Origin of the sequence: Halopseudomonas sabulinigri, from assembly GCF_900105255.1 — a bacterium.
Lineage (GTDB): Bacteria > Pseudomonadota > Gammaproteobacteria > Pseudomonadales > Pseudomonadaceae > Halopseudomonas > Halopseudomonas sabulinigri.
Genome location: NZ_LT629763.1, coordinates 3,811,441 through 3,926,783 on the forward strand (window position 1 = coordinate 3,811,441; position 115,343 = coordinate 3,926,783).

Sequence of the window (115,343 nt, forward strand, 5' to 3'; positions counted from 1 at the left end):
GCGGATGGCGTCGATCACCACGTGGGCCATGAAGCGGGTGCCGTCCTTGCGCACGCGCCAGCCTTCTTCTTCCAGTCTGCCTTCGCGGGCGGCGAGGGCCAGGTTGGTAATCGGGCGGTTGGCGGCCTGGTCTTCTTCGGTATAGAAGCGCGAGAAATGCTGGCCGACGATTTCACTCGGGGTGTAACCCTTGATGCGCTGTGCGCCGGCGTTCCAGTTGGTAACCAGACCTTCGGGGCTGAGCAGGTAAATGGCGTAGTCGGTCACGCCCTCGATCAACAGACGCAGCTGCTCTTCACTCTGGCGCAGCGATTCTTCGGCGGCACGTTTTTCGGTCAGATCGCGGGTGACCTTGGCAAAGCCGAGCAGCTCGCCGGTGCTGGTGCGGATCGGGTCAATGATGACATGCGCCCAGAAGCGGGTGCCGTCCTTGCGTACGCGCCAGCCCTCGGTTTCAAAACGGCCTTGTTCGGCGGCGCTGTTCAGGCCATGTTCCGGCAGCCCGGCCTCACGGTCTGCGGGGGTATAGAACTGGGCGAAGTTGCAGCCGACGATTTCGTCGGCGGTGTAGCCCTTGAAGCGCTGCGCGCCGGGGTTCCAGCTGACGACGGTGCCGTCCGGGGCGAGCATGTACACGGCGTAGTCGATAATCGCATCGACCAGCAGGCGGTAACGTTCTTCGGCTTGCAGCGCGCGGCCGGTGGCATCGTGTGTGGTCATGGTGTTCCTAGTGGAGGTGGCGCAGCCGGGCGCACAGCTGATGCGGCCATGCACGCTGCAGAATCCGTCAGCAGATGCAGCTATTTAGCGCAATGCGCGGCCGATTGGCAATCGGGTTTTGCGGCGGATGGCATATTGACGGGTGCCGGCAGGAGAGTGGCAGCGTTACCGAGCGTGCGCGAACCTGTGGGCGAGAAAAAGTGCAGAGGGGCAGGAGCCGTCCCACGGCAGCGCGCGGGACGGTGTGTGGCTGTGACTTACTGGCTGATTTCCGTTGTGGAGACCAGCTCGGCTTCTATCTGCTCCCGGGTGAATGGGAAGCGGTGCCACTGTTTGCCTGAATAGGCCTCGGTGTAGTCCGCGTAGTTCGGGCTGGCGGGATCGCTGGACTGGGAGTGTGAGAGCAGCGTGTAGGCGCTGACTGGTTCACCTTCCGGGAATTCCACCACGTGCATGTAGCTGTTGCGCAGCACGGTGAAATAGCCCTCTGAGCCTTCGCCGCCAAACTGCTCGATACTCTCGCCGGGTTTCAGGTATTTCTGCACATCACCCAGCGTGGCGTTCAAGGCGATGCCGTCGTTCTGCAACGCAGCGACGGCTTCGCTGAATGCCTCCTGTACGCGGGTGCGTACGGTGCCGTTTGAGCTCAGACCTCGGGGTGTGTTAATCGGATCCGCCGCGTCAAAGGGCGTGGCATACAAGCTCAGCGCTGGGGTCGTTGCGGCCAGCTTGTTCGACAGCGTTTCCCAGAACGCGGTCCAGACGTGGGCACCACGCGCGTCCAGGTTGCCCGTATTGTCCCAGGCGGTGAGTACCTGACAGGCCTCCAGCTCAGCGCCGAGGGGCGCCGGCACGCACACTTCGGCCAGCACTTCGGTCTTGAGCAGTTCGGCGCTGTAGTTACGGCTGTTGAGCGTGATCTGGCGGATGTTTTCACTGCTGGCCTGGAAGCCGTTCAGGCCGTCAGTGCCGTTTAGTCGCTCGCGCACCAGAGTGTGGCCCATGCGGGTGCGCAGGCTCTGGGCGTAGTCTTCACGGCCGATGATGCCGGCGTAACCGGTCAGTGGCTGTTCGGGATTGCTCAGCCAGTAGCTGTCATTCATGTTGGCGACGTAGGCGGTGCTCAGCAGGCTGGGCAGGTTGCCGGGCCCGAAGGTGCCGGGCTGGGCTGAGTCGGTGTCGGTTTTCCAGTCGCAGGCAGCGCGGCTGCCATCGAGCAGTGGCAAGCCGGGCACCAGGCCCAGTACCGCCTGACCCAGGCCAGGCACCAGACAGCCGGCAAGCATGCTGTCCGGTACGTTGGGGACCACGGTGATGTCGGAATACAGCGCGCGCGCGTCATCACGCCCGATGGCGGTGGTATTCACCCAGGGGATGCCGACGTACTCCTTGGCCTTGGCGTAGAAATCATCCAGCGACTCGGCTTGATCAAAGGCGAAGAAGTTCTGGAAGGCGCGAGTGTTCTCCAGGTTGGCGTCACGCAGGGTGTAAGCCGCTGCGCTGCTCCAGCCGGGCAAGCCCAGCCCACTGAGGTTGATCATGGGGCCGTATTCGGAGCTGTACAGGGTGCGGGTAACGTCACTCAGGTTGCTGTCGTCGCCCATGACCTGCACGGTGATCTCGTGGGCTGTGAGGGGTTGGTCCACGCCGTCTTTTACGTAGGTGGTGGGGTCGCCGGCTTTCAGCTGCAGTTGATACAGGGTGAAGCGGCGGGCGGTAGACACGGTGTGCGCCCAGGCGATGTTGTCGTTGAAGCCCATCAGCACCATGGGCGCGCCCATGATCGAGGCGCCGGAAATGTCCAGCTTGCCGGGCACCGTCATGTGCAATTGATAGAAACGGTCGACGCCCAGCAGGTACCAGTGCGGGTTGGCGAACAGCAGGCTGCGGCCGGTTTCGGTACTGTCGCCACCAAAGGCCAGGGTGTTGCTGCCGATGCCTTCTTCACGGCCAACGGCGGCGCGATCGGCAACCAGTGCCTGGCTGGCCTGTGCCACCGGGGCGCTGAGCGTGCGGGCTGCGGCAGCGGCTGGCGCGGGTGGCTGTGCGCTGGTGATTTCGGTCACCCAGTTGGCGCTGCTGGCGGCCAGGTTGAGGGCGATCAGGCGGCGCAGTACGTCGTCCTCATCAATGGTCTGCAACCACTCGGCGTTGCGGCAGTCGGCGTGACGGCCGGCGTGCTCGCCGTCCTGAATTTCCTCGACGTAGCGGCTGTAGCCGGCCGCAAAGCCGCGGGTCAGCTCCATCAGGTCGTCTGGCTGTTCCTGTTTGAAGGCGCTTACGGCCTCCTGATTGGTCAGCAGGCGGAAGAAGAAGTCGGCCTCCAGGTTGGGCGGGGTACCGAAGGTGCCCATGGTGGCCGCCTGGGCATCGGGGCCGAAGTAGCGGGAGCGTTCGCCATTGAAGGTGACGAAAGCATCGGCGAGTACACAGAGGTTATCTTCGGCGATGGCATAGCCGTGGCCGTAACCGGCGCCGCCCATGTCGTCTGCGGTGATGTGCGGAATGCCAAAGGTGGTGCGTTCGATGGTGGCCTTGTAGCTGGTTTGGGCGGGCGCGTCGTCGTTATCGCTGCTGCTACCGCCGATCTTGCAGGCGCTGAGGGTAACGGCGATGGCCAGCAAGCTCAGTTGGGTGAGCCTCCGGCGCTGAAATGGCAGGTGCATGCTAGGTTCCTTTTATTGTTGTATTGCCACCCATTTGGGTGATCAACGGCCAGCATAGGCCAACAATGCGAATGGGAATTGAACGTAGCGGCTACCGATGCACTTTTTTAGAGCATGTGCACTTGCATGTTCTTGATGATGAACGAGGGCGTGAGACCGAAGAACTGGCGGATGGTGCGCGTCAGGTGCGCTGAGTCTGAGAAGCCGGCGTCGTAGGCCACCGCGCTCAGCGGCTCGCCCTGGGCAATCAACTGCACGGCGCGGCGCATGCGCGACCACAGAATGTAGCTTTTGATGGGTATGCCCAACTTGGCGGAAAACAGGTGCGACAGCCGGTCGGCGGACAGCCCCACGTCGCTGGCCAGCTCGGCCACTGTGCTGGTCAGCGGCAGCTCCTTTTTCACCTTCTGGGCCACATGCAGGGCGCGCATATCGAGGTTGATGGTGACCGGCTGGTAGCCGCTGATCGCGCGCGGCAGGGTGGTGGTGAGCCGGAACAGGGCGGCGCTGTCGAGTTGGCCAGCGCCAAGTCGCTGCATGGTGCTGGCGTCAATCGCGCCCGGCTGCAGAATCACCGCGCGTACCTGATGTTCGCCCAGAAAATGGCTGAGCGCGTGGTGTTCATAGCTTTGCGGGTCAAAGTTGATCGACAGCAGGCGAGTCTGGCTGGCATCCAGCGAGCGGGCGCGATGACGGGCAATCAGCGCAGCTTGATAACGCTGCTGCTGGCCATCGGTATCACCCAGCACGAAGCCGGCGGGGTCCAGTGCTATCAGCAGGGTCACGGTGTGCCGCTGGGTGACCTCGGAGACCATGCCCGGGGTAACGTAGATAAAACGGTCGTCCCAGACGTACAAGTGATTACGGAAATGCATAGATCCGTTGCTCCTGCAGGCACTCGACGGCGGTGCCGATTCCTTTTTCCTGTTGATCCCTGTTGGCCGCTCTGTTGGCCGCACCGTGCAATCCAAACGCTTGAGTGCTGTCTGGCCGGTCTGAAAGCATACTCGCCGGTTGACGTATACGGCAATCTACAGGGCCCAGTCCAGGGATGTGAACCGGCGTGCCTGGCACGAGGCGACTGGCGCCTCGTTGTGTAAAAGTGAGCGGGTTACTGGTTCAGTTGTGCCAGCCCTTTCAGCAAGGCTGCATGAAACTGCTCTGGCGCCTCCACCTGCGGTGAATGCCCCAGTTCGGGGAACTCGACCAGGCTCGCATTGGGAATCGCCTCGGCGGTGGTGCGGCCCAGTTGCGGGTAGTGGCCCAGTTGCTCGGCGAGGGCTTCGGGCGCGCGGTTGGCACCGGGGGCGGTGCGGTCCTTGCCGCCAATCAGCAGCAGCGTGGGCGCCTGAATGTTCGGGAACTCATGCACCACCGGCTGGGTAAACAGCATCTCGGCAGTCTGCGCCTGATTCCAGGCGACGATCTCCTTGCCGGGGCCTGCGTACATGCCGTAGGCCATCTCGACCCAGCGGTCGTACTCGGGCTTCCATTCACCGTTGTAGTAGAACTTCAACTGGTAGTTCTTGATGCCTTCGTAGGTGGTCTTCAGTTGGGCGCGATAGAGCCGGTCGATGGTCGCGTAGGGCACGCCTTTCTGCTGCCAATCCTCCAGGCCAATCGGGTTGGCCAGCACCAGTTGCTCTGTATGTTCCGGGAACTGCAAGGCATAGCGCGCCGCCAGCATGCCGCCCATGGAATGGCCGATGACAGTGACCTTATGCGCGCCCAAGTGCTCCAGCAACTCACGGGTGTTCTCGGCCAGCTGCGCGAAGCTGAACTGATAACCACGTGGTTTGCTGGAGCTGCAAAAGCCAATCTGGTCCGGGGCGATAACCCGATAACCCGCCTCGCTCAGCACCTTGATGCTCTGCTCCCAGGTGGCACCGCAGAAGTTTTTGCCGTGCAGTAGCACCACCGTACGGTCATTGGCTTCACCCGTCGGTTTGACGTCCATGTAGGCCATTTCCAGCTCTTGCTGCTGGGAGGTAAAGGCAAATCGTTCGACGGGGTAGGGGTATTCAAAGCCCTGCAGCTGCGGCCCGTAGTTGACGGCTGCATTGGCTGGCAAGCTGGCAAAGGGCTGCAGCAGGCTGGCGCAGGCGGTAAGGATGACGGTTTTTTTCACGTGGCACTCCTGGCTTGATCAACGACGTCCCGATGCTACTTCAGCTGGTGCTAAGCCGCGAGGTAGAAGGGTCAAGGCTTAGGAGTATAGCAATGGGTCACGGCGCTGGCGGTGCCGGTAAGTGTCCGGATGTGACTTGGCAGGCAGAATGGTTTAACTGATCTGAGGCAAGTAGCGCCCGGTCTTTTCGAGGTGGCAGAGAGCTTGGCGCTGACGGCGTAGATACGCCGTCAGCGCTTGTGGGTTGCGCTTATTGAATAACCGCAGTCACTCGGTTGTTACTGTAGGTGACCTCTACCGCTACGTCAGAATCGACGCTGTCGAAGGTACCACTGAGGCTTCCGGCGGTCAGCAGCACGATCTCGCTGCCGCTGGCCGGGGTGTAGCCCTCGAAGCCGAGCTGCAGTTCGCCGCCGTCGATATACAAGGTGTCAGCCACGCTGACCTGCGGTGAGGCTTCTTCCACGGCGAGCTTGAGGGTGCCGCCTTCCAGGGTCAGGTTGCCCTGCAATGCCAGCGCGCCGTCCACATCAACCAATACGCTACCCTCTTCTATATACAGGTCACCGGTACCTAAGGCCGCCGCTGACGCCGCTTCCAGCACGCCGCCCTGTACCAGGGTGCCGCCGCTGTAAGTGTTGTCGCCGGTCAGGGTCAGGTGGCCAGTACCGGTTTTGGTCAGCAGGCCTTCACCGCTGATGTCGTTTCTCCACCAGTCCTGCGCATTAAAGCCGCCCTGGCTGGCATCCATCTCGACGGTCACATCACCGAGGAAGGCGCCATAACCATCAGCTGCGGTGACCAGATCAAGGCGGCCCCAACCATTGGTACCATCGAGCAGCGGGTAACCCGAATCGATGGAAGTGGTGTAGAGCACAGCGCGGCGCTGCTCGGCACTCAGGTAGGGCTGACGGCTGGCCAGCAGCGCCTCGGCAGCCTCCGGCACGATCGGGTCCTGCCCCGCCTTGGACTCGTCCTGCGGCAAACCGTAGGTCATGCGGAAGCGGTACTGCTCCTTGTTCAGCGCGTGATCATCGTACTGGCTGGTGTTATACACCTGGGTATTGATCATGCTGCCATCAATCAAACCCGCTTCATTCGTCACCGGCTGGTGGGCGAAGCTGTACAGGTCGGTACCTTGCTGCTCGGCCAGGCGGCCGAAGAAATCCTGCGCCTGGTTGTAGGCCGCCGTGGCCTCATCAAGCAGGGCAGGCTGGGCCAGGGCATAACTGGCGACCATCATCGCGTGGATGCGGCCACCGATCACATCGACCGGCGAGTGCATGCCCGCGACGATGCGGTTTTCACCGAGCTGCGAGCCGCGGGTGAGCATTTCCGAGTAGCGCTGTGGCAGCGCATAGGCGTAGGCCATGGCGGCAAGATAGCCGGCGTTGGTGTGACCGCTCGGGTAGCCGCCGTCCTTGCGGCGGTTTTCGCCGTTCTCGGTGTACAGGCCCTTGTCGTGATCACCGGTGCTATGCGGGCGCTGCGCGCAGGTCAGACCGGGTACCAGCTTCACGCTGGTGGTGTACTGGTCGGTCAGCTGGACCGTCAGGTTGCCATCGACGTCGTAGCAGTTGTGATTGGCGGTGCCGAGGAAGTCGATGGCGCCGGTATCGGTCATGCGCCAGGGGCGCGGGGTCGAGAAAATATACTTGGCGGCATTGGTGGAGGCGGGTGAGCGCTGGCGGAAGGCGTCCACCAGTGTAACCACGGCGCCCAGCTCGGAGGTCTTGCTGCCGGCCCAGGCGATGCCATCGTTGTTGCCGGAGCCGAAGTTCACGTCTTGCAGTACCTGATTTACCGTCGGCACCGGCACATCAACGTAGGCGCCAGAACTGGCCACATAGGCTTCGGTGAGCGGGCCATAGCCGTCGATCACGCTGTAGTTCTTGGAGCGCACATCATCCAGAAAGGCCTGAATGGCCTGTTCGTCGCTACGCTCGTTGGTAACGTCGATCACGTAGCCAATATTGGCCTGCCAAGCCTCGGCGTTGACGATGGGGTCGTCCAGATAATCGTCCGGGCCATTACCCGAGGCGCCTTGCTGGTAGCTGTCTGCGGTGCCTTTCCAGATCTGATTGATATCGCGCAGCAGGTAGGCGATGGGGTTATCGTTCAGCACCCAGCGCAGGGTGCCATCGGCGTTGTTTTCTGCGTTAACGATGACCGGCGCCGGGTAGGCCACTTCAGGCACAGCAACCGTTTGCGCGTTGCCAAGGCCAGCCGGTTTGGCCGGTTTTTCGATAACAGGATTGCCAGCGGAGTCGTCTTTATCGGAGCTGCCGTCGTTGCAGCCGGCCAGGGCCAGCGCAATGGCGGCTGCCAGCGCCAGGCGCATCGGCAGCGTGGTCGCTTGGGGATAAGAATTCATTCGGTTCTCGCTTCGTTGTGGGTAGTCAGAAAAGGGAACTACCGGGCGAGAAGGAACACTGTGGGGGAAAACCAGCCCGCCCGGCGCGAGTGAGGATAGTGGCGGGGTGTGACGTTCCTGTTGCAGCGAGTGATTTTCATTTGCGCTGTGTAGGGTTCTGCAGTGCCCGTTCTAGAGCTGTTGGTCGGGGTAGGGTAAGTAGTTGGAGGTGTACAGCGAGAACAGCATGAGTGCGTTGAGTAAGCCTGCTCATGGCGCTTGAGCGTCAGTGCGACTTCAGTATGTCTTGTTTCGGCCACAAGGTGGTTCGGGCCGAGTACACAGCCACAGCAACACCAGACACATGCCGCCGGGCACCAGCCATTGTATCCACGGGCTGTTCGCGGTTAAGCAAATGATCGGCATGCTGATGAACATGCTGATACCGGCTAACCACTTGGCGCGCCGCGGTATGGCCCGGTGTTGCTGCCAATGCTGGATAGGTGGACCAAAGCGCGGGTGGTTGATCAGCCAATCTGCCAACGGCGGCCAGCCTTTGCTGGCTGCCCAGACCGCCAGCAGCATGAACACTGTGGTGGGCATGCCGGGCAGGACCACGCCAAGCAAACCGAGCCCGACAAAACACAGCGCCAACAGCCGCCAGGCCAGCCGGATCAGCAGTTGCATCAGCTGGCGGCAGCCGGTTGCTTGCCAGCCATCAGTTCTTCTACCGAGGCACGTACAAAGGCAAAGGCGTCCCGCGCACCGACAACGGCGTGGTCGTGCTCAGCCGGGCTGAGTGTCAGAGCGTCCAGCGCTTGCTTGAATTGGCGCCAATGCAGCCCCCGGCCATCGCTGTGGCCGACCAGGTGGCGTGCGCCGAAGGTTTCGGATAGCCCCAGTTGCTCGCGGGCGTGTTTGAGCAGGAAGGCCGCTCCCAGGGTGGAGCCTTCGTGGGTGTATAGCCAACCAATAGCGCCAAGGGTGCCCGCATCCTGGGCCGCAGATCCGACGCGACGGTCGGCTTCTTGCTGCTCGGCGGTGATATTGAAGTCAGCGCAGTCAAGGATGATCGCCTGCAGGCGGCTGCGATCGGCCAAGCCCGGTAGCAGCGTTTGCAACGCCGGATTTTGGTATAGCGGGGCGGTGGCGTGGTGCAATCGCAACTGCATCCGCAGAAAGCAAGCGAAGCGCTCGCGGCTGGAAAACGGCGCCAGAGCCATGATCCGTCGATCCAGGCTTTCATGCGTGGAGGCGGTTTGCTCCTTGAGGTAACTGCTCAGCGGTAGTGGCGTGGTAACGGCCTGAGTCATGGCGAATCCTTGAGTACGGGTGTGGTCAGCAGACAGCTGTTCTACGCCTGTTTGCTGTTGATACCTACACAACGAATGAGCAGTGCTGATCCCGTAATCGATTAGTGTCTTTTTTTACGCGGAGATTCCCGCGCTTTGTTCGCAAGGGCGGCGTGTTGCTAGTTGCTTGACAACGACGGCCACGGCGAGCAAATAATGATAATAGTTATCGTTTGATATGTATTCTTGTTTCCGTGCGCAGCTGCTTATTGGTTGTGCGATGTCGGAGGTAGTTTTGGTCAGCCTTTCCCGCCTGCCCTTGGCAGATTTTTTGTGACAGAAGCCAGTAGATCCCAGGCAGGGCAGGACCTTGCCGGCCTGCGGATGGAGTTGCGGCGCTTCATGGGTAAGCGCATGAGCAATCCCGCCGATGCCGATGACCTGGCTCAGGATGTGTTTGTGCGCTGGCTGGACAGCGCGGCAACCCAGCCCTGGCAGCAAGCCCGCCCGTTGCTGTTTCGCATTGCCCGCAACCTTATGGTCGATCACTGGCGTCGCCAACAGATACGCGGCGGCACCGGTCTGGTCGAGCTGGATGAACATCAGGCCGAGCAGGATGACGCCTTGCAAACCGAGGGGCCGTTGGCGATGGTAGAGCAACAGCAACGCTTGCACCGGCTGGCCGAAGCATTGGAAGATCTGCCGCCTAAGCGCAAACAAGCCTTTGTGCTGCACAAGTTCGATGGCTTGTCGCAGGCAGCCGTAGCCCGGCAGATGGGGATATCCTTGAGCATGGTTGAAAAACACATCGCGTTGGCCATGTTGCACTGTCGGCGGCATGCCCAGGCCCGTCTCCCGGTGCAGGGGGAATAGGCATGTCGACAGCGGATGAACTGACCGTGCAGCCAGTAGATGAGCAAGCCGCAGACTGGTTTGCCCGTCGCCGTGGAGAGCGTTTCAGCGCGGCGGATGAACGCCAATTCCAGATATGGTTGCAGGCCAGCCGCTCCCACGCGCAGGCCTACGCCGACCTCGAACTGCTCTGGCACGACATGGACAGCATGACGCCGCCAACGCAGACCTGCGCCGAGGACACCTCCGCGAGCAACGTGGTGCGCCTGCCTCGTCGCTGGTCGCGGCGCTTGAGTGCGATTGCCGCCAGCGTGGTGTTGATCGCAGGCTTGTTGGCCATCTCTCCGCTGGTTGAGCGGCCTGAATATCAGCTCACAGCGCAGGCGGAAATGGGGAAACTGCGCAAGCTGCTGTTGGCTGACGGCAGCCAGATCACCCTCAACATGGGTTCCAGTGCGCAGGTGCGTTATTTCGATAACCGTCGAGAGGTCAGCCTGCAGGGCGAGGCGTTTTTTTCGGTTGTGCGCGATGAGAAGCGGCCTTTTGTTGTGCAGGCCGATAGGGCCGAAGTGCAGGTGCTGGGTACCCGGTTCAACGTGCGGCAGGGCGAGGACACGCTGGATGTTGCGGTAGAGCACGGCAAGGTGGCGGTCGACGCCGGCGCCCCGCGCCTGCCTGCAGTGTTGCTGTCGGTGGGCGAGGCGGTGCACGCCGACTACCGCCTGGATCAGCAGCAGATGAGGCCGGTGGCGGTCGATGCGGTAGCTAGCTGGCGCAGCGGGCAACTGGTGTTTCAACAGCGCCCGTTGGCGCATTTGCTGGATGAGTTGTCGCGCTATCTTGGCAAGCCAGTGCGGCTGAACGCCGAAGCGCTGGCTGATTATCCGCTGTCAGGCAGCCTGGATATCTACCGGCCGCAGGATTTTCTGGCCTCTTTGCCGTTGTTGTTACCGGTGCAGGTCAGCAGCGCTGCCGATGGCAGTGTGACGGTGGAAACGCGTTAGCACAGCTGCTTGCGGACAGCTCAATGCGCGTTTGGATGTCGCTCCTTGGTCTAAATGCAAATATTTTTCATTTGCAGGTGTGGGTTTTCTTCGCTGTTGCGTTCTCTGGATGAAAGCAATTGAGCATCACATCAGGAGAGTGCGATGAGCATCCGCAATACCCGCTTTGGATTATCCCCGCTGGCATTGGCTGGCCTGTTGATCAGTGGCACTCTGCACGCCGCTCCGATCACCTTTGACCTGCCTACGCAGCCGTTGGCTTCGTCGCTCACCGCACTGGCACGCCAAGGCGGCATACAACTGCTGTTTGACGAAACCCAGACCCGCCAGGTGCGGGCCCCAGCGCTAAAGGGTGCCTATGAGCCGGTTGTCGCTTTGCAGCAGCTATTGCAGGGCTCAGGCTTCGAGCTAGTACCGGCAGGCGAGGGTTACGTTGTCCGCCCGCTGAAGGAAACCAGTACCGGTATTACGCTGCAGGCGCTGACGGTCGTGGCTGATGGAGTGCAGGTTAATTCCAGTAATGTGGGGCGCTCCACCCTGACGCGGACCGACATCGAACGGCAACAGGCCAACAATGTGCCGGCGCTGCTGCAGACCTTGCCGGGCGTCAACATGGGCGGCTCGGTCAAGCCCGGCGGGCAGACGCTGAATATCTGGGGGCTGGGCGATGCCGAAGATGTGCCCTTCACCCTGGACGGCGCGCAGAAAAGCGGTTTTGAGCGCTACCAGCAGGGCACCATCTTCATCGAGCCGGAGCTGATCAAGAGTATTGAAGTCGAGAAGGGACCGCACTCGGTGTTCAGTGGTAACGGCGGTTTTGGCGGTACCGTGCACATGGAAACCCGCGATGCTACCGACATGCTCGAAGAGGGGCGTAACAGCGGCGCACTGGTCAAGTACGGTTATCAGAGCAACGACCAGCAGCAGACCTACAGCGGCGCGGTTTTCGGGCGCACCGACGACGGCCTGTTCGATGGCCTGTTTTATCTCAGCCACCGCGACAGCGACGACATCAAGCTGGCCGGGCACATCGACCAGGACGAAGGCTATCTCTACCCCAAACGCTACCCCTTTACCGCGCAGAACCAGGACTCGGTGCTGATCAAGGGTAATTTCAATCCGACCCTGGAACATAGCCTGGGTCTGACCTACAGCCGTACCAAAAGTGAGCTGCGCTCACCGTTCAGCGCGGTCACTTTCCTGGTGCCAAGCAAATGGTCGATTGACCGCTACGGCAGCCTTGAGGCGGCGATGAACCGGCTGATGTCCAACCGTGAGCTGGTGGACACCACCTGGTCCGGCAAATACCGGTATCAGCCGATCGACAACCCGCTGGTGGATCTCGAGGTGACTTACTCGCTGTCCAAGACCGAGCAGACCGATACACGCGATGACGATGCCAGCTACAGCTCCTCAACCGGCGGCAAGTACATCAACACTGCCTACCGCGACAAGGTGCTGGAAGCGCGCAATATCAGCCTGTTCGATACCGGCCCGCTGGAGCACGAGTTGACGGTGGGCACCCAGTGGCGCGAGCACACCCGCGATGTGCTCATGTATCTGCCTACCTACGACAGCAACCCGGACTACAACTACGGCTGGTACCAGCCGCAGTTCATGCCGCAAGGCCAACAGGATACCCGCAGCGCCTATCTGCAAGACGCCATCACCATCGGTGAGGTAACCATTACGCCGTCGCTGCGCTTTGATCATGTGCGTAATCAGGGCGAGCGCAACCTGGCTGAGCGCTACAACAACCCAGACATGAATCACGATTACCGCTCGCAAACCTATTCTGGCTGGTCGCCAAGGCTGGCGATCTTCTGGCGTGCCACCGACCAGCTGGGGTTGTTCTTCGATTACGCAAAAACCTGGCGAGCACCGGTGCTGGATGAACAGTACGAAGTGCAGAGCAGCTCGACCTTTGGTGGCACCAGCCGTGACCTGGATGCAGAGAAGATCCGTGGCCTGCGGGCTGGTGCGGTGGTTAGCCTGCCGGAGCTGATTGCCAGTGGCGACAATCTGCAGATTCGCGCCACCGCCTACCAGAACAAGATCGAAGACGAGATATTCAAATTTCGCTCGGTTGCCTGCGCCGCGCAGGCCGAAAACGGCGGCTCGATTGCCGACAACTGCGCCGATTTGCTGCCGCTGTCGAACTACCGCAACCTGGAAGGCGCGACCATTCGAGGCTTTGAGGTAGAGAGTTTCTACGACAGTAGCCGCATTTTCGCCAGCTTGTCCTACTCCTGGATGGAAGGTAAGCACAAGGGCGCGTACAGCAACCCCTGGGCGGCGGACGTATGGGCGCGGGACATTCAACCGGTCAAGTGGGTGGCGCTGCTAGGGGTGAAAATCCCGGAGATTGACGTGCATGCGGGCTGGCAGGGCGAGTTTGTGCGCAAGACCGATCGCCTGCCGAGTGATCTCTACAGCGAGACCGGCGAGCTGTACTGGAATCACTATGGCAACGACAGTTATGACGTACACCGCCTGTTTGCCGACTGGGCTCCGCAGCGCGGCGCGCTGAAGAACGTGAGCGTCAATCTGACCGTCGACAATGTGCTGGACCGCTTCTATCGTCCTGCGCTGTCGGGCGACAACGCCTATTCGCAAGGGCGCAACGCCAAACTCAGTCTGAGCTACCGCTTCTGAGCAGCCAGTCAGCTGCGCAGCCGGGCGAGCCCGGCTGCGCAGCTGACTATTGTTGTGACTGCTTACGCTGCGTTGCCGCGCGTACGCGAATATTGACCGCTTCCACCGCCAGCGAAAACGCCATGGCGAAGTAGATGTAGCCCTTGGGCACATGCACATCAAAGGCCTCGGCGATCAGCAGGGTGCCCACCACCATCAGGAACGACAGTGCCAGCACCTTGAGCGAGGGGTGCTTTTCAATGAAGTTGCTGATGCTGCCGGCCGCCAGCATCATCACCAGCACAGCAATGACGATAGCCGCCACCATGACGGCTACCTCGTCGACCAGGCCCACTGCGGTTATGACCGAATCCAGTGAAAAGACGATATCGATGAGCGCAATCTGCAGCACGATACTGACAAAACCAGCGCTCTTGGGCGCGGCCTCTGTGGCGCTGTGCTCGGGCCCCTCCATGCTGTGCCAGATTTCTGTGGTGCTCTTGAACAGCAGGAACAGGCCACCGAAAAACAGGATCAGGTCGCGGCCGGAGACGCCTTCGCCCAGCAGCTGAAACAGGTCTGCGGTCAGGCGCATGACCCAGGCGATGCTGAGCAGCAACAGAATGCGCGTACCCATGGCCAGCGCCAGGCCGATGAAGCGTGCTCTGGGTTGCTGCGCCTTGGGCAGGCGGCTGACGAGAATCGAGATGAAGATGATGTTGTCGATGCCGAGGACGATTTCCAGAGCAGTGAGGGTAAGAAAAGCCACCCAGATATCCGGGCTTGAAAGCCATTCCATGATGCGTGTTGTCTCGCGTGCGGTTAGGCCTGGGAGTCAGGCGTGCCAGTGTGGCATGACGGCAAGCGGCGGATAAGTGGGCGCTGAAAATAATCTTTTGTGAGGTGAGCAGGCAGTCAGCCGCGCAGCCTGGTCGCTGCGCGGCTGACTGTTAAAAGATCAATTGAATCTGACGATTTCCTGATCCAATACATCGGCCAGCAGCGGGCTGGCAGCGGCGCGAACAAAGGCATCATCAATGGCTTTGGCACGGGCCTGGCAACTGGGGCGGTAGTTGGGATGGGTGAAAATGTAGAGCTCTTTCATCTTCAGTGCCTCAACCACCCGCTCGCCGACGATCTCTACCGGCAGGCCGTTGTCGATGATCTTCTGCATGTGCGCGGCGATGGCGTCCTGCTGCGGGTTGGGCTCTTGGGCTTCGTCTGCGCTCTGATAATCGCTCTGCCGGTTGCGCGACGACAGGTTGATGCGGGTCTTCACGAAGGCGGGGCAGAGTACCGACACCTGAATCTTGTGCGGTTGCAGCTCGGCGTACCAGCTTTCTGACATGGCTACCACCGCCACCTTGCTGGCAGTGTAGGCGCCGCCATAGGGCACGCCGCCCATACCGGCCATGGAGGCTACATTCAGCAGCCAGCCGCCTTCGCCGTGCTGTTTGATCAGCGGCACCATGACCTGGGTACCATTGATTACGCCCATCAGGTTGACGTCCATTACCCAACGCCACTGGGTGTTGTCGGTCTGCTCGATGGTCCCGGTGCCGCCACCTACGCCTGCATTGTTAACCAGCATGTGAATCTTGCCGAAGCGTTCGATCGCCTTGTCGGCCAGCGCTTGCCACTGCTCAAGCTTGGTGACGTCCATCTGCGCGGTGAGTACGTCGATCCCGGCCTGTTGCAGCCGTTCTTCGGCGAGCTTCAGCTGGTTGCCGTCAATATCGCCCAACACCACCTTCATGCCCTGTTTACCCATGGCCATGGCAATGCTGAAACCTATGCCTTCGGCTCCGCCGCTGATGACGATGGTCTTGCCTGCAAACTCGCTCATGTCTGGTCCTTTTGATGGTCGCTGCCGTAGGAATTACTAATTATTGACAATCGTGATTGTCAGGTATGCGCGCCAATGTGCACGCATACCGCAGCACGGGTACAGCATTATCTGTTTGCATGATTCTGCGGCATAACTACCTGACAGGCCCGCGGTCAGTCTGGCTGAGCAAGCTGGATGATAATGCCTTCATCGGCTGCGATGCGGCCCTGGCAGACGTCGGGATAAATCTCCGCCAGCCCGCCAAGCCCTTGCCGGGTGTTGACCTTCAACCATTGGCGGCTCCAACTGGCGGCGTCGTGCATGAAGCGCTGACTGCGCTCGGCAAAGCCCTGCGGGCCCCAGTCTTTCATGCGTTGCTGAATGTGCCCCGGCGCGAAGAAGAATTCCCGGCGCTCTGCGGGGATGGCTGAGGCGGATTGGGTTTCGTCCCAATGGGTCAGGCCAACATTAATGCAGTAGGTCAGTTTCTCGCCCAGGTGTTCAGCCAGCGCATTGAGCACGGCGCTGTTGCCCGACATGTCGACGATGACGCTAGGCAGGCTGGTGTCGATCTGGCTCAGCTGCTCGTATTCCACGACGTGATCGTAGACCTGCAGGCTTTTGACCAGCGCGGTGTTGCGCGCGGAGGTGACGGCCACGGTCGCTGGCGCATCAGCATTCTGGGCCAAGGCGTAGGCTAAGCCGGCGCTGGTTTTGCTGGAGGCGCTGAGGATGATGATCTGCTTCGCGCCGCGCCAGTCCTTGTCTTTCAGCGCATCCCACAGACAGAACGAGGTGATGTGCAGCGGCCACAGCAGCATGCGCTCGGGTTCGGTGGCAGGCTCGTAATCGGCTTCATGCAACACTCTGCTGTAGCTGTTGTAACCCGGTGGCAGCTTGGCGCGGTGCGCGCTGCCATCGATCAGGCGGGTGTCAGACACGTGGGTGGGCAGCATGACCAATTGGCTGGCCGGCGGAAAATAGCCGAACAGGCGCTCGCCCACCGGTAGCTGCTCGCAGCGCGATTCGATCACATTGCCGAAACCCCACACGGGAATCACGCCCCAGCCCTGGCTGTGTTCGCCCACCGGAGGAAAGAACTGCCAGTAACCCAGCTGGTTGCCAGCTGCGGCATAGGTGATGTTGTTGGCGGTAAAGGCGAAGCTGTCGACTGCCAGCCTTACCTGGCCCTCTATCAGTTCGGGTTGCTCCTCAGCGGCGCTGAGGGTAACCAGTTGCTGGGCGAGAAAGTCGTCTTTGCGAATCTGAAATTGTTGCATGGTATTCCCCGGTTCGGTTAGTTGATTTCAGCCAGAAAGCGCTGGATTTTCATCATCGCCGGCGCTGAGTTGTCGCGCATGCGGGTCAGGATAGCCTGCTTTTCAGCGTCTTCCTTGCTGGCGCTGCGGACCAGCTTGCCCATGCCGTCCAGCCGATTGGCCAGCAGCCAGTTGCGCAGGTCTTCAATCTGCGACCACTGATACTGGTTCATCATCAGCGCCGCCATCATGCGAATCCAGTCGGTATCGTGGTTGGGCAGCGGCACTACCGAGCAGAGGCGGTTCTTTTCAGCCTCGTCGCTGTAGCAGGCTTCAACGTGCGCAATGAAGGCAGCGCTGAAAACCGGCTGATAGGAGCGCACGGTTTGCGGGGTGATCAAGTTGCCCTGAAACACCTTTTTGATCGCCAGATTGGTGATCGCACTGGCCGAGCAATCGATATGCAGGTTGTTGGACGAGGTCGCAATAGTGCCCTGTTCAAGAACGATGCGGTCTGCCTGCAGGTGAGTTACCCGGCCCATGCGGACCACGTTGGTGATGCGGCGCAGTTGCGCCAATTCCAACTGGCTGATGGTCGCGCCGTGGAACATTTTCGGTTTCACATTTTGGTCGATGCGCAGCAGCACGCCGGCCTGTTCCAGGCGGTCAAACAGATCGTCGACAGATTCGGCTTGGGCAATGGCTTCAAACTGGGCGGCGACCGCACCTATGGTGTTGTGGAAGAACTCCTCGCCCGGTTGGGTGTTGCGGCGGTCAAGCAGCCAGGCGTCGCGCGACACTATCCAGCAGATACGCTCCGGGTCTACCTGATGTTCCAGCAACCACAGGCAGGCGTCGATGCCGGTCTTGCCGCCGCCGATGACCACGTAGTTGTCGGCGGGTTGTTTGACCTTGGGCAGGTCGTTCAAGGGCATGAAAGCGACGCCGGGATCGATGCTGAAACTGGGCGTGTGGTTGGCCGGTACGCTGGTTTTCAGGTAGGTGGCATCCACTGTCTTGCGCGTATTGGCGCGAAACCGCTGGCCGGTCAGGCTGTGCTCGAACAGGCCGTCACCCAGGTAGTTGCACATCGGAAAGTACTGCACCCGGCCAGTGGGCAAAAACTGGTGGCGCATGACGTCGTCAAAGTAGGCGAGCACCTCGGCGCCGGAGGCCAGATCGCCCAGGCCCTTGTTCAGCCCCACCTCATCCTTGCGGCCCTTGCTCAGTTCACGCGAGCTGACGCCGTAGAACGCCGAGGGCTGGTGCAGGGTCACGAAGGGATAGGCAATGTTCCAGTGGCCGCCGGGCTGCTGGTGCTGGTCGACGATGATGATGCTGGCGTCGCTCTCGCTGAGCAGGGTGTCAGCGAAGGCCATGCCCACGGCGCCACTGCCAACGATCAGGTAATCCGCTTGAAGTTGTTGTTCGCTCACGGTCGGTACTCCGGTGGCTGACTTGAATGGTTGAGAAAAAGCGCTTCATAACAGTGTTATGCTGACAAAGAATATAACGCTGTTATGTAAAGTCAAGTACAATCGCCGGATGAACGAATCGAAACGTAAAATTCTCAATGCCGCCTCCGAGCTGTTTCTGCACGGCGGCACCGCAGCGCTGAGCGTGCGCGCGATTGCCGCGCAGGCCGGTGTCTCGACCATTGGCATCTATAGCCACTTCCAGGGTAAGCAGGGGATTCTGGATGCCTTGTTTATTGAAGGCTTCAGTGCCGTTATCGAGGCGCTGGCGGTCGATCAACTGAGCACGGATGCGCGTGAGCGCGTGCTCCTGGCCTCGCGACGCTATATGGAGACGGCCGAGGAATACGAGCCGCATTACGGGCTGATATTCGGCAAGCTGGATGACAGTTATCAGCCATCGGAAGAGGCGCGAGACCTGGCTGCCGCGGGCTTTGCCCGGCTCAGCGAGGTGGTCGGTGGCTTGCTGCCTGCCGCTGCGCCGGCGAGCGCCAAGCGTGATGTGGCGTTACAGACCTGGGCGTTGATCCACGGTTTTGTGGGCCTGAAAAATCATGCGGTAGGCGAGCTGGTGGACATGCGCTGTTGGAAGGAGCGCGCCATGGAGGCGGTGGAAATTCTGGTAGACGGTATCATCAGCCGAGGGCAGCAGGCCGCGCCAGCATCTCAGCGCGGCTGAGTGCAGGCAGCACTGGCGTGTTATGGCGCGCGATGCTGCCTGCACCGCGGGCTTACTGCGGCTGCGCGGGTGCACGCCCGGCCAGCTTCTGCGCTTGCTCAAGGTGCTCTTGCAGGGTGGGCAAGGTTGCTTCGGCAAAGCTGACAACCTGTTCGTTGTCGATCTGCGCGGCGCGGTTGTAGAGTGCAATGGCTTGCTGATGCGCGACTATCTGGTTGTCGAGATAGGCCTGATCAAAGTCGTCACCATCGCGTAGCTTCAGCAGCAACTGCTCTGCCTGGGCGCTGAGCGCCGGGTCGTCTTCTGTCTCTACCTGCAAGGTGGCTGCCAGTTCGCGGAGGTCGCGGTTGTTTTGCCGGTGCGCGTCATGCATCTGTTGCGCGTAGCTTTTTACGGCGTCTGAACCTTGCTCAAGGGCCAGTTCGGCCGCCTTTATGGCAGCGATGTTCTGGGCGCTTGCGTCACTGAAAAACTGTTCCACGCCAATGCCCATTTCTGCACCGGAATCGCTGAAAGTACCTTGGGTGTCGGCGCTACCGCCGCTGCCGGTGGTCGCTGGCATGCCGGTAGGGCCGCTTTGCTCAACCCGGTCGCCGCCGCCAACCATGGGCTGCGTATCAGCCTGGTCGGCCGCATGGGCGCTGCCTATCGCCGCGCTCAACAAGAGTGCGGTGGCGGGGGTGCGCAAAGTTCGTAGCATCGGTGGGCGCTTCATGGACGGTCTCCTTGTTCATGGTGGGTGGCAGTTGGCGGGGGTAGTGCGTGGTGTGCGTTGAAGCCAACCAAGCACGCTTGGCCTGCCTTGGTCGGCAGGCCAAGCGTGAGCATCTTATTGCGCTTTATTGCGCTGTGGCACCACCGCCAGTGGGGCCATCGGGGCCATCTGTAGTGGCGTCGGGACGCTTGTTGGCGCTGCCGATTTTGTCGCTACCCACGGTGCCGGCTTCGACCTCATCGCCGCCGTCGCGCTGATTGGGCAAACGCTCTTCGGTCTTGTCTTCACCTTGCTGTCCGGTGTTCACGCCATTTTCGTAGGTTTTGTCATGCTCGGTGGCGTGGTCGCCGGCAGAGGCCGGCATGGCGCCCAGCAGGGCAGCGGAAAACAGGGCAGTGCCGAGAAGTTTCAATTGCGTTTTCATATTGGTCTCTCCTTTATGAGGGTGCACTCTAATGGAGCGGCAAGCAGGCCGGTTAGTTCACTTTGGTTTCTGCCGCGCGGGGTAATGACAGCTCGAGCGCTTCGTCTGAAACAGGGCGATGCGTATCCGCTGGCGGTGCCTGGAGGGCGTCTGGCACGGAGGCCCGAGCCGGGCTGCAGTGGAAGGCTCAGAGGGTGCGCCAGCGGTTTTACGACAGACATATATTGTTACCAGACTTGCAATTTTTCGGTGCAGAAATTAGCTTCTGTATCCGAAGCTAATTTCTGCAGGGCGAACGCCGTGCGCTCTTACCACCCGATAGAGGCAGCATCACAGTGAAAAACCGCATAACAGAACTTTTTGGCATTCAGCATCCGATCATTCAGGGCGGCATGCACTTTGTCGGCTTTGCCGAGCTGGCTGCAGCCGTCTCCAATGCCGGCGGCCTGGGCACCATTACCGGTTTGACCCAACGCACGGCTGCTGATCTGGCCAACGAGATTGCCAAGTGCCGCGAGATGACCGACAAGCCGTTTGCGGTCAACCTGACCTTTCTGCCGACGGTCAACTCTCCCGACTACCCCGGTTACATCGACGCCATCATCAAGGGCGGCGTAAAGATCGTTGAGACCGCCGGTCGCAGCCCGCAGGAGTACATGCCGGCACTGAAAGAGGCGGGGATCAAGGTAATTCACAAGTGCACCTCGGTACGCCACGCGTTGAAAGCCCAGTCGATTGGTTGCGATGCTGTGTCGGTTGACGGCTTCGAGTGCGGCGGTCACCCGGGCGAAGACGATATCCCCAACATGATCCTGCTGCCGCGCGCCGCAGAAGAGCTGGAAATCCCCTTCGTGGCCTCCGGCGGCATGGCGGACGGTCGTTCACTGGTCGCGGCTATCGCGCTGGGCGCAGAAGGCATGAACATGGGGACGCGCTTTATCGCCACCCAGGAAGCACCGGTGCACGAAAACGTGAAACAGGCGATTGTTGCTGCCTCCGAGCTGGATACCCGTCTGGTCATGCGCCCGCTGCGCAATACCGAGCGCGTGCTGAATAACGCTGCGGTCGAACGCATCCTTGAGAAGGAAGCGCGTCTGGGCAAAGACCTCAAGTTCACCGACATCATCGATGAAGTTGCCGGCGTGTATCCGAAGATCATGAAAGACGGCGATATGGAGCTGGGCGCCTGGTCCTGCGGCATGGTCGCGGGCCTGATCCACGACGTACCGACCTGTCAGCAGTTGATCGACAACATCATGAATCAGGCTGAAGAGATCATCCGCGCGCGCCTGGCTGGCATGCTGTAACAGCCGCCTGGTAAACCGACCGATGGCGGGCTGCCCGCTCGCCATCGGTATTGGTGGAGAAACACATGTCCCGAACACCGCTTAATCATATGGACTGCAGCGTCGCCCAGACGCTGGATATTGTTGGCGAGTGGTGGTCGCTATTGATATTGCGCAATGCCTTTCACGGCATGCGTACCTTCGATGCCTTTCAAAAGCAGCTGGAGATTTCCAGCAGCGTTCTCAGTGCCCGGCTGAAAAAACTGACCGAGGCCGGGGTGCTGAAAAAGGTCCCCTGCAGTGAAGATAAACGCTCCTTTGAATACCGCCTGACACCCGCGGGCATGGACCTGTATCCGGTGCTGATCGGGCTGATGCAGTGGGGTGAGAAGTGGCGGCCCAATGACCGCGGCCAGCGCATGCTGTTGCTGGAAAAAGCCACCGGTGAGCCGATTCACGGCGCCGAGGTACTGGCCAATGATGGGCGCCCGCTGAAGGCCTGGGAAGTGCAGCCGGTAGCCGGGCCTGGCGCGGATGAGCACGTTTATGAGTTGATTGGCTGAGATGCTCGGCGTACCGACCCTGCTGTTGTGTGAGTACGCCGCGCAGACTGATCTGCAGCCCGCAGGCGGCTGGGAGTTGGGGGATGCGCAGGCACAGCAACGCCTGCAACAGTTTACCAATCCGGCCGCGCGCACCCGCTTTGCACTCAGCCGTTTGCTGCTGGCGCGCGCTATAGAGAGCCTGCTTGATGGTGCACTCAATTGGCAGTTGGCGTCGCGGGCCGGCGGGCAACCCCTGCTGTGCAGCCCACACGGGCAAATCAATCTGAGTATCAGCCACACGGATGGTCTGGTGGCGCTGGTCATGGCACCGGAAGAGCAGTCGATTGGGGTGGATGTGGAGGCGTGGGCGCGGCCGCTACGGCTGCAGAGCGTGCTCGCCGCCAGTATGAGCCCGCAGGATGCCCGCTGGTGTCAGGCGCAACCTTCGCCCGAGCAAGCGTTTCTGCGGCACTGGACGCTCAAGGAGGCCTACCTCAAGGCGTTGGGCTTAGGCCTCGCAGCGGACCTGCACGCGCTTTCGTTCGACCTCGCGGGGGAGGGGCCTCGGTTGCGTGAAACGCCCTATCCCGACGCGCTTTGCTGGTCGTTTGCGCAGCCCTCGGTGCTCACCAGACACTGTCTGTCGCTAGCCAGCGCGACACCCGCTGCGGTCGATGCAGTCTGGCAGCAGAAGCCGGCTGATCAGGCGCTGCAACTACCCGGCTGCCAGGTACGGCTGTTGCGCCTGCACTGAGCCGGTTGGCCGGTCAAGGCTTCAATCTGCTGCTCGCTGCGCTATCATCCCTGGGCGTTCTGCGCGGCTATGCGCCGGACGGTTACTGATTACGTCACAGGGATTTGCCTCTTATGAACACCACACCACTGTTTGCCGCCGCGCTATTGAGCTGTGCACTGAGCCTGCCTGCCCAGGCTGCAGAGCATGCCAAGAACCCTTCCAGCGGCGCGACCGCCGTTCAGTTGCAACCCAAGGCCGAGGCCGGCAATGCCGGTGCCCAGCGCGAACTGGCTGACCGTTATTACGATGGTGATGGCGTGGAGCAGTCCTACGCACTGGCGGCGCAGTGGTACGCCAAGGCGGCAGAGCAGGGTGATGCCGCCGCGCAGTTTGCATTGGGCTACATGTATGACGAAGGCCAGGGTGTGGCGCTGGATGATAGTCGTGCGATTGCGCTCTATACCCAGGCCGCTGAGCAGAATCATCCGGGCGCGCAGTACAACCTGGCGCTGATGTACGACGTCGGTGAGGGCGTTGCGGTCGATGACCTGAAGGCGATCGACTGGTACTGGCGCGCGGCGGAACAGGGGCATGCCGATGCCCAGTTCAACCTGGCGCTGATGTATGACGAAGGTGAAGGCGTTCCGGTCAATGATGAAAAGGCGCTGCAATGGTATCTGCGCGCGGCCGAACAGGGTCATGCCGACGCCCAGTTCAATCTGGCATTGATGTACGACATGGGAGAGGGTACCCCGGTAGACGACCGTGAGGCCGTGCGCTGGTATACCGCGGCTGCCGAACAAGGCGATGCCACCGCGCAGTACAACCTGGCACTGATGTACGACGAGGGTGAAGGCGTGCCAGTGAATGATCAGCTGGCAGTGCAATGGTATCGCCGCGCAGCGGAACAGGGCGATATGGACGCGCAATACAATCTGGCGCTGATGTACGACGAAGGCGAAGGCGTGGCGCTGGACGATGCCGAAGCGTTGAATTGGTACAGCTTTGCTGCCGAACAGGGCCATGCCTCGGCCCAGTACAACCTGGCCATCATGTATGACGAGGGTGAGGGTACCCGCGAAGATAACAAGGCGGCCATCAAGTGGTACACCGCAGCAGCCGAGCAGGGCAACAAGGATGCGCAATACAACCTGGCGGTGATGTTTGATGAGGGTGAGGGTACCCGTGAGGACAACAAGGCGGCGATCAAGTGGTACGGCGCGGCCGCGCAGCAGGGTGAGCCCAGTGCGATGTTCAATCTGGGCATCATGTACATGAACGGTGAGGGGATTCGAACCAACCCGCGTATGGCCTATCTGCTGTTTTCGCTCTGCGCCGCGCAGGGCCTGCCGGACGCCCGCGAGGCCCGCGATCTGATGGCAGAACGTTTGAGTCGGGATGAACTGGCGACGGCCCAGCGCGCGGCCGCGCAGTGGCAATTGGATACGCCGCTGCCGACGCTCTAACCGGGCTATTCTTTACCCCTGAGCTTATTCACCCTGTGAATGGTCTGTATCAGCGTATAGGGTTTTTAATCGGGCGATATTTTGCGTAATGTATCGCTCCTCGGAAAATAGACCCACGGGTCACTCTGGTTGGACCGCGTGGCGGTCATTCATTTCATTTTGGAGGTAGCTGCGATGGCTTCTTTTGAGGGTATCAAGCGGGTTGGCGTTATTGGTGCAGGCACCATGGGTCGCGGTATCGTGATGAACTTCGTGAACGCGGGTTACCCCGTTACCTGGCTCGACGTTAACGCCGAGATGCTGGAAAAGGGGCTGGTCGATATCGCCAGCGTGTACAAGCGCTCGGTTGCCCAGGAGCGTTTTGACGACGCCGAAGCGCAGGCCCGCATCGCGCGCATCAGCACTACCCAGGAATACGCCGATCTGGCCGAGATGGACCTGGTAGTTGAAGCGGTCTACGAAAACATGGATCTGAAGAAGAAGATCTTCGCCGAGCTGGACAAGGCGGTACAGCCCTCCGCCATTCTGGCCACCAATACGTCTTACCTGGATATCGACGAGATTGCCTCGGCAACCCAGCGCCCGACTCAGGTCCTGGGCCTGCACTTCTTCAGCCCGGCACACATCATGAAGCTGCTGGAAGTGGTCCGTGGCAAAGCCACGGCTCAGGACGTCATGGACGCCTGTCTCGCGGTCGGCAAGAAGATCGGCAAGGAAGCGGTTCTGGCCGGTAACTGCCACGGCTTTATCGGCAACCGCATGCTGGAGAAATACTCGCGCCAGTCGCGTGAAGTCGTGCTGGAAGGCTCCACCCCCTGGGAAGTTGATCAGGCGCTGCAGGGCTTTGGCATGGCGATGGGCCCTTATCGCATGTACGACGTAGTGGGTGTGGATCTGGGCTGGCGCTCACGTCAGCTGGCGGGCGTCGGCCGCGGCGAGCCGATTGTCTGGCTGGACAACAAGCTGTGTGAAATGGAGCGTTTCGGTCAGAAGAGCGGCCACGGCTTCTACAAGTACGAAGCGGGCAGCCGTCAGGCAATCCACGATCCGGAAACCGACATGATGGCGCGTGAAGTGGCCGAAGAAGCCGGTTACACCGCGCGTGATGTGTCTGCCGACGAGATCGTTACCCGCTGCATTCTGGCACTGGTAAACGAAGGGGCGCGCATTCTGGACGAAGGTTACGCCGAGTCTGCCGAGGATATCGACCGTGTTTACCGCTTCGGTTACGGCTTCCCGGCCGAGCGCGGTGGCCCGATGGCGTATGCCGACAGCCTAGGTCTGGACAAAGTGCTGGCCGACATTCGCGCGCTGGAAGCGGAGCGTGGCGAGTTCTGGAAGCCTGCTGCCGGCCTGGTCAAGCTCGCAGAAGCGGGTGGACGCTTCACCAAGGCCTGATTTCAGGTCTGAAAAAACCGCATCGGGTTAAATCCTGATGCGGTTTTTTTGTGCCTGCGGTTTGGGCGTCTGACGGCGGCGTGGCTAGTCAGTTTTGACCGGCGTGCCAACCACGTTCTGGCCGTCCACGGTGGCTTCCTTCAGCATGATCTGATAGTGCTGGCCGTCGGTTTCGATCTGGCTCAGACGCACCAGCAGGTAATTCCAGTCCTTGGCGAACCAGAGGGTGGTTTCGCGCTTGGCATCGGGCTCACGCACACGCTCCACTTCCACGGCATCAAACTGGCCGACACGGGTGGTCACCCGGTCTTCTCCCACTACGTGAAAGTGGTAGTCCTCGATCTCGTCACCATCGACCACGCGATAATGCATGTCTGTCTTGCCGGCCATCAGATCCTGCTGCAGGGCCAACTGGTAGGTGGTCTTGTCGAGCAGGTTTGGCTCGGTGGGCAGCTCAAAGGCTTCTTCCTTGTAGGTCCCGCTGACCAAGCCGTTATCCCAGTCAAAGCGCTGCTGGATTTCCTTGCCGCTGCCAAGGCCTTTGCGCTCGTAGTGGTAGCTCAGCGGTTGGATCACACCGTCCTGCTGGCGCAGTGTGCTCTGTTCAACCAGTTTGGCGACAAACATGCTGGCGGTGAAAGATAGGTTCCAGGTGCCGTCGGCGTTGGCCTCCAAACTGTGCAGTGCTTCGCCGTTGACCGGGATGCGCTTCATGTCGGCGGCGTAGCTGGCGCTGAAGGGAACCAGCGGTGCGGCGCTGGCAAAACTGGCGCTCAGGGTCAGCGCAAGGCCGAGCAGTGAGCGGGTGAGGCGGCGTGAAAAAGCGGGGCTCTGATGCATCAGTGTCGTCTCATATGCCGGATTCAAGGTCTTCCAGTCTTAGTCCACTGGGTGGAATTGGGCTGCCATCAAGGCACGCCCGGTCATTATCGAGTTGCAGACGACCGGCCGCGAACCAGCGGGCAGCCAGCGGAAACAGGCGGTATTCCAGTTGCTGCACCTGCGCGGCGAGGCTGGCAGCGTCGTCATCGGGTATGATTTTTACTCGTCCCTGCACGATCAGCGGCCCGCCATCCAGCTCTTCGGTAACAAAGTGCACGGTTGCACCGTGTTCCAGGTCACCCTCGTCCAGCGCGCGCTGGTGGGTCTGCAAACCTTTGTGCTTGGGCAACAGCGATGGATGAATGTTCAATAAGCGGCCGCGATAATGTTTGACGAAGTCAGCGGTCAGAATACGCATGAAACCGGCCAGCAGCACCAGGTCTGGCGAGAAGGTATCAATCGCACCCATCAGCGCCTGATCAAAGGATTCGCGGTCGGCAAAATCACGATGGCTCAGTACCCGCGTGGCAATGCCGGCGCTGGCCGCGCGTTGCAGCCCGTAGGCATCTGCCTTGTTGGCGACCACCCCGACGATGCTCGCCAGGGCGCTCTGTCCAGCCAGGTCGTCAATCAGTGCCTGCAGGTTGGTGCCCGATCCGGAGATCAGTACCACAATACGGCAGCTCACCGGTTCAGTTACCGCGCTGCAGTACGACGGCTTCGTCGCCCTCGTTACCGGCTTCGATGCGACCGATGATCCAGGGTTGCTCGCCAGCATCGCGCAGCACCTTGAGCGCCTCTTCAGCGGCCTCGGCGGCGACACAGATGACCATGCCTACGCCACAGTTGAGCACGCGGTGCATTTCGGTTTCGTCCACATTGCCTTGCTCCTGCAGCCAGTTGAACACGGCAGGGCGCTGCCAGCTGTCCAGATCAATGCAGGCGCGGCTATCGGCGGGCAGCACGCGAGGAATGTTTTCCAGCAGACCGCCGCCGGTAATGTGGGCCATGGCTTTGACGCTGCCGGTTTGCTTGATCAACTGCAGCAAGGCCTTGACGTAAATGCGGGTGGGCGCCATCAGCAACTCGCTCAGTGGCTTGCCGTCGAGGCTGGTGCTGTTGATGTCTACGCCGGCGACTTCAATGATCTTGCGGATCAGTGAATAACCGTTGGAGTGTGGGCCGGAGGAGGGCAGGGCGATCAGGGTATCGCCGGCGGCTACCTTGCTGCCGTCGATGATGTCAGCTTTTTCCACCACGCCGACGCAGAAGCCGGCGAGGTCGTAGTCTTCGCCTTCATACATGCCGGGCATTTCGGCGGTTTCGCCGCCAACCAGGGCACAGCCGGCCAGCTCGCAACCCGCGCCGATGCCGGTGACCACCTGGGCGGCGATGTCGATGTTCAGCTTGCCGGTGGCGTAGTAGTCGAGGAAGAACAGCGGTTCGGCGCCACAGACGATCAGGTCATTGACGCACATGGCGACCAAGTCGATGCCGATGCTGTCGTGAATGCCAAGGTCCATGGCGACCCGCAGCTTGGTGCCTACCCCGTCGGTGCCGGATACCAGAACCGGCTGCTTGTAACCCTCGGGAATCTCGCACAGGGCGCCAAAACCACCCAGGCCGCCCATGACTTCGGGGCGAGCAGTGCGCTTGGCCACGTGTTTGATGCGATCAACCAGCGCATTGCCGGCAGCGATATCTACGCCGGCATCTTTGTAGCTGATAGAGGGTTTGGACGGCGTCTGGCTGCTCATGGCGTGGTCTCAAGCTGTGCAAAAAAAAGTGGCCAAGGCGGGTGCTGCCGCCTTCTGGTCGGGATAGCGCGCTAGTTTAGCAATTCATGCTGATCAGAGCCATGCCGACGCAACTTTCTGCGCCGCGGTTGCCGCCTTCACAAGGCTTGTTTAATGTAGGTGCTTAATTCCTGCGGGCGCGTTGCTTGCCGGCACATTGTCACTCTGATTTGTCACCCTGATGGACGTCTACCCATGCCGCTGTTGCGACCGCTTCTGTTTGCCCTGTTGTTTGCCCTGCCACTGACCTCTCGCGCTGCGGTGCTGGAAGCGCTGTATCAGGTAAATGTGCCGCCGGCCGAGGGCGCGCAGCAGGCGGTACAGCTGGATACGGCCACCCGAATCATGTTGCAGCGCCTGGCCGGTAGCGAGGTGAAGCTGGATAAGGGGCCACTGGCTGCGGTAATGGCCGAACCCAGCAGCGTGACACGGCGCATCGGTGCGCTGGATGAGGCCGGCGGCATGCAGGTTGAGTTTGATCCGCTGTTGCTGCGCGATGCGCTCGCCAAGGCGGATGTGCCGATGCTGGGGCGTAATCGCCCGGGCATTCTGGTCTGGGCGGTTGAGTCGACCACGCTGGGTGATGACTTTCTGCTGCCCGGTAGCGAGCTGGGGCAGGCACTACGGGCAGCCGCGAACTACCGGGGGGTCGCATTGATGCAGCCCCTGGCCGATCTGCAGGATCGCACCAGCGTCGGCGAGTCGGACGTGCTGAAGGCGGATCAGGCGGTGTTGCAGCAGGCTGCTGAACGCTACGCCGCCGAGGGTATGCTGGCGCTGCAGGCGAGTCAGCAGGGCAGCGTTTGGGCGTTGCAGTGGACCTTTTGGCTGAATGACAAGCAGGCAACCGGCAAGGCGCAGTCGGATAATCCGCGCGAAGCGGCGGACCAATTGATGCAGGCGCTGGCCGATGCGGTGTTTGCCCAATACGCGGTGACCAGTGTGCCTGGCGATCAGGTAACCGGCTGGCGTCTGCATATCCGCGGTGTAAATGGTCTTGACCAGTTCTCGCGGTTGCAGCGCATGTTACAGCAGATGGGTACCCAGTCTGTGCCGCAGCTGGTCTCTATGCGCGGCGATGAGGTGATTTTTACCTTTGATTTTCCGGGTGATGAGGCGCAGTTGCAGCGCATGCTGATGCTCGATCAGCGCTTGGTTCCGGCCGAGCCTCCGGCAGAGCCGACACCCGCAGTGGCCGCGTCGGGAGCGGACACCGCCGTCGAGCCGGGCGGTACAGAGGACCCGGCGACCTCGGCGAACACCGCTGCAGATCCGGCCCCGGCGGCAGCGGAACCAATAGTGCCAGCTGCGCCGCAGGACAAGCGCAAGTCACTTTACTACCGCTGGCGATAGGTTATTCTGCCGGGCAAGAGGCTCGGCATTCGCCGCTCAGGCCTGTACCAGAGGGCCGAGATGCTGACCCTTCTGACAATGCTGTCTTCATGTGCCAGGCGCCCGCGCGGCTGAACGGGTGCGGCTACACGCTAAGGATGGATGCAAAATGACATCGGATTACCGCTGGTACTGGGCCGCTGGTTTCGTGCTGCTGATGACGCTGGTTTACTTCCTGCAGCCGATTCTGTCGCCGTTTCTCATTGGTATGCTGCTGGCTTATCTTGGTGATCCGCTGGTGGATCGCCTTGAGACTCACGGGCTGTCGCGCACCCTCGGGGTGGTGGTGGTGTTTGCGGTCGCCAGCAGTATTCTGGTGATCGCGCTGATTATTCTGATACCCATGCTGGGGCATCAGATCGAAACCCTGCGTGAAAATGTTCCCGCGATGATCGACTGGTTTCATAACCGAGCGCTGCCCTGGGTAGAGGCGAAACTGGGTATCGCGGTCAGCGAGTTCCGCCTTGATGCTGTACGTGAGGGCCTGAAAGAGCACCTGGGTCAGACCACCAGCGTGGTTGCGGCGGTGATCGCCAAGGCGACCAAATCCACTATGGCGCTAATGACACTGGCGGCCAACCTGGTGATGATCCCGGTCGTCAGTTTTTACCTGCTACGCGACTGGGACCTGATCGTTGCGCGCTGCCGCGACATGATTCCCCGCCACCATGAGCCTTTGGTCGCCAAGCTGATGCACGACTGCGATGAGGTGTTGGGTGCCTTCATCCGCGGGCAGCTGCTGGTCATGGGTTGCCTGGGCGTCATTTACTGGCTGGGGCTGTGGATGGTTGGGCTGGAATTGGCGTTGTTGATTGGTCTGCTGGCAGGGCTCGCCAGCATAGTGCCTTACCTGGGTTTCTTTGTGGGCATTGTTGCTGCTCTGTTGGCGGCCGTTTTTCAGTTCGGCGATCTGTTCCACTTGATTGCTGTGGTTGCCGTGTTCAGCGTTGGCCAAATGATAGAGGGTATGGTGCTGACGCCGCTGCTGGTGGGTGACCGCATTGGCTTGCACCCGGTGGCGGTAATCTTCGCCATCCTCGCCGGCGGGCAACTCTTTGGTTTTGTTGGTATCCTGCTGGCCTTGCCGCTGGCTGCCGTGATTATGGTGCTGCTGCGGTACTTTTATCAGCGCTATCGTGAGTCTGCTGCCTACGGCAAGCCCCTGGTGGCAGCGGATGTGAATGACGCAGTCGAGTCGAATGAGGTGGAAGAGAAGTAATGGCAGGCGGGCAACCGATACAGCTACCGCTGGGCATCAAGCTGCGCGACGAAGCGACATTCGCCAATTACTTTCACGGGCCGAATGATGCGGTGGTTGCCGCCGTGCGCGACTTTGCCGATTTGCAGCTCGCGCCGCAGGACAGTTGCCTATACCTCTGGGGCACTGAGGGTTCCGGCCGTTCACACTTGCTGCAGGCCGCCTGTCACGCAGTGGCCGATACTGGCGGGTTGGCCATGTACCTCCCGCTGGATGAGCTGGCGGAGGAGTCGCCGGCACTGCTCGATGGCATGGAGTCGGTCGAGCTGCTGTGCCTTGATCAGTTGGATGCCGTGGCGGGCGTGTCGGCCTGGGAAGAGGCGCTGTTTCATCTGTATAACCGCTTGCGTGAGCAGGGCGGGCGCCTGTTGATTGCGGCGGGTGCCGCGCCGCGCGCACTGGATATTGGCCTGCCTGATCTGGTCTCCCGCCTGGGTTGGGGCTTGGTTTTTCAGCTGCAAGCGCTGGATGATCAGGGTAAGCAGGAGGTGTTGAAGCTGCGCGCAGCGCAGCGCGGACTGCAACTCAGCGATGAGGTGGCGCGTTATATTCTCAGCCGTGGTGCACGGGGCATGGTTGAACTCTTTGCCGCGCTGGAGCGGCTGGATCAGGCTTCTTTGCAGGCCCAGCATCGTTTGACGATTCCTTTCGTCAAACGCGAGATGGGCTGGTAGGTCAGACGGTCTGTTCGCCCTGGCGCACCCGCTGGGCCTGAAAAGACCAGCGCACAAAGTAGAGCGCTGCAATAAAATAAAGCACGCTGAAACCGCTCATGAACAGGCCGTAGTTCAGTCGACCTGGCTGAAAACAGATCAATACTCCCTGAATAAAATACAGATTGATGGCGAAACACAGCCAGGCATGGGTACGCACGTGCCCGCTCAGCATGCCGGGCAGGAAGATCAGCAACGGCAGTAGCTGTACGCCGATGATGATGACCGGGTTGGCGCCATGCAGATCAGCGATGAACAGGTTGTAAGCCAGCATGCCGAGCATCAGCCCAAGGTAACCTGCCAATGAAATCCATCGGCTGATGGTGATGCGCGGCTGCAGGTAGCTCAGTTGCGGTAACAGCTTGGGCTTTTTAGACACGCGCAGCCCCCGCGTCCAACTGCCGGGTAATACTGCCCACGCGTTTGCCCAGTGCCAAACAGAGATCGGTTTCGTGCCTGTCGAGCTTGCGGTTACCCCGGCTGCCGGCATGATGGCTGGCGCCGTAGGGCGTACCGCCACCCTGGGTTTCAGTTAGCGCCGTTTCGGTGTAGGGCAGGCCGACCAGCAGCATGCCGTGGTGCATCAGGGGTAGTTGCATCGACAGCAGCGTGGCCTCCTGGCCGCCGTGCAAGCTGGCCGTGGAGGTAAACACCGCGCCGGGCTTGTTGCACAGGCTGCCGGCCAGCCACAGGTTGCTGGTGCCATCAATGAAATACTTCATCGGCGCGGCCATGTTGCCAAAGCGGGTAGGGCTGCCGAGGATCAGTGCGGCGCAGTGCTTCAGGTCTTCTTCGCTGCAGTACACGGCGCCCTCTGCCGGTACTGCCGGCAAGGTGCTCGCCGTTTCCGCTGAGACCGGAGGTACGGTACGTAGCCGGGCTTCCATGCCTGACTGTTCGACGCCCTGCGCGATGTGCCGCGCCATCTCTGCGGTCGCGCCGTGGCGGCTGTAGTACAAGATCAGTACATAGGGTGAGGCTGTACTCATGCGAACAGCTCCAGAACCTTTTCGGGTGGACGGCCAATCACTGCATTGCCGTCGCGGACCACGATGGGGCGTTCGATCAGGCGCGGATAATCGGCCAAGGCCTGCACCAGTTGCGCCTCGCTGAGCTCGGGGTTATCAAGATTGAGCTCCTTGTAGACGGCCTCGCCCTTGCGCATAAGCTCGCGCGCGCTCATGCCCAGCAACTGCAGAAGCTCACTGAGTTCAGCGTTATTCAACTGGTCATCGATGTAGCGAACGACCTCAATATCTGCACCCTGGTTTTCCAGTAGTTCAAGGGTTTGGCGCGATTTGGAACAGCGCGGATTATGGTAGATGGTGACCTGTGACATGCTTTTCTCCTTGGCGAGCGGGCCTGTTGCGTGAAGCTGGGTGGCCTAAGCGGATGATGGGGTTTATTCTAAGCGTTAATGTACCGGGCTGTCAGGGAGCTTGAATGCCGCGTCAACTGAATGTGTTCCTGCACTTTTGCCGCCATCTTTTGCGCCGCTTCAGTGAGGACCACTGTATCAAGAATGCGGCGGCGCTGACCTACACCACTCTGTTTGCCGTTGTACCGGTAATGACCGTGGCCTATGCCATGCTGGCTGCCATCCCGGCCTTCGATCAGGTGGGGGGTCAGGTGGAAGAGTTTATCTTCAATAACTTCGTCCCCTCCACTGGCGCGGCCCTGCGCGAATACCTCGGCGAATTCTCCAATCAGGCACGGCAACTGACCGGGGTCGGGGTGGCGCTACTGATGGTGACGGCGCTGATGATGCTGGTAAATATCGAGAAAGCCTTCAATGCCATCTGGCACATCCGCCAGCCCCGCCGTGGGTTGTCGAGCTTTCTGCTGTACTGGGCAGTGCTGAGTTTGGGGCCGTTGCTGTTGGGCGCGGGTTTTGTGGTGAGTACCTACCTGGCGTCTATCTCCTTTCTGCGTGAGGGTGTGGTCCTGGGGTATGCCTGGCAGGTCGTGTTGTACTGGCTGCCGCTGCTGCTCAGCATTGCCGCCTTTACTCTGCTGTTCGTCGCCGTACCCAACACCCGGGTGCCGCTGCGCCATGGGTTTATTGGCGGTTTACTGGTGGCGCTGTTGTTCGAAGGGGCCAAGGCTTGCTTTGCGCTTTACGTCAAACTGTTCCCCGGTTATCAGCTGATCTACGGTGCCTTCGCCGCAGTACCCATCTTCCTGCTGTGGATTTATGTGAGTTGGATGATCATCCTGCTGGGTGCCGAGGTGGTCAGCAATATGGGTAGCGGGTCCGCGTGGCGTCGCCCTGAACACCCCTGGATGATCAACTTGCTGGTGGTGCTGCGCGTCTTTCTGCAAGCGCAGCGCGAAGGCAAACAGGTGGACATGGTGCGCGTCAACGACGCCGGCTGGACCCTGCATGAGGAGCAATGGGTGCGCTTGACCGAATGGCTAGAGGCCGAGCAGATCATTATCCGCACCCAGCAAGGCTGCTACGTGCTCTGTCGTGATCTGGCGACCCTGGAATTGTCCGCGTTGCTCGAGCGCATGCCAGAGCCAACGCTGACCAGTGAGCAATTGCCGGCGGCTGTGGTGGGGGCGGGTGAATGGTATCCGGCCTTCAGCGAAGCTCTGGCCGAGGCTGACGCGCAGCGGCGCACAGCGCTGCAGGGTAGCGTCAAGCATTGGCTGATAGACCCGCAGCCCGTGGTAAACACGCCGCAAAGAGCGGCCGATGGAGTGTCTTGATGGTGTATGAGTGCCGCCGCCTATTGATCGCAACGCTGGCTTTTCTGCTGGCGGCTTGTGAGCCTGCCGGCTGGATTGATCAACATGGTAACCAGATAACCGACGATGCCCTGCGTGGACAGCGGACGGTGGTGAACTATTGGGCGCAGTGGTGCGCGCCCTGCCGGCAGGAATTGCCAGAGCTGAATCGCCTGGCGCGGAGCTTTCCTGCGGTCAGGGTTATTGGCATCGACTTTGATGGCGCCACTGGCGATGCACTGTTGGCGGCCAGCGAGGAAATGGGTATCGAGTTTGCAGTGCTGGGACACGATTTTGCCGAGTCCCGCGGTTTGGCCAAGCCTGAGGTACTACCCACCACCTATATTTTGGATGAGCAGGGGGCGTTGCTGCATACCTTGCACGGGCCTCAGCACTATGACGATATAGCGCCGCTTCTGGCGCCAGGCAGCTAATCAGTGAGGTGAGTGTGAGTAGAATCTGCGTGCAGGTCGAGGTGACGGGCAAGGTGCAAAGCGTTGGTTTTCGTCAGGCAACGGTGCGTCAAGCTACCCGCCTGTTGGTCGATGGTTGGGTACGCAATCAGCCCGACGGCAGCGTCAGCGCACTGCTCTGCGGTGAGTCCGAGGCGGTGGAAGCAATGGTCTCCTGGCTGCGCCAGGGGCCAGGCAGTGCGCAGGTAGAAGGAGTCACGGTGAGTGCCTGTGCCTGGCAGGATATTGCCGGCTTCGTCCAGCTGTGATTACTCGTTGACGTACCAGTAGGTATACCAGTAATCGAGCACTTTATCGGGGTAGCGGCTACTGCCGAGGCTGCCGTTATAGCGGGCGAGGGCGCGGCGCAGGTTGCCGTGCTCCTTGTCGAGATAGAACTTCAGGATCGCGCAGCCGTAGCGCAGGTTGGTAGCGAGGTCGATCAGGTTGTCTTCGGGTCGGCCCAACTCGGCCTTCCAGAAGGGCATAACCTGCATCACGCCTTGAGCGCCGACGCTGGACAGTGCGTAGCGATCAAACAGGCTTTCCGTGTGCATCACGGCGATCACCAGGTCCGGCTTGAGTTTGGCCTGGCGAGCCTCGCGGTGAACCAGGCGTAGCATGGTCAGGCGCTCGTTCTCGTCCTTGATGAAAGGGGCAAGGCGAGTGGACATGTCGAGCAGCCAGACTTCGGCATCAAAACGGTCATTGAAGCTCTCGGCCTGGGCGACGGTGCGCATCAGCGCCGCTTTCAGCTCCGGGTCGACCGGCTCTGTTGCGGCCGCGTGAAGGCTGCCGCTGAGCAGCATGAATATGAGCGTCACAATCCGTGTGAGCATGCAGATTACTCGCCTGGCGTGGCTTCGCCCAGGGCTTGAATGAAGTCGCCCTGCAGCTGTGGGTCGCCGGTAGTCAGCAGGATGAGCATGTTTTCCAACTGACTGGACTCCTCGTTGAGCCCCAGCTCAGCCAGGCGCTGGACGCGAAATACCCACTGATTGACGTCATCCTCTTCCAGGTTGTCGTAGATCAGCTGCTCAGCTTCCTGCAGTTTGCTGCGCAGGTCACGATCAACCAACAGGGTGGTCTCGGTCTGTACGCCGGGGCCAGCGCTGGCGCTCAGGGTAATGACCCGAACCTCATCGAAGTTGAGTCCGACAAACTCTTCATCCAGCAGGTTTAGTCTGAACTGGCCGTCCTGATCTGTCTGGCGACTGATACGCACCTCACCCACGGCGAGATCGACCAGCTGGTTGGCCCAGGGCAGGCTCTGGAATTGATCCTGTTGGTCCAGCTGGGCGCCAGTGCTATCCAGTTGAGTCAGTGTATAGAGCCGGCTCTCGGTTACCTTGATGCTCCGGTGAGGCGTATCCAGTACCCGCTGTTCACCGGCATCAATATGCAAGCTGTGGCTGACCAACTCACGCTCTATACGACCGCTCGCCGTCTCGGGCGAAGGAGCGGGCTGAGTGGCGCAGGCTTGCAGCAGCGCAAGCGCCGTGCCGGCCCAGATTAGCCGGGCGTAATTCAACGTGCCAATTGCGGTATTCATCAGGCGCTCTGCAATCGAGCCAGCAGGTGCTCGAGCATGGCGTCGGCGTTGACGGTGGTGGCTTCCTGGTCACGGCGGAACTTGTACTCCAGTTGGCCTTCAGCCAGGCCGCGATCACTGATTACCACGCGGTGCGGAATGCCGATCAGATCCATGTCGGCGAATTTGACGCCGGGGGAGACCTTTTTGTCGCGATCATCCAGCAAGACCTCAACGCCCGCTTTTAGCAAGCCGTCATACAGCGCCTGCGTGGCCTGCTGTACCGCTTCCGAGCTTTCCAGCTTCATCGGGATCAGGGCCACCTGGAACGGCGCGAGAGCATCCGGCCAGAGAATGCCCCGGTCGTCATAGTTCTGCTCGATGGCCGCTGCGACCACGCGGGATACGCCAATGCCGTAGCAGCCCATGGTCAGGGTGGCGGTCTTGCCTTGCTCGTTCAGCACGGTGCAATTCATCGCCTGGCTGTACTTCTGGCCAAGCTGGAATATGTGGCCTACTTCAATGCCGCGCTTGATTACCAGGGTGCCATCGCCGTCGGGGCTGGCGTCACCTTCCACCACGTTGCGCAGGTCGGCGACTTCATCAAATTTGGCATCACGTTCCCAATTGACGCCAGTGTAGTGCTTACCATCCTGGTTGGCCCCGCAGACAAAGTCGGCCAAATGGGCGGCGCTGTGATCGGCAATGACCTTGATGTCCATGCCGATGGGGCCGATAGAGCCGGGTTTGCAACCTATGGCTTCGATGATCTGGCTTTCTGCGGCAAGGGTTAACGGCGCCTTGATGGCAGGGTGGTTTTCAGCCTTGATCTCGTTCAACTCGTGGTCGCCACGCAGCACCAGCGCCACCAGTGCCTGCGGCTTGTCTTCTTCCTCCGCGCCGAGCACGACCAGGGTCTTCACAGACTGGCTGGCGGGCAATTGCAGGAAGCTGCTGACGGCATCGATGGTGAACTGATCCGGCGTATCGACCAGTTTCTTGTCCTGGCTGGGCGCCGGGCGCTTGCCCTGCGGTAGCTGGGCGGTAGCCTTCTCCATATTGGCTGCGTAGCTGCCGCTGTCGGAAAATACAATGGCATCCTCGCCTGACTCGGCCAGTACATGGAATTCGTGCGAGCCTTCGCCGCCAATCGAGCCGTTGTCGGCCACTACCGGGCGAAAATCCAGCCCAAGGCGGGTAAATATATTGCAGTAGGCCTGATACATGCCGTCATAGGTTTGTTGCAGAGATTCCTGGCCGAGATGAAAGGAGTAAGCGTCCTTCATCAGAAACTCACGGCCGCGCATCAGGCCGAAACGCGGACGAATCTCGTCGCGGAACTTGGTCTGAATCTGGTACATGTTGAGTGGCAACTGCTTGTAGCTGGTTATCTCATTGCGCGCCAGATCGGTGATCACCTCTTCATGGGTCGGGCCGACGCAGAATTCGCGGTCATGGCGATCTTTCAGGCGCAACAACTCAGGGCCGTACTGCTCCCAGCGGCCGGACTCCTGCCACAGTTCAGCGGGCTGGATGGCGGGCATCAGTACTTCCAGAGCACCGGCCTTATCCATTTCATCACGTACCACTGCCTCAACCTTGCGCAGTACACGCAAACCCATCGGCAGCCAGGTATACAGGCCGGAGGCGATCTTGCGGATCATGCCGGCGCGCAGCATCAGTTGGTGGCTGATGACGGTGGCGTCGGAAGGGGTTTCCTTCAGGGTAGAGATCAGATACTGGCTGGTACGCATGGGCGAGGCTTGTCCTGGAATTGCGGGCAGATATAGCGGGTATTGTACGATTGTGCCGAGGTGGCGTACAGCCTGCCCGGCAGACTTGATTGGGTGATGCGCATTCATAAAAAAACCCGGCCGAAGCCGGGTTTTTCTACAACTGGTCTGCTTAGAGCAGGTTCCAGGTGTAACCAACGATCAGGCGGTTTTCGTCGACGTCACCGCCGTCGATAGCTGCATCCTGACGGATGGTGGCGTTACGCCAGCGAATATTCAGACCTTCCAGTGTGCCGTTCTGTACGGTGTACTTCAGCTCGCTGTCACGTTCCCAGCGAGAATCACGCTGAGTGCCGGTCGCGACGGTGTCGATGTCGGTACCAGCGATGTAACGGGTCATGAAGCTCAGGCCGGGGATGCCCAGACCTTCAAAGTCATAATCGTAACGAGCCTGGTAAGACTTCTCGTCCTTGGCGTTGAAGTCCAGGTACTGGATGGAGTTTGCCAGGAAAATGTCGCCGTCGGTGTAGTAGTAGCCAGCGTCACCGCTCATCTGCTGGTAAGCAACGCCGAAGGCGTGGTGGCCAGCGCCAAGAGTGAAGGCCAAAGAGGCGGCTTGGTTGTCGACTTCTTCACCGTCACCGCCGTTCTCGTCGCTGGTGTCGTAGTACGCGAAGTTGGTATTCAGGCTCAGCGCATCGCCCAGCGGCAGGGTCCAGTCAGCACCCAGGAAGTAGCGATCGTAGAAGTCTTCAGCTTCTGCACCGTACAGAGTGGCGCTCAGGTTGTCGGTGAAAGTGTAAGTACCGCCGACGTAAGTCAGATCTTCACCTTCACGGATCGCGCCGTCTGTCTCGCTGGAGCTGTTCATCTCGCTGCGGTCGGTCAGGCGGCCGGCTTCGACGAACAGAGCATCGATCGAGTTGTTGGTGATGCTGTAGCCTTCGTAGTGGTTAGGCAGCAGGCGCGAGTCGTCATAGGCGGCAACCGGGTTTTCCGGGAAGTGCACGCCGTAACGCAGGATGGTGTCATCCAAGATGGCCATCTTCAGAGCACCGCGAATTTCGGAATACTCGCCAGGTGCGCTCAGATCGTCTTCCTGAGGCAGCAGGCCAGTGCCGGAGCGACCGCGGCCACTGTCCAACTTGATGCCCATGGAGGCAACCACGTCGGCACCAAAGCCGATTGGGCCCTGGGTGTAGCCGGACTCGAAGTTCATCAGGTAGCTGGTTGCGGACTCTTCACGCTTGCCAATGCCGTTGCCATCAACGCCATCACGGAAGTCGCGGTTGAAATAAACGGTACGGTTGTACAGGGTGGCGGACGCGCCTTCTACAAAACCTTCGCCTTCTGCCATTGCGCTGCTGGCCAGCATGCCGTTACCGGCCGCTACCGCAAGTGCAAGGGAACTCCATTTAACTGCGTTTTTCATTGGTGTGCTCCTTGATATAAAAAAACATGAGGCTCTTGGCAGGCCCGACGTTCTTGTTTTCGCGTTACATTAAAGCATCAAAGTATGGCGTGCGAAAGCAAGCGCTTGAAAAACAGTACCTTGTCGCGTTGAATTTATAAAGCATCAGAGGCTTTTTATCGACGAATTTCGTGCGTTTTTGTGAACGAGCTGTAACTAATGTCAGTTATTTGGTGTTTTTGAACGCTCGTTGAGACGCATTCATGTTTAGTTTATCTGCATTTGGGAGTTTCGCGATGTTTGAACTGCATCCGCAGTTGGATAAGGACTGCATAACGGTAGGCGACTTCCCGTTATGCAGACTACTTCTAAGTAATGATTCTCATTATCCTTGGTTTGTTCTGGTGCCGCGCAGGGAAGGGGTTACGGAAGTGTTTGAACTGGACGAGGCCGACCAGCTTCAGTTGCAGCGCGAGTCCATTCACTTATCCCGGGTCATATATGACGCCTTTGATGCTGACAAGTTAAATGTGGCTGCCTTGGGCAATATGGTCAGCCAGTTGCACGTGCATCACATAGTGCGTTACCGCAACGATGCTGCCTGGCCCGCACCCGTATGGGGCAAGTTTCCGGCCACGCGTTACGATAGTGCAGCCGTTCAGGCTGTGCTGGAACCTTTGCGTGAGGCTCTTTCCCATGGGTTCAAGTTTGCGGAGTCGATATTATGACGGCGCAGGAAATCGATACGCTATTGGCGCGACTGAATGAGCTGGAAACCCGGTTAGCATTCCAGGATGACATTATCCAGAGCTTGAATGATGCCCTGGGGCAGCAGCAGATCGCTCTGGATCGGCTGCAGCGTTCGTTGCAGTTGGTGGCCAAGCGCCAATCGGACATGGCGTCGTTGATGCCGGGTGATGCCGCTGAGGATCAGCCGCCACCGCACTATTAAGAATAAGTATTGCGGTAGGGGGTAGCCTGTACGCCGACGTGCGTCAGCGTACAGGTGGGTGTTAGCCAATAATCTCGACTTGTTCTGCCTGTAATCCTTTTTCACGTTCGGCTACCACGTAGCTGACGCGTTGACCTTCCTGCAGAAAGCGCTGCCCGTCACCCTGGATGGCGCGAAAATGTACAAAGATATCCGAGCCGGAGTCGCGAGAAATAAAGCCGAAGCCCTTGTTGGTGTTGAACCACTTCACCGTGCCGGACTCGCGCTTGTCACCCCGGCTGCCAGTAGGCTTGGCCGGCTGCGGTGTGGGTTTGCTGCTCGGGACGCGTTTGGCTAGTGCCGTTTTCAGCTCGCACCCCAAAACCAGCAGGGTGTGTAAGCAGACTCCGACGATACTGAAGCTAAGCGCCCAGATGGCAAAGGGAGCGATGCGGCTGTCGATCAGCAGGGCGCTGAACGGCACACAGGCGGCAATGATCAGCAGTGCAGAGCCCAGTAAGGCAATAGCGCCTGGGAGGCCTGTGCAGGCTTGGTCGCGCTGGTTGAATTGCTGCAGGTTGATAAGGCCAGTGAGCAAGGCAAGCAGGCCCAGGTGGTCAATCGGGCTGTTTTCGGTCGCGAACGGGATTATGCTGTAGAGGCCAGCGAGCAGAGCCGCCAGACCGATGGTCAGATGCAGATAACGAAGGATTTTCAAAATGTTCACCCTGAATACTTAGATGGTAATGCTGCGAAAAACGACAATGTGGCGGCGAGTTGGTTGGTTTAGCCGCGCCGCACTCTAACCTGAATTTCGCTTTGCTACCAAGGTATATCAGGGATGGCTGGCGGCACCTGGGCCGCCAGCGGTTGTGGCTCAGCCTTCCAGCAGGCTACGCAGCATCCAGGCCGTTTTTTCGTGGGTCTGCATGCGCTGGGTCAGCAGGTCGGCAGTGGGTTCGTCGTGGCTTTCGTCGCAAGCAGGGAATATCGAGCGTGCCGTGCGCACACAGGCTTCGTGGCCCTCTACCAAGAGCTTGATCATCTCTTTGGCCTCAGGGACGCCATCTTCTTCCTTGATTGAGCTCAGCTCGACAAACTGCTTGTAAGTGCCGGGTGCGGGAAAGCCCAGAGTACGGATGCGTTCGGCGATATCGTCAACCGCCAGCGCCAATTCGTTGTAGTGGGTTTCAAACATCAGGTGCAGGGTCTGAAACATTGGGCCTTTAACGTTCCAGTGAAAGTTGTGGGTCTTCAGGTAGAGGGTGTAGGTGTCGGCCAGCAGGTGTGACAAGCCGTCTGCAATTTTTTCGCGATCCGTTTCGGTAATGCCGATATCGATTTTCATCATGGCTCCTTGGTGGTCTTGACTCTGTTGGATGAATCGCCTGCCGCCCAGATATAGGCCCAGGCGGTACAGGGCAGGTTCTAACGTGTGTACTAGTCAGATCGGAAAACTGTGCGTCAGTTCCGGTAGGGGCCACTATTTTGTCCGGCCGGTGCCCGGCCTGGCCTGGCAGTGGTGGCGCTTAAATGTGACTGCCAGCATGGGGCGGCGCTTATGACTCCCAATGGTGGCGCGTTTTCGGGTATATTATGCCGTTTTTATCCGGGCGCCTGTCTCGGCGGCTATAAATCAGTGCCGTCGGATATGTCCATTTTGCCGATCACAGGAAGCACCACACCATGATGCGTACCCATTATTGCGGCCAGCTGAACGAAACGCTGGCAGACCAGGAAATTACTCTTTGCGGCTGGGTTCATCGCCGTCGCGATCACGGTGGGGTGATTTTCCTGGATATCCGCGATCGTGAAGGCCTGGCTCAGGTGGTGTTCGACCCTGACCGCGAAGATACCTTTGCTGTGGCGGACAGCGTGCGCAGTGAGTATGTGGTGCGGGTACGGGGTAAGGTGCGTGCGCGTCCTGCCGGCGCAGTGAATCCGAACATGGCGTCGGGCGCTATTGAAGTGCTGGGCTATGAGCTGGAAGTGCTAAATCAGGCAGAAACGCCTCCTTTCCCACTCAATGAGTACTCTGATGTCGGCGAAGAAACCCGCCTTCGTTATCGTTTCATCGATCTGCGTCGTCCGGAAATGGCGGCCAAGCTGAAGCTTCGTTCGCAGATCACCAGCAGCATTCGCCGCTATCTTGATGAAAACGGCTTCCTTGATGTGGAAACGCCGATCCTGACCCGTGCCACTCCGGAAGGCGCGCGCGATTATCTGGTGCCCAGCCGCACCCATCCTGGCCATTTCTTCGCGTTGCCGCAGTCGCCTCAGTTGTTCAAGCAGTTGCTGATGGTCTCCGGGTTTGATCGCTATTATCAGATCGCCAAGTGCTTCCGCGATGAAGACCTGCGCGCTGATCGTCAGCCCGAGTTCACGCAGATCGATATCGAAACCAGTTTCCTGGATGAAGCCGATATCATGGGGTTGACCGAAGGCATGATTCGTCAACTGTTCAAGCAAGTGCTGGACGTGGAGTTGGGCGAGTTCCCGCACATGACCTTTGCAGAGGCCATGCGTCGTTATGGCTCTGACAAACCTGATCTGCGTAACCCGTTGGAACTGGTAGACGTCGCGGATCAACTGGCTGGCGTCGAGTTCAAGGTATTCAGTGGTCCGGCAAACGATCCCAAGGGCCGAGTTGCAGCGCTTCGCGTGCCGGGCGGGGCCAGCATGCCGCGTAAACAAATTGACGACTACACCAAGTTTGTTGGTATCTACGGCGCCAAAGGCTTGGCTTACATCAAGGTCAACGAGCGCGCCAAGGGGCTGGAAGGCTTGCAGTCGCCGATCGTCAAATTCATTCCTGAAGATAACCTTGAGGTGATTCTGGATCGTGTGGGCGCGGTTGATGGCGATATCGTCTTCTTCGGTGCCGACAAGGCCAAGGTCGTTTCAGAGGCGCTGGGCGCGCTGCGCATCAAGCTGGGCACCGATCTGGAGCTGCTGACCTGTGAATGGGCTCCGCTCTGGGTTGTCGATTTCCCGATGTTCGAAGAGAACGACGATGGTTCGCTATCGGCGCTGCACCACCCCTTCACGGCGCCGAAGTGCTCGCCCGAAGCGCTGCAGGCGGAACCGGCGACTGCGCTGTCGCGCGCCTATGACATGGTGCTCAACGGCACCGAGCTGGGTGGCGGCTCCATTCGTATTCACCGTAAGGAAATGCAGCAGGCAGTATTCAATATTCTGGGTATCAGCCCGGAAGAACAGCAGGAGAAGTTTGGCTTCCTGCTCGATGCGCTCAAGTTTGGCGCGCCGCCACACGGTGGTCTGGCCTTCGGTCTGGATCGTCTGGTGATGCTGGTGACTGGCGCGCAGTCGATTCGTGAAGTGATCGCCTTCCCGAAAACCCAGAGCGCCGCGTGCGTGATGACCCAGGCGCCCGGCCTGGTCGACAACAAGGCGCTGCGGGAGCTGAGCATTCGTCTGCGCGAGCAGACCAAGGTCGAGTAATAGGTAAACCTGCCCCGTCGCTGATGGGGCAGTGCAAGGCATTCCGGATACTGGAGTCGAGGTTTATGGCCGGTCATTCCAAATGGGCCAATATCAAGCACCGCAAGGCCGCGCAGGATGCCAAGCGGGGCAAGATTTTCACCAAGCTGATTCGTGAGCTGACGGTAGCAGCCAAGGTAGGCGGCGGCAATCCGGCGGATAATCCGCGGTTGCGCACGGCAGTGGACAAGGCGCTGGCGGCCAACATGACCCGCGATACGGTTGATCGTGCCATCGCCCGCGGCGCCGGCAGCAACGACGCCGACAATATGGAAGAGCTGACCTACGAAGGTTACGGCGCCGGCGGCGTTGCTATTCTGGTGGAGGCAATGACCGATAATCGTAATCGTACGGTCAGCGAGGTGCGCCATGCTTTCAACAAGTGCGGTGGTAACCTGGGGACCGATGGGTCAGTAGCCTATCTGTTTACCCGGCGTGGGCAGATTACCTTTGCACCTGGCATTGATGAGGACGCCCTGATGGAGGCGGCTCTGGAGTCCGGGGCTGAGGATGTTGTTGGCAATGAGGACGGCTCCTTCGAGGTTTTTACGCGCTTCGAAGAGTTTGGCGCGGTCCGCGATGGCCTGGAGGCGGCTGGCTTTGTCGGTGAGTCAGCCGATCTGGCAATGATCCCCAGTACCACCGCTGAGCTTGATCTGGATACGGCGGAAAAGATCGTTCGCTTGGTGGATATGCTGGAGGACTTGGATGATGTGCAGAACGTCTACTCCAATGCCGAGATCAGCGACGAAATCTTGGAGCAGCTCGGCTGATCCTGGCGTAGACTCTGACCCGAGGGGAGGCTGCTGCCTCCCTTTTTTATAGCAAACTCTTTTATGGTAACCGCTCTGGTCTGAAGACGCTTCGGATGGGCGACATTGGATGGCAGAGGCAGCGGCGCAATGGCAGTGATTCTCGGGATTGATCCCGGTTCGCGTATTACCGGCTTCGGCATCGTGAAGCTCCAGGCGGGGCGCTGTGAGTACGTTACTTCCGGTTGTATTCGGTTGGGTGACGGCCCTTTTCCGGATCGCCTGCAAAAAATCTTCCAGTACCTGAGTGAGCTGATTGCTCAGTATCAACCCACTGTCGTCAGTATCGAGCAAGTGTTTCTGGCCCGTAACCCGGATTCGGCCTTGAAGTTGGGGCAGGCGCGCGGGGCTGCTATCGTCGCGGCTGTCAACGCGGGACTGGCGGTGAATGAATACAGCGCTCGGCAGGTAAAGCAATCGGTGGTCGGGACCGGCGCGGCCGACAAAAAGCAGGTGCAGCATATGGTGGCTCAGCTGCTGGGGTTAGGCGGTACGCCGCAGGCCGATGCAGCGGATGCGTTGGCTATCGCGCTCTGTCACGCGCACCTGAGTGGCGTGCAGCAACAGCTGGGTAACGCGGCGCTGGCGATGCGCTCCGGGCGGTTGCGTCGACGTTGAAACCAAATAAGTGGGTATAACAGGAGAACAGCTGAGTGATAGGTCGACTGACCGGTGTCTTGCTGGAGAAGCAGCCGCCGCATATTGTGTTGGACGTGCAGGGCGTGGGCTATGAACTCGATGCACCCATGAGCACTTTCTACCTGTTGCCGGCGTTGGGTGAGCGCGTAACCCTGCACACCCATATGGTGGTGCGCGAGGATGCTCAGCTGCTCTACGCTTTTGCCGACAAGCGTGGCCGCGAGCTGTTTCGCGAGTTGATTCGGCTCAACGGTGTTGGGCCCAAGCTGGCCCTGGCGCTGATGTCGGGCATGGATGTGGACGAGTTGGTCATGGCGGTGCAGCACCAGGACGTCACTGCGCTGGTCAGGGTGCCCGGGGTCGGTAAAAAGACTGCCGAGCGTCTGTTGATCGAACTGCGCGACCGGTTCAAGGCCTGGGAGGCCGCCCCGGGCAGCCTGCCGTTGGTTACCGGAGCGCCGACCACTACCGCGGCCAAGCCTAGCGCCGATGCCGTCAGTGCGCTGATTTCTCTGGGCTACAAGCCGCAGGAGGCCAGCAAGGCTGTCTCTGCTGTTGATGAAGCCGGACTCTCAAGCGAAGAGTTGATTCGCCGTGCACTCAAGGGCATGGTGTAAGCAGCCCGCACGACCCACCACGATGGACATCGCATGCTTGAAGAAGACCGTTTGATTGCCGCTACCCCGCGGCAACAGGAAGAGGTGATTGATCGGGCGATTCGCCCGCTCAAACTGGCCGAATACATTGGCCAGCCGGCCGTGCGCGAGCAGATGGAGCTGTTTATCAAGGCCGCCAAGGGGCGCGGCGAAGCGCTGGATCATGTGCTTATCTTCGGCCCGCCGGGCCTGGGCAAGACAACTCTTGCCAATATCATTGCCCAGGAAATGGGTGCGAAGATCAAAAGCACCTCCGGGCCGGTGCTGGAGCGTGCTGGCGATCTGGCCGCGCTGCTGACCAATCTGGAAGCCGGGGACGTGTTGTTCGTTGATGAAATCCATCGTCTTTCACCTGTGGTAGAGGAGATTCTCTATCCGGCGATGGAGGACTACCAGCTCGATATCATGATTGGCGAAGGTCCCGCTGCGCGTTCCATCAAGCTGGACTTGCCCCCGTTTACCCTGGTGGGCGCCACCACCCGCGCTGGCATGCTGACCAATCCACTGCGTGACCGTTTTGGTATTGTGCAGCGTCTGGAGTTCTATGGTGTTGATGATCTGGCAACTATTGTCGGGCGCTCGGCCGGCATTCTCGGCCTGGAAATGGATCCGGCCGGAGCGCGTGAAATTGCGCGCCGCTCACGCGGCACGCCGCGTATCGCCAACCGCCTGTTACGCCGTGTGCGGGACTTTGCCGAAGTACGCAGCCAAGGGGCGATTACCCGCGAAGTCGCTGACAAGGCGCTGAATTTGCTGGATGTTGACGAGCAAGGTTTTGATCATATGGATCGGCGCCTGCTGCTGACCATGATCGACAAGTTTGACGGCGGTCCTGTGGGTATAGATAACCTGGCCGCCGCCATCAGCGAGGAAAGGCACACTATCGAGGATGTGCTGGAGCCCTATCTGATCCAGCAGGGCTTTATTATGCGCACGCCACGCGGGCGGGTGGTAACCAGGCACGCCTACCTGCATTTCGGCCTGAATCTGCCGAGCCGCATGGCGCCCTTGTCGGCTGACCTGTTCGACGACCCGGCGGCGCCGGATTCCCCCTGAAAAAATATTTTACAAATAGCGAGTTTGCCCACTATGCAAAACGTCAACTTGGCTCTACATTATGCGCGTTGAACGTCCAGGGCCGCCATTCGTGCTGAAAGCCCGCGTCTACTTTGAAGATACCGATGCCGGTGGCATCGTCTACTACGTTAATTATCTTAAGTTTATGGAGCGTGCGCGGACGGAGCTGGTCCGCACTCTTGGGTTTGATCAAAGTGCTTTGCAAAGAGAGAACGTCATCTTTGTTGTGCACTCTGTGACGGCACGCTACCACGCGCCTGCTCGACTCGATGATGAACTTGTCGTCTCTGCGGCTGTCTTGGAAACCAAGCGTGCAAGTATTCGCTTTCGCCAGCAAGTTACTCGGGCGGATGGCGACTTGCTGTGTGAAGGCGAGGTTCTGGTGGCGTGCGTCAGTGCTGACCGTTACCGGCCGCGGGCGATACCTGAGAGCATGCGCACCGCCTTTGAAAACTGGGCGCAAGCCGATAAAGACGTAGGGAACCCATGAGTAAGCGAGGAGTGGTAAAGCGTGCAAGCTGATCAAATGTCGATGTGGCACCTGATTTCAGGCGCTAGCGTGCTGGTGCAACTGGTCATGCTGACGCTGTTGACCGCATCCATTGTGTCATGGGTGATGATTTTTCAACGCAGCAGTTTCATGCGTTCGGCGAAAAGCTCGCTGGATGACTTTGAAGATCGCTTCTGGTCCGGCGTTGACCTGTCTCAGTTGTACCGCCAGGTCACCGGGTCGCCGGATGAAGACTCGGGGCTGGAGCAGATTTTCCGTGCCGGCTTCAAGGAGTTCTCTCGCATGCGTCAGCAGTCCGGGGTCGATCCGGATGCGATCATGGATGCGGTACAGCGCTCCATGCGTGTAGCTATTTCGCGCGAAGAAGAGAAGCTTGAGCAGCACCTGCCGTTTCTGGCAACAGTAGGCTCGACCAGCCCCTATGTCGGCTTGTTCGGCACGGTCTGGGGCATCATGAACTCGTTTCGCGGCTTGGCTACGGTACAGCAAGCTACCCTGGCAACGGTTGCGCCAGGTATCGCTGAGGCGTTGATCGCCACGGCCATCGGTCTGTTCGCAGCCATCCCGGCGGTGGTTGCCTATAACCGTTTCTCTGCGCGTTCGGAAATGCTGATTGGCCGTTACTACACCTTCGCAGAAGAGTTTTCCAGCATCCTGCATCGCCGCGTTCACTCGCGCGATGAGTAAGGTGGAGTAGTTATGTCGATGCACATGCAGGGCCGTCGCCAGAAGCGCAAACCGGTCGCCGAGATGAATGTCGTGCCTTACATCGACGTCATGTTGGTGTTGCTGGTGATCTTCATGGTGACCGCACCCATGCTGAACCAGGGCGTCAAGGTCGATCTTCCACAGGTGTCCAGCGAGGTGCTGCCTTCGGACAGCAATCAGCAGGTGCTGACGCTGTCGGTACTGGCTGACGGCAGTTATTACTGGAATCTGGGCGAAGCCGTAGATACCGAGAATCAGACCGACAGTGCCGTGTCACTGGAGGCAATGACCGAAGGCGTGACCAAAATCATGCGCGCCAAGCCGGACACCCTGGTGTATATCCGCGGTGACAAGGCAGCAAACTACGGTGTGATCATGACCGCGATGGGCGCGCTGCAGCAGGCTGGTGTGCCGAACGTTGGCCTGATCACAGAGGCGCCGTGAATACGCCAGAGAACCGCCGGCGGGTAGATACGCCCGGGCGTTATTCAGCGCCGTTGCTGAAAGCCCTGGCGGTGCATTTGGCAGTCGCCATTTTGTTGTTTGCCTCGTTCGCGACTGCGCCCAGCTTTGAGCCGGCCAGGCCGATTGTGCAGGCGACCCTGGTGCAACTTGACTCGATGAGTCCGGCGACCACGCAGACCGACCAGAAGATTGCTGGCGAAGCGCAGCGCACTGCTGCACAGCGCCATGAAGCTGAAGAGCTGGAGCGCAGGAAGCAGGAGCAACAACAGCAGGAACAAAAGCAAAAGCAGCAAGAGGCTCAGCGCGCCGCGGCAGAGCAGGCGCAGAAGGCGCAAGAGCAGGAACAGAAAGCCGCCGAAGCAGCGGCCGCTGATGCAGCCAAGGCAAAGAGCGAGGCTGAAGCAAAAGCCAAAGCGGAAGCTGAGGCCCAGCGCAAGGCGGCGGAAGTCGCCGCCGCGAAGAAGCGCGAAGAGGCAGAGCGCGCTGCCGAGGCAGAGGCAGCGAAAAAGCGTGCTGAAGCAGAAGCGGCCCGCAAAAAGGCGGAAGAAGAGGCCAAGCGCAAGGCGCAGGCCGAAGCAGACGCGAAGCGCAAAGCCGCGGAGGCGGCAGAAGCGAAGAAACGTGCCGAGGCTGACGCTGCCCGCAAGGCACAGGAAGATGCCAAAGCCAAGGCGTTGGCTGATCTGCTTGCGGACGAAACGCAGTATCAGCAGGCGCAGGCGGACCGACCTGGGGATCAGGTGGCAGCCAGTTATGATGACGTAATTCGTCGTTACGTGAGTGAGCAGTGGCGCAGGCCGCCGACCGCACGTAACGGCATGGTGGTTGAGGTTCAGTTGAGCATGTTGCCTACGGGGCAAATTACCGACGTGGTGGTCACCCGCTCCAGCGGCGACCCCGGGTTTGATCAATCCGCGGTGCAGGCCGTTCGAAATGTGGGCCGAATCCCGGAAATGCAGACGCTATCGCGCGATAATCCCGCAGCATTTGACCGTATGTACAGACAACGGCTGTTGCGCTTCAAACCAGAGGATCTGGCATTCTGATGAAACGATTCACGCAAGCATTGATTGCAGTGATTGCACTGTGTACGGCGCAACTGACGTTGGCACAGGATGCGATTGAAATTACCAAGGGTAGCGATAAGGCCACGCCGATCGCGGTAGTGCCTTTTGGCTGGCAAGGTAGTGCACCCTTGCCGGAAGACCTGGCGCAAATCAGCGCTAACGATTTACGCAATACCGGCATGTTCGCGCCTATGGAGCGCAACAATATGCTGAGTTACCCGGTCCGCGCAGAAGAAATCAATGCGCGCGATTGGAAAATGATCGGCGTGGATTACGTGGTCGTCGGGCAGGTTAGCAATCAGCCTGGAACAGATCGCTACGAGCTGAACTACAGTCTTTACAGCATCCTGCGTGAGCAGGTTTTGCTGGCCAAGACGGTGAGCGGTACCAAGGCGCAATTGCGTGACATGGCCCATCACCTGAGTGACGAGGTGTTCGAAGAGATTACCGGCATAAAGGGTGCGTTCAACACCAAGCTGCTGTATGTGGCTGCAGAGCGCTTCTCCGCCGATAATACGCGCTACACACTGCAGCGCTCGGATTATGATGGTGCGCGCGCCTCTACCTTGTTGCAGTCACGCGAGCCGATTCTGAGTCCGTCTTATGCCCCGGACGGTCAGCGTATTGCCTATGTGTCTTTTGAGTCGCGTCGTCCGGAAATCTATGTGCATTACATCCAGACCGGTCGCCGCGAGCGTATTACCAATTTTGAAGGCCTGAACGGAGCGCCCGCCTGGTCGCCAGATGGCAATCGCCTGGCCTTTGTACTGTCGCGAGACGGGAATCCCGAGATTTACGTGATGGATCTGGGCAGCAAGCAGCTGCGTCGCATCACCAACCACTTTTCGATCGATACCGAGCCAAGCTGGATGGATAACAGCACCATCGCCTTTACCTCGGATCGCGGCGGCAAGCCGCAGATTTACAAACAGAACATTAATGGTGGCTCCACTGAGCGCCTGACTTTTGTTGGTAACTACAACGCCAACGCAAAACTTTCCGTGGATGGGCGCACCATGGTGATGGTGCACCGCCAGGAAGGTTACCGTAATTTTCAGATTGCTACTCAAGACCTCAAACGGGGCAATCTGAGGGTTTTAACAGAAACGTCTTTGGATGAGTCGCCTACTGTCTCACCCAACGGCACTATGTTAATTTATGCTACCCGTCAACAGGGACGGGGCGTACTCATGCTGGTATCGACAAATGGTCGTGCACGCTCGGAAATTCCGACGCAGTTCACAGACCTGCGCGTACCGTCATGGTCCCCTTACCTGCCATAGGGCGCACCAACACTAAACCATATGGGGTTAATAGGAGTTCATGATGGAAGTTATCAAGTTCGGTAAAATGGCTGCTCTGGTTGTCGCGTTCGGCGTTGTTGTAGGTTGTTCGTCCAAAGGCGGCGACGCTTCCGGCACTGGCGCAGTTGATCCTAACGCCGGTTACGGCGCAGGCACCTCTGGCGCAGGTATGGACAATGGCGTAAGCAGCGAAGAAGCCGCTCTGCGCGCCGTTACCACTTTCTACTTTGAGTACGACAGCTCCGAGCTGAAGCAGGAAGCCATGCGCTCCCTGGACGTTCACGCCAAGGATCTGAAGTCTGCTGGCAACCGCGTTGTTCTGGAAGGCCACACTGACGAGCGCGGTACTCGTGAGTACAACATGGCTCTGGGCGAGCGTCGTGCTGCTGCCGTTCAGCGTTACCTGGTACTGCAAGGCGTTTCTCCTGCCCAGCTGGAACTGGTTTCCTACGGCGAAGAGAAGCCTGCTGCTATGGGTTCCAGCGAAGAAAGCATGGCTCAGAACCGTCGCGTAGAGCTGCGCAAGTAATAGAAGAGGTCTTATGAAAGGTTTCAGAGGAGTAGTATTCGCCTGTTTGCTGGCGCCCCTCGGTGCTCTGGCGCAGGTGCCGGTGTCAGAAGGTGGCTCGGGTAACTCCGGCACCAACTATCCGGGCTCCTCTGTAGCCCCTCAGACCACGGCTGGCCTTTCCAGTGAAGGCCAGTTGTACCAACAGCTGTATCAGCTGCAGCAGGAAGTCACCATGCTGCGTGGTCTGCTTGAAGAGCAGGGCTACAAGCTGAAGCAGATGGAGCGTGACCAGCTGGACCGCTACGAAGATATTGACCGTAGGCTCTCCAGCAATAATTCCCCTGCACCCGCAGCCGATTCGGCTGTGGGTGGCGCTGCGCCGAGCGCGGCGACCGCACCGCCGGCCGATAATGCCAGCTCCGCCCAAGGCGCAGCTCCGGCCGACCCGGAACGAGAGAAGCTGCTTTACGACGCGTCCTTTGATCTGGTCAAAGCGCGTGAATTTGATAAGGCCGCCCAGGCTTTCACCGCCTTCCTGCGCCGTTACCCTGACAGTCAGTACGCGGGTAATGCCCAATACTGGCTGGGTGAGGTATATCTGGTGCAGTCCGACCTGGAGTCCGCAGGCAAATCGTTTGCGCAGGTTATCAGTCGCTACCCCAACCATCGCAAGGAATCCGATGCGATGTACAAGCTGGGTGAGGTTGAGCGCCGTCTGGGCCACGATGACAAGGCGCGTGACCTGTTTCAGCAGGTCGTCAGCAAGTATCCAGATTCCTCTGCGGCGCAGCTGGCTGGCCGCGAGTTGAACAATCTGAACTAAGTCTCCGTGCAGCGGCGCCCGCCGCTGCAATCGTTATACCTTCCCGGGAGTTACCGGCATGAACCCTTCGCCGTCGCGCGGCAAAGCCGTGGTGTTATTGTCCGGTGGCCTGGATTCCGCGACAGTATTGGCGTTGGCCCAGGCCGAAGGTTATCAGTGTTACAGCATGAGCTTCGATTATGGCCAGCGGCATCGTGCTGAACTCGACGCGGCCAAGGCGCTGGCACGCGCCGCCGGAGTTGTAGAGCACAAGGTCATCGGGCTCGATCTCGACGGCATGGGTGGCTCCGCGCTGACCGACAGCACGCTGGCAGTTCCAGAGCAGCCGCAACCCGGTATCCCGGTGACCTACGTCCCTGCGCGCAACACGGTGTTTCTCGCCTTGGCGTTAGGCTGGGCTGAGGTGCTGGATGCGCAGGATATCTATATTGGGGTGAATGCGGTCGACTACTCCGGTTATCCTGATTGTCGGCCTGAATTTGTCAGTGCCTTCGAGCAGCTTGCCAATCTGGCAACCCGTGCCGGTGTGGAAGGGCGCCCGTTTCGTATTCAGGCGCCGCTGCAACACCTGAGCAAGGCGCAAATTGTCCAGGCGGGCAGTCGACTGGGCGTGGACTACGCACTGACAGTGTCATGCTATCAGGCGGATGACCACGGGCAGGCCTGCGGGTGTTGTGACAGTTGCCGATTGCGCGCAGAAGGTTTTGCGGCAGCCAATATGCCTGATCCGACGCGTTACCGCTAAAGACGGCTGCATGGTCAGAAAAGACTTGAATTTCAACGCTAAATCATTAATATAGCGCGCGTCCAAACGGGTCGTTAGCTCAGTTGGTAGAGCAGTTGGCTTTTAACCAATTGGTCGTAGGTTCGAATCCTACACGACCCACCATTTTGGACTTCCCTCGCGGTTACCGCAAAAATCTTCTCCCCCATTTTGATTGTCTGCCCGTACTCGGTGTTGTTGTCGCGCCTGTATTTTCCTCTCGCACAAGCGCTGTGCTCAATCGGTGACTTCCTCTTTGATGCAAGCCTTGCCCTGCGTGGATCTGACGCTCGCGGTTAGCTAGGACTGAGGTGCCCTGCGCCGGCGATCCTGTACCAGCGTCGACTTGTGGTTGGCGTGTTACAATCGCCGCCTACTGTTGTTCTCCGGACGGATGAGAATATGTCGCAGATTTCCGAACGCCTGCTGGTGCAGGCACATCTAGATGCCAAGGCTCCTGCGCCCTTGAGTGATGCCGAAAAGGCCGATTACAAGGCGCGCATTGCGGCGTCGCTGAAAGCGCACAACGCCGTGCTGGTGGCACACTATTACACCGACCCGCTGTTACAGGAGCTGGCAGAAGAGACCGGCGGCTGCGTGTCTGACTCGTTGGAAATGGCGCGCTTCGGCCGCGATCATCCTGCCAGTACGCTGCTTGTGGCGGGCGTGCGCTTCATGGGTGAAACTGCAAAGATTCTGAGCCCCGAGAAACGGGTGCTGATGCCCACGCTGGAAGCGACCTGCTCGCTGGATATCGGCTGTCCGATTGACGAGTTTTCCGCCTATTGCGATCAACATCCGGACCGCACCGTCGTCGTTTATGCCAACACCTCCGCGGCGGTCAAGGCGCGCGCAGACTGGGTCGTCACCTCAAGCTGCGCGCTGCCCATTGTCGAGCACTTGATGGACAGGGGCGAAAAGATTCTCTGGGCACCGGACCAGCATCTGGGTAACTACATTCAGCGTGAAACCGGCGCCGATATGCTGCTGTGGGAAGGGTCCTGCATCGTGCATGAAGAGTTCAAGGCCAAGGCATTGGAGGATCTGCGCAAGGTCTATCCGGATGCCGCCGTACTGGTGCATCCCGAGTCGCCGCAGGCGGTAGTCGAACTGGCCGATGTGGTGGGTTCAACCAGTCAGTTGATCAAGGCGACGCAGGAACTGCCGAACCCGACCTTCATCGTGGCGACCGACCGCGGCATTTTCTACAAGATGCAGCAGGCTGCGCCGGATCGTCTGTTGATCGACGCCCCGACCGCCGGTAACGGTGCGACCTGCCGCAGCTGCGCGCACTGTCCCTGGATGGCGATGAATACGTTGCCGCGGGTGCTGCAGAGCCTGGAACACGGCACTGACGAGATCATCGTTGACCCGCAGCTGATCCCGCGTGCCGTCAAGCCGCTGGATCGGATGCTGGATTTTACCCGTCTGGCCAGCATGGCGGTAAAAGGTAACGCCTGAGGAGTAGCCGCTGATGAAACAGTTTTCCTCAGCGGATGTCCTGTCGTGACTACAGTTCTTCCAGCTGTTTACGGCGGCGGGCCAGCTCTTCCTGCCGGTCACGGATGCGCGAGCTGACCACGAAGTTGCCGTTGGCCCGCTTCAGTGCAAGGTTGAGCTGTTCTTCGGCTTGCTGGGTGTCGCCGGTTTGCATGAAGTACTCCGCGCGTGCTAGGTGCACACCCAGAATATTGCCAGCAAGACCGCGAATTTCTGCCGCCAGATACCATACGTCGGGATCGTCGGTACGCTGTGCGGCTAGCCGATTAATGGCCTTTTCGGCCGCAGCGTAGTCCTGCTGTTTGAGCAGTAAGTCAGCCTCGGTGAACTGTAACGGGAAATTGCCGGGGTAGCTGTTCATGAGCTCGTGCGTGCGAGCCAGTGCGGCGGCAAGGTCGCCGCGGTTGGTGTCTATTTCCACCTGCGCCATCGCAACAGTCAAATTGTGCGGCTCACGCTGCAGCAGCGGCGCGAGGGCGTCCTCAGCGGCATCGTGCTGACCACCACGGGTTAACGCCAGCGCCAGGCCATAGCGCGCCGCATCGTGCTTGCCGTCGTGCTCATCCAGCAATACGCGAAACCGTTTGGCAGATAACCCGGGGCTACTTTCGTAATGGATCTGCACTCGCGCGCGCATCATCTGGTATTCCACGCTATCGTCTTCACCGCCCTTGGGTAGCTGCGCTGCGCGGTTTCGGGTATCCGCCATCCGCGATTGGCTGACCGGGTGAGTCAGCAGGAATTCGGGTGGGGTGGAGTCATATCGGCTGAGCTGAGCCAGTCGCTCGAACATGTTGGGCATGGCCAGCGGATCGTAGCCGGCGGCGACCAGATTGGTCAGGCCGATACGGTCGGCCTCCTGCTCGTTCTGTCTGGAGAAGCGGCGCTGTTCCTGAATGGCCGCGGCCTGCGTCGACGCCAGCGCGGCAAAGCCGGCATCGCCACCGCCCGCGGCGGCCAGCACGATACTGGCCAGCATGGCGGTCATGAACGGCACCTGCATTTTTTGCTGCTGCTCCAGGCCACGAGCAAAGTGGCGTTGCGACAAGTGCGCCAGTTCGTGCGCCATGACCGAGGCGAACTCGGCTTCAGTCTGCGCGTGCAGGAACAGGCCGGCGTTTACGCCGACCACGCCGCCGGGCGCGGCAAAAGCATTCAGCTCGGGGCTGTCGATCATCACGAAGGCAAGCCGGCGGTCAGTCAACTGGCTGGTTTCGGCCAGCGCGTAAACGCGATTCTCGACAAAACTTTTTAGCTGCGGGTCTTCCAGGGTGCGTATAGCGCCGCGCAGCATGGTCAGCCAGGTGCGGCCCATTTGGTACTCTTGCTCGCGCGACATGATCGATGAGCTGGTATCGCCCAGCGTCGGCAGGTTGTAGCCGTCATCAGCCTGAGTAGGCAGGGCGGGAAACACCAGCGCCGCGCCCAGCACCACGCGGGACAGCCAGCGGGGTGCGGGTATTTTCTTGATTGTCATATTTTGCTTCATACCCATGAGTTCAGGTTGTCTGTCGGCGTGCCGACAAGGCTATACTGTCGCCCATTCGTTCTGGAGTGTATGCATGGTCCCGGAGTCACATAACCTGCCTGTTGATTGTCAGCTGGATGCGCGAGGTCTGAGTTGTCCCTTGCCCCTGCTGAAAGCCAAACAGGCGCTCAACAGCATACTATCAGGACAGACTCTCTATGTGGTGGCCACTGACGCCGGCTCGCAGCGTGATTTTCAGCGCTTCGCCGAGCTGTCCGGGCACCAGCTGCTGGCTTCTCGCGAGTTGGACGGCGAATTCCATTATTGGTTGCGCAAAGCAGATTAATCACCATGTTAAAAGTGTTTCAAGGTTGGGTTCAGCGCTACTTTTCAGATGAAGAAGCGGTGGTGCTGGCAGTCGTGCTGGCGCTGGGGTTTGCCATCATCATTACCTTTGGCGGCAAGCTGGCGCCTTTGTTGACCGGGGTTGTGCTGGCTTACCTGCTGCAGGGTCTGGTAACGCGGCTGCAGCGCTGGCACCTGCCGCACTGGATGGCGGTCTGGCTGGTCTTTCTGGTGTTCCTTGGTGCGCTGGCTGCGTTGCTGGGCGTGGTATTGCCGTTGGTGTGGCGGCAGATGCTCAACCTCTTCAATGAGGCGCCACGGATGATCGGCGAATGGCAAGCGCAGCTGATGCATCTGCCAGAACTCTATCCGTCCATTGTTTCGGAAACGCAGATCGAACGATTGATCGCCTCGGTCAACGGTGAGGTAGGCGAGTTTGGTCAGTGGGTATTATCGCAGTCGCTGTCCAGCCTGCCATTCATCGTGACCATGTTGGTCTACCTGGTATTGGTGCCGATTCTGGTGTTTTTCTTCCTCAAGGACAGTCAGCAGTTGACCGGTTGGCTGGTGCGCCACCTGCCGCGGGAGCGCCGGCTGATGAAGCTGGTGTGGCTGGAAATGAACGAGCAGATCGGCAACTACATTCGGGGCAAGGCCACGGAAATCCTCATTGTCGGCGCCGTCACCTACATCTGCTTCGCGATTCTTGGGGTCAACTACGCTGCGCTGCTGGCGGTGCTGGTGGGGCTCTCGGTTCTCGTGCCTTACATAGGAGCGACCGTCGCGACCATTCCAGTAGCCATGATCGGCCTGTTCCAGTGGGGCTTGAGCAATGAGTTCATGGTGCTGATGGTGGTCTACGGGGTGATTCAGATGCTCGATGGCAACGTACTTGTGCCTATTCTGTTCTCTGAAGCGGTGAATCTACACCCCGTTGCCATTATTGCCGCCGTACTGATTTTCGGCGGCTTGTGGGGGTTCTGGGGTGTCTTCTTTGCGATCCCGCTGGCGACCCTGTTCAAGGCTGTGCTCTATGCTTGGCCGCGTGGCCTGGAGGCAGCCAGCGACGGCGCCGCGCACTCAGATACCGTCGTGGTCGTCGATCCCTGAGGTGCGGCGGGCGAGCTGCTCAGCTTAGCGCCTGAGTAGCCACCAATACTTCGGAAACGTGCCCCGGTACTTTCACTTTGCGCCACTCCTGGCGCAGTACGCCCTGAGAATCAATCAGGAAGGTGCTGCGCTCGATCCCCTCATATTCCTTGCCATACAGCTTTTTCAGCTTGATGACATCGAACAGTTTGCATAGCTGCTCGTCTGGGTCGCTGATCAGCTCAAAAGGGAATTCGTGCTTAGCCTTGAAATTGGCGTGGGTACGCAGGCTGTCACGTGATACGCCAAAAACCACCGCCCCGGCAGCCTGGAAGGCGGCATACTGATCGCGAAAATCCTGGCCTTCTGTGGTGCAGCCGGGGGTGTTGTCTTTGGGGTAGAAATAGATCACCACCTTTTGTCCGACCAGATCGGCAGGGCTGATGGTTTGTTCACCGGTCGCCTTGACCGAAAACGGGGGGAGTGGCTGGTTCAGTTCGACTTGCATGCTTGCCTCGTCAGGTTCAGTGCAATGGGCGCCAGGGTTCGATCACCGCGTCGAGATTGAGTTCATCGCAGAAATCGAGGAACTGCTCGCGCAGCCAACTGAGCTGAGTGCGCGCCGGGATGGCGATGGTCAGCGTCAGGTTCAGCATGGGCGTCCCGGTATGTTGTGCCAGATAGGTGAAACTTTGCAGGTCTTCGATGTCAATACTGAGCTGCTGAAAGAAGGTGCAGAGCTCGCCGACCAGCTCGGGTCGCTGCGCTGCGGTCACAAAGACGTTGTAGGGCAGCGCCTGCGGGCGCTCTTCCAGGCTCTGGCTGCGGCTCATGGACAGTACAAAGTGCTCGCGCTTGGCCAGCGGGGGCAACAGCGTTTCCAATCGCGCCAGTGCATCCCAGTTGCCGCTGACTTGCAGCAGCAACACAGCGCAGGTGCCATGACGGCTCATGCGGCTGCTGATGATGTTGCAGCGCTGTTCCGTGCACAGGCGCGTAAGCAGACTGGCAAGCGCCGTGGTTTCCTGACCCATGACGTTGATGACCAGATACTGATCGCGCTGAGTGGGAGTGCTGGACATGGTGATCCTCAAAAGGGGCGGTGTGCGTCGGTTGGCGCGCAAAAACTCAGCGGTTATTGTCACAGCCTGCCGCGGAGGGTTCAACTAGCAGTTGCAGGCGGCTGGCAAGTGCTATTTGGATGTGGCCGTCCCTTGTGCCGGCTGCAGGGTGAAAGTACCATTGTCGTTTAATGTTTCAAGTGGAGCAGTTGCATGATTTCAGGCAGCCTGGTGGCGCTGGTAACACCGATGGATTCTCGTGGCGGCCTGGATTGGCAGGCTCTTGAGCGCCTGATTGATTTTCACCTGGAGAATGGCACCGATGGCATCGTTGCCGTGGGTACTTCGGGTGAGTCGGCCACCCTCGACATGGCCGAGCACAAGGAAGCGATCCGCCGTGTGGTTCAGCAGGTTGCCGGGCGTATTCCCGTTATCGCGGGTACCGGCGCCAACTCCACGCGCGAAGCGGTCGAGCTGACTGAGTCTGCCCGTAGTGTCGGTGCTGACGCTGCGCTGCTGGTAACGCCTTACTACAACAAGCCGACCCAGGAAGGCCTGTATCTGCACCACAAATACATCGCCGAAACCGTCGCTATTCCACAGATCCTGTATAACGTCCCGGGTCGTACTGCTTGCGACATGTTGCCCGAGACGGTAGAGCGCCTGGCCGACATCGGCAATATTGTCGGCATCAAGGAAGCCACCGGTGATCTGCAGCGCGCTGCGGAGATCATCGAGCGCGTGGGCGATCGCATGGCGGTGTACTCCGGTGACGACGCCACCGCTGCCGAGCTGATTCTGCTTGGCGGTAAAGGCAATATTTCGGTCACTGCCAACGTTGCGCCGCGTGCCATGCACGAACTCTGCGCGGCCGCGCTGCGTGGTGACCAGGATGCGGCACGTAGCATGAACGAAGCGCTGATGCCGCTGCATAAAACATTGTTTATCGAGTCCAATCCCATTCCGGTGAAGTGGGCACTGCAGGAAATGGGGTTGATCGCTGACGGTATTCGTTTGCCGCTGACCCCCCTGAGCCCCCGTTGTCACGACACCGTGCACGAAGCCCTGCGTCAGTGCGGGCTGCTGTGATCAAACCGGAAATCTGTTTACCAAGGAAACGTTTATGAAGCCTGTGCTTAGCGCACTGACTCTGGGTGTACTGACCAGCCTCAGCGGCTGTGGTTATCTGATCGGTGATGAAGGTTATTTCCGCGACCGTGGCAGTGACTATCAGGATGCACGCGTTGAGCCACGCATGACGGTTCCAAATGATCTGCAGAGCAAGCCCATAGGCGACCTGCTGCCGGTACCCGGCCAGATTTCTGCCGCCCCGGTTTCTGAAGACGGTTTTGAAACGCCGCGGCCACAGCCGCTGCTGGCTAGCGCTGATACTTCGGCGTTCTCGGTACAGCAAGATGGCAGCCGTCGCTGGTTGCTGGCGCAGTTGCCCGCATCCGAGGTCTGGCCGCTGCTGGAGCGCTTCTGGGCTGACTATCAGGTACCTCTGGCAGAAAGCGACCGTGCATTGAGTGAGTTTGAGACCCAATGGGTCGACTTCTCCAAGGCTGCGAGCAGCCCGCTGGTGCGCCGCGTGCTGCCGACCCTGGAGGAAGGGCGCAGCATCGAAGGCCAGGAACAGCGCTTCCGGGTTCGCCTGGAGCCCGGTGTGAACGCCGGCTCCAGTGAAGTGCGCGTATTGCATCAGAGCCGTCGGGTAGGTGACGACGACAGCGAGTGGCCCAGCCGTTCCAGTAGCACAGGCTTTGAGCGCGGCGTGCTGGCCGAGCTGGAAACCTACCTCAATCAAAGTATTGCCAATGGCGACAGTGGGCAGACCCAAAGCCTGGCTAACAGCGGCCCGACGCAAACCAGCATCGAGAAAGACGGCGCCGGTAATGACGTGCTGTACATGAGCACCGATTTCAACCGTGCCTGGGTGGAAGTAGGTGATGCGCTGTCACGCGGCGATGTCCTGGTGACCGACTTCAACCGCAGCGCCGGCGTTTATTATGTCGACCTTGATCAGACGCGCAGCGAGAAAGAGGAGCCTGGCTTCTTCTCTGGCTGGTTTGGCGGTGATGATGACGAGGAAGAGAACAAGGTTGCCGGCGAGAATCAGATTCAGGTTCGCCTGACGCCGGTCTCCAATCGTGTCGAAGTGAGTGTTGAAGCGGGCATAGACAAGGCTGCAAACGCCGCGGTGGTCAGTGACCTGCTGAACAAGATTCAGAGCAATCTGAACGAGGGGCCAGAAGGCGGTGCGATACTGCTCCCTCGGCAGCGGTAGTAAGGGTAACGGCACCCTTATCGAGCAGGGCCAGACGCGCCTGCTGGTAGATTGCGGCTTCAGTCTGCGTTCTACCGAGCAGCGTCTGCGTCAGGCGGGGCTGAAGGGCGAGCAGCTGACGGCGATTCTGGTCACCCATGAGCATTCAGATCATATCCAGGGCGTGGCCAAGCTCGCCCGGCGCTATGAGTTGCCGGTTTACCTGACCCCGGGGACCGGTTATGCATTGCGCGAAGAAGGCTTGGACCTGCGTTGGCTTGACCTGAATACCCGGGTAGTCATCGATGAGCTGGAGGTCAGTCCGATCGCGGTACCACACGATGCCCGCGAACCCTGCCAGTTCATTTTCGACAACGCGCAACAGCGGTTGGGCGTGTTGACCGATACCGGCACCATTACTCCCTGGATCATCGAGCAATACGCCAGACTGGATGCACTCTTTCTGGAAGCGAACTATGATCCGCACATGTTGGCTTACGGCCCTTACCCAGGCTTTTTGAAAGCCCGCGTAGGCGGGAACCTCGGCCACTTGAGTAACCAGCAGGCCGCAGGTCTGTTGAACATGATTGATCTGGAGCAGTTGCAACACATCGCCATTGCCCATATCAGCGAAAAGAACAACCGACCGGAACTGGCCCGCCACGCTTTGACAGAGGCGTTGGCCAACTGGACCGGTGAGCTGCTGCTGGCAGAACAGAATCAGGGCTTGCCCTGGCAGACTATTTCGGGATTGTCCCATCACCATTGCGCGCAAGCGGGAGCCGATAATGGAAAAACGTACTGAACTTTATCGCGGCAAGGCCAAATCGGTTTACACCACAGACGATCCGGATCGCCTGATACTGCTGTTTCGCAACGACACCTCAGCTTTCGATGGCAAGAAAATCGAACAGCTCGAGCGTAAGGGGATGGTGAACAACCGTTTCAATGCTTTCATCATGCAGAAACTGCAGGATGCTGGCATTCCTACCCAGTTTGATACCCTGCTGTCGGATACCGAATGCCTGGTCAAGAAGCTCGACATGATCCCGGTCGAGTGCGTGGTACGCAATTACGCCGCCGGCAGCCTGGTCAAGCGCCTCGGCGTAGAGGAGGGCATGGCCCTCACACCGCCTACGTTCGAGCTGTTCCTGAAGGACGACGCCAAGGGCGACCCCTTCATCAACCAGTCCCACGTTGTCACCTTTGGCTGGGCCACGGCCGAGCAGTTGACACGTATGCAGACCCTTACTCTGCAGGTCAATGACGTGCTGAAGAGCTTGTTCGACGCGGCCGGGCTGATGTTGGTCGACTTCAAGCTGGAGTTTGGTCTGTTCAAGGGCGAAATTGTACTGGGCGACGAATTCAGTCCCGACGGCTGCCGCCTCTGGGACAAGGAAACTCGCAAGAAAATGGACAAGGACCGCTTCCGTCAGGGATTGGGCGGCGTGATCGAGGCCTACGAAGAAGTCGCCAACCGCCTTGGCGTCGAACTCCCCTAAAAGCGCCGGCAGCTTCCGCAAAACAGGCGAAAGCTGCTACCATGCGCACCGACTTGGAGAGTTGCCAGAGTGGTCGAATGGGACGGATTCGAAATCCGTTGAACAGGCAACTGTTCCCAGGGTTCGAATCCCTGACTCTCCGCCATTTATTTATATAAAGCCCTGATTTTTCAGGGCTTTTTTGTATTTATTTTTTGTGGTAGACACTTCGGTAGACATTTGCGACCCGTTTCGTGATCGGGTAGCTAGTGCCGTGGGTTGATTTCGTTCGAATAACTAGAGATCGTCGTTTCTAAAAAACGGTATTTGGTGCCCTTCGTTTTGATAGCCGTACTTTTTGAAAAAAGGATCGAGTGGCTGATCTACGCTTGCCTCAGTATTTTTTAAGCGCGTCTTTGCTCTGAGGGGCGGCACTAATGAATCGATAGGTTCCGAATGAACATCAATTGTCGTAATGTCTTTGGCTAGGATTTATGGCATGGATGAAAGGATGCTGGATGTTATGGACGATCAGATCGTGGCAATAGTAAAGAGTGCCTGTAAGTCGGCGCGGTTGCGGGCGTTCACCTCTGCGAGCCCGGTTTCCTCCACGCACCTTGGTAGGAAGAGGGGCCAGTGGATCGCTATATCAACTGCTCTAAATAAAGCATTCCTCCCGATGTCGGCCGCTACTAACCTTGCGTTTTCTCCCAGGCTTTAGGGAGTAGCTAGAGTGCCTCGCCTGACTCCGACGATAGATTTACCTATTTCTCTACACACTCCGTATCCAGCTTCAGTATAAGGAAGTAACCGCATGTCAGCCCTCGCAGCAATTCTTGAACGTTACCGGGTAGCCTCCGTCACCGAACGCGAGAAAGGCACATACTTTGAGGAACTGATTTGTGCCTACCTGCGTAATGAGGCGACTTACCGCGATCTGTACGATCAAGTGTGGACCTACTCTGACTGGGCCAAGGAGCAGGGTATTGATGGGCGTGACACCGGCATCGACCTGGTAGCCAAGACGCAAGGCACCGGCGAGTTTCATGCGATCCAGTGCAAGCTTTACGCTGAGGACTACCGCGTACAGAAGAAAGATATTGATAGCTTCTTCACCGCATCCGGTAAATCCCCGTTCTCTCATAGGATTATCGTTACTACCACCAATAACTGGAGTGAGCACGCAGAGGATGCGCTTCAGGGGCAGCAACCACCTGTCAGCAAGATTGACCTGCAAGCCTTGGAAGACAGCCAGATCGACTGGGCAAAATACCAAGCCAGTCAGGCTGTGGTGCTTAGAGCCAAGAAACAATTGCGGGAGCACCAACAAACGGCATTGAATGCGGTATCGGCAGGGCTCCAGACTACAGATCGTGGCAAGCTGATTATGGCTTGTGGCACCGGCAAAACCTTCACTAGCTTGAAAATAGCTGAACACTTGGCAGGCAAGGGTAAGCGCGTGCTGTTTCTGGTGCCAAGCCTGTCGCTTTTATCCCAGACCCTCACCGAGTGGACCCAAGAGAGCGACACGCCGCTTCACAGCTTCGCCGTCTGCTCCGATAGCGACGTAGGCAAAAAACGCAAGGCTGAAGACGACGCGGTACAAGTTTTCACCCACGAGCTACGTTACCCGGCCACCACCAAGGCTGATCGTCTCGCAGCAGAAATGCTCAAGCGCTCTGATGCTGAGCACATGAGCGTGGTTTACTCCACCTATCACTCAATCGACGTCATCAGCCGAGCCCAGCACGAGCACGGCCTGGCTGCGTTTGATTTGGTTATCTGCGATGAAGCCCACCGTACCACTGGCGCCACCTTTGGTGACGATGACGAAAGTGCTTTCGTGCGGGTTCACGACGCTGACTATATCCGCGCCAGCAAGCGCCTGTACATGACGGCCACCCCGCGCATCTACGGCGATAGTGCGAAGATCAAAGCCGAGCAGGGAGAAGTGACCCTGTGCTCTATGGATGATGAAACGCTCTTCGGTAAAGAGCTGTTCGTCATCAACTTCTCCGAGGCGGTTCAACGCGGGCTGTTGACTGACTACAAAGTGTTGGTGCTTACCGTCGAAGAGAGCGTTATCAGTCGCCGTCTTCAAGATCTGCTGAAAGACGAGGATAACCAGCTCAAGGTGGACGATGCTGCCAAGATCGTCGGCTGCTGGAAAGCATTGGCCAAACAGGGCTTGTCCGAGCACTTGCTAGGTGATGACCAGCCAATGAAGCGCGCGGTGGCCTTTTGTCAGGTCATTTCGCCCAGCTATAAGGGCACAAAACACAAGGTCAGCTCCGTCAACATCGCTAACACGTTCAAGTCGGTGGTGGATGCCTATCAAGAGGCCGAAGAAATCGATGAGGCCGACCGGTTGATCTGTGAAGCCGAGCACGTCGATGGCGGCATGAATGCCAGCCAGAAAGAGGTCAAACTCAATTGGCTCAAAGAGGAACCGCCAGCCAATACCTGTCGCATCCTCAGTAATGTGCGTTGCTTGTCTGAGGGCGTAGACGTGCCAGCCCTAGACGCTGTGCTATTTCTCACGCCACGCAACTCACAAGTAGACGTCGTGCAGTCGGTAGGGCGTGTCATGCGTAATGCGCCAGGCAAAAAGCGCGGTTACGTCGTGCTGCCGGTGGTGATTCCCGCCGGAATGCAGGCGCACGAAGCGCTTAACGACAACAAAACCTATAAGGTCGTTTGGCAAGTACTTCAGGCGTTGCGCTCTCACGACGACAGCTTCGATGCGATGGTCAATAAGCTCGACCTGATTGGTTCTGACCCGCGTAAAATGGAAGTGATTGCCATCACCGATAAGGTAGATAGAAAGGCAAAGAGCAGCGGCACCAAGAATACGCAGGCTGGCAAAGGCCAATACGGCATTGGTGAGAAGCGCCCTAAATTTGAAGTAGAAGGGCAGATGACCCAGCAGGGCGATCTCACCTATGAGGTGGGCGAAATAGAACGCGCTATTTACGCCAAGATCGTCGATAAATGCGGTAACCGTCATCACTGGGAAGACTGGGCCAACGACATCGCCAAGATCGCTCGAACTCACATCGACCGCATTCAGGGCATACTGGAAAATCCCGAGTACATCAGCGAGAAGGCAACCTTTGAAGCCTTTGCTGCAGAACTACGCGATGACCTCAATGACAGCATCACCGATGGAGAAATCGTCGAGATGCTGGCTCAGCACTTGGTGACCAAGCCAGTGTTTGATGCGCTGTTCGACGAGTACAGCTTCGCCAGCCACAACCCCATGTCCAAAGCCATGCAGAGCGTGTTAGACGCACTGAATGAGCACCAGCTAGCCAAAGAAGCGGATACCCTGGAGAAGTTCTATCAGAGCGTCCGTCAGCGTGCGTCTGGCATCGACAGCGCTCAGGGCAAGCAGAAAATCATCGTCGAGCTATACGACAAGTTCTTCCGCAACGCCTTCCCGCGCATGACGGAACGCTTGGGTATCGTCTACACCCCGGTTGAGGTGGTGGACTTCATCCTCCACAGCGTGAATCACCTGTTGCAAAAGGAGTTTGGCCAGACACTGGGCAGCAAAGGCGTCCACATCATCGATCCCTTCACTGGCACGGGTACGTTTATCACTCGGCTGATCCAGTCGGGGCTGATTAAGCCGGAAGAGCTACCGCACAAGTACCGCAACGAGATCCACGCCAACGAGCTGGTGCTGCTGGCCTACTACATTGCCGCCATCAATATTGAAGCCGCCTATCACGGGCAAGTGATCGACGAGTACACACCCTTTGAAGGTATCTGTCTGACCGATACTTTCCAGATGTATGAAAAGGATGACTTGGTTGACGAACTGCTGGAAGACAACAGCGCTCGACGTAAACGTCAAAAAGAGCTGGATATTCGGGTGATTGTCGGAAATCCGCCGTACTCAATCGGCCAGAGAAGTGAGAACGATAATAACGATAATGTGGAGTACCCCGGGCTAGATGCTCATATTCGAACCACCTATGCTGCACGCTCTAATGCAAGCCTTACAAAAGGATTATATGACAGCTATATCCGAGCTATTCGCTGGGGCAGTGACCGTATTGGAGAGGCGGGAGTCATCGGGTTTGTCACTAACGGGGGCTTTCTAGAGAAAACAGCCATGGATGGTCTTCGAAAATGCCTAGTCGATGAATTTTCCAGCATCTATGTATTTAACTTGCGCGGCGACATACGCAAAAACATGCTAAGCAAAGGAAAAGCCAAAGAGGGCGGAAATATCTTTGGCGGTGGCAGCATGGCAGGCATTGCTATTTCAATTCTGATGAAAAATCCTAGTGCTGCTGCTCATGGTCAGATCTATTATCACGATGTTGGTGATGACCTTAGTGAGGACGAAAAGTTGGAACGGATTGCCAGCTTCGCTAGCGTTGCCGGCATTGGGCAGTGGCGGCAGATTACTCCGGATGAGCATGGCGATTGGCTTAAACAGCGTGACAATAGCTTTGCCGACAACATCGTTTTGGGTGATAAGAAAGGCGACTCCCCAAAGTTGTTTGACAACTTCTCGCTTGGTGTAGTTACAAATCGCGATGCTTGGACCTATAACGCCGGTAAACACAAGCTGCGTGCGAATATGATTAGTATGATTGGCTTTTATAATACAGAGGTAGAGCGCTTTAATGTGGCGCACCTAGGGCTCGATACCAAGGCGCGTCTATTAAGAGTGAATGAGTTTATCGATGCAGACCCGAGACGTATCAGTTGGACTCATAACGTCAAACATGATCTTGTCAGGAATAACGTATATACCTTTGATGATAAATGTATCCTTTCTGGTCTATACCGACCGTTCACGAAGAGATGGCTATATTACAACCGTCGTTTAAACGAGAGGGTCTATCAGATGCCTCGAATTTTCCCGGAATCGGGTGCGGAAAATTTAATGATCCAAGTTGCGGGGGTTGGGGCGCGGGCTGGCTTTTCGGTACTTATTGCAGACAGTATCACGGGCCTGGATACCATCGAAAAAGGTCAGTGTTTTCCCCGCTACCTCTACGATGAAGTAGCTCAGTCTTCAAAAAACGATCTTTTTACTGAACCAGCTGAAGGAGGCCTACGTCGGCGCGATGCTATCACTGACGCGGGCCTAGCCCACTTCTTGGAGTGCTACCCCGGCCAGCAGATCAGCAAAGAAGACGTGTTCTACTACGTCTACGGCATCCTTCATTCGCCGGACTATCGCGAGCGCTTTGCCGACAACCTGAGCAAGGAGCTGCCGCGCATCCCTGCGGTGAAGCAGGCGGCTGATTTTTGGGCCTTCAGCAAGGCTGGCCGCGCCCTGGCTGAGTTGCACCTGAACTACGAAACTGTCGAGCTTTACCCGCTGACCATTGAGGCCAAGGGCAAGTTGACCGACGCAGATTACCGCGTCGAGAAAATGAAGTTCGCCAAGAAAAAAGACCCGGAAACCGGGAAAAGCGTGAATGACCGCAGCACCGTAATCTACAACGGCAAGATCACGCTGAAAGACATCCCTGAGGCTGCGTGGGACTACGTGGTCAACGGCAAGGCTGCGCTGGATTGGGTGATGGAGCGCCAGGCGGTCCGCACCGACAAAGCCAGCGGCATCGTCAACGATGCCAACGACTGGGCCATCGAAACCATGGGTAATCCCAAATACCCACTGGAGCTGTTCCAGCGCGTAGTCACCGTGAGTCTCGAAACCCAGAAAATCGTCAACAACCTACCGCCTTTGGATATTTGAGGCGTATGCAAGCCGCTTAGCGCATGGAGGCGCAATGAGTAATTCTGCAATTCCTCTGGGGGAGCGTGACGGCCATATGTTCCGGGCATACGAGGTCGAGAATGGCCTTCGCTGTGGCTGCGTCTGCCCGGCGTGTCGTGGGGCTCTGGTTGCTGCTAATCAGGGCGAGAAACGCTTTCCTTATTTTCGTCATGCTGAGTTGGAAGCGTGCTCATCGGGCCGGGCTGAGGGAGTTAGACGGGCGGCTGTGCAGGTGCTCGCTTGCCATAAGCAGTTGCTCCTTCCTCAGTTTAACGGCTTGGCTGAGTTGAAAGCGCCGGGCGATAGGCTGCTGACAAAACCGGTTGAATTCGCACCAGCCCATGTCGCTCTGGATGAAGTGCAACGCTTTGTCGATCTGGGAGACGAGTTGAGGGCGCATGCGTTGGTCTCCTGCCGAGGGCGTCAGTTGGTGGTGCGTATCAAGGTCTCTGCTCGGCAGCAGCATGAGCGCACACGGCGTATTAAAAAGATGCCGTTATCCAGTATGGAGATCGATCTTCATCAGCTCACCGATGAGCAGATAAACGATCAAGACTATTTCACCCGGGCGGTGCTAGGCGACGCGGCCAATCGGAGCTGGATTCGTTCGTTACGTGGTGAGTTGATGGCAGAGCGAGCGCTGGCCGAGCTGCAATTAGAGCTTCAGCAACTGGAGCGCCAGTGGGCTTTGGCTGAGGTACAGCGCATAGAGCAAGAAGCAGCGCTGGAACAGCAACGTGCGCTTGAGCACGCTCATAGAGCTGAAGCGTTGGCTGCGCACCGTTTATTGCAACAAGAACTAAGGCAACAGCAAGAATCAATCCCCCAGGCGGACTGCGGGAACTGGAATACCCCTCAACAGCGCAGAGAGCTGATCGCAGCCACTATGCTAATGGCCGCGCGTGAGTGGTCTGGGCACGGTGTGGAGTGCGGCGTCTGCCATTTAATCAACGCGCCGGGCTCGGTGTTTTGCCTTTACTGCGATGGTGAAGATCGCCGTATGCGAGAGGTGCATTATCCCGCTGATTTAGCTGAAACGCTTGATGCGCGTATGAGATGCTCGAATTATCCAGAGCAGTCAGTAAAGGCAGTGCCAAGCCTGGTGGTCATCCCTGAAGTGGTGACGTAGCGCTGTGTTGTAGAAAAAACGTCCTCAATTTTCCCGGTTTGAATCGGCCCCGGTTTAGTTGACGCTTCCAGACCTCAAAAGCAAAATTTCGTAACGTCTGATTTTGAACGATAGCTGTCCGCCACAAGGGAGTCTATCGACCAAATCGATCAACCGAATAAGTACGCAGTCAGCACAGTAGCAGCGCTCGCAACGCCTGTTCCTTTGAATACGTTGGCAGATGCATCTGGGAAGCTGCGTTCGCCGCGGAGCATCTCCATAAGCTCTTGGGTAGAAGCAATACCTGCCGCCAACAGTGCGGCATCACCGGCACGATCACCAAAAGAATTGTCAGCCATGGCTGACATATCCAGCTCGACCTGTGCTTGCAAAGTTTCGTTATCATGTCCACTGGTACCCACCCGAGGATCCATCTGTTGACCAGCCACCTCGTTGGTCGCTAATACCGAAATATCTGGGTATTTCTCTAAATGAAGTTCAATCTTAGCCGCATCCATAACAGCTTTTAGCTGGAACTCCTCCACGATCTCACCGGTATCTACGTTTCGGATCTGGACATCCGCGCCAGGGTTATTCGTGTCGCCGAACACCTCTGCCTGTGTATCTGTATGTGTTGCATTGTAATTATGCACATACAGCAGTTCATGATAGATGCCCTTTACGTTCGAACTGAGGCCTCTCAAGGCTTCTGGTGAGAAATCCCGTAGGTAATCTCCCAGTTCGTTTTCAGAAGCATCGGACAGTTGATGGTTTGATCTGCGTAACGCATCCAATACCAGCTGGCTTTCGAGGTCGCTCCCGACTGCGGTCTGGGTGAGTAGCGCGTAGAATACGCCGCCGATAACAAACTCGGCACGAGGAAAGCCTTTGAATGGATAGTCTTCGATAAAGCTCTCGAAACCACCAATCACCACGCGCCGAAAGTCAGTAATTACATGTTGGCGCAGGGCGACCGCGTGTTTGCCATCCAGGTTGGTACAGATCATATCCCGGTGGGATTGCAGCTCGTCCAACAATGGTCGAAGCACATTTTCCAGTAACTCCTCTGCTTGCCACTCTGTAAACTGCTCAGACGAACTCGTGAGATATTCGTCGATCATAGCCATTGTCAGCCAGCACGTTTGCACTATCCTTTGCTCCACTTCACTGAGCGACTCAAAAGAGCGTCTTTCTGAGCTCAACAACTTGTAAGCAGCGAGTCCGGCGACCAGGCCAATACCGCCAGTTAGCACCACTCCCGTGGCCATACCGCCGCCCAGTAGCCCGCCAACCCAAGCCAGTGTGGCATTGGTCGCTGCCGCTCCAGATAGAGATGCAATGGCGGTGCCTGTACCTGCGGTACCGTAGGTGGCTACTAACGCTATGAGCGAGCCCGATGCGACTGCGCCTGACACCTTGGCCAGCACCGCGTTACTAAACTGGCTCGCAAGCTTGTCGGAGTCACTGCTACTGATTTGCATTAAGCAGGCGGAGACTTTTGATAGCTCTTTTCGTGTGTTTACCAGAAGCTCTTGGGGGGCTTCTGCCGCGAAGTAAGGCTTAATCGTTTCGCGGGTGGCGCCATATTGCAGCTCCAGTTTTTTGAGTGCTTCTGCCATGGTTAAATCAGCGCCGCTTTTCTTTATAGTTCTCTTGGCTGGCTCAAGTAGCCTTTTCTGGGCTTGTTGCATGGCCTTATCAGTCAGCTCTTGCGCCCCAGTTTTTTTAGCTAAAGCCTTTCCTGAATTGGCCACATTACTGCTCGCAGTACCTATATAGCCTCCGGCCTTACCGACCTGATCCTTCAGCCCATATCGTTGATCAAGCGCGCGCAAATGCTCGGTTGCCCTCCCTCCGGCCTGTTTAGTTTTCTCTGTGATGCCATGGGTCTGATCGATCTTCTGCAGAACATCACCGGCAGCGCCACCAGCCTTACCCACCGCTTCTGATGCACGGTCTGCACCCGCAAGAATTTTTTTCTGCAGAGCACGCCCCCAGGATAGTTTCTTATCATCACTCTTCATGTTCATGTCGTCCTTTTCGAAAACAATTTAGGGGGAGGATCAATATCGAGAACGTCACCGTGCTAGATTAACTGTAAACCTCATCTGGCTTATGGTGCGAAAATTTGGGGCCGGTCGGTAAATAAAACCGGCTACCAGAGAAAAGGATTTCAAATGCAACCCAGTAAAACGACGGTTACCGGCCTGTTTAGCACGCCTCATCAGTACCAAATTCCTATTTTTCAGCGTGGGTACGTTTGGAGACTGGAAAAACAGGTAGGTCCTTTATGGACTGATATATACGAGCGGGCAATGGCTGTGATTGAGCAGCAGACGCTTATTGCCACTGGCGCTATCACTTCGCCAAAAACAATACAGAAGCACTTTCTTGGCTCCATCGTAATGACACCTGTACCGCATAGTTTTGGCAGCGTTCCAGCATTCGAAGTGATTGACGGTCAGCAGCGGTCCACTACTTTGCAGCTTCTTTTGCTCGCCTTTCGTCAAGCCTCCCGCGGTCTGGAGGGTAGCCTCATACCTCAGATGCTTGATGCGTTGATACGTAACCCTGGGCCCTATCAACGTCCAGAAGATCATTACAAAGTTTGGCCAACTCAGGCAGGGCAAGACGAGATAAAGCGGCTCAGCGACTCAGGGCTTTGTGTTCAGGATATTTATAAAGCTTACCCGGCGCGGGACGGTCGTAAGAAGCTTGAACGGCCCCTGATGGTGCAAACCTATTTGTACCTGTATCACGCCTGCCTTGCTTTCATGCGGGGTATCGATCTCTCTGATGCAATTACCCCGACGGTTGATACAACATTTGGTGACAGTCTTACTGCGGCCATTCGGCGCAACAACCTGGTTACGCCGCTTCAAGAGCATCTGGCGTTGGATGGTAGCCGCGCACAGGCTTTGTATATGGCGCTGGACGGTCACGTGCAAATCATGACGTTGACTTTGGAGACAGAAGACGATCCACAAGTCATTTTCGAAACCCTTAACGCGCGTGGGGAGCCTTTGCTGGCTTCAGATTTGGTGCGCAACTTCGTTTTCCTTGAGGCTGCGCGGCTAGGAAAAGACGTCCAACAATTGTATCAAAGGTACTGGAGCCCTTTTGACCTGGTGCTTACAGCGGGCCAAGGGGCTTCTGCCAATCTTTACTGGCGAGAAAAGGAGCGCCAAGGGCGTTTGACCTATCCTCGCATCGATCTATTTTTCTATAACTACACAATTCTACGCAGCCAGGAGATTATCCTCGCAAGTCATGTGTTCCAGTCCTTCAAGGCGTGGTGGCAGAAGCAGCCGCAAGATCTTGAAGCTGAGTTGGCACGTGTAGTGGAGTCCAGTGAGCATTTTCGCGAGCTTGTTTCTCCGCAAGGTACTGATTATTTGGCGGAGTTTGCCCGATTGATCAAGTCACTCGACGTAGGCACCATTACGCCAGTCTACCTTGCACTCCGAGAACGGCTGGACAAAAACGGATCAGAGTTGAGGCAGGCGCTGGGCGACCTTGCGTCATACCTCACCAGGCGTGCTGTTTGTGGCTTAACCACCAAAGGCTACAACCGCTTTTTCATGCGGGTGTTGCAAGAGATAGTGGGGGCGCCGATAGAGCCTCATATGGCGTTGCGCCGCGTGCTCCTTGCAGCCAGCGCGCCAAGCGAAGTTTGGCCGGATGACATCATGTTTACTGAACAGTGGTGCCGTCGTCCCGTCTACAAGGAGCTACGACCAGCTAAAACTTGTGGTGTGTTGCGGGCTTTGGAATATGCCGCGCGAGGAGTTATGCAGGGTAGTAATCATGTGCCACCGCAGACCAGCCTAACCGTCGAGCATGTGATACCGCAGAGTTGGCAAAAGCTGCCTGGATACCAGATTCCTGATATGACGGAAGAACAGTTGCAGCTTCGAGAGGTTATCGTCCATGGTTTCGGAAATCTGACCCTTTTGACTCAACCGCTGAACAGCTCGGTTAGCAATGGTTCCTTTGAAGACTCTATAGACGAGGATGGTAATCAGATATTGGGGAAGCGTTCAAAGCTAGGGCAAAGCGCATTATTGATGAATACGTATTTTCACCAAACCGGAATTTCTACGTGGGATGAGGCAGCTGTTGCTGCTCGCGCAAGGGCGCTGTGTCGTGCGGCTATTCTTGTGTGGCCAAGACCGTTTATTGGCGCAGCATTGCCGGCGAAGGTCGCTAGCGCGCTATCTGAGCAACTCGCGTAGGTTTCGGTTGAAAGGAGGCACGATGGGGGCATATCGCAGACTATCTCCATACCAGATTGCTAGGGATCTTGCAGAGAGTCTCCGTAAGCGACTGGTAGCCGCCTGTATCCGTGATCTGCAGGGTATGCAAGACGGAATGCTATTAGACGAAGACGGCTGTTTGCGCGATGCATGGGATGAAATCTGCGTTCAGCAGAGGGTAGGGGAGTCTTTTGGGTGGCGAGCGTATCTGGAAACTATTGATGCTTTAATTGAAAGCCGCCTTGAAGCGTTGCGTCCCTATGAACTTGATGCATTATGGTTGACCACGCCTGAAGGGGATGATTGGGACAGCGAGCTTGACGACGAGCGAGTGGACTATCCTGTATTCATTGCGGACGTTGTTATTTATCTCCGAGGGGAGGTGCTTGAGCAGGCCAACGACTGGAGTAACAAGCGCATCATGCGATACCTAGAGAATCGTTACTAGCAGAGCTTCTACCATTTTAATGCTTCATGCCTGGCCGTGGTTTTACAGAAACGTTCGACACCACTTCTGCTGTGCTCGCAGTGCCTTAGATATCTCCCTGAGCTGAGGGCGAACGCCACCTTTCCAAGCATTGCGAGATGCTTTGGCTTTGCCCTCATCGCTTTTTGGGCCGGTACTCCGTTCCCATGGGCGGGCTTGTTGAATCAGCGCTGCCTGTCGTGCCCGACGTTCGGGAGTCCATCCGTTTGCCATAATTTTTCTCCAACACTTCGTTTGGCGCGTTCTCTTTTTTTCTCGCGCGCGGATTGGCGTCTCCGTTGTTCACCTGTACTTGGTTTCCTATGTTTGCCTGGCGAACAAAGGCTACCTGTCTTGGTAACTTTATTTCCGCCAGAGTTTGTAGTGTGGCGCGAGCTTGACTTTGGGACTTTAGAGCAAGCCGCAGGTAACGCTCCATTACTTCAATTTGATTCGCTGTAAATGCTCGGCTACTCAGCTTTGCAAACAAGCCATCCAATGTATGCGCTTGAGCAATTAGCATGGCCTCCACGCGCGATAGATCGTCATTGTGGATGGCTTCGGTTTGTTGCTTCAGCTCGCTAACCATTGAATCGATCTGTACTGGGTTAACTCCTTGCCAGACGGTGAGCAATGATGCGCTGAGGCTGGCAGGGTCAAGAACCTTTTCAGCGAACCTCGGATTGGGCGATTCGCTGTTCCCAATTAAATTCTGTTGACCGTTTTTCACTAGTGTCTCCAGGTTTGTTTTCCGGCGTTAGCTGACGGCGCGCCCATTAATCGAGGTGCGTTGTCATATTCAGCCAGCCATTCATCACAGGTTTGTCCGTCGGGTGCGCTAACAGCGGATGCAAGGCTGTTCGTGTGACCGTCCCCCCTTGCTACCGTATTACCGTGGTTTAATGCACACGTAGTCGAATCTGGCTGTAAAGCCCGTGATTCATGGCTTTGAGGGGTTCCCTTGTCGGAAGCCCTTGTCGGGAGCGTGTCGGAAGATTGTCGGGTTTCTGTCGGCAAGCTGTCGGCAAATGCGCTACTAATCTCTGCCGCACTGATGGATAGAGGCAGCAGTGTGGCTGCTTCGATTCGTTCATCTTTGGAGGTACCGGTGAAGAGGATTTTGCTTAGGTTTCCCATGTAGTCATGAAAGTCGCTGAGGCGGCGTACCGGAAGCCCGGTGCTTGTCCAGAATTTATAGAAGCCACTCCCTTTGCCTACTCGGAAATGATTTTTCGGTAGCGGGGAGCCAGCTTTCTTCGTGGCAGTGTTTCGCTGGCGAGTGAGGTGAGCATTAAAAATTGAATACCTGCTTAGGGCTCCTTTTACTGAGATAAACCGCAGCGTTACCCCTTCAGCTTTTGGTCGGCCGTAGGCGCCGGTGCTGTATCCAATGTACTCAAATGCTTCCAAACCAGTTGTCTCAACTATCTCTCGAATTAAAAGAGTGCGATTGCTGGCCAGCCAGTCTTCGGGCACAGCGCGGCCGCTTGCAGGCTGTATCCGAAGGAGGCCTCGTTCAATCGCGACAGTGTCGCCGCGTGTTAGGAGCGCAGGCATGAGCTTTTGCATCTGATGGGCCCCTCATTCCACGCATTCATGAGACAGTGTGTAAAGAGCGATCACGCGCCCAACACCCAAAAGCTCACCGCCCCAAAGCCGGCCAATATCGCAATATGTGCTAGTGGATGTCGGTGAAGCCATGCGGCGGAATTTAAGAAAAATTGTTCAGTCACACGGTTGAGGCGCTTCAAGTGGTTTCGCATTAGGCAAGCGCTCCCGCCGAGCCAGGCGCTTCGCGCTGGAGCTTCTCCAATACCATACGCGCTAGCGCCCGTTCGCTCTTAGTTAGGCTGTAGCGAGTAACCCTGCATGGTTCCCCCCAGCGGTTGGGCACGCGTTCTGGCAACCGGATAAAGTTAAGCCCATATTGATTGGCTAGTGTCGCGATGGTGCTGTTAAGGCAGTGGTCTCCTAATGGTTCGGCTTCAAAGCGATTAAGGCTGGCGCCTGAGGCAAGGTGTGCGAGGATTCGAGTAATTTTGCTAGGACTCCGAGAAGTGGCAGCGACCTTTTCCTGACGGAACTCATATTCTGTAAGAGTCAATTGCTTCATTTGTCGTCCCCACCACTTAGCCATACTGCAATAGCGCTTGTATCGTGTAATACAATCTGTCCGCGCTTGATAGGTGTTGGGAAACCTGGCTGTTTGCTCCAGCGGTGTAAAGTCATAATGCTGACTTGAAAGTGCTCAGCAGTCTGCTTTGGGCGAGAAAGAATTGGGATTGTTGTTACGTTGGCAGTGGTAGCCATGAGCTGCGCCTCCTTGATGGCGGTAGTGAGCTATGGCTACGCATTCAATACGGGTTTTTATGCTACAAAAATATGGCTTACGCACCAGAAATGGGGTTTTCCGGTGCTAAGACATGAATAAATATTGCGATAAGACTATTATTTGGCTTTTTTTGGTCGCCCTGGTGCCCTCGCGTAATCTGGAGCTACAGGAGCTATCCAGTCTCGAATTGTCTCCCGTGACTCCGGCAGAAAGTTGACAAATCCATCATCAATCATCGCCGACCAGACTACTTCCACCATTTCTCGGATTCTAATTTTGTATTCAGTATCATTTCCCCATTCTTTTTGAGCTGTTGCTTGGGCAACTCCAACGATCAGATCGTGTGTTTCCTTTTTCGTTCTAGCGTCCTGCTGGCAGCTCTCCTTTGCATCTTGAATTTTTTTGGCTAAGTGAGCTGATAAGCAGTTAGATAAATTGAGAAAAGAGAGGGTTAGAGTGTCGATTCGCGGATGTATTTCAGGATGCGCGATATTTTTTATTGTGGCTATGTTATCGATAGCGTCTGCGAGAAATGAGTCGCATAGAGCTTTTAACTCGTCTTTTTCATCTATAGCCTGAATTTGCCATTTAATGCTCCGAAATTGTTCTTCTAATAATATTTTGTTTCTATTAGGTTCTTCCATTTTGCTCTCTCGGGTTTTTATTGGCACAAAAGGTTAGGGAAGTTGCGCGGGTTGTTTGTACGTCGGGGTGGCTTCGTCATCCTAAGTATCAAGCTTTCGCGTGCTGGATAGGCACGACGTTGTTAGCTGGTTTGCTTGTGCAATAGATCGCCCAGTCAGCCATTAAGGCGCGGCGCTTTTCGAATAAGTCACCTCGTCTATAGGCGGCTTCTACTGCGTTGCCAAGGCTATGGGCTAGCGCCTGCTCGCATACGTCTCTTGGATGCGGTGTGCATTCGCCAGCCCAGTCTCGAAATGTGGATCGGAAGCCGTGCATAGTTAGATCACCGCGTTTCATGCGGCGCAGGCCCATGAGCATGGCCATGTTGGAAAGTGGCCTACCTTGGCGGGCTCCGGCAAAAATATAGGGGTTGCCCTCAACTCGGAGTAGTGATTCCAGTAAGGTGATGACCGCTTTGGTCAGGGGCACTCGGTGCTCTTTGCGCGCCTTCATGCGGCTGGCAGGGATCGTCCACGTTTTGCTGCTGATGTCGATTTCATCCCACGTTGCATTTAGTACCTCGCTGGTGCGGCACGCTGTGAGGATGGTCATTTGCATAGCTTTAGCTGTGGTGTCTTCAGCAACAGCAAGCAGGGTCATGAACGCGGGCAATTCAGGGTAGGGTAGGGCGGTATGGTGTTTTACTGCCTGAACCTTTTCACGCCGTGGCAATAACTTGTCCAAGTGGCCGCGCCAGCGGGCGGGGTTCTCTCCGTCACGAAGTCCCTTTGCTTTTGCCGCATCGAGTACCAATTCAATGCGATTACGGACCCGGCTGGCGGTCTCAGGCTTGGTGGCCCAGAAGTCTTGCTTGTTGAGGACTTCCAGAACGTGGGCGGTCGAGATACTACTGGGCGACAACTTCCCTATCACTGGGCTGGCGTATGTCTTTAGCGTGTTCTCCCATTGCTGGGCGTGCTTTGCATTCTTCCAACCTACTCGATGAGCGGCAATGTAGTCGGCAGCCAGGTTGTCGAACGTGGCGTTGGCGGTTTCTTTTTTTCGTTGTAGCTCTTTTCGATGCTCAAGTGGGTCTATGCCCTTGCTTAGTTGCGAGCGTGGCTCTAAAGCAGCTATGCCCGCATCGGCCAGCGTTAATGGATCCTTGTTGGAAATACTTGCAATACCGGCCCTGCCTAATCCCATGCGGCGTGTCTTTCCGTCGATCTTGTAACGAAAAAACCAAGAGCCTATGCCCGGTGCAGACACCTTCAGGTATAAGCCATTGCCCGCCGCGTGTTGGCCTGGCTTACCTTCCTTTAATAGTGCAGAAATACCCCGGGCGGTATTGGCTTTTATCTTTTTGGAGGGCATTTGGTAGACACCTTGGTAGACACGTTTGGTCATGATAATAGGTGTTATCCGGTGATATATCAATCAGTGCCAAATCGTCACAAGCTCAGTAATTGAAGGCTTTCTGTGTCATATTGAAGGTTGTTTTTGGTTGCCATTGTGGTTCTCAGTTATTGGTATTATAAGGACTGACTCTCCGCCAATAAACAAAAAGGCCCCAGCGTAAGCTGGGGCCTTTTTGTTTATCAGGTGAGCTCTCGGTGAGAACCCTCGTTCGACCGAGCTTGCGCAGCAAGCGAAGGAACGCCAGAGCGTAGCGCCGGCGGCCCCGCCAGGGGTGAGGCGCAAAGCGCCGAATAATCCCTGACGGAGATTGCGCATGCATGGAGGCGAGCCGAGCGCTGGGGCTTTTTTGTTTATCAGGTGAGCTCTCGGTGAGAACCTTCGTTCGACCGAGCTTGCGCAGCAAGCGAAGGAACGCCAGAGCGCAGCGCCGGCGGGCGTATCGACGCACCGCCCGCAGGGGTGAGGCGCAAAGCGCCGAATAATCCCTGACTGAGTTTGTGCATGCATGGAGGCGAGCCGTGCGCTGGGGCCTTTTTGTTTATCAGGTGAGCTCTCACTCAACGGATCTACTTCGCAGCAGCGCCTTGGCGCTTAACCTTCCAGTAAATCAGCAGCAGCGCGTGACGTGTTGCTGAATTGGCAGGGTGGAAATCCGGCAACCTGACCCCATGTAAACAGGATGACAGGGCAGGCAATACCGCCAGGCGCTCACTCATGAGTTCCACACCCCCAAGCGAGGCATAGCCGCAATGAAGCAGGGTGACAGCAACGGCAGCAGTACTGATGACACAAAGGCGTCGCGCCGGTATGCCGACTGGCGCCCACTGCGCCTTATAAGCGTGCTGACATCGCTGGTGGCAACGGCGCGGGCAGCGCTCACCGGGGTGTTGCGGCCGGCGTTGCCGGTGTACCCGGAGTCCGCGCAGTTTCGGGGCGATCGCTTTCGTAACAAGACCTCACGCGCGCCCATGGGGTGGCGGCAAGGTGTAGCTGTGTGGCGAGATTTTATCTTCAACAAACCGGACGGCACGGTGCCTGATCGGGTCATTCCTGTTCAACCGCTGACCCGCGAAGACCTGCTGACCGCGCCGGATAACAGCGTCTGGCGGCTGGGGCATTCGAGTCTGGTGTTCAAGCTGAATGGCGAGTTCTGGCTCACCGATCCTGTGTTCAGTCAGCGGGCATCGCCGGTGCAGTGGGCTGGCCCCAAACGCTTTCATGCGCCGCCCATCTCGATCGAAGCGCTACCGCCAATCAAGGTGGTGGTGCTGTCGCACAACCACTATGACCACCTGGACCATGCCGCAATTTGTCAGCTGCAGCACAAGGTTGAGCAGTTCATCATGCCGCTGGGCGTCGGCGCAACGCTGGTGCGCTGGGGAGTGCCGCCGGGCAAGGTGCGCGAACTGGACTGGTGGGATGAGCTGAGTATTGCCGGCGTGCAGGCAACCGCAACCCCGGCACAGCATTTTTCCGGCCGAGGCCTCTCTGACGGTAATCGCACCTTGTGGTGCTCCTGGGTACTCAAGAGTGGCGATCTGACGGTTTTCTTCAGTGGCGACACCGGCTACTTTGATGGCTTTCACGAGATCGGTGAGCGCCATGGCCCGTTCGATATCGCGTTTCTGGAAACCGGCGCCTACAACCCGCGCTGGCAGTACGTGCACATGCTGCCGCAGCAGACCCTGCAGGCGTTTCTCGACCTCAAGGCGCGCTGGTTATATCCGATTCACAACGGCACCTTTGACCTCTCCATGCATACCTGGGATGACCCCTTTGAGCAGATCAGCCGCCTCGCTCAAGAGCACGCGGTGGCCTTGGCTACTCCGCAAATGGGCGAACCGCTCAATATGGCTGACCCCCACGCTGGCAGCGCTTGGTGGCGCGAGCGCTGATATCCAGTGCTGCACAGGCTTTCAGGTCTTGCGAATCAGGTAGATGCCCGCGATCACCAGGCCGGTACCACCGAGTTGAACCCAGGTCAGTGGCTCGGCCAGCAGTAACCAACTGAAGAAGATGGTCATCACCGGGCCGAGCATGCCCACCAGTACCGTCGGCCCTGCGCCAATGCGTTGAATCGCCGCAGACTGGAAGAAGATCGGCAGTACGGTCGAGAACAGCGCCATGCCCGCACAGTAGGCGTAGATCGGCAGCGGTTGAATCAGGTCACTGAGCGGGTTGCTGACCAGAAAATGCGCCTGCGCCGCGAGTATCGAGACGATCAGTGCCAGGATCGAGAAGCGGGCGGCGCCCAGCTTTGCGATTGAAACCTCGGCAAAGGCGGTGTAGCAGGCGTAGGACACCGCCGAGGCAAACACCAGGGCAGCGCCCACCCAGGGGGCGATACTGTCCTCTGCCAGCTGATGATCGCTGACGAATACCAGGCTGACGCCCGCATAGCAGAGTGCCAAGGCGCCGATCAGCCGTGGGCTGGCGGTTTTGCCGAGAAACAGTAGCCCGATGAGGATGGTGATAGTCGGGTAGGTAAACAGGATTACCCGCTCCAGCCCGGCGGAGATGTACTGCAGCCCGGCAAAGTCGAGAATCGAGGCGCCGTAGTAGCCGGTCAGGCCAAGAAATACCAGCAAGGCCCAATCCTTGATGCTAAGCGTAGGGCCGTTGCGCAGGTAGGCATAGCCGCTGAGCAGGAACATCGGCAATGAAAACAGCATGCGCAGCGAGAGCAGTGTGATCGCATCGACCGGGGCGCTGAGGTAGGCGAGTTTGACGAAGATCGCCTTGAAGGAGAAACCGAAGGCGGCGAGGACGGCAAGCAGAATGCCGAGCTGTCTGGGGCTAAGTGCGCTACGCATCATGGTGAGCTCTGCCGGATGTATTCAATAGGTTGGATGCTATGCTGTTGCTCGTGCTTGTAGAATTGCCTTTTTACCATTCAAGCGTTCGCCTTTTTCGAATTCACATGAAATACAACCTGACTGACTTGCGCCTGTTCATTGCCATCGCCGAGTGTCGAAGTCTCACCCACGGCGCCGAGCGATCCTTTCTGGCACCCTCGTCGGCGAGCCATCGAATCAAGATGTTGGAGGCCTCGCTCGGCACTGTGCTGCTGCATCGGCGTTCGCGTGGCGTTGAGTTGACCCGTGCCGGCGAAATTTTTCTGCGCCACGCCCGTCAGGTATTTGCGCGGCTGGAGCAGATGCACTCGGATCTGGCGCCCTTTGCCGAAGGGGTACAGGGACACGTAAGGCTGTGGGCCAATACCCACGCCATTCACAGCTATCTGCCGCAAGACCTCTCGGCGTTTCTCGCCCAGCAACCCCAGGTCAGCGTGAATCTGGAGGAGCACACCAGCGCGGATATTCTCGCTGGCGTTGCTCGGGGTGACGCGGAGATCGGCATTATTGCTGGCTACGACGATTATCAGGAAGTCGAGCTGCTGCCCTACCGCGCTGACCGCCTGGTGTTGATTACTGCGCCCGCGCATCCGCTGGCGGGCTCGACGTCCCTGGCGTTTGCCCAGGTCGTCAGTCAACCCTTCGTCATGCTGCACGCCGGCTCGGCTATCCATACCTTCACCATGAACGCAGCATCCAACATGGGCACCCACCTGAACGTGCGAGTGCAGGTCAACAGCTTCGAAGCGGTTTGCCGCATGGTGGCGGCGGGCGTGGGGATTGGTCTGGTGCCGCGCGAGGCGGTCAGGCTGTCTGGTCACCAGCCGCTGTCGATCATCGAGGTGGCGGACGCCTGGGCGCAGCGCGACCTGAAAATCTGCACCAGCCGCAAAACGCCAATATCATCGTTCGCCCGTGCGCTGGTTGATCATTTGCTGGCTGAATAGGGTGCGAACAGCGCACCGCTGAGTCCCGAGATTGGCAGGATCGTCCAGTCTCATGCGGTCGTCAGCCGGGGTATCCGCCCTACAATAGGGCAGATGCCGCATGCACTGATGTGAGCGGCGATCTCATCTTTCAAGTCCGCCAAGGCGTCAGGGTGCTGTGCACCGGCGCATCGGCCAATTGCGACAAGAGAGGTAACGGCATGACTCAGCGCGTATTGAGCGGTGACAGTGAATATCTGAAGAGCGGCTATGCCAAGGCGTACCCCTCCACGGCGGGCAGCCAGGCTGCCGTGAGTGTGGCCGAGCTCGAGCGCCTGCACACGGCACTGCTGCGTGATGGTTACGTGATTCTCGAGCGGGTAGTCGGCGCGGAGGAGGTAGAGCGTATATGTCAGCAACTGCGCGAGTTGCTGCCTGAGCACTGCGGGCGTAACGGTTTTGAGGGCACGCTGACGCAGCGGCTCTATGGGGTGATTGCCAAGACCTTGGCGTGCAACCCCTTGGTCGAGCACCCGCTGGTATTGGGCTTGCTCGATCGCGTCCTGTCACCTAATTACCTGCTCTCGCAACTGCAGGTGATCAACATACTGCCGGGTGAGCGGGCGCAGCCATTGCATCATGACGACGCCTTTTATCCCGTGCCACGCCCGCGCCCGCATTACGGTGCAGCGACCATTATCGCGCTGGATGATTTTACCGCCGACAATGGAGCCACTGTGGTGATTCCCGGCAGCCATACCTGGGATGGCCATGCGCCGACGGCGCAGGACTGCGCGCAAGCAATCCCGGTGATCATGCCCAAGGGCTCAATGGTGCTGTTTCTGGGTACGCTTTGGCATGGTGGCGGCGCCAACCACAGCGCGTTGCCACGCCTGGCTGCCACCGCGCAGTACTGCGAGCCATGGGCACGCCAGCAAGAAAACTTCAGCCTTTCGGTGCCGCTGCAGCGCGCCCGCGAGTGCAGCCCGCACCTGCAAAGGATGCTCGGTTACTCGATTCATCCGCCGTTCATGGGCATGGTCAATGGCATGCATCCGCGCCGACTGTTGGACGGCAAACCGCAATAGCGACAGCGAGCTGCGATCACCCACACCTCACAAAGAAGCAGCAGGCATATGGCTACACAGGGTTTGATTTACCCGCATACGACACCGGCACTTGGCACCACCCTGGAATTGCAGCCGGGTGTGCTGTGGATTCGCATGCCGTTACCGTTCAAGCTTGATCACGTGAACCTCTGGGCACTGCGCGACACCGACGGATGGACCCTGGTCGATACCGGCGTCTGGACTCAGCAAGCCATGGCCGTCTGGGAGCAACTCTTTGATGAGGCGCTCGGCGGGCTGCCGGTTACCAGGGTGATCTGCACGCACCGCCATGCCGATCACGCCGGGCTGGCGGGTTGGCTGGTCGAGCGCTTTGGTTGTGATCTATGGATGCCGCACGCCGAGTATCACAGTTGTCAGGCCGCCTGCCGGCAGGGCAGGGAAACGCCGGAGGCGGAACTGGCATTCTTCCGTCGCGCCGGTTGGAGCCAAGCGGCACTGGAGAGCTTTAGCGGCAATTACGGAGGCATCACCAGCCTGGTTTATCCGTTGCCGCAGGGCTTTCGGCGCATCAGCGACGGCGATGTGCTGAGGATCGGTGAGCAAAGGTGGGAGGTTATTGTCGGGCAGGGGCACACTGCTGAGCACGCCTGCCTGTATTGCGCTGAACTGGGCTTGTTTATCGCTGGCGATCAGGTGCTGCCGCTAATTTCATCCAATGTTTCAGTGCTGGCCCGCGATCCGGACGGCAACCCCTTGGATGCCTGGATGACCTCCATGCTACGAATCCGCGACAAGGTCAACGACAGCGCTCTGGTGCTGCCATCGCACAACGCCTGCTTTATTGGCTTGCACGCGCGTATCAATGATCTTGTGCGAACCCAGCAGCAGCTTTTGCACAGGCTGCAGGATGAGCTGAGCGAACCGCGGCGCAGTGTGGATATCTTCAAGTGTCTTTTTGGCCGCGACATAGGCATGGCAGACGGCATCGTGCTGTCCATGGCAACCGGTGAGAGCCGTGCCAACCTCAATTATCTGATCGCCCAGGGTAGCGTCGAGCAGCACCTGGATGCGGCTGGCGTGGAATGGTACCGGGCGCGCGCCATCTAGCGCCGTGCGGATCGCGCCGGGTAAATCAATAAGTCGCGCATACGCCCTGATCAAGCCGCTGGTTTTGCTCGCCATAGCATCGCCAACAAAGAAGCCCATCGAGCATGACCTGCGATGGGCGTTCAGTTGCAGCCAAAGGCTGACTCGGCAGCGAAGGTAGATGCGCTACTAGTTGGATGAACCGCTAGGGTTTCGCAGTTTCTGCATTGCCTCGTCAATGCCTTTGCGCAGGTGAGTAGCCCGCAGCGGCCTGCCCGGAATGCTCTGCTGCAACGGATGGAAACATTCGGTCGTTTTTGAGTCGGAAGGTTATCGAGACGCATGACCCTGCCGGCTGGCAGCTTGTCGCCGGCGCCGCTGGAGAGCTGAATGTCCTTTGCTTGCCCCGAGAAAATACGCCAACTTTGGCCTGCGCTGATGTTGCTGGTGCTGCCGTTTACAACCACGGCTGCAGAGCCGATTCGCATACAGCAGCTGCAACGCTGCGGTGATCTGCTGGAAACCCGCAAACAGACCTTCTGCCTGCAGGTGCAGGGTTTGCAGATGGGGGCGTGGCAGGCAACGCTCAATGGTGAGCGGCTGGACGTCGCACAACCGGCTGGTGACCAAGACGGGCTACAGCTGCAGATTGATGCCGAGGGCAAGAAAAGTGGCCCCCTGCTGCTCGAGCAGGCGGGGCGGCAGAGCAATCCGGTATGGCTGACTCTAGGGACCAGCCATGTGGTCGCCGCGACCGCAGATGAGGTGGCCAAGAACATGGACGGACTGACGTCCTACGTTGACTTGGTCAGCCTGATCATTGAGGAAGACTACGACGGCGCCAAGGAAGCGCAACGCTTGGCGGAAAAGTACGACGCCAGGGTCGTGGGCATGATTCCGCCGCTGAACACCTATCAACTGCGCCTGAAAGCCGACAACCTTGACCAGCGTGATGCCACGGTACTGCGCCTGGGTGGCGAGGTCAGTGTGGATGCGGTGGTGATTGAAGAGTCCGGGGCTGAAGAGGCGATAGAAACGGACGCCGACAACGGGCCGCCGGCAGACAATGAGGAGTGGGCCTCCAACCGCTTTCTGGATGCGGTCAACTTCTATCAGCGCCGCTTGCAGCAACACGACCACAAACTGCAAACCCACCCCATACGCATTGGCATCATCGAGCGGGATGTGGATTTCGACAGCCCGGATTTTGCTGATTATGTAGGTGACTGCCGCAAGGATGGCCAGCGCACTTGCCTCTACGCGCGCGATGCCGAACGGCCGGATGGCCACGGCAGTACCGTCACCGGGATTCTTGCCGCCGCCTGGGACAAGGGCGGCAACAGCGGCTTCTTGCGCGGGCTGGACAAGGTCGGGCCGGGATTCGATGTGATAGTCGCGCGCGATTCCGACGCTGGCATCACCGCTAACGTGGCGGCCTCGGTCAATCTGGTGGAAGACGGCGCCCGCGTCATCAACTGGAGTTGGGGTATTCACCGGGTTGGCGCCATTGATGTCAATGGTGATCCCATCGACTCTCTGGTGCGCTCGGGCATCGCCATGAGTGGTTATGAAGAGCTGCTGGAGGAGTTCTTTCTGTGGTTGCGTCAGGAGCACCCGGACGTGGTGGTGGTCAATTCCGCCGGTAACGGGTCTTCTTTCTCCGGGCGTGACGAGTATCGGCTGCCGTCCTCCTTTGTAACCGACCAGCTGTTTGTGGTGGGTGGCCACGAGCGCAGCGGTGAGAATGTGTCGGTCGAGGATCCGCAGTACGCGATCAAACGCAAGGCGTCGAACATCGATATGCGGGTCGATATCACCGCCGCCGCCTGTGTGCACGGCTCCACTGCCGAGGCGGGCAAAGAGGGTGAGGTGCACTGTGGCACCTCATACGCTACACCGCTGGTGGCGGGCCTGCTGGCAGCCATGCTGTCGATCAATCCGGAGCTGGAGCCCGATCAGCTGCGCATGCTGCTGCGTCGCAGCGCGATGACCATTGGCGAGGAATACGACTTCGAGCCTACCGAGGGTGACGACCTGACCGCGCCCATATTGCCGTCCGAGCGCGCCAACGAGCTGAACAATCCGGATGTCGGTCGTTCGGCGCGGCTGGATATGTACAAGGCGCTGGATCTGACGGTGCAGAGTCTCGATCGGGTGCGCTGAGCAGGGTAGGGCGGTGGCTTGGAAAGTCCGTGCCTCGGCCTCGGTGATGACGGGTCAATCAGCACGCCGATGACTCGGTCTGGCCGGTTGGTTTCTCCTTGCGGCAGGCCTATGCTGTTTCATCAGAGAGACACAAGAACGCAGAAGGCACCCTATGAGCACAGCATTGCCCGATGGCCTGATTGTCGTGGCCAAGGCCGATTGTCCGACCTGCCGGCTGGTTGAGCCCTTGCTGGGCGACATAGCTCAGCAAGGGCCCTTGACGATCTATGTGCAGGACTCCGCTGACTACGCCGCCGATCTGCCCGGATCCTGCTACGACAAATCGCTGGAGCAGTCCTTTCGCCTTGGCATCGAGTTTGTCCCCACGTTGATCCGGGTTGAAAACGGCCAGGAGGTCGAGCGTACCTACGGCTGGCATAAGGAGGACTGGCGGGCGATTTCGGCCAATGCCGTGCTGGGTGAGGAGTTGCCCGCGATGCGCCCCGGCTGTGGCTCAAAAACGCTTGAGCCTGGCATTGCCGAAGAGCTGGAGCTGGCCTTTGGTGACATCAAACTGAGCGCCCGCGAGATCGACATGGGCAGCGCCGAAGACCCGATGGAGGCCTGCTTCGAGCGCGGCTGGAGCGACGGCCTGCCGGTCGTGCCACCGACGCCTGTGCGAGTGTTGCGCATGCTCAAGGGCACCAGCCGCCAGCCCGACGAGGTAGTCGGGCTGATGCCGCCGGACCTGGTGCCGGTGACGGTCGAGAAGGTCGCGATTAACGCCGTGCTGGCCGGTTGCAAGCCGGAATACATGCCGGTGCTGCTGGCTGCGCTGGAAGCGGCACTGACCGATGAATTCGGCCTGCACGGCCTGATCTGCACCACCATGTTCGGCAGCCCGATGATCGTGGTCAACGGCCCCGCCGCTCGCGCCATAGGCATGAACTCCGGCGTCAACGCGCTGGGGCAGGGCAACCGGGCCAACGCCACCATTGGCCGCGCGCTGCAACTGCTCATTCGCAATGTCGGCGGTGGTCGCCCCGGTGAAATCGACCGTGCAACACTGGGCAATCCCGGCAAGTACAGTTTCTGTTTCGCCGAGGCCGAAGACGCCGACTGGCTGCCGCTGGCGCAGGAGCGTGGCGTTGAGGCCGGGCGCTCGGCGGTGACCCTGTTCCCCGGTGAGGGCGTACAGGGCATCGTTGATCAGAAGTCGCGCGACCCCGAATCGCTGGCGCGTTCCTTTGCCCTGTCGCTGCGCACGGTGGACCACGCCAAGCTGGCGATGGCCGGTGACGCGGTGCTGGTGGTGTCGCCCGAACATGCGCGGGTCTTTATCGAGGCCGGCTGGTCGAAGCAGCGGCTGCGCGAAGAACTCGAAGAGCTGTTGCTGGCGCCCGGTGCCGAGCTGGTGGCCGGTGCCGGTGGCATCGCCGAGGGTATTCCCGAACGTTTCAAGGATCAGCAGGTGCCCAAGTTCCGTCCGGGCGGGCTGTTGATCGTCAGGGCTGGCGGCACCGCCGGCCTGTTCTCCGCCATTATTGCCGGCTGGGCTGCGTCAGGCCCGGTCGGTTCGTCTCCGGTAACACGTGAGGTAACGTCATGAACCACAGCATTGTGCTCGATCCGACCGCGGAACGGGCGCCGGCGCAGCGTGCGCGTCTGGCCCGTCCCACCAGCCTTGAAGGAAAGGTGGTCGGTCTGCTCGACATTTCCAAGCCACGCGGCAATGTCTTCCTCGACCGTATCGAGGAGCAGCTGGCAGCCATGGGTATTGCGGTGAAGCGCTATAACAAGCCGACCTTCACCCGCATTGCCCCGACCGAACTCAAACAGCAGATGGCCGCCGAGGTTGATCTGCTGGTGGAAGGTCTGGCCGACTGAGGGTCTTGCACGTCGTGCTGTATGCATGACATCGCAGACCTGGAGTCACGTCAGATCCCGGGAGTAGGGGTTGCCTCCAGTGAATTTGTACAGGCCGCGGCGTTGCAGTCGAAGGCCCTTGGCTTTGATCCGGCCATGGTCTTTGTTCCGCATCCGATCCAAGACCGCACCGACGATGAAATGCGCGCGCTTGCCGATGGCGCGCTGGCAGAGATTCTGCGCCTGCTGCAAAGCGGCGACGCAGACTGAGCCACAGGTGGCCGTATGACGGCCACTGTTAACCGACCGCCAGCGGTCGACCGGGTTCTGGCCTGGCCGCTGGTGCAGCAACTGATTACCGATCACGGCCGCGCGCTGGTGCTCGATGGCGTGCGTGCCGCGCTGCAGCTGTGGCGCGACGGCGCGATCAGCGACGACGAGGCGCTGGTGCATTGGCTGCGTGAGCACCTGCTGGCGACGCTGGCGCCATCCATGCGCCCGGTGCTGAACCTGACCGGGACCGTGCTGCATACCAATCTCGGCCGCGCGCCGCTGCCGCCGGAAGCGGTGGCGGCGATGAACGCGGTCGCGCTCGGGGCCAGCAATCTGGAGTTCGATCTCGCCAGCGGGCAACGTGGCGACCGTGACGATCACGTCGAGCAATGGATCTGCCGCCTGACCGGCGCCGAGGCCGCGACGGTGGTCAACAACAACGCCGCTGCCGTGCTGCTGGTGCTCAACGCGCTGGCGAACCGCCGCGAGGTGGTGGTCTCGCGCGGTGAGCTGATCGAAATTGGCGGCTCCTTCCGCCTGCCGGACATCATGGCCCGCGCCGGCTGCAAGCTGCGCGAGGTTGGCGCCACCAACCGCACCCACCCGCGCGACTACAGCGAAGCCGTTGGCCCGCGTACCGCGCTGCTGCTCAAGGCACACACCAGCAACTACCGCATTGAAGGCTTCAGTACCGCGCTCAGCGAGGCGCAGCTGGCGGCGATTGCCCGTGAGCATCAGGTGCCGCTGGCGGTGGATCTCGGTAGCGGCTCGCTGGTCGACCTGCAGGCGCTGGGTCTGCCGGCCGAACCGGTGGTCGCGCAGGTGCTGGCCGAAGGCGTCGACGTGGTGACCTTCAGTGGCGACAAACTGCTCGGCGGGCCGCAGGCCGGCATCATCGCAGGCCGTGCGGACCTGATCGCGCGCATCCGCAAGAGTCCGCTGAAACGTGCGCTGCGCTGCGACAAGCTGACCCTCGCCGCACTGGAAGCGGTGCTGCGCTTGTATGCCGACCCGGACACCCTGGTGCAGCGGGTACCGACCCTGCGCCTGCTGACCCGCAGTGCCGAGTCGATTCAGCAGACCTGCGCGGCGCTGCTGCCTGATCTGCAGCGCTGGGCGGGGGAGACCTTTGCGGTGGATGTTTGCGCGGTCAGCAGCCAGATCGGCTCCGGTTCGTTGCCGCTCGATGTGCTGCCCAGTGCGGCGCTGCGTCTGTGCAGCACCAGTGGCAATCGGCGTGAGCGCAGCCGCGCGTTGCGACAACTGGCTGAGCGGCTGCGCCAACTTGAACAGCCGGTGATTGGCCGGATTGCCGACGACAGTCTGCTGCTCGACTGCCGCTGTCTGGAAGACCCGCAAGCGCTGCGTGTCGCGTTGGGAGCGGCCGGGTGATTATTGCCACCGCCGGACACGTCGACCACGGCAAGACCTCATTGATCCGCGCCCTGACCGGGGTAGACACCGACCGGCTGGCCGAAGAAAAACGCCGCGGGCTGACCATCGAGCTGGGTTTTGCCTGGTTGCCGAGCGAGACCGGCGAGCTGCTGGGTTTTATCGATGTGCCAGGCCACGAGCGCTTTATCGGCACCATGCTGGCGGGGGTTGCCGGGGTGGATATGGCGCTGTTGGTAGTGGCTGCTGATGACGGCGTGATGCCGCAGACCCGCGAGCATCTGGCGATTCTGCAGTTGCTGGGCGTACGCGAGCTGGCGCTGGCGATCAGCCGCTGCGATCTGGTGGACGACGCTCAGCGCGAGCGTGTTGTCGAGCAGGTGCAGGCGCTGGCCGCCGAGGCGGGATGGTCCCAAGCGGATGTATGGCGGGTTTCCAGTACCAGTGGGCAGGGCATTGACGCGCTGCGTCAGGCGCTGCAGCAACCGGCGGAACAGCCTGAGGTGCGGCCGAGCGACAGCCCGGCGCGCTTTATGATCGACCGCCGCTTCAGTATCGCCGGGGCGGGCTGTGTGGTGACCGGCACGCTGGTCAGCGGTCGCCTGCAGGTGGGGCAAAAGCTCTGGCTGCATGGGCAGGAGGTGCGGGTGCGCAGCCTGCAACGGGCCTCCAGCGAGGTTGCCGAGGTGCGCGCGGGGCAGCGCTGCGCGCTCAATCTGGGTGGCGCGGTGTCGTCCGACCAACCCCAGCGCGCCGATTGGCTGAGCGAGCTGGTGTTGCCGCTCAGCGATCGGCTGGATGTTTCCCTCACGCAGTTACCCGACAGCCATTGGCACCGCGGGGTGCTGCAGCTGCATTTGGGCACCGCTGTTCATCCGGTGCGGGTGGTGCTGCTGGATGAGGCCGCGGGGCTGGCGCAGCTGATGCTGGAGCAACCGGTGCCTGCGGTGTGGGGTGATCGCTTTATCATCCGCGACCCGGCGGCCAACACCACGCTGGGTGGCGGCCGGGTACTGGATCCGCAGGGTGTGGGCCGCGGTCGCAGCAAGCCGCAGCGGTTGGCCCTGCTGGCTGCCTGGTCGAACGCCAGCACGCCGAGTGAGGTGCTGGCCGCAGCGCTGCAGCCGGGCGCGGTGGCGTTGCCCGAACTGGCACTGAAATTGAATTTGCCCGCCGAGCAGCTGGAACAGTTGCTCCCGGATGCAGGGTTGATCGTACTGGCGGCGGCTGGCCAGCGGGTTGCTGTTACGGAGCCATTTTGCGAAGCACGTTGGCAGCATTTGGCCGAACGTCTGGCCGATTGGCACCAGCAGCACCCAGAGTTGCTTGGGCCGGGGGAAGGGCAGATCGGGCTGGTGGGATGTTTGCAACTGCCGTTACCTTTGGCGCGGCAACTGCTGCAGCGCTGGCAGACCGAGGGGCGGTTGCAGCGCACCGCCTGGGCACTGCACCTGCCGCAGCACCGGCCGCAGCTGCAGCCGGGTGATGCCGAGCTGCTGGCGCGGGTGGTTGATGAACTGGCGCCATGCGGCTTGCGACCGCCGATTGTTGGCGAGTTGGCGACCGCGCTGGAGATGGAGCTGGCGGCACTCAAGGCCTTTTTGCTGCGCATGCAGCGCTCTGGCGAGCTGATTGCCGTGGCACCCAACCGTTATTACCTGCCATCACAGGTGGAAGGGTTGGTAGCGGTGGCGCGACAGTTAGTGGCAGACTCGCCTTCCGGCAGTTTCAATGCGGCCCAGTACCGTGATGCCTCGGGCATCGGCCGCAACCTGACCATTCAGGTGCTGGAGTATCTGGATCGCGCGGGCGTGACCCGCTTCGTGCGCGAGCAACGTTTTCTGGTGGCTGGCTGAGCCGGCTGCTGCAATGGATGGACATCGTCCCCGGTGGGGCGCCCGGACTTCAACTCCGGTGAGATGCGCAACGCGTGTCTGGTGGGTTCGACTCCCATGTCCTTCCGCCATTTTCGATATCTTGGGTGGCTGCGCAGGGCCTTTGAGTTGCCTGCGTAGCAACTATCGTTGACTCCCTTTAGCTACTTTCAAACTTTGATAGTCATACGCTATTAGCGGCGTTGATTTATCTCAATGGCGGTAATCGCTCTACCTGCTTAACTTACACCCAGGTCGCAGGCAACAGCGGAGCGTAATCGTCCTTTCCGCCGTCCGGGCTGACCACAGCACCCAACACCTGAAGCGGAGATGATCATGAGCGATAACAAGACTGGCGGATGCCCGGTGATGCACGGCTCCAACACCAAGTTGACCGGTAGCGGCACAACCAACAAGGACTGGTGGCCCAACCAGTTGAATGTGAACGTACTGCATCAGAATCACCCCAAATCCGATCCCCTCGGCGCTGATTTCGACTATGCCGCCGAGTTCAAAAAGCTCGATCTGGCTGCGGTCAAACAAGATCTCGCGGCGCTGATGACCGACTCCAAGGATTGGTGGCCCGCTGATTACGGTCATTACGGCCCCTTGATGATTCGTATGGCCTGGCACTCAGCCGGCACCTACCGTACCGCTGATGGCCGTGGTGGCGCCTCTACCGGCAATCAGCGCTTTGCGCCCCTCAACAGCTGGCCGGATAACGGCAACCTGGATAAGGCGCGTCGCCTGCTGTGGCCGGTGAAACGCAAGTACGGCAACCAGCTGTCGTGGGCCGATCTGTACATTCTGGCCGGCAACGTGGCGCTGGAAACCATGGGCTTCAAGACCTTTGGTTACGGCGGCGGCCGCAAAGATATCTGGGCGCCGGAGGAAGACATCTACTGGGGTGCCGAGACCGAGTGGCTGGCGACCAGCGACAGACCCAACAGCCGTTATTCCGGCGAGCGCGACCTGGCGAACCCCCTGGCTGCGGTGCAGATGGGTCTGATCTACGTGAACCCCGAAGGCCCGGACGGCAACCCTGACCCGCTGTTGTCTGCCCGCGACATCCGCGACACCTTCGCGCGCATGGCCATGAACGACTATGAAACCGTTGCCTTGACGGCCGGCGGCCACACCTTCGGCAAGACCCACGGCGCTGGCGATGCGTCCCATGTGGGTGTTGAACCCGAGGGCGGTGCGCTGGAGGCCATGGGCTTTGGTTGGCTCAGCACCCACGGTAGCGGCAAGGGTCGCGATACCATCACCAGCGGACTTGAAGGTGCCTGGACGCCGACGCCGACCCAGTGGGACATGAGCTACTTTGACGTACTTTTTGGTTACGAATGGGAGTTGACCAAGAGCCCGGCCGGGGCGCATCAATGGGCGCCAAAAAACCTGGCCGAGAAGGATCATGCGCCAGACGCGGAAGATCCGAGCAAACGTGTGGGCATCATGATGTCTACCGCCGATATGGCCATGCGGGAAGACCCGGAATATCGCAAGATTGCCGAGCACTTCCACCAGAACCCCGACGAGTTCGCCGACGCTTTCGCACGCGCCTGGTTCAAGCTGACCCACCGCGACATGGGCCCGAAAGTTCGCTACCTGGGGCCTGAAGTACCGGCAGAAGAACTGATCTGGCAGGACCCGGTACCGGCTGTCGATCATCCGCTGGTAGACGCGCAGGATGTCGCAGCGCTGAAGGCCAAACTGCTGGCCTCGGGGCTTAGTGTGGCCGAGCTGGTATCCACGGCCTGGGCCTCGGCTTCAACCTACCGTGATTCCGACAAGCGCGGTGGTGCCAACGGTGCACGCATTCGTCTGGCGCCGCAGAAGGATTGGGAAGTTAACCAGCCGGCGCAACTGGCCAAAGTGCTCAAGGTATTGGAAGGCATTCAGGCTGAGTTCAACGCCGCACAGAGCGGTGGTAAGCAGGTCTCCTTGGCCGATCTCATCGTGTTGGGCGGGGCTGCGGCGATCGAGAAAGCGGCGCAGGACGGTGGCACGCCTATCGCGGTGCCGTTCGTACCGGGGCGTACCGATGCCACCGATGAGCAGACCGATGCCGAGTCCTTCGAGCCGCTGAAGCCCGAGGCAGATGGTTTCCGTAATTACCGTCGGACCAAGTTCAGTGTGCCTGAAGAGGAGATGCTGATCGACAAGGCGCAGCTGCTGGGCCTGAGTGTGCCGGAAATGACGGCGCTGGTGGGTGGTTTGCGCGTACTGGGGGCCAACTACAATGGCAGTCAGCACGGCGTGTTCACCAACCGGCCGGGCACCCTGAGCACGGATTTCTTCGTCAATCTGATTGATATGGACTTTGCCTGGAAGCCAAGCGCAGCAGATGCGGATGTGTTTGAAAGCAGTTGCCGTAAAACCGGTGCAGCCCAGTGGACTGGCACCCGTGTGGACCTGGTATTTGGCTCCAACTCGCTGCTGCGTGCGGTGGTTGAGGCCTACGCGCAGGATGATGCCAAAGCCAAGTTTGTGCAGGACTTTGTCGCAGCCTGGAACAAGGTAATGAACGCGGATCGCTACGATCTGGCCTGATCATCTGTCGCAGTAACGCTGCAGAACCACCCTCGGGCGCCGCAAGGCGCCCGAGGCGTTTTGTTGGCGGCAAATCAGCGCCAGTGCCGGTACGAAAATGAATTATAAGGTTGATGAATAGCTATCTATATTTGCGCCAATTTTGGTCTAAGACTGAAGCTGTTTTGTCTCATCGCCGTTACCAATATTTGTCTTGAATCGAGTTAATTTCCCTATCTGGCACGTTTTTCTGAAATGGGCTGCGGCAAAGATAGACTCTGGTGCGGTCATTTTGGTGCACAAGTGTTTACCTATTTGTGCGGCCAATAAAAACTGTATGGGCGTGCTTTGACCACTTGGTCATTCGCCCTAACTGTCTCCCCTGCCAGAGGGCCCTTGCGTGCCGAAGTGGCACCCAAGGCGGCGTTGTCGACTAGCCGAATCAATGACTATGCTCTGCGGCAATTGACCATCAACGGGTAGCGCTTACCTGGGTGCGTCAAGGGTTCCGCGTGCGCGTTCTTCGCTGGCTCTGAGTATCGCAGCTCCGGCACAGCCCGCAAGCAATGGCATGGCGAGCCCCATTACAACAATAAATGGAGGTCAGCATGAAAGCTTCAAAGGTCCCCTATTCACTGCGCTCGGCGGCATTGACTGCGTCCTACTTCGCTGCGCTGTTCTCGCTTGCGGGCTGCCTCGGGAGCTCTGGCTCCGATGACGACGATGCGCGCACCGGCGTATTTGTCGATAGCGCGGTAGCCGGGCTGGATTATCAGCGCAGCTCCGGCGGCACCGGCACTACCAATGCCAGGGGTGAGTTCAGCTACCTTGGTGGCGAGACGCTCGGTTTTGCCATCGGTGATCTGGATCTGGGTAGCGCTGCCGGCGCAGACATGCTGACACCGCTGAGCATCATCGAAGGCGCCAGTGGGGCGACAGATCAACGGGTCAGCAACATGCTGGTGCTGCTGCAATCGCTGGACGCGGACGGCAACCTGAACAACGGCATCCAGATTACCGAGGCTATCCGCGAAGAGGTCTCGCTGAACGCCGGAACGTTGCAACTGGATCAAGCGCCCGCGGACTTCCGCACCAGCCTGGCGGCGGTCGTGGCTACCCTGGAAAGCGATGGCGCCTTCAGTGATACCGACCCGCGTGCACGCAGCCTGGTCAGCGCCGCGGCGGCGCAGGCTCATTTCAGCCGGGCGACCAGCGAACGTCTGGTGGTCAGCACCGAAGCAGGGGAGCTGAGCGGCTTTGCCGCCGACGATAACACTTGGCAGTTCCTCGGCATCCCCTATGCCAAGCCGCCGTTGGGGGACCTGCGCTGGCGCGCGCCGCAGCAACCGGAAGCCTGGGACGGTGTGCGCGATGCTATCGCCTGGAGCGACCAGGCTGCACAAAATCCCGGCTTGCAGCGCTTTGGCGAAGGCGGCATGAGTGAAGACTCGCTGTACCTGAATGTCACCGCCCCGAAGGACGCCGAAGATCTGCCGGTGATGGTCTGGTTCCACGGCGGTGGCTTTACCGCACTGACCAGCAATACCGTGCCCTTCAACAACCCGGCTGCCGTCGTCAGCAAAGGCGTGGTGCAGGTGTCGGTCAATCATCGGCTCGGGCCCTTCGGCTACATCGCGCATCCTGAGCTGAGTGATGAAAGCGGTTATCAGGGCTCCGGCAACTACGGCCAGATGGACCTGGTGATGGCGCTGGAATGGGTACGCGACAACATTGATGCCTTTGGTGGCAACCCGGACAACGTGACCATCTTTGGTGAGTCCGGTGGCGGCCGTAAGGTGCTGTCGCTGATGGCTTCGCCGAAGGCCGCAGGTCTGTTCCACAAGGCGATCAGCCAAAGTGGCACGCTTTATCCGGATACGCGCAGCCTGGCCGCCGCCGAGGCGATCGGCAGTGATCTGCAGGCCAACCTGAACGCCGCTTCGCTGGAGGAGATGCGCGAAAAAAGCTGGCTTGAGGTGGTGTCTGCCGCTGCCGCTCTGGCGCCTTACACCAACGTCGACAACAACTACCTGCCGACCACCGAGCGCGCCGTGTTCGAAGGCGATAACGACAACGACGTGCCCTTCATGTTCGTGGTCAATACCAACGACACCATTGATCCGATCAATACGGTCAAGGAGGTCTTTCCCTGGATGGCGCCGCTGAAGGAAGCGCCCACCTACGCAACCCTGTTCAGTCATCAGCCAGCCGGTTGGAAAGCCCGCGGTGTAGAGGCTTATCACGCGGCAGAACTGGCCTATGTGTTCAACATGCCGGAAAGCGTAGTGACCCATTACCTGCTGGGGCTGGTGATTGATCCGGCGACCAACAGGTCCCTGGTGATTGGTGACCTGAACGGTAACGGCGTTGCTGGTTCTGCGGGCGATACGGCAGACATCTTTGCTTCAGCCGGCTTTGATGAAACGGACGAGGTGGTTACCGAGCGCATGCTGACCATCTGGACCAACTTCGCCAAGACCGGTAACCCGAGCATCAGCGGTGAAATCGACTACCCCGAATACGACGCCGAGACTCAGCAGTACGTGGAGCTGAGCGACGTCGCCGAGGTCAAGTCCGGCATCGCCGAAGAGTTTGCAGACTGATCCATCAACAACAAGAAACCGGCGCCAACGGTGAAGCCGCCAGCGGTGCCGGACAACTGATTGCAACCTGCAAAGGAGAGCATCATGCTCAAACCCGATACTGCCACGTTTCCTCTGCGCGCCGCCTGGCTTGCCCTGGCGTTGGCGCCCATGCTGACCCTGAGTGGTTGCCTGGACGGCGACTCTGACAACGATGACCCGTCCACCGGCACCTTTGTAGACAGCCCGGTGTCCGGCCTGGATTATCAGGGCCCAGAAGTCGGCTCTGCGCAAACCAATGCCGAGGGAAAATTCAACTACTTCCCTGGCGAGACCATCAGCTTTGCCATCGGTGATCTGCCGCTGGGATCGGCTACCGGCGCTGACGAACTGACACCGTTGGGCATCATCGAAGGTGCCAGTGATGCCAGTGATACGCGCGTCAGTAACATGTTGGTGCTGCTGCAGAGCCTGGATGCCGATGGCGACCTGAACAATGGCATTCAGATTACCCAGCAGATCAGTGATGAGGTGTCCTTTAGCGCTGCGAGCCTGGACCTCAGCCAGCCCGCGGCTGACTTCCGCGCCAGCCTGGCCGCGGTGCTGGATACCCTGGAAACCGCGGGTGCCTTCAGCGATACCGATCCGCGTGCCCGCAGCGTCATGGCGACCGCGGATGCGCTGGCGCACTTCACTCGTGCTACCGGCGAGCGTCTGGTGGTCAGTACCGAGGCCGGCGACCTGCGCGGCTTTGCGGCGAACGAGGATACCTGGCAATTTCTCGGCGTGCCCTATGCCAAGCCACCGCTCGGTGAGCTGCGCTGGACGCCGCCGCAGCCGCTGGAACCCTGGGATGGTGTGAGGGAGGCTGTTTCCTGGGCCGACCAGTCCGCGCAGGACACGGCGCTGGAAGCGGTCAACGAAGGCGGCATGAGCGAGGACTCGCTGTACCTGAATATCACCGCGCCCAAGGATGCCGACAACCTGCCGGTGATGGTCTGGTTCCATGGCGGCTCCTTTGCCATCCTGTCGGCCAATTCCAGCCAGTACAACAACCCGGAAGGGCTGACCGAGAAGGGCGTGGTACTGGTGACCGTCAACCACCGTCTTGGGCCCTTTGGTTATATCGCCCACCCGCTGCTGACGGCCGAAAGCGGTTACAACGGCTCCGGCAACTACGGCCAGATGGACCTGGTGATGGCGCTGGAGTGGGTGCGCGAAAACATCGAGGCCTTTGGCGGCAACCCGGGCAATGTGACCATCTTTGGTCAGTCCGGCGGCGGCGGCAAGGTCTACTCGCTGATGAACTCGCCGCAGGCGACCGGCCTGTTTCACAAGGCAATCGTACAGAGCGGCGTGGCACCGCTGGATGAGGTAGGCGGCCCTGAGGTCTCTCTGGCCGAATCCGAAGCCATTGGTAGTGCGCTCTTTGCACGGGCGGGCGTCAGCACGTTGGAAGCGGCGCGCGCGCTGCCCTGGACGGCGTTGGTCAAGGCCGACCAGGACAACAGCATCCCGCGGCAGACCTATCGCCCCAACGCCGACAACTACTATCAGCCCAATACCTACTATGAGAACGTGGTCAACGGGATGCCGAGTGATGTGCCGCTGATGTCCGGTGTGACCTCGGGTGACTACACCACACTCCGTGCGGCCTTGCCGATCTGGCTGGCGCAGCGCTCGGCGCAGTACCAATCGGAGCAGTTCATCTACAAGTTCAGCCGCGTGCCACCGGGCTGGAGCGAGATGGGGCTGGCCAGCTGTCACGGCTGTGAGCTGCCGTATCTGTTCAATTACCCCGCGGCCATGGTGCAAAACTACCTGCTAGGGCTGGTACTCACGCCTCAGGGCACGCGTCCGGTCATTGGTGATTTGAACGGCAATGGCGTCACAGGTACCCAAGGAGACCCGGCGGATGTATTTGCCTCGATGCGCTACGGTGCAACCGATGTGGCTATCGCCGATCAGACCATGACCCTGTGGACCAACTTCGCAAAAACCGGCAACCCCAGTACCGAGCAACTCGACTGGCCAGCCTTTACCCTGGATAACGACACCTTCGTCGAAATCGGACCGGATGCGGAGGCGACAGTGGAAACCGGTCTCGCCGAGTCCATTCAGTAGCGGTAGCGGGGCGGCCGTTGCAGGCCGGCTCAGTGCTATCGTGATGGCAACACCAAACCCGAGCGTCCGTCGTGTCGCTCGGGTTTTGTGTTATCTGGGGAGTGCGAATAGTCCGCATCGAGCGCTCGGCGAAACGGACTGCCAGCTGCGGAGATGCTGTCATGCATTCGACATCGCAGTGTCGTTAAAAAGCAGTCAAAGCTTCATGCACAGGACCCATTTATGTCATTTGGCATCGCCATTCTAGTCGGGTTAGTAACTACAACCTGAGAGGAAGGAACCGATGTCCAACGTGCAAAACGATCAGCTGGTAATCATTGATCACGGTGAGGGTGATGAGCCGCTGAGCACTCGTAAGATGAACCCGCTGTTTTCCAGCATTCTTGAGGCCCGGCTGGCACGTCGCCAAGTGCTCAAAGGCAGTGCCGGCGCCGCCGCGTTGGGCTTCTTTGGTTTGGGTCTGGCTGGCTGCAACAGCGACTCGGATGATGACGATGATGAAACCGAAGCACCGGCAGAGCTGCTCGGTTTCAGCGCTGTGGCGGTCAACAGTGCAGACACCATTACTGTCCCGGAAGGCTACAGCTACCAGGTGCTGATTCCCTGGGGCACGCCGATCATGGGTGGCATTGCGGCCTTTGCGCGTGACAACACCGGTGCCGATCAGGCCGGCCAGATCGGCTCGCACCACGATGGCATGCACTTCTATGGCATTGATGGCAGCTCTGTAGACGGCCTGCTCGTGCTGAACCACGAATACGTTGAGCCGCGTTTGATGCACCAGTCCGCCGTTGGCCTGAGCTTGAACAGCAGCGCGTTGCCCACCTTCGCGGGTACCCGCCCGGCAGACGAAGTGCGCAAGGAACTGAATGCACACGGTGTTTCCGTGGTGCGCGTCATCAAGGGCAGCGATAACCAGTGGAAGGTGCAGTACGACGTACTGAACCGCCGTATCACGGGTCTGACGCCGATGGAAATCCAGGGTCCGGTCCGCGGCACTGATTTCGTCAAGACGCTCTATAGCCCCAACGGCACCATGACCCGCGGTACGCTGAATAACTGCGGTAACGGTTATACGCCCTGGAACACCTACATGGCTGCCGAGGAAAACTGGGCCGGTTACTTTACCAACAAGGGCGACAACCCGCGTGAGCACGCGCGTTATGGCGTTGGCAGCGGTACTGGCCGTTATGCCTGGGAGTTGGCCGAGGGCGGCGCTGATGAGTTCGTCCGTTTCGATGCCAGCATCAAGGGCGCCGACGCGACCGAGGATTACCGCAACGAGCCAGTCTGTTTCGGCTGGATGGTCGAAATTGATCCGTTCGATCCCGACAGCAACCCGAAAAAACGCACCGCCATGGGCCGCTTTGGGCACGAGGGCGTAGTCTTTGCACCGGCCGAAGAAGGCAAGCCGGTCGTCTGCTATTCCGGCGATGACTCGCGTTTCGAGTACATCTACAAGTTCGTTACTGCTGACAACTACAGCGCTGCCACGGCAAGCGGCGACCTGCTGGACGAAGGCACGCTGTATGTTGCCAAGTTCAATGACGACGGCAGCGGTGAGTGGCTGCCGCTGGTGTACGGCCAGAACGGTCTGCATGAGACCAATGGCTTCACCAGCCAGGCTGACGTACTGGTCAACACCCGTCTGGCAGCTGACTTTATGGGCGCCACGCCGATGGACCGTCCGGAGTGGGGCGCAGTTGACCCTGCCAACGGTGATGTTTACTTCACCCTGACCAACAACTCCAACCGTTCGGATGCCAACCTCAATGAGGCCAACCCGCGCGCAGCCAACCAGCATGGCCACATCATTCGCTGGTCCGAGACCGACGGTGAGCAGGCGGCCACTACGTTTGCCTGGGACATCTTCCTGTTCGGCGGCGACAGCGGCGAAAGCGGTGTGGACAACAACATCGGCTACGATCCGAATGGCGACAAGCTGACCGCAGACAACATCCTCAGCTCGCCGGACGGCCTGTGGATCGACCCGGACAGCCGGGTCTGGATTCAGATGGACAGCGGCTGGGACGACCCCTTCGGCAACTGCGCCATGCTGGTTGCCGATCCCAAGACCGGTACCCTCAAGCGCTTCCTGGTTGGCCCGATCGATCAGGAGATCACCGGTATCACCATGTCTCCGGACCAGAAGACGCTGTTCATCAACGTCCAGCATCCGGGCGAAGGTACCAGCGCCGCTGACTTTGCGGCCGGCAACTTCAGCAGCAACTGGCCGGACAACACCGCAGGTGCCTATCCACGTTCTGCCACTGTGGTGGTGTGGAAGGATGACGGCGGTGTGGTCGGTAGCTGACGCTAGCTAGTCGGTGCCTGCGGGCACCGTGCTGGCAACTCGGGTCAGGCGCAGCAGCGCCTGACTTGCTTATTCTTGGAGGTGGTTATGGGTATTGGTGGAATCAGTGTGGGTTCGTTGTTGATCGTGCTGGTGATCGTGATGCTGCTGTTTGGTACCAAGCGTCTACGTCACATCGGCAGTGATCTGGGTGGCGCGCTGAGCGGCTTTCGCAAAGCGGTAAAGGAAACCGAGCAGACGCAGGACAACCTGACACTCGATGCGGCTGGGCAGCATACAGCGCCGCGCGAGAGCCAGCAGCGCGTCTGAGCCAGGGAGCGGCCTATGTTCGGCAACGGGATGACCGAGTGGCTGTTGGTACTGGTGGTCGGCCTGCTGGTGCTGGGGCCTGAGCGCCTGCCTGCGGTAGTGCGTTCGGCGGGTCGGCTGCTGGGGCGCGCCAAGGGTATGCTGGCGCAGGTGCAGCGTGAGCTGGAAGACTCGCTGCCCGCTGATGAGCTCAAACAGGCCTCGGACAACGTCAAAATGCTGCGCACCAGCAATGTGAAAAAGCTGGTGCGCAGGGTTGTGGTGGATGAACTTACCGAGGTTGAAAGAAAGCAGGGCTGAGGGCCAGCCCTGTCAATTTTCCTTTTAAAGTACCGGTACAGCGGGTTCGCAAGCGGGAAGATCGTAGCGAATCAGATAGTTTGAGGGACGGTTAACCACATCATTGATGGTGTAGGTGCAGCCAAAGTTATCATCGGCGACTTTGGCCGGATCCAATATGTCATCGTCTTCGCCAGTTGGCTTGATCCCGTTCTGTTCCCATTGAATCATGGCATCAAAGGTAGCGGTGACCTCAGCTGCTGTGAACTCACAATGCCCTGGAGAGCGTACTGCGCGTTGTACCAGCAAATCATCATTGCCGTTCTCAATAGCTCGCTGCCGATAGATCTGCTCCATGACGAAGGGGACAAAAAGGTCGCCGGTCGTATGAACCGTTACCACGGGAACGTCAAAGTCGCCTTTTATCGTTGGAATCCAGCGAAGTCCGTCATCCCGCAGATCGTTGGCGCCGGGGACTGGATCCGCTTTCACGATCATGCTGTTGAAGTTGATCTCGTCTGTTGTTAACGGCTCCCCCAGCTCAGTCTCATAGCGGTAGGTCAGGCCATTAGTGTCAACGACGCTGTCCAGCAATATGCCATCGACGGTGCCGTCAGAACCCGCAAAACTCTGAAGCAGTAGCTGCCACTCCTCGAAGGCTTCTCGGTAGATTGGGCGCTCACCACCGCTGAGATTTTTCAGTGTTTCGTAAAGTAGCTCGCCATCGGCCGTGAGGCCATCGGGTGACGGATCATTGGCAAAATCATCCCACAATACGCTGCGGGCGGTAGCAAGCTTGCTCGCGGCTTGGTCTGCAGTCAGCGGGAAATCATCAATTGGAACTCCTGCGTGAGCTGCCATGGAAATGGTATAGCCGGCGAAATAGTTGAACAGCTCAACATCGCCCACCACGCCGCACATGGGAGCTGCAGCGGCATAGTTCACCACGTTGTTTGCTGTTTCCTTGGTTTCTTTCTCAATGGCCGCCGCGGTGATATGCCCACCCATGGAAACGCCCGTAATGTAGTACTTGGTCGGGGTGGCCAGCGTACGGCCATTTTCGGCGGCAATGTCGGTGAACGCGAGTGCCAGCGCATTGGTATCCTCTACGCCCGCTCGCACGTCATAGTAGTTGGTGCTGTAACTGGAGGCGGCCCAGGCATAGCCGTTGTCGAGCAGGTACTCACGCATGGGTGCGTTATCGACCGTCAGTGTCGAGCCCTGACCGCGGAAACCGTGGGCGTACATCACCAGATAGCCGTTCCAGTTTTCGGGAACTTCGACACGATACGCTGCGCCGTCCAGCACGCCAACCCAGCGATCTGTGGTGTTGTAAGGTGCTTCGTCTTTGTAGGCGGTGAAGTCTGCTGCTGTTTCTTCCACGGGCACGAAGAAATCCGCGTCTATGCGCTTCTGCTGCTCTCTTATACGGGCCTCCTCGTCATCTCCGCCACCACCACTGCTGAGACATCCACCAAGCGCGAGTGTGCTGATGGCGAGACCGATCAGCGCGGTTTTCTTAAGCTTAAACATTCTTATTGTTCTCCGTTGGGCAAGCCCTTGTTGTTGTATTTCCCGTCAAACGGGAGTTTGGCTTTGCTCGCTGAAGTTAAGCCCGATTTGCTTTGTCTCGCAAGCCATCAGTGCTTCGGTGTGAGACAGTTTCGCCCGTGGCGATAAGCCACCATCAATTCAGCTGATGTCTGTAACAGAAATGCCACCTATTCGGGTGATGGGGTGGCGAGACCAATACCGATAGCGTCTCATTTCTGATTGAACAGCTCTGGAATACCCCGTTCAGGGGGTTGCTGCTAGATGGCAAAATCGTGACAATCGATGCAATCGCGCAGCCTGTTTCAGGCGTATAACAATAATTTTGCAAAGAAAGGTCAGTAATGTTGCTCCCACTGGCCCGGACGCTGTCTCACGGCCCCTTTGCTACGGAGAACGCATGCCCTTGGTTGCTCGCTTTTCATCAGACGCGGTCGTCCGATTGGTGACGGGTATTCTGGTGCTGTTCAGCGCATGGTTGCTGGCCCACTTGACCTGGATGCTGATTGAGCCTGACAGCGTACTGCCTCCGCCTGCATCGCTCGGTTATCCCACCTCGGGCAATGATGTTGCTGGCCAGCCCGGCTTTCGTGAGCTTGCCGTCCTATCCGTGCTCGGCCGCGCGCCTGCAGCGGACGGCCCGGTGGTGGTCAATGCACCTGACACCAAGCTGAGCTGGACTCTCAAGGGCGTATTGTCCGATCCCGACCCCAAACGCAGCGCCGCGATACTCTCCACCCAAGGTCAGCCTGAGAAGCTCTATCGCGTTGGCGCTGAGCTGCCCGGGCAGGTACGACTCGATCAGGTGCTGGCCGACCGCGTGATGCTGGTTCGTGACGGGCAACTGGAAACCCTGCGACTCAAGCAGCACGACGCTGCTGCCGGTCGTTCGCCCGCGCGCCGTGCCGCACTGCCCACCACCGACTCCAATGTCACCCTGGCACCGGACGGCGGCGTTGCCCGTATTGATCGCGACGCCTGGTTGAATGATCCGCAACGCTTTATGGAAGTCATCAGCGCCACGCCGGTAATGGTAGATGGCGCCATGTATGGCCTGGAAGTGACCCCTTCACGCAACGCTCGCGAGTTTGAGGCTGCCGGCCTCAAACCCGGCGATGTGATTACCGATGTTGACGGCACACCAATCGCCGACATCGAGGACTATCGCGACATTCTCAAGGGTTTGACCGATGCCAGTTCGGTAGCGGTTTCTCTGGAGCGCGACGGTGAGCCCATGAACATAACGATAACGATGGATTGAAATAAGATGCCAATGCAGTTTCGTCTTAACCGTTTTACCCTCTCGTTGGCGTTGAGCCTGTGTCTTGGTAGTACCCATTTGGCCGCACAGGCGCTGGTGGAGCCCGAGGGAAATGGCTCCCAGGACCTGGTGCTGAACCTGCGTGGCGCAGACATCAATGGCCTGATTGAGATCGTCAGCCAGGAAACCGGCATCAATTTCATCGTCGATCCGCGGGTGCGCGGCGAGGTTAACGTGGTGTCCGGCAAGCCGATCCCGCGTGGCGAGCTGTATCCACTGTTTCTGGGGGTGCTGAAATCCTACGGTTTTGCCGCCGTGCGCGGGGCGGACGGTGTGGTACGCATCGTCCCCGAGGTGCAGGCGAAGGAGAACGAGCTGGCTGGGCTGAGCAGTGATACGCCCGGTGATGAGGTCATCACCCACGTGATCAATGTAAAGAACATCAACGCCGGTCAACTGGTGCGCATTCTGCGCCCGCTGGTACCCAAGGGCGGCCACCTTGCGGCGGCGGCCGAGTCGAATACGCTGGTGATCGCCGATACGGCGGCCAATGTGCGTCGTATCCAGACCCTGGTGGAACGTATCGATCAGGAGTCGATGGAAGATTTTGAGGTGCTGCCGCTGGAGCACGCTTCAGCACTGGATGTTGTGCGCATCGTACAGGGCCTGGAAAGCAATGCGCCGAGCGAGGAATTTACCAAGGGACCGCGCATCATTGCCGATGAGCGGACCAATACGGTCATCCTGCGCGGCGATCCACAAAGTCGCATTGCGCTGCGCAGCGTGGTGCGCAAGCTGGATGTGCCCGGCCAGGACGGCAATACCCAGGTGCATTACCTGCGCTACGCCAAGGCGGAGGATGTTGCCGAAGTGCTGCGTGGCATCGCCGAGGGGCGCGAGCAGAACAGCAGCGCGACCGGGCAGGGTAACGGTGCGCCGGTTTCTACCAGCTCCAGCGCGCAGAATCGGGTACGGGTAGAGGCGCACGAAAGCACCAACTCGGTGGTGGTCTATGGGCCGGCCGAGTTGTCCCGCGAGCTCTCGAGCATCATTCGCCAGCTGGACATTCGTCGCGCGCAGGTACTGGTTGAGGCCGTGATCGCTGAAGTGTCCTACGAGCGTGCGAAGGAATTGGGCGTGCAGTGGGGCTTTGGTAGCGAGAGCTCGGGCGTCGGTGTGATCAACTTCAATCGCAACGGTCGCGGCATTGTCGATCTGGCAGCTGGCGTGAGCGGCTTTCTTGACGGTGACCTGGCCTCGCCTCCATCGCTTGGCAGCGGCGCTACCCTGGGTGGTGTCGCCAGCATTGGCAGCGCCCAGATTGCGCTGTTGATCAACGCGTTGCAGGGCGATACGGCGAGCAATATCTTGTCGACGCCAAGCCTGCTGACACTGGATAACGAAGAGGCTGAAATCGTAGTCGGCCAGAACGTGCCTTTTATTACCGGCCGATCGGTTGAAGATTCCGGCCAGGCGTTCGATACCATTGAACGTGAGGATGTGGGCATCAAGTTGAAGATTCGTCCGCAGATCAATGAAGGAAACGCAGTGCGCCTGGAAATCGCGCAAGAGGTCTCGCAGATTGCGCCTGGCATTACCGGGGCTGCCGATATCATCACCAACACGCGCAGCCTGACCACCCATGTAATGGTCGATGACAATCAGTTGATCGTGCTCGGTGGCCTGATTGACGATCAACTGGTCGAGACTGCAGACAAGGTACCGGGCCTGGGCGACATTCCTGGTCTGGGACGGCTGTTTCGCTATGACACCGCCAATCTCCAGAAGCGCAACCTGATGATCTTCCTGCGTCCGGTGATCGTACGTGATAGCGCCGTAGCCGAGAGCCTGACCCATGCCAAATACAGTTACATCCGTGACCAACAGTTGGCCGAGCAGAATCGCCGTGGCCGGATACTCGACGAGGCGACGCTCCCGGTTCTGCCGGACTGGAATTATCTGCTGAGCCTGCCCGCGCCGTTTGAGAACGCGATGCAAGGGTCGACGTTGCCGTCGGCCATTACTGCACCGCCCTCAGCGCTTTAGGAGCAGGTCATGAGTGAGACCGAATTCAGCCCCGATGCGCCAACGGTCAATGCGCCGGCGGAAACCGGCTACCGTTTTGCCCGCCGGTTTGGCGTGTTGCCGGGCAGCCTGCGCGAGGACGGCCAGCTGGAGGTGTTCGTGCGTGCAGATTGCGATCCGCAGGGGCTGCTGGAGCTGCGTCGTCACAGTAGTCACCCGCTCAGCCCGGTGCTGCTGGATGACGATACCTTTGCGGCCAAGCTGCGCGATAAGTACGAGCGCTCCGCCAACGACGCCATGCAATTTGTTGAGGGTCTGGGCGATGACGCTGACCTGATGTCGGTAGCGCAATCGCTGGCCGAGCCGGAGGATCTGCTCGAGTCGCAGGACGAGGCGCCGATCATTCGCCTGATCAACGCACTGCTGTCCGAGGCAGTGAAGGAAAACGCGTCCGATATTCATATCGAGCCCTTTGAAAACCGCCTGTCGATCCGTCTGCGCGTCGACGGTGTGCTGCGGGAAGTGCTCGAACCGCCGCGCGCGCTGGCGCCGGTCATCGTGTCGCGCATCAAGGTCATGGCCAAGCTGGATATCGCCGAGAAGCGCCTGCCGCAGGATGGCCGTATCGGTCTGCGGCTGGTTGGCCGTGCGGTGGATGTGCGCGTGTCGACCTTGCCCTCAGGGCACGGCGAACGCGTAGTGCTGCGTCTGCTCGACAAGCAGGCCGGGCGGCTGGAGCTGCGTCAGCTGGGCATGTGCGACGAACACTATGATGCCATGGAACGGGTTATCAGTCGGCCGCACGGCATCGTGCTGGTGACCGGACCGACTGGCTCGGGTAAGACCACCACGCTCTATTCGGCGCTGATGCGCCTGAACGACCGCACCCGCAACATCCTGACCGTCGAAGACCCGATCGAGTATTACCTTGATGGCATCGGCCAGACTCAGATCAACAACAAGGTCGACATGACCTTCGCCCGCGGCCTGCGCGCCATTCTGCGTCAGGACCCCGATGTGGTCATGGTCGGTGAGATTCGTGACGTGGATACCGTGCAGATTGCCATTCAGGCAAGTCTGACCGGTCACCTGGTGTTCTCCACGCTGCACACCAATACCGCCGTAGGCGCCATCACGCGCTTGCGCGACATGGGTATCGAACCCTTTCTGTTGTCCTCGACCCTGAACGGCGTATTGGCCCAGCGGCTGGTACGTACTCTCTGTCCGGAATGCCGTAAGCCTCACCAGGCCAGTGCCAGTGAATGCCGCCTGATGGGCATGGATGCGCAAACCCCGCCTACGCTGTACAGCGCGGTGGGCTGCGATGCCTGTAATGGCGGAGGTTACCGCGGCCGTACCGGTATTTATGAGCTGATTGAGATCGACGACACCCTGCGTGGTTTGATCCATGACGGTGCCAGCGAGCAGGCGATGGTGCGTCACGCGCGCCTGGGTCAGATGGGTATTCGTCAGGACGGTCTGCGCCGAGTTCTGGCCGGCGACACCACGCTGGAAGAAGTCCTGCGCGTGACCCGGGAGGATTAAGGGTGCCAGCCTTCGAATACGTTGCCCTCGACAATGCCGGGCGCACCCGCAAGGGTGTGGAGGAGGGCGATTCGCCCCGTCAGGTGCGTGGTCGCCTGCGCGATCAGGGCCTCACGCCCATGTCGGTCAATCAGGTTGCCGAGAGCAGTTCGCGCCTGCGCATGCCCAGCATGCAGAAGCGCATCAAACCATTGGAGTTGTCGCTGGCCACACGGCAAATGGCCACGCTGGCTCGCGCCGGTCTGCCAATTGAAGAGGTGCTGGGTACCGTAGCGCGGCAAAGCGAATCGCCGCGCGTCAAATCCGCGCTCTCAGCGGTACGTACACGGGTGATGGAAGGCTTGCCGCTGGCCCATGCGTTAAGCGAGTTTCCTTCGGTGTTTCCGGCGATCTACCGCACCACCATTGCGGCTGGCGAGCAGGCCGGGCGGCTGGATCTGGTGCTCGAGCGCCTGGCTGACAACGTTGAGGCGCAGAACGCTATGCGTCAGAAGATTCAATTGGCTATGTTCTATCCGGCGATTCTGACCTGTGTCGCCTTGCTAGTGACGGTGGCGCTGCTGACCTATGTTGTGCCGGAGGTGGTGCAGGTATTCGACGGCATGAACAAGGAGCTGCCGCTGTTGACGCGCTCGTTGATTGCAGTCAGCGACGCACTGCGCGAATGGGGCTTGTTGATGCTGATCGTGCTGATGGCACTGGGGTTTGGCGCACGCACGCTGCTGAAAAACAAAAGCCACCAGCGCCGCTGGCACGAGTTTCTGCTCAAGCTGCCGTTGCTGGGGCGCCTGAACCGGGGGCTGAATACCGCACGCTTCGCGCGCACCCTGAACATTCTGGCCGGTAGCGGTGTGCCGCTGCTGGAGGCACTCAACATGAGCGCCAGTGTGATCAGTAACCTGCCCATGCGTGAAGCTGTATCCGAGGCGGCGCAGCGGGTACGTGAAGGGGCAGGCGTGGGCTACTCGCTGGAACGCAGTGGCTATTTCCCGGCGATGACGCTGAGCCTGATCAAGAGCGGGGAGAGTAGCGGCACCCTGGATCAGATGCTGGAGCGCGCCGCCGAAACGCAGGAGCGCGAACTGGAAGCGCGCATCGCCATGGTCATGGGGGTATTCGAGCCCCTGCTGATTCTGGCCATGGGCGGTGTTGTGCTGCTTATTGTGCTGGCAATTCTGTTGCCGATCTTTGAACTCAACCAATTGGTGAACTGATGATGTGTATTGCAAACCAGCCCGCGCGCGCAGCTCAGCGCGGCTTTACCCTGATTGAGATCATGGTGGTGGTGGTGATTCTGGGGATTCTCGCCGCCGTAGTGGTGCCGCGGGTGATGGACCGACCGGATCAGGCGCGTACCACCAAGGCGCAGAGCGATATTCGCGCCCTGGAAAGCGCGCTCAACCTGTATCGTCTCGACAACTTCAACTACCCCACCACCGAGCAGGGGCTGGACGCACTGGTGCGTATGCCGACAGGGCAGAACGCGCCGCGCAACTGGCGTACCGGTGGTTATCTTGATCGCCTGCAGAAAGACCCATGGGGCAACGACTATCAGTACCAGACTCCAGGTCGTGACGGCCGCCAGTTCGACCTCTACAGCCTGGGTGCTGATGGCAGCCCGGGCGGCACAGACGCCAATATGGACATTGGCAACTGGGATCTGGATCAGACGAACCAACGTTGATGACGGCGGGCCCGCGCGCAACCGGTCTGCGCCAGATCGGCTTTACCCTGATCGAGTTGCTGGTGGTCATGGTGCTGATCGGCGTGATTGCCGGCCTTGCCACACTGGCGATTGGCGACGGCGCTGATCGCGAGTTGCGCCAGGAAGCGCAGCGGCTCGCTGGCGTGCTGCGCCTGGCCCACGATGAACTCCTGATCACCGGCGGCGCCGACCGCGCGTTGGGCCTGCGTCGCGAGGGCTACAGCCTGCTGGATCTGGTGCTGCTGGATGATGCCACGCGGGAGTGGCAGGCACTGCAGGACCCGCAACTGGGACCGCATTATTTTAACGAAGGGGTGGTGGAGCTGGAGTATGAAGCCGACGGCACCCGTCAGGGTCTACCGCTCAATGAAAGCTGGAAGCCGCACGTGCGGTTGAGCAATACCGGCGAGATGACGCCGGGTCTGATCACCCTGCGGGTACCCGGCAAGGAGCTGGTGCAGTACATCAATATTGGTCTGGAAGGCAGTCTCGAGGTGACCAATGAACGCCCGTAAGTCGGCCGGTTTCACCTTGTTGGAAGTGATGGTGGCACTGACGATTCTGGCGGTCGCGCTGGCTGCCTTGGTCAAATCCGGCAGCGATCACGCACGCAATACCATTTACCTGCAGGAGCGCACCATGGCGCACTGGGCCGGTGAAAACCTGCTGGCGGAGTATGAGTCCGGCATGCGCCCGGCAGCGGTAGGCGATTTGAGCGGGGAAACCGAGATGGGACCTTATCGGTTTGGCTACAAGGCGCAGGTCAGTGACTACACGGCCAAGTCACCGTTGCCGCTACCGGCGGTACGGCGAATCGATATTCGACTGTGGTTGCTGCCCGGTGATGAGAGCGGACAACGTGCGGTTGTCAGCGGGTTTGTGCTGCCATGAACAGGGTTCGCGCCGGCGGTTTTACCCTGTTGGAATTGCTGATTGCCATGGCGGTGTTCGCCATCATGAGCGTCGTCGCTTATTCCGGGCTGCGCGCCGTACTGGATGCTGACCATGCTACCCGCGCCAGCTCCGGCCAACTGGCAGACCTGCAGGTGAGCCTGAGCGTACTGGAGCGGGATTTGGCGCAGATGGTAGATATTCAGGTACGCGATGAGTTTGGCGACCGCTTGCCTCCGTTGCGCCTGCTGGCAGGCAATGAGCAGCCGCTGCTGGAGATCGTGCGCGCAGGGGCTGGCGGCGATCAGCGTTTGCGGCGCACTGCCTGGCGCCTGACCGAGTCCGGGCTGGAGCGCGAGCTCTGGCCCGGCGTCGATGTAACCGACACCGAGCAGATGCGCCTTCAGCCGTTCGCCGACCTGGTTGAAGAGGATGAACGACTGGGGGTCGAAAGTGGCTTTGCGTTTGTTGTGCGTGGACCGAGTGGTTTGGAGCGGGTTACCAGTTGGCCGCCAGAAGGCCTCGACCCCAGTAGCAGCCAGTTGCCGATGGCCGTGGAGTTGGTGTTGGATGTGCCGCGCCTGGGTCTGATTCGTCGGCTGATTCCGGTGGGTGCGCTATGAACCGTAGCCTCATGCACACAGCCCACAAACAACGCGGGGTGGCCCTGATAACCGCCTTGCTGGTGGTTGCCCTGGCGGTGACTGCGGCCGTCGGCATGGTGCTGCGGGGGCAGGCGGATATTCGCCGTAGCAGTGCGGTGTTTGAACGCGACCTGTCACGCCACATCGCGCTCGGCGCGGAAAAGATGGTGTTGCAGATACTCGAGCAGGCTGACGGCCCGGACGAGCTGCTCTGGGACACCTGCCTGTCGCCGGTGCTGCCGTTTGAAGTGGATCAGGTGCAACTGCAAGCCACGCTCGACAATATGCGCTGCCGTTACAACCTCAACGCCCTGGCTGGCGGTGACGAGCAGGAACAGGCCGACTTCGCCCGGCTGGTGGATCGTGTGGCGCAGGACAGCGGCGTGACCATGCCGTCCGGGGCGCAGTTGGCCGTGGCGATCAGCGACTGGATGGACCCGGAAACCGACGACCCGCTGTATCGCCTGCAGGATCCACCGCGGCTGTCAGCCAACCGCACCATGCTGGTGGCGTCGGAGTTGAGTTCGGTTGCCGGTGTGTCCAGCGAGGCCTGGCAGGCGCTGGCGCCTTACGTTACCGCGTACCCGAGCGAAGCCAGTCCGATTGATCTGGAGCGTAGCCCGGATCTGATGAAGGAGGTGTTTGCTGATCGTACGGCTGCTGACGGCGCGCCCTGGTTTATGCGTCTGCAGATAGTTGCCCAGTTCGGTGACCGTCGATTTTTCCAATGCACCTTGCTGGATGCGCCCAACGGCAAAGTGATCCTGCGAGAACAAACGGCCTGTGAGCCCTGATAAGAAGTGGATCAGACGATATGTTGATAGTGCTTTTACCTGAACAACCGCTGCGTGAAGGCGCTGCGGCTCAGGCCTTGAACTGGTGGCGCATGGAGCGCGATGGTGCGGTCCAGGCCAGTGGCCAAGACACGCTGGCAGCGTTGCGTCAGCGCTTCCCTGCCGAACGCCTGCGGGCGCTGGCGCCGGCAGCGGCGGTGAACCTGTTTCGCGTGCGTTTGCCGGCACAGCGTGCAGCTGCTGCCCGGGTAGCCTTGCCCTACGCATTGGAAGATTTGGTCAGCCAAGAGCTGGATGAGCTGCATATCGTCATGGGGCCACGCCGCAGCGATGGTCAGGTCAGCGCTGCCGTAGTCTCCCATACACCCATGCGCGCCTGGCTGGAGTGTTTTCGGGTGGCGGGTTGGCGGCTGGAGGCCTTGCTGCCACAGGCCGCGCTGCATGCTGATCAGAGTCCGGAAAACGCATTGCTGGTCATGCCGTCACCCTGGCCGACCGACAGCCAAGTGCTGGTACTGTCGGCGCAGGAAGAGCCGGTGCTGCTCGATCCCAGTCTGGCCGGTATCTGGATCAACCGGCGACTGGCCGGGCTTGAGCCGCAGGCTCAAAAGATGACGCTGGCAGGGTTGAGTGCCGATGAGTTGGGGCTGACGTTGCCTGCTACGGTCGAGGTGCAGCAGCTCCCGGAAAAAGACCACCTGGCCGCAGCGCTGTTGCAGGCACAGCGCAGCACGCCGGCCTTCAATCTGCTTGGCGGCCCTTACGCGGTGAGCATGGCAGCGCCGCCCTGGCGCAAGATGCGCCCGGCACTGATCGCCGCAGCCGTGGCCCTGGCGCTGGGTCTGGGCTGGTTGACAGGCGAACATCTGATTCTGAGTCAGGAGCGCGACAGCTTGCGTGCCGAGATAGGCCGCTTGTTTGATCGCAGCCTGCCAAACAGCCGCCGGGAAGACCCGGTCATGCAGTTCCGTCAGGTGTTGCAGGGTGGGACGCAAATAAGCTCCAGCAGCGGCATGGGGCCACTGTTACATGCGTTTTTTGTGGTACTGAAAGAGCACGACAACGCGCAGGTACAACAGGTGCGGGGAAGTCTTGAAAGCGTTGTGGTGGAGTTGAAGGTCGCATCCTTCTCCGAGCTTGAAGCCATTCGCGCGGCCTTGGCGGCCCAGCCTGGCGTCAGTGAAAACCTCGAGGGGGCCGACTCCGAGAACGAAGGGGTTACCGCGCGCATCAAGTTACAAAGGGGTGGCGCATGAAAAACTGGTGGAATGGACTGGCGCCGCGCGAGCGCGTGATTTTGTTGGCCGGATCGGCGTTTCTGCTGGTGCTGACCTTTTGGATTGGTATCTGGGAGCCGTTGATCGCCGGCCGCGCAGAGCTCAAGCAGGACGTGCAAAGGCTGTCGGCCGAACGTCTGTGGATGGAGCAGGTAAGTGATGATGTGCGCCGTCGGGCGCGCCTGCAGCAGGGCGCGGGCAATGGAGCCAGTGGCGGCTCGGTGCTGACCCTGGTGGAGGTGTCTGCGAATGCGGCCGGCTTAAAATCGTCGTTGTCGCGGGTGCAGCCCGAGGGTGAGGGCGCGCGCCTGAGCTTTGATCAGGTCGGTATGGATGCGTTGCTTAGTTGGCTGGCGGATCTGGAGCAGCGTCAGGGGCTGCAGGTCAGTCAGTTGGCGATAGATGTGTCCGAGGTTCAGGGTATGGTGTCTGCCCGCCTGCTGGTGGAGCGTCCCTGATGCTGCGTGTGTGGAGTATGAAAGTATTTGTATGGCTGGCGTTGGCAGTCTTCTGTGTCACGCTGGTGAGCAATCTGCCGGCGAGTCTGGTCTGGCGCCAGGTAAAACCTAACCTGCCTGCCAAGGTGCAGCTGCAGGGCGTAACCGGCAGTCTGTGGCAGGGGCAGGTGGCCAACATGCAGGTCGAGGGTATTGATCAGGGTGCGCTGCGGTGGGATTGGCGGCCGGCGGCCATGCTCAAGGCGCAGTTGGCCCTGGATCTTGATTGGCGACCACGCAACAGCCAGGTGTACGCCACCTTGCGGGTAGGCTTTGGAACTGTTGTGCTGGAGCAGGTGAATGGGCGGTTGGATGCGCGCAGCATGGCAGCGGTGAACAAGGCGCCTTTTATTCTCACCGGTGACTGGCTACTGGATATTCCTGAGCTACGCCTCAAGGACTTCGAGCGAGTGGTGCATGCCGAGGGTCGAATTGCCTGGCAGAACGCCGGGGGCGGCCTGCCAGAGCCGCTGGCGCTGGGGCATCTGTCAGCGCAGCTCAGCAGCGACAACGATTGGTTGTTGATGACTCTAGCTGATCAGGAGGGGCCGCTGGGCCTGCAGGGCAACGCCAAGTGGCGGCCCGCGCAAGCCCTGCAGCTGGACACCCGGTTGAAGGCGCGCGCGCAGGCCGACGCCGGGCTCGCCGAAGGCCTGAAGCTGCTGGGGCGACCTGATGCAGAGGGTTGGGTACACTGGCGCGCCAGGCTGCAATGACGGTCTCGATAACGCGGTTCAATTTATCGGCGGTCGTACAGGTTAGGCGACCGCACAGTGGAGTAAGCAAGATGCGTGGGCTCTGGATTACGGCAGTAGTACTTGGGCTGGCAGGCTGTGCCAGTTCGTCGGTCAAGCAGCAGGAGCAGAACGCAGCTATAGCCGATGCCCGGGCGCGTCTCGGCTTGGGGCAGTGTGATATGAACGTTGCGCAGCAGGTGCATCAACTGAGCGACGCCCAGCTGGATCTGGAAGCGGCCTATCTGTGCCTACAACAGGGCAAGCTGCCGCCGCTGGAGTTGGTACTGGAGGATTTTGCAAAACGCCATCCTGAAGCACCCTATCAGGATTACGCCGCCTACCTGCAGGCCATGGTGCCTTTTGCGCGCTTTGAGATGGCTGCCGGCGATGACCAGGAACGTTTGCGCCTGGGCCGCGAAGCTCACGCGCAACTGACCGGTTTCATCCGGCAGTATCCTGATTCAGCTTACCGCAGTGAAATAGTGCCGCGCCTGGAAACCCTGCTCGAGGGCATGGCGCAGTCAGAATACAACCTGGCCGTGCTGGATGTAGAGACTGGCCA

General features: G+C 59.2%; 104 protein-coding genes and 3 tRNA genes (2 of these 107 only partly in view). 72 read left to right on the top strand and 35 right to left on the bottom strand.

Features of this window, described 5'->3' with window-relative positions:
- The 7 genes from BLU26_RS17440 to BLU26_RS17470 form a co-directional block, all read right to left on the bottom strand.
- A protein-coding gene (locus BLU26_RS17440) for a hybrid sensor histidine kinase/response regulator (RefSeq protein WP_092288113.1) crosses the window boundary here: on the bottom strand, nt 1-720 show its start. It extends 1,218 nt beyond the left edge of the window; 720 of the gene's 1,938 nt are visible here — the first part of the coding sequence; it begins with the start codon at nt 718-720; its stop codon lies beyond the left edge, outside the window.
- A 257-nt stretch (nt 721-977) separates the two neighbouring features.
- Nucleotides 978-3,386 (bottom strand): penicillin acylase family protein, encoded by a 2,409-nt coding sequence (locus BLU26_RS17445; RefSeq protein WP_092288114.1) that lies wholly within the window; start codon nt 3,384-3,386, stop codon nt 978-980.
- A gap of 107 nt (nt 3,387-3,493) precedes the next feature.
- The gene (locus BLU26_RS17450; protein ID WP_092288115.1) at nt 3,494-4,261 is read right to left on the bottom strand and encodes a helix-turn-helix transcriptional regulator; all 768 of its coding nucleotides are present in this window, start codon (nt 4,259-4,261) and stop codon (nt 3,494-3,496) included.
- A 236-nt stretch (nt 4,262-4,497) separates the two neighbouring features.
- A complete protein-coding gene (locus BLU26_RS17455; protein ID WP_231702085.1) occupies nt 4,498-5,478 on the bottom strand; it encodes an alpha/beta fold hydrolase in 981 nt (326 codons plus the stop codon).
- Between the two features lie 286 nt (nt 5,479-5,764).
- Entirely contained in the window at nt 5,765-7,888 is a 2,124-nt protein-coding gene (locus BLU26_RS17460) for a phosphatase PAP2 family protein (RefSeq protein ID WP_092288117.1), read from the bottom strand.
- Nucleotides 7,889-8,164: 276 nt separating this feature from the next.
- The gene (locus BLU26_RS17465) at nt 8,165-8,554 is read right to left on the bottom strand and encodes a YbaN family protein (RefSeq protein WP_231701971.1); all 390 of its coding nucleotides are present in this window, start codon (nt 8,552-8,554) and stop codon (nt 8,165-8,167) included.
- On the bottom strand, nt 8,554-9,180 hold the full coding sequence (locus tag BLU26_RS17470) for a biliverdin-producing heme oxygenase (RefSeq protein ID WP_092288118.1): 627 nt from the start codon (nt 9,178-9,180) through the stop codon (nt 8,554-8,556). The genes BLU26_RS17465 and BLU26_RS17470 overlap by 1 nt, the downstream gene beginning before the upstream one ends.
- Before the next feature lie 363 nt (nt 9,181-9,543).
- Between BLU26_RS17470 and BLU26_RS17475 the strand changes: the two genes are divergently transcribed.
- The 3 genes from BLU26_RS17475 (at nt 9,544) to BLU26_RS17485 (ending at nt 13,670) form a co-directional block, all read left to right on the top strand.
- Nucleotides 9,544-10,032, top strand: a complete 489-nt coding sequence (locus BLU26_RS17475) for an RNA polymerase sigma factor (protein WP_092288119.1) — start codon at nt 9,544-9,546, stop codon at nt 10,030-10,032.
- Between the two features lie 2 nt (nt 10,033-10,034).
- The gene (locus tag BLU26_RS17480; protein WP_092288120.1) at nt 10,035-11,015 is read left to right on the top strand and encodes a FecR family protein; all 981 of its coding nucleotides are present in this window, start codon (nt 10,035-10,037) and stop codon (nt 11,013-11,015) included.
- 144 nt (nt 11,016-11,159) lie between these two features.
- On the top strand, nt 11,160-13,670 hold the full coding sequence (locus BLU26_RS17485) for a TonB-dependent receptor (RefSeq protein ID WP_092288121.1): 2,511 nt from the start codon (nt 11,160-11,162) through the stop codon (nt 13,668-13,670).
- Between the two features lie 46 nt (nt 13,671-13,716).
- Here BLU26_RS17485 and BLU26_RS17490 read toward each other — a convergent pair whose 3' ends face one another.
- The 4 genes from BLU26_RS17490 to BLU26_RS17505 all read right to left on the bottom strand — a co-directional run bounded on the left by BLU26_RS17490 (nt 13,717) and on the right by BLU26_RS17505 (nt 18,172).
- Nucleotides 13,717-14,448: a TerC family protein gene (locus tag BLU26_RS17490; RefSeq protein WP_092288122.1), complete on the bottom strand. Its 732-nt coding sequence runs from the start codon at nt 14,446-14,448 to the stop codon at nt 13,717-13,719.
- 159 nt (nt 14,449-14,607) lie between these two features.
- Nucleotides 14,608-15,495, bottom strand: coding sequence for an SDR family NAD(P)-dependent oxidoreductase (locus BLU26_RS17495; protein ID WP_092288123.1), 888 nt, complete (start codon nt 15,493-15,495; stop codon nt 14,608-14,610).
- A 155-nt stretch (nt 15,496-15,650) separates the two neighbouring features.
- The gene (locus tag BLU26_RS17500) at nt 15,651-16,757 is read right to left on the bottom strand and encodes a DUF2855 family protein (protein ID WP_092288124.1); all 1,107 of its coding nucleotides are present in this window, start codon (nt 16,755-16,757) and stop codon (nt 15,651-15,653) included.
- A 17-nt stretch (nt 16,758-16,774) separates the two neighbouring features.
- The gene (locus tag BLU26_RS17505; RefSeq protein ID WP_157719397.1) at nt 16,775-18,172 is read right to left on the bottom strand and encodes an NAD(P)-binding protein; all 1,398 of its coding nucleotides are present in this window, start codon (nt 18,170-18,172) and stop codon (nt 16,775-16,777) included.
- Between the two features lie 109 nt (nt 18,173-18,281).
- On the opposite strand from BLU26_RS17505, the gene BLU26_RS17510 reads away from it, so the two are divergent.
- Nucleotides 18,282-18,890: a TetR/AcrR family transcriptional regulator gene (locus BLU26_RS17510; RefSeq protein WP_092288125.1), complete on the top strand. Its 609-nt coding sequence runs from the start codon at nt 18,282-18,284 to the stop codon at nt 18,888-18,890.
- A 52-nt stretch (nt 18,891-18,942) separates the two neighbouring features.
- Here the strand turns inward: BLU26_RS17510 and BLU26_RS17515 are convergent, their stop codons facing one another.
- Entirely contained in the window at nt 18,943-19,605 is a 663-nt protein-coding gene (locus BLU26_RS17515) for a DUF4142 domain-containing protein (RefSeq protein WP_092288126.1), read from the bottom strand.
- A gap of 124 nt (nt 19,606-19,729) precedes the next feature.
- Entirely contained in the window at nt 19,730-20,029 is a 300-nt protein-coding gene (locus BLU26_RS17520) for a hypothetical protein (RefSeq protein WP_092288127.1), read from the bottom strand.
- Nucleotides 20,030-20,364: 335 nt separating this feature from the next.
- Between BLU26_RS17520 and BLU26_RS17525 the strand changes: the two genes are divergently transcribed.
- The 5 genes from BLU26_RS17525 (at nt 20,365) to BLU26_RS17545 (ending at nt 25,460) form a co-directional block, all read left to right on the top strand.
- On the top strand, nt 20,365-21,336 hold the full coding sequence (locus BLU26_RS17525) for an NAD(P)H-dependent flavin oxidoreductase (RefSeq protein ID WP_092288128.1): 972 nt from the start codon (nt 20,365-20,367) through the stop codon (nt 21,334-21,336).
- Nucleotides 21,337-21,401: 65 nt separating this feature from the next.
- The gene (locus BLU26_RS17530; RefSeq protein ID WP_092288129.1) at nt 21,402-21,878 is read left to right on the top strand and encodes a winged helix-turn-helix transcriptional regulator; all 477 of its coding nucleotides are present in this window, start codon (nt 21,402-21,404) and stop codon (nt 21,876-21,878) included.
- A gap of 1 nt (nt 21,879) precedes the next feature.
- Complete coding sequence (locus BLU26_RS17535) at nt 21,880-22,614, top strand: 4'-phosphopantetheinyl transferase family protein (RefSeq protein ID WP_092288130.1); 735 nt, start codon at nt 21,880-21,882, stop codon at nt 22,612-22,614.
- Nucleotides 22,615-22,727: 113 nt separating this feature from the next.
- Nucleotides 22,728-24,062, top strand: coding sequence for a tetratricopeptide repeat protein (locus BLU26_RS17540; RefSeq protein ID WP_092288131.1), 1,335 nt, complete (start codon nt 22,728-22,730; stop codon nt 24,060-24,062).
- A 174-nt stretch (nt 24,063-24,236) separates the two neighbouring features.
- Nucleotides 24,237-25,460: a 3-hydroxyacyl-CoA dehydrogenase gene (locus tag BLU26_RS17545; protein ID WP_092288553.1), complete on the top strand. Its 1,224-nt coding sequence runs from the start codon at nt 24,237-24,239 to the stop codon at nt 25,458-25,460.
- A gap of 84 nt (nt 25,461-25,544) precedes the next feature.
- Here BLU26_RS17545 and BLU26_RS17550 read toward each other — a convergent pair whose 3' ends face one another.
- The 3 genes from BLU26_RS17550 to purM are packed head-to-tail and all read right to left on the bottom strand — an operon-like array spanning nt 25,545 to nt 28,039.
- Nucleotides 25,545-26,300, bottom strand: a complete 756-nt coding sequence (locus BLU26_RS17550; protein WP_092288132.1) for a DUF3108 domain-containing protein — start codon at nt 26,298-26,300, stop codon at nt 25,545-25,547.
- Nucleotides 26,301-26,310: 10 nt separating this feature from the next.
- Nucleotides 26,311-26,970 carry a phosphoribosylglycinamide formyltransferase gene (gene purN / locus BLU26_RS17555; RefSeq protein ID WP_231701973.1) on the bottom strand — a complete coding sequence of 220 codons (660 nt, stop codon included), beginning with the start codon at nt 26,968-26,970 and terminating at the stop codon, nt 26,311-26,313.
- Between the two features lie 4 nt (nt 26,971-26,974).
- Nucleotides 26,975-28,039 carry a phosphoribosylformylglycinamidine cyclo-ligase gene (purM, locus tag BLU26_RS17560; protein WP_092288134.1) on the bottom strand — a complete coding sequence of 355 codons (1,065 nt, stop codon included), beginning with the start codon at nt 28,037-28,039 and terminating at the stop codon, nt 26,975-26,977.
- Nucleotides 28,040-28,273: 234 nt separating this feature from the next.
- On the opposite strand from purM, the gene BLU26_RS17565 reads away from it, so the two are divergent.
- The 3 genes from BLU26_RS17565 (at nt 28,274) to hda (ending at nt 31,402) form a co-directional block, all read left to right on the top strand.
- Nucleotides 28,274-29,431 (top strand): DUF2066 domain-containing protein, encoded by a 1,158-nt coding sequence (locus BLU26_RS17565; RefSeq protein ID WP_092288135.1) that lies wholly within the window; start codon nt 28,274-28,276, stop codon nt 29,429-29,431.
- 148 nt (nt 29,432-29,579) lie between these two features.
- Nucleotides 29,580-30,689 (top strand): AI-2E family transporter, encoded by a 1,110-nt coding sequence (locus BLU26_RS17570; RefSeq protein ID WP_092288136.1) that lies wholly within the window; start codon nt 29,580-29,582, stop codon nt 30,687-30,689.
- The gene (hda, locus tag BLU26_RS17575) at nt 30,689-31,402 is read left to right on the top strand and encodes a DnaA regulatory inactivator Hda (RefSeq protein WP_092288137.1); all 714 of its coding nucleotides are present in this window, start codon (nt 30,689-30,691) and stop codon (nt 31,400-31,402) included. The genes BLU26_RS17570 and hda overlap by 1 nt, the downstream gene beginning before the upstream one ends.
- 1 nt (nt 31,403) lies before the next feature.
- Here the strand turns inward: hda and BLU26_RS17580 are convergent, their stop codons facing one another.
- The 3 genes from BLU26_RS17580 to arsC are packed head-to-tail and all read right to left on the bottom strand — an operon-like array spanning nt 31,404 to nt 32,780.
- Nucleotides 31,404-31,820, bottom strand: coding sequence for a DUF2069 domain-containing protein (locus BLU26_RS17580; protein WP_092288138.1), 417 nt, complete (start codon nt 31,818-31,820; stop codon nt 31,404-31,406).
- Nucleotides 31,813-32,430, bottom strand: coding sequence for an NAD(P)H:quinone oxidoreductase (gene wrbA, locus BLU26_RS17585; RefSeq protein ID WP_092288139.1), 618 nt, complete (start codon nt 32,428-32,430; stop codon nt 31,813-31,815). The genes BLU26_RS17580 and wrbA overlap by 8 nt, the downstream gene beginning before the upstream one ends.
- Nucleotides 32,427-32,780 (bottom strand): arsenate reductase (glutaredoxin), encoded by a 354-nt coding sequence (gene arsC / locus BLU26_RS17590; RefSeq protein WP_092288140.1) that lies wholly within the window; start codon nt 32,778-32,780, stop codon nt 32,427-32,429. The genes wrbA and arsC overlap by 4 nt, the downstream gene beginning before the upstream one ends.
- A gap of 104 nt (nt 32,781-32,884) precedes the next feature.
- On the opposite strand from arsC, the gene BLU26_RS17595 reads away from it, so the two are divergent.
- Genes BLU26_RS17595 through BLU26_RS17605 form a run of 3 tightly spaced genes read left to right on the top strand, consistent with a single transcriptional unit; the run spans nt 32,885 to nt 34,892 of the window.
- Nucleotides 32,885-34,153 carry a YihY family inner membrane protein gene (locus tag BLU26_RS17595; protein WP_092288141.1) on the top strand — a complete coding sequence of 423 codons (1,269 nt, stop codon included), beginning with the start codon at nt 32,885-32,887 and terminating at the stop codon, nt 34,151-34,153.
- Nucleotides 34,153-34,605 carry a TlpA family protein disulfide reductase gene (locus BLU26_RS17600; RefSeq protein ID WP_092288142.1) on the top strand — a complete coding sequence of 151 codons (453 nt, stop codon included), beginning with the start codon at nt 34,153-34,155 and terminating at the stop codon, nt 34,603-34,605. The genes BLU26_RS17595 and BLU26_RS17600 overlap by 1 nt, the downstream gene beginning before the upstream one ends.
- Before the next feature lie 14 nt (nt 34,606-34,619).
- Complete coding sequence (locus BLU26_RS17605) at nt 34,620-34,892, top strand: acylphosphatase (protein WP_092288143.1); 273 nt, start codon at nt 34,620-34,622, stop codon at nt 34,890-34,892.
- On the opposite strand, the gene BLU26_RS17610 is transcribed toward BLU26_RS17605, so the two are convergent.
- The 4 genes from BLU26_RS17610 to BLU26_RS17625 form a co-directional block, all read right to left on the bottom strand.
- Complete coding sequence (locus tag BLU26_RS17610; protein WP_092288144.1) at nt 34,893-35,462, bottom strand: lytic transglycosylase domain-containing protein; 570 nt, start codon at nt 35,460-35,462, stop codon at nt 34,893-34,895.
- A 5-nt stretch (nt 35,463-35,467) separates the two neighbouring features.
- On the bottom strand, nt 35,468-36,175 hold the full coding sequence (locus BLU26_RS17615) for a hypothetical protein (protein WP_092288145.1): 708 nt from the start codon (nt 36,173-36,175) through the stop codon (nt 35,468-35,470).
- A complete protein-coding gene (locus BLU26_RS17620; RefSeq protein ID WP_092288146.1) occupies nt 36,175-37,908 on the bottom strand; it encodes a proline--tRNA ligase in 1,734 nt (577 codons plus the stop codon). Before BLU26_RS17620 ends, BLU26_RS17615 begins: the two co-directional genes overlap by 1 nt.
- A gap of 151 nt (nt 37,909-38,059) precedes the next feature.
- A complete protein-coding gene (locus BLU26_RS17625; protein ID WP_092288147.1) occupies nt 38,060-39,319 on the bottom strand; it encodes an OprD family porin in 1,260 nt (419 codons plus the stop codon).
- 275 nt (nt 39,320-39,594) lie between these two features.
- On the opposite strand from BLU26_RS17625, the gene BLU26_RS17630 reads away from it, so the two are divergent.
- A complete protein-coding gene (locus tag BLU26_RS17630) occupies nt 39,595-40,026 on the top strand; it encodes an HIT domain-containing protein (protein WP_092288148.1) in 432 nt (143 codons plus the stop codon).
- Nucleotides 40,023-40,250 carry a SlyX family protein gene (locus BLU26_RS17635; protein WP_092288149.1) on the top strand — a complete coding sequence of 76 codons (228 nt, stop codon included), beginning with the start codon at nt 40,023-40,025 and terminating at the stop codon, nt 40,248-40,250. Before BLU26_RS17630 ends, BLU26_RS17635 begins: the two co-directional genes overlap by 4 nt.
- Nucleotides 40,251-40,311: 61 nt before the next feature.
- On the opposite strand, the gene BLU26_RS18845 is transcribed toward BLU26_RS17635, so the two are convergent.
- A complete protein-coding gene (locus BLU26_RS18845; protein ID WP_269433936.1) occupies nt 40,312-40,947 on the bottom strand; it encodes a cold-shock protein in 636 nt (211 codons plus the stop codon).
- Between the two features lie 159 nt (nt 40,948-41,106).
- Complete coding sequence (locus BLU26_RS17645; RefSeq protein ID WP_092288151.1) at nt 41,107-41,577, bottom strand: Dps family protein; 471 nt, start codon at nt 41,575-41,577, stop codon at nt 41,107-41,109.
- Nucleotides 41,578-41,915: 338 nt separating this feature from the next.
- On the opposite strand from BLU26_RS17645, the gene aspS reads away from it, so the two are divergent.
- From aspS to nadA, 15 genes are all read left to right on the top strand, one after another.
- Nucleotides 41,916-43,691, top strand: a complete 1,776-nt coding sequence (aspS, locus tag BLU26_RS17650; protein ID WP_092288152.1) for an aspartate--tRNA ligase — start codon at nt 41,916-41,918, stop codon at nt 43,689-43,691.
- Between the two features lie 65 nt (nt 43,692-43,756).
- Nucleotides 43,757-44,503, top strand: a complete 747-nt coding sequence (locus tag BLU26_RS17655) for a YebC/PmpR family DNA-binding transcriptional regulator (protein WP_092288153.1) — start codon at nt 43,757-43,759, stop codon at nt 44,501-44,503.
- A gap of 129 nt (nt 44,504-44,632) precedes the next feature.
- The gene (ruvC, locus tag BLU26_RS17660; RefSeq protein WP_092288154.1) at nt 44,633-45,160 is read left to right on the top strand and encodes a crossover junction endodeoxyribonuclease RuvC; all 528 of its coding nucleotides are present in this window, start codon (nt 44,633-44,635) and stop codon (nt 45,158-45,160) included.
- 35 nt (nt 45,161-45,195) lie between these two features.
- Nucleotides 45,196-45,798, top strand: coding sequence for a Holliday junction branch migration protein RuvA (ruvA, locus tag BLU26_RS17665; protein WP_092288155.1), 603 nt, complete (start codon nt 45,196-45,198; stop codon nt 45,796-45,798).
- Nucleotides 45,799-45,831: 33 nt separating this feature from the next.
- Nucleotides 45,832-46,893: a Holliday junction branch migration DNA helicase RuvB gene (gene ruvB, locus BLU26_RS17670; protein WP_092288156.1), complete on the top strand. Its 1,062-nt coding sequence runs from the start codon at nt 45,832-45,834 to the stop codon at nt 46,891-46,893.
- A 61-nt stretch (nt 46,894-46,954) separates the two neighbouring features.
- Entirely contained in the window at nt 46,955-47,404 is a 450-nt protein-coding gene (gene ybgC / locus BLU26_RS17675; protein ID WP_092288157.1) for a tol-pal system-associated acyl-CoA thioesterase, read from the top strand.
- 36 nt (nt 47,405-47,440) lie between these two features.
- Nucleotides 47,441-48,112 carry a protein TolQ gene (gene tolQ / locus BLU26_RS17680; protein WP_092288158.1) on the top strand — a complete coding sequence of 224 codons (672 nt, stop codon included), beginning with the start codon at nt 47,441-47,443 and terminating at the stop codon, nt 48,110-48,112.
- 24 nt (nt 48,113-48,136) lie between these two features.
- Nucleotides 48,137-48,577 (top strand): protein TolR, encoded by a 441-nt coding sequence (gene tolR / locus BLU26_RS17685; protein WP_092288554.1) that lies wholly within the window; start codon nt 48,137-48,139, stop codon nt 48,575-48,577.
- Nucleotides 48,574-49,644 (top strand): cell envelope integrity protein TolA, encoded by a 1,071-nt coding sequence (gene tolA, locus BLU26_RS17690; protein WP_092288159.1) that lies wholly within the window; start codon nt 48,574-48,576, stop codon nt 49,642-49,644. Before tolR ends, tolA begins: the two co-directional genes overlap by 4 nt.
- On the top strand, nt 49,644-50,948 hold the full coding sequence (gene tolB / locus BLU26_RS17695) for a Tol-Pal system beta propeller repeat protein TolB (RefSeq protein WP_092288160.1): 1,305 nt from the start codon (nt 49,644-49,646) through the stop codon (nt 50,946-50,948). Before tolA ends, tolB begins: the two co-directional genes overlap by 1 nt.
- Nucleotides 50,949-50,991: 43 nt before the next feature.
- Nucleotides 50,992-51,498, top strand: coding sequence for a peptidoglycan-associated lipoprotein Pal (gene pal, locus BLU26_RS17700; protein WP_092288161.1), 507 nt, complete (start codon nt 50,992-50,994; stop codon nt 51,496-51,498).
- Nucleotides 51,499-51,511: 13 nt separating this feature from the next.
- Nucleotides 51,512-52,303 (top strand): tol-pal system protein YbgF, encoded by a 792-nt coding sequence (gene ybgF / locus BLU26_RS17705; RefSeq protein ID WP_092288162.1) that lies wholly within the window; start codon nt 51,512-51,514, stop codon nt 52,301-52,303.
- Nucleotides 52,304-52,361: 58 nt separating this feature from the next.
- Nucleotides 52,362-53,048: a 7-cyano-7-deazaguanine synthase QueC gene (queC, locus tag BLU26_RS17710; RefSeq protein WP_092288163.1), complete on the top strand. Its 687-nt coding sequence runs from the start codon at nt 52,362-52,364 to the stop codon at nt 53,046-53,048.
- 68 nt (nt 53,049-53,116) lie between these two features.
- Nucleotides 53,117-53,192: transfer RNA gene (locus BLU26_RS17715), tRNA-Lys, on the top strand.
- A 276-nt stretch (nt 53,193-53,468) separates the two neighbouring features.
- Nucleotides 53,469-54,527, top strand: a complete 1,059-nt coding sequence (gene nadA, locus BLU26_RS17720) for a quinolinate synthase NadA (protein ID WP_092288164.1) — start codon at nt 53,469-53,471, stop codon at nt 54,525-54,527.
- Nucleotides 54,528-54,576: 49 nt separating this feature from the next.
- On the opposite strand, the gene BLU26_RS17725 is transcribed toward nadA, so the two are convergent.
- Complete coding sequence (locus tag BLU26_RS17725; RefSeq protein ID WP_092288555.1) at nt 54,577-56,043, bottom strand: M48 family metalloprotease; 1,467 nt, start codon at nt 56,041-56,043, stop codon at nt 54,577-54,579.
- Between the two features lie 85 nt (nt 56,044-56,128).
- On the opposite strand from BLU26_RS17725, the gene BLU26_RS17730 reads away from it, so the two are divergent.
- Both BLU26_RS17730 and BLU26_RS17735 read left to right on the top strand, forming a co-directional pair.
- Nucleotides 56,129-56,380, top strand: coding sequence for a sulfurtransferase TusA family protein (locus BLU26_RS17730; protein ID WP_092288165.1), 252 nt, complete (start codon nt 56,129-56,131; stop codon nt 56,378-56,380).
- Between the two features lie 5 nt (nt 56,381-56,385).
- Nucleotides 56,386-57,489, top strand: coding sequence for an AI-2E family transporter (locus BLU26_RS17735; protein ID WP_092288166.1), 1,104 nt, complete (start codon nt 56,386-56,388; stop codon nt 57,487-57,489).
- Between the two features lie 19 nt (nt 57,490-57,508).
- Here BLU26_RS17735 and BLU26_RS17740 read toward each other — a convergent pair whose 3' ends face one another.
- Nucleotides 57,509-57,976, bottom strand: a complete 468-nt coding sequence (locus BLU26_RS17740; RefSeq protein WP_092288167.1) for a peroxiredoxin — start codon at nt 57,974-57,976, stop codon at nt 57,509-57,511.
- Between the two features lie 16 nt (nt 57,977-57,992).
- A complete protein-coding gene (locus BLU26_RS17745; RefSeq protein ID WP_092288168.1) occupies nt 57,993-58,550 on the bottom strand; it encodes a glycine cleavage system protein R in 558 nt (185 codons plus the stop codon).
- Between the two features lie 192 nt (nt 58,551-58,742).
- On the opposite strand from BLU26_RS17745, the gene dapA reads away from it, so the two are divergent.
- From dapA to BLU26_RS17785, 7 genes are all read left to right on the top strand, one after another.
- Complete coding sequence (dapA, locus tag BLU26_RS17750; RefSeq protein ID WP_092288169.1) at nt 58,743-59,618, top strand: 4-hydroxy-tetrahydrodipicolinate synthase; 876 nt, start codon at nt 58,743-58,745, stop codon at nt 59,616-59,618.
- Between the two features lie 34 nt (nt 59,619-59,652).
- The gene (gene bamC / locus BLU26_RS17755; protein ID WP_092288170.1) at nt 59,653-60,816 is read left to right on the top strand and encodes an outer membrane protein assembly factor BamC; all 1,164 of its coding nucleotides are present in this window, start codon (nt 59,653-59,655) and stop codon (nt 60,814-60,816) included.
- On the top strand, nt 60,788-61,600 hold the full coding sequence (locus tag BLU26_RS17760) for an MBL fold metallo-hydrolase (protein WP_092288171.1): 813 nt from the start codon (nt 60,788-60,790) through the stop codon (nt 61,598-61,600). Before bamC ends, BLU26_RS17760 begins: the two co-directional genes overlap by 29 nt.
- On the top strand, nt 61,584-62,297 hold the full coding sequence (gene purC / locus BLU26_RS17765; RefSeq protein WP_092288172.1) for a phosphoribosylaminoimidazolesuccinocarboxamide synthase: 714 nt from the start codon (nt 61,584-61,586) through the stop codon (nt 62,295-62,297). The genes BLU26_RS17760 and purC overlap by 17 nt, the downstream gene beginning before the upstream one ends.
- 55 nt (nt 62,298-62,352) lie before the next feature.
- Nucleotides 62,353-62,442, top strand: a tRNA-Ser gene (locus tag BLU26_RS17770).
- 648 nt (nt 62,443-63,090) lie between these two features.
- The gene (locus BLU26_RS17780) at nt 63,091-68,001 is read left to right on the top strand and encodes a DEAD/DEAH box helicase (protein ID WP_092288174.1); all 4,911 of its coding nucleotides are present in this window, start codon (nt 63,091-63,093) and stop codon (nt 67,999-68,001) included.
- Nucleotides 68,002-68,035: 34 nt separating this feature from the next.
- Nucleotides 68,036-69,151 (top strand): hypothetical protein, encoded by a 1,116-nt coding sequence (locus BLU26_RS17785; protein ID WP_092288175.1) that lies wholly within the window; start codon nt 68,036-68,038, stop codon nt 69,149-69,151.
- A gap of 149 nt (nt 69,152-69,300) precedes the next feature.
- Here the strand turns inward: BLU26_RS17785 and BLU26_RS17790 are convergent, their stop codons facing one another.
- A complete protein-coding gene (locus tag BLU26_RS17790) occupies nt 69,301-71,154 on the bottom strand; it encodes a hypothetical protein (RefSeq protein WP_092288176.1) in 1,854 nt (617 codons plus the stop codon).
- A gap of 153 nt (nt 71,155-71,307) precedes the next feature.
- Between BLU26_RS17790 and BLU26_RS17795 the strand changes: the two genes are divergently transcribed.
- Nucleotides 71,308-73,365: a DUF262 domain-containing protein gene (locus BLU26_RS17795; RefSeq protein WP_092288177.1), complete on the top strand. Its 2,058-nt coding sequence runs from the start codon at nt 71,308-71,310 to the stop codon at nt 73,363-73,365.
- A 22-nt stretch (nt 73,366-73,387) separates the two neighbouring features.
- Nucleotides 73,388-73,834: a hypothetical protein gene (locus tag BLU26_RS17800; RefSeq protein WP_092288178.1), complete on the top strand. Its 447-nt coding sequence runs from the start codon at nt 73,388-73,390 to the stop codon at nt 73,832-73,834.
- 154 nt (nt 73,835-73,988) lie between these two features.
- Here the strand turns inward: BLU26_RS17800 and BLU26_RS18810 are convergent, their stop codons facing one another.
- From BLU26_RS18810 to BLU26_RS17820, 4 genes are all read right to left on the bottom strand, one after another.
- Entirely contained in the window at nt 73,989-74,582 is a 594-nt protein-coding gene (locus BLU26_RS18810; protein WP_172830670.1) for a hypothetical protein, read from the bottom strand.
- Nucleotides 74,582-75,421, bottom strand: a complete 840-nt coding sequence (locus BLU26_RS18635; RefSeq protein WP_157719399.1) for a hypothetical protein — start codon at nt 75,419-75,421, stop codon at nt 74,582-74,584. The genes BLU26_RS18810 and BLU26_RS18635 overlap by 1 nt, the downstream gene beginning before the upstream one ends.
- A gap of 879 nt (nt 75,422-76,300) precedes the next feature.
- Nucleotides 76,301-76,828 (bottom strand): hypothetical protein, encoded by a 528-nt coding sequence (locus BLU26_RS17815; RefSeq protein WP_092288180.1) that lies wholly within the window; start codon nt 76,826-76,828, stop codon nt 76,301-76,303.
- Nucleotides 76,829-76,916: 88 nt separating this feature from the next.
- Nucleotides 76,917-78,215 (bottom strand): tyrosine-type recombinase/integrase, encoded by a 1,299-nt coding sequence (locus tag BLU26_RS17820; RefSeq protein WP_231701975.1) that lies wholly within the window; start codon nt 78,213-78,215, stop codon nt 76,917-76,919.
- Nucleotides 78,216-79,081: 866 nt separating this feature from the next.
- Between BLU26_RS17820 and BLU26_RS17825 the strand changes: the two genes are divergently transcribed.
- The gene (locus BLU26_RS17825) at nt 79,082-80,122 is read left to right on the top strand and encodes an MBL fold metallo-hydrolase (protein ID WP_407920358.1); all 1,041 of its coding nucleotides are present in this window, start codon (nt 79,082-79,084) and stop codon (nt 80,120-80,122) included.
- Between the two features lie 21 nt (nt 80,123-80,143).
- Here the strand turns inward: BLU26_RS17825 and BLU26_RS17830 are convergent, their stop codons facing one another.
- Entirely contained in the window at nt 80,144-81,043 is a 900-nt protein-coding gene (locus BLU26_RS17830) for a DMT family transporter (protein WP_197674506.1), read from the bottom strand.
- A gap of 104 nt (nt 81,044-81,147) precedes the next feature.
- Here BLU26_RS17830 and BLU26_RS17835 point away from each other — a divergent pair, with 104 nt between their 5' ends.
- From BLU26_RS17835 to tatB, 15 genes are all read left to right on the top strand, one after another.
- The gene (locus BLU26_RS17835; RefSeq protein WP_092288559.1) at nt 81,148-82,029 is read left to right on the top strand and encodes a LysR family transcriptional regulator; all 882 of its coding nucleotides are present in this window, start codon (nt 81,148-81,150) and stop codon (nt 82,027-82,029) included.
- 200 nt (nt 82,030-82,229) lie between these two features.
- Nucleotides 82,230-83,096 (top strand): phytanoyl-CoA dioxygenase family protein, encoded by an 867-nt coding sequence (locus BLU26_RS17840; protein WP_092288182.1) that lies wholly within the window; start codon nt 82,230-82,232, stop codon nt 83,094-83,096.
- A 48-nt stretch (nt 83,097-83,144) separates the two neighbouring features.
- Nucleotides 83,145-84,185 (top strand): MBL fold metallo-hydrolase, encoded by a 1,041-nt coding sequence (locus BLU26_RS17845; protein WP_092288183.1) that lies wholly within the window; start codon nt 83,145-83,147, stop codon nt 84,183-84,185.
- A gap of 369 nt (nt 84,186-84,554) precedes the next feature.
- Nucleotides 84,555-86,327 (top strand): S8/S53 family peptidase, encoded by a 1,773-nt coding sequence (locus BLU26_RS17850; RefSeq protein ID WP_092288184.1) that lies wholly within the window; start codon nt 84,555-84,557, stop codon nt 86,325-86,327.
- A 154-nt stretch (nt 86,328-86,481) separates the two neighbouring features.
- On the top strand, nt 86,482-87,918 hold the full coding sequence (locus tag BLU26_RS17855) for a thioredoxin family protein (protein WP_092288185.1): 1,437 nt from the start codon (nt 86,482-86,484) through the stop codon (nt 87,916-87,918).
- Nucleotides 87,915-88,445, top strand: coding sequence for a UGSC family (seleno)protein (locus BLU26_RS18855; protein ID WP_331457160.1), 531 nt, complete (start codon nt 87,915-87,917; stop codon nt 88,443-88,445). The genes BLU26_RS17855 and BLU26_RS18855 overlap by 4 nt, the downstream gene beginning before the upstream one ends.
- Nucleotides 88,446-88,460: 15 nt before the next feature.
- Entirely contained in the window at nt 88,461-89,840 is a 1,380-nt protein-coding gene (selA, locus tag BLU26_RS17870; protein ID WP_092288187.1) for an L-seryl-tRNA(Sec) selenium transferase, read from the top strand.
- A complete protein-coding gene (gene selB / locus BLU26_RS17875; RefSeq protein ID WP_157719400.1) occupies nt 89,837-91,696 on the top strand; it encodes a selenocysteine-specific translation elongation factor in 1,860 nt (619 codons plus the stop codon). Before selA ends, selB begins: the two co-directional genes overlap by 4 nt.
- A 15-nt stretch (nt 91,697-91,711) precedes the next feature.
- Nucleotides 91,712-91,806, top strand: a tRNA-Sec gene (locus BLU26_RS18640).
- Nucleotides 91,807-92,050: 244 nt separating this feature from the next.
- Nucleotides 92,051-94,267, top strand: coding sequence for a catalase/peroxidase HPI (gene katG / locus BLU26_RS17880; RefSeq protein ID WP_197674507.1), 2,217 nt, complete (start codon nt 92,051-92,053; stop codon nt 94,265-94,267).
- A gap of 587 nt (nt 94,268-94,854) precedes the next feature.
- Nucleotides 94,855-96,849 carry a carboxylesterase/lipase family protein gene (locus BLU26_RS17885; RefSeq protein ID WP_172830671.1) on the top strand — a complete coding sequence of 665 codons (1,995 nt, stop codon included), beginning with the start codon at nt 94,855-94,857 and terminating at the stop codon, nt 96,847-96,849.
- A gap of 84 nt (nt 96,850-96,933) precedes the next feature.
- Entirely contained in the window at nt 96,934-98,952 is a 2,019-nt protein-coding gene (locus BLU26_RS17890; RefSeq protein ID WP_092288190.1) for a carboxylesterase/lipase family protein, read from the top strand.
- Nucleotides 98,953-99,235: 283 nt separating this feature from the next.
- Complete coding sequence (locus BLU26_RS17895) at nt 99,236-101,266, top strand: PhoX family protein (protein ID WP_092288191.1); 2,031 nt, start codon at nt 99,236-99,238, stop codon at nt 101,264-101,266.
- An 87-nt stretch (nt 101,267-101,353) separates the two neighbouring features.
- Entirely contained in the window at nt 101,354-101,575 is a 222-nt protein-coding gene (tatA, locus tag BLU26_RS17900) for a twin-arginine translocase TatA/TatE family subunit (protein WP_092288192.1), read from the top strand.
- 15 nt (nt 101,576-101,590) lie between these two features.
- Entirely contained in the window at nt 101,591-101,875 is a 285-nt protein-coding gene (tatB, locus tag BLU26_RS17905; RefSeq protein WP_092288193.1) for a Sec-independent protein translocase protein TatB, read from the top strand.
- Nucleotides 101,876-101,899: 24 nt separating this feature from the next.
- Here tatB and BLU26_RS17910 read toward each other — a convergent pair whose 3' ends face one another.
- Nucleotides 101,900-103,387: an alpha/beta hydrolase family protein gene (locus BLU26_RS17910; protein WP_197674508.1), complete on the bottom strand. Its 1,488-nt coding sequence runs from the start codon at nt 103,385-103,387 to the stop codon at nt 101,900-101,902.
- Between the two features lie 418 nt (nt 103,388-103,805).
- Here BLU26_RS17910 and gspC point away from each other — a divergent pair, with 418 nt between their 5' ends.
- The 13 genes from gspC to bamD all read left to right on the top strand — a co-directional run.
- Nucleotides 103,806-104,666, top strand: a complete 861-nt coding sequence (gspC, locus tag BLU26_RS17915) for a type II secretion system protein GspC (RefSeq protein WP_092288194.1) — start codon at nt 103,806-103,808, stop codon at nt 104,664-104,666.
- 6 nt (nt 104,667-104,672) lie between these two features.
- Entirely contained in the window at nt 104,673-106,712 is a 2,040-nt protein-coding gene (gene gspD, locus BLU26_RS17920; protein ID WP_197674509.1) for a type II secretion system secretin GspD, read from the top strand.
- A gap of 9 nt (nt 106,713-106,721) precedes the next feature.
- Nucleotides 106,722-108,236 carry a type II secretion system ATPase GspE gene (gene gspE, locus BLU26_RS17925; RefSeq protein ID WP_092288196.1) on the top strand — a complete coding sequence of 505 codons (1,515 nt, stop codon included), beginning with the start codon at nt 106,722-106,724 and terminating at the stop codon, nt 108,234-108,236.
- Nucleotides 108,237-108,238: 2 nt separating this feature from the next.
- Complete coding sequence (gene gspF / locus BLU26_RS17930; protein ID WP_092288197.1) at nt 108,239-109,450, top strand: type II secretion system inner membrane protein GspF; 1,212 nt, start codon at nt 108,239-108,241, stop codon at nt 109,448-109,450.
- A gap of 2 nt (nt 109,451-109,452) precedes the next feature.
- On the top strand, nt 109,453-109,920 hold the full coding sequence (gene gspG, locus BLU26_RS17935; protein WP_197674582.1) for a type II secretion system major pseudopilin GspG: 468 nt from the start codon (nt 109,453-109,455) through the stop codon (nt 109,918-109,920).
- Nucleotides 109,920-110,456: a type II secretion system protein gene (locus BLU26_RS17940; RefSeq protein WP_092288199.1), complete on the top strand. Its 537-nt coding sequence runs from the start codon at nt 109,920-109,922 to the stop codon at nt 110,454-110,456. Before gspG ends, BLU26_RS17940 begins: the two co-directional genes overlap by 1 nt.
- Nucleotides 110,443-110,832 (top strand): type II secretion system minor pseudopilin GspI, encoded by a 390-nt coding sequence (gene gspI / locus BLU26_RS17945; RefSeq protein ID WP_092288200.1) that lies wholly within the window; start codon nt 110,443-110,445, stop codon nt 110,830-110,832. Before BLU26_RS17940 ends, gspI begins: the two co-directional genes overlap by 14 nt.
- Complete coding sequence (gene gspJ, locus BLU26_RS17950; RefSeq protein ID WP_092288201.1) at nt 110,829-111,455, top strand: type II secretion system minor pseudopilin GspJ; 627 nt, start codon at nt 110,829-110,831, stop codon at nt 111,453-111,455. Before gspI ends, gspJ begins: the two co-directional genes overlap by 4 nt.
- A complete protein-coding gene (locus tag BLU26_RS17955; RefSeq protein ID WP_092288202.1) occupies nt 111,452-112,270 on the top strand; it encodes a type II secretion system minor pseudopilin in 819 nt (272 codons plus the stop codon). The genes gspJ and BLU26_RS17955 overlap by 4 nt, the downstream gene beginning before the upstream one ends.
- A gap of 20 nt (nt 112,271-112,290) precedes the next feature.
- Complete coding sequence (gene gspL, locus BLU26_RS17960; protein ID WP_092288203.1) at nt 112,291-113,526, top strand: type II secretion system protein GspL; 1,236 nt, start codon at nt 112,291-112,293, stop codon at nt 113,524-113,526.
- Nucleotides 113,523-114,005, top strand: coding sequence for a type II secretion system protein GspM (gene gspM, locus BLU26_RS17965; protein WP_092288204.1), 483 nt, complete (start codon nt 113,523-113,525; stop codon nt 114,003-114,005). Before gspL ends, gspM begins: the two co-directional genes overlap by 4 nt.
- 17 nt (nt 114,006-114,022) lie before the next feature.
- Nucleotides 114,023-114,760: a type II secretion system protein N gene (locus BLU26_RS17970; RefSeq protein WP_157719401.1), complete on the top strand. Its 738-nt coding sequence runs from the start codon at nt 114,023-114,025 to the stop codon at nt 114,758-114,760.
- 71 nt (nt 114,761-114,831) lie between these two features.
- Nucleotides 114,832-115,343, top strand: partial view of an outer membrane protein assembly factor BamD gene (gene bamD, locus BLU26_RS17975; RefSeq protein WP_157719402.1) — the 5' portion only. 100 nt of this gene lie beyond the right edge of the window; only the first 512 of its 612 coding nucleotides appear in the window; its start codon is at nt 114,832-114,834; its stop codon lies off the right edge, out of view.

Coding starts and splice junctions, on each gene's coding strand:
- BLU26_RS17490 (WP_092288122.1), bottom strand. CDS start 14,448: ATGGAATGGCTTTCAAGCCCGGATATCTGGGTGGCTTTTCTTACCCTC.
- BLU26_RS17725 (WP_092288555.1), bottom strand. CDS start 56,043: ATGACAATCAAGAAAATACCCGCACCCCGCTGGCTGTCCCGCGTGGTG.
- gspC (WP_092288194.1), top strand. CDS start 103,806: ATGCCCTTGGTTGCTCGCTTTTCATCAGACGCGGTCGTCCGATTGGTG.
- purC (WP_092288172.1), top strand. CDS start 61,584: ATGGAAAAACGTACTGAACTTTATCGCGGCAAGGCCAAATCGGTTTAC.
- BLU26_RS17730 (WP_092288165.1), top strand. CDS start 56,129: ATGGTCCCGGAGTCACATAACCTGCCTGTTGATTGTCAGCTGGATGCG.
- BLU26_RS17800 (WP_092288178.1), top strand. CDS start 73,388: ATGGGGGCATATCGCAGACTATCTCCATACCAGATTGCTAGGGATCTT.
- BLU26_RS17475 (WP_092288119.1), top strand. CDS start 9,544: ATGGAGTTGCGGCGCTTCATGGGTAAGCGCATGAGCAATCCCGCCGAT.
- BLU26_RS17625 (WP_092288147.1), bottom strand. CDS start 39,319: ATGAAAAACGCAGTTAAATGGAGTTCCCTTGCACTTGCGGTAGCGGCC.
- BLU26_RS17955 (WP_092288202.1), top strand. CDS start 111,452: ATGAACCGTAGCCTCATGCACACAGCCCACAAACAACGCGGGGTGGCC.
- ruvB (WP_092288156.1), top strand. CDS start 45,832: ATGCTTGAAGAAGACCGTTTGATTGCCGCTACCCCGCGGCAACAGGAA.
- BLU26_RS17630 (WP_092288148.1), top strand. CDS start 39,595: ATGTTTGAACTGCATCCGCAGTTGGATAAGGACTGCATAACGGTAGGC.
- ruvC (WP_092288154.1), top strand. CDS start 44,633: ATGGCAGTGATTCTCGGGATTGATCCCGGTTCGCGTATTACCGGCTTC.
- gspI (WP_092288200.1), top strand. CDS start 110,443: ATGAACGCCCGTAAGTCGGCCGGTTTCACCTTGTTGGAAGTGATGGTG.
- ybgC (WP_092288157.1), top strand. CDS start 46,955: ATGCGCGTTGAACGTCCAGGGCCGCCATTCGTGCTGAAAGCCCGCGTC.
- BLU26_RS17910 (WP_197674508.1), bottom strand. CDS start 103,387: ATGTTTAAGCTTAAGAAAACCGCGCTGATCGGTCTCGCCATCAGCACA.
- BLU26_RS17840 (WP_092288182.1), top strand. CDS start 82,230: ATGACTCAGCGCGTATTGAGCGGTGACAGTGAATATCTGAAGAGCGGC.
- BLU26_RS18635 (WP_157719399.1), bottom strand. CDS start 75,421: ATGCAAAAGCTCATGCCTGCGCTCCTAACACGCGGCGACACTGTCGCG.
- BLU26_RS17645 (WP_092288151.1), bottom strand. CDS start 41,577: ATGAAAATCGATATCGGCATTACCGAAACGGATCGCGAAAAAATTGCA.
- arsC (WP_092288140.1), bottom strand. CDS start 32,780: ATGTCACAGGTCACCATCTACCATAATCCGCGCTGTTCCAAATCGCGC.
- tolQ (WP_092288158.1), top strand. CDS start 47,441: ATGTCGATGTGGCACCTGATTTCAGGCGCTAGCGTGCTGGTGCAACTG.
- gspJ (WP_092288201.1), top strand. CDS start 110,829: ATGAACAGGGTTCGCGCCGGCGGTTTTACCCTGTTGGAATTGCTGATT.
- BLU26_RS17610 (WP_092288144.1), bottom strand. CDS start 35,462: ATGCTCACACGGATTGTGACGCTCATATTCATGCTGCTCAGCGGCAGC.
- bamC (WP_092288170.1), top strand. CDS start 59,653: ATGAAGCCTGTGCTTAGCGCACTGACTCTGGGTGTACTGACCAGCCTC.
- BLU26_RS17940 (WP_092288199.1), top strand. CDS start 109,920: ATGACGGCGGGCCCGCGCGCAACCGGTCTGCGCCAGATCGGCTTTACC.
- BLU26_RS17570 (WP_092288136.1), top strand. CDS start 29,580: ATGACATCGGATTACCGCTGGTACTGGGCCGCTGGTTTCGTGCTGCTG.
- BLU26_RS17790 (WP_092288176.1), bottom strand. CDS start 71,154: ATGAAGAGTGATGATAAGAAACTATCCTGGGGGCGTGCTCTGCAGAAA.
- katG (WP_197674507.1), top strand. CDS start 92,051: ATGAGCGATAACAAGACTGGCGGATGCCCGGTGATGCACGGCTCCAAC.
- BLU26_RS17850 (WP_092288184.1), top strand. CDS start 84,555: ATGTCCTTTGCTTGCCCCGAGAAAATACGCCAACTTTGGCCTGCGCTG.
- BLU26_RS17535 (WP_092288130.1), top strand. CDS start 21,880: ATGCTCGGCGTACCGACCCTGCTGTTGTGTGAGTACGCCGCGCAGACT.
- tolB (WP_092288160.1), top strand. CDS start 49,644: ATGAAACGATTCACGCAAGCATTGATTGCAGTGATTGCACTGTGTACG.
- BLU26_RS17855 (WP_092288185.1), top strand. CDS start 86,482: ATGAGCACAGCATTGCCCGATGGCCTGATTGTCGTGGCCAAGGCCGAT.
- tatA (WP_092288192.1), top strand. CDS start 101,354: ATGGGTATTGGTGGAATCAGTGTGGGTTCGTTGTTGATCGTGCTGGTG.
- tolR (WP_092288554.1), top strand. CDS start 48,137: ATGCAGGGCCGTCGCCAGAAGCGCAAACCGGTCGCCGAGATGAATGTC.
- BLU26_RS17470 (WP_092288118.1), bottom strand. CDS start 9,180: ATGACTCAGGCCGTTACCACGCCACTACCGCTGAGCAGTTACCTCAAG.
- pal (WP_092288161.1), top strand. CDS start 50,992: ATGGAAGTTATCAAGTTCGGTAAAATGGCTGCTCTGGTTGTCGCGTTC.
- gspG (WP_197674582.1), top strand. CDS start 109,453: ATGTGTATTGCAAACCAGCCCGCGCGCGCAGCTCAGCGCGGCTTTACC.
- aspS (WP_092288152.1), top strand. CDS start 41,916: ATGATGCGTACCCATTATTGCGGCCAGCTGAACGAAACGCTGGCAGAC.
- BLU26_RS17600 (WP_092288142.1), top strand. CDS start 34,153: ATGGTGTATGAGTGCCGCCGCCTATTGATCGCAACGCTGGCTTTTCTG.
- dapA (WP_092288169.1), top strand. CDS start 58,743: ATGATTTCAGGCAGCCTGGTGGCGCTGGTAACACCGATGGATTCTCGT.
- BLU26_RS17835 (WP_092288559.1), top strand. CDS start 81,148: ATGAAATACAACCTGACTGACTTGCGCCTGTTCATTGCCATCGCCGAG.
- BLU26_RS17895 (WP_092288191.1), top strand. CDS start 99,236: ATGTCCAACGTGCAAAACGATCAGCTGGTAATCATTGATCACGGTGAG.
- BLU26_RS17885 (WP_172830671.1), top strand. CDS start 94,855: ATGAAAGCTTCAAAGGTCCCCTATTCACTGCGCTCGGCGGCATTGACT.
- BLU26_RS17745 (WP_092288168.1), bottom strand. CDS start 58,550: ATGTCCAGCACTCCCACTCAGCGCGATCAGTATCTGGTCATCAACGTC.
- BLU26_RS17500 (WP_092288124.1), bottom strand. CDS start 16,757: ATGCAACAATTTCAGATTCGCAAAGACGACTTTCTCGCCCAGCAACTG.
- BLU26_RS17970 (WP_157719401.1), top strand. CDS start 114,023: ATGAAAGTATTTGTATGGCTGGCGTTGGCAGTCTTCTGTGTCACGCTG.
- BLU26_RS17620 (WP_092288146.1), bottom strand. CDS start 37,908: ATGCGTACCAGCCAGTATCTGATCTCTACCCTGAAGGAAACCCCTTCC.
- BLU26_RS17785 (WP_092288175.1), top strand. CDS start 68,036: ATGAGTAATTCTGCAATTCCTCTGGGGGAGCGTGACGGCCATATGTTC.
- BLU26_RS17515 (WP_092288126.1), bottom strand. CDS start 19,605: ATGAAGCGCCCACCGATGCTACGAACTTTGCGCACCCCCGCCACCGCA.
- BLU26_RS17565 (WP_092288135.1), top strand. CDS start 28,274: ATGCCGCTGTTGCGACCGCTTCTGTTTGCCCTGTTGTTTGCCCTGCCA.
- BLU26_RS17820 (WP_231701975.1), bottom strand. CDS start 78,215: ATGACCAAACGTGTCTACCAAGGTGTCTACCAAATGCCCTCCAAAAAG.
- BLU26_RS17595 (WP_092288141.1), top strand. CDS start 32,885: ATGCCGCGTCAACTGAATGTGTTCCTGCACTTTTGCCGCCATCTTTTG.
- BLU26_RS17480 (WP_092288120.1), top strand. CDS start 10,035: ATGTCGACAGCGGATGAACTGACCGTGCAGCCAGTAGATGAGCAAGCC.
- tatB (WP_092288193.1), top strand. CDS start 101,591: ATGTTCGGCAACGGGATGACCGAGTGGCTGTTGGTACTGGTGGTCGGC.
- BLU26_RS17495 (WP_092288123.1), bottom strand. CDS start 15,495: ATGAGCGAGTTTGCAGGCAAGACCATCGTCATCAGCGGCGGAGCCGAA.
- BLU26_RS17530 (WP_092288129.1), top strand. CDS start 21,402: ATGTCCCGAACACCGCTTAATCATATGGACTGCAGCGTCGCCCAGACG.
- gspE (WP_092288196.1), top strand. CDS start 106,722: ATGAGTGAGACCGAATTCAGCCCCGATGCGCCAACGGTCAATGCGCCG.
- BLU26_RS17655 (WP_092288153.1), top strand. CDS start 43,757: ATGGCCGGTCATTCCAAATGGGCCAATATCAAGCACCGCAAGGCCGCG.
- BLU26_RS17815 (WP_092288180.1), bottom strand. CDS start 76,828: ATGGAAGAACCTAATAGAAACAAAATATTATTAGAAGAACAATTTCGG.
- BLU26_RS17780 (WP_092288174.1), top strand. CDS start 63,091: ATGTCAGCCCTCGCAGCAATTCTTGAACGTTACCGGGTAGCCTCCGTC.
- gspL (WP_092288203.1), top strand. CDS start 112,291: ATGTTGATAGTGCTTTTACCTGAACAACCGCTGCGTGAAGGCGCTGCG.
- BLU26_RS17615 (WP_092288145.1), bottom strand. CDS start 36,175: ATGAATACCGCAATTGGCACGTTGAATTACGCCCGGCTAATCTGGGCC.
- wrbA (WP_092288139.1), bottom strand. CDS start 32,430: ATGAGTACAGCCTCACCCTATGTACTGATCTTGTACTACAGCCGCCAC.
- BLU26_RS17890 (WP_092288190.1), top strand. CDS start 96,934: ATGCTCAAACCCGATACTGCCACGTTTCCTCTGCGCGCCGCCTGGCTT.
- nadA (WP_092288164.1), top strand. CDS start 53,469: ATGTCGCAGATTTCCGAACGCCTGCTGGTGCAGGCACATCTAGATGCC.
- BLU26_RS17540 (WP_092288131.1), top strand. CDS start 22,728: ATGAACACCACACCACTGTTTGCCGCCGCGCTATTGAGCTGTGCACTG.
- gspD (WP_197674509.1), top strand. CDS start 104,673: ATGCCAATGCAGTTTCGTCTTAACCGTTTTACCCTCTCGTTGGCGTTG.
- BLU26_RS17450 (WP_092288115.1), bottom strand. CDS start 4,261: ATGCATTTCCGTAATCACTTGTACGTCTGGGACGACCGTTTTATCTAC.
- BLU26_RS17740 (WP_092288167.1), bottom strand. CDS start 57,976: ATGCAAGTCGAACTGAACCAGCCACTCCCCCCGTTTTCGGTCAAGGCG.
- BLU26_RS17795 (WP_092288177.1), top strand. CDS start 71,308: ATGCAACCCAGTAAAACGACGGTTACCGGCCTGTTTAGCACGCCTCAT.
- BLU26_RS17830 (WP_197674506.1), bottom strand. CDS start 81,043: ATGATGCGTAGCGCACTTAGCCCCAGACAGCTCGGCATTCTGCTTGCC.
- BLU26_RS17845 (WP_092288183.1), top strand. CDS start 83,145: ATGGCTACACAGGGTTTGATTTACCCGCATACGACACCGGCACTTGGC.
- hda (WP_092288137.1), top strand. CDS start 30,689: ATGGCAGGCGGGCAACCGATACAGCTACCGCTGGGCATCAAGCTGCGC.
- BLU26_RS17550 (WP_092288132.1), bottom strand. CDS start 26,300: ATGCATCAGAGCCCCGCTTTTTCACGCCGCCTCACCCGCTCACTGCTC.
- BLU26_RS17510 (WP_092288125.1), top strand. CDS start 18,282: ATGAACGAATCGAAACGTAAAATTCTCAATGCCGCCTCCGAGCTGTTT.
- gspM (WP_092288204.1), top strand. CDS start 113,523: ATGAAAAACTGGTGGAATGGACTGGCGCCGCGCGAGCGCGTGATTTTG.
- BLU26_RS17635 (WP_092288149.1), top strand. CDS start 40,023: ATGACGGCGCAGGAAATCGATACGCTATTGGCGCGACTGAATGAGCTG.
- BLU26_RS17485 (WP_092288121.1), top strand. CDS start 11,160: ATGAGCATCCGCAATACCCGCTTTGGATTATCCCCGCTGGCATTGGCT.
- queC (WP_092288163.1), top strand. CDS start 52,362: ATGAACCCTTCGCCGTCGCGCGGCAAAGCCGTGGTGTTATTGTCCGGT.
- selA (WP_092288187.1), top strand. CDS start 88,461: ATGACGGCCACTGTTAACCGACCGCCAGCGGTCGACCGGGTTCTGGCC.
- BLU26_RS17460 (WP_092288117.1), bottom strand. CDS start 7,888: ATGAATTCTTATCCCCAAGCGACCACGCTGCCGATGCGCCTGGCGCTG.
- BLU26_RS17735 (WP_092288166.1), top strand. CDS start 56,386: ATGTTAAAAGTGTTTCAAGGTTGGGTTCAGCGCTACTTTTCAGATGAA.
- ybgF (WP_092288162.1), top strand. CDS start 51,512: ATGAAAGGTTTCAGAGGAGTAGTATTCGCCTGTTTGCTGGCGCCCCTC.
- BLU26_RS17445 (WP_092288114.1), bottom strand. CDS start 3,386: ATGCACCTGCCATTTCAGCGCCGGAGGCTCACCCAACTGAGCTTGCTG.
- BLU26_RS17465 (WP_231701971.1), bottom strand. CDS start 8,554: ATGCAACTGCTGATCCGGCTGGCCTGGCGGCTGTTGGCGCTGTGTTTT.
- BLU26_RS17545 (WP_092288553.1), top strand. CDS start 24,237: ATGGCTTCTTTTGAGGGTATCAAGCGGGTTGGCGTTATTGGTGCAGGC.
- BLU26_RS17520 (WP_092288127.1), bottom strand. CDS start 20,029: ATGAAAACGCAATTGAAACTTCTCGGCACTGCCCTGTTTTCCGCTGCC.
- purM (WP_092288134.1), bottom strand. CDS start 28,039: ATGAGCAGCCAGACGCCGTCCAAACCCTCTATCAGCTACAAAGATGCC.